Origin of the sequence: Cystobacter fuscus (assembly GCF_002305875.1) — a bacterium.
Lineage (GTDB): Bacteria > Myxococcota > Myxococcia > Myxococcales > Myxococcaceae > Cystobacter > Cystobacter fuscus_A.
Genome location: NZ_CP022098.1, coordinates 11,165,516 through 11,280,858, shown reverse-complemented (window position 1 = coordinate 11,280,858; position 115,343 = coordinate 11,165,516). Strand labels below are relative to the sequence as shown.

Annotated in this window: 91 protein-coding genes and 2 pseudogenes (1 of these 93 cut by a window edge); 47 read left to right on the top strand and 46 right to left on the bottom strand. The window is 67.9% G+C overall.

From position 1 onward, the window contains the following. Positions 1-366: 366 nt before the first annotated feature. The gene (locus CYFUS_RS45660; RefSeq protein WP_095990943.1) at positions 367-1,833 is read left to right on the top strand and encodes an RICIN domain-containing protein; all 1,467 of its coding nucleotides are present in this window, start codon (positions 367-369) and stop codon (positions 1,831-1,833) included. Between the two features lie 242 nt (positions 1,834-2,075). On the opposite strand, the gene CYFUS_RS45655 is transcribed toward CYFUS_RS45660, so the two are convergent. Continuing rightward, positions 2,076-3,152, bottom strand: coding sequence for an alkene reductase (locus tag CYFUS_RS45655; RefSeq protein WP_095990942.1), 1,077 nt, complete (start codon positions 3,150-3,152; stop codon positions 2,076-2,078). Between the two features lie 81 nt (positions 3,153-3,233). Here CYFUS_RS45655 and CYFUS_RS51435 point away from each other — a divergent pair, with 81 nt between their 5' ends. The 3 genes from CYFUS_RS51435 to CYFUS_RS45645 all read left to right on the top strand — a co-directional run bounded on the left by CYFUS_RS51435 (position 3,234) and on the right by CYFUS_RS45645 (position 7,462). Then, entirely contained in the window at positions 3,234-3,389 is a 156-nt protein-coding gene (locus tag CYFUS_RS51435; protein ID WP_157759036.1) for a hypothetical protein, read from the top strand. Positions 3,390-3,475: 86 nt separating this feature from the next. Further along, complete coding sequence (locus CYFUS_RS45650) at positions 3,476-6,664, top strand: TonB-dependent receptor (protein WP_095990941.1); 3,189 nt, start codon at positions 3,476-3,478, stop codon at positions 6,662-6,664. Between the two features lie 27 nt (positions 6,665-6,691). Then, positions 6,692-7,462 (top strand): hypothetical protein, encoded by a 771-nt coding sequence (locus tag CYFUS_RS45645; protein ID WP_095990940.1) that lies wholly within the window; start codon positions 6,692-6,694, stop codon positions 7,460-7,462. A 63-nt stretch (positions 7,463-7,525) separates the two neighbouring features. On the opposite strand, the gene CYFUS_RS45640 is transcribed toward CYFUS_RS45645, so the two are convergent. Together CYFUS_RS45640 and CYFUS_RS45635 are read right to left on the bottom strand one after the other, a co-directional pair. Continuing rightward, positions 7,526-8,554 carry a dihydrodipicolinate reductase gene (locus CYFUS_RS45640; protein WP_095990939.1) on the bottom strand — a complete coding sequence of 343 codons (1,029 nt, stop codon included), beginning with the start codon at positions 8,552-8,554 and terminating at the stop codon, positions 7,526-7,528. A 502-nt stretch (positions 8,555-9,056) separates the two neighbouring features. Continuing rightward, positions 9,057-9,581, bottom strand: a pseudogene (locus CYFUS_RS45635) (aerolysin family beta-barrel pore-forming toxin); the annotation flags it as partial. A gap of 438 nt (positions 9,582-10,019) precedes the next feature. On the opposite strand from CYFUS_RS45635, the gene CYFUS_RS45630 reads away from it, so the two are divergent. Further along, positions 10,020-12,467 carry a GH32 C-terminal domain-containing protein gene (locus CYFUS_RS45630; RefSeq protein WP_232537185.1) on the top strand — a complete coding sequence of 816 codons (2,448 nt, stop codon included), beginning with the start codon at positions 10,020-10,022 and terminating at the stop codon, positions 12,465-12,467. A gap of 104 nt (positions 12,468-12,571) precedes the next feature. Here CYFUS_RS45630 and lepB read toward each other — a convergent pair whose 3' ends face one another. After that, the gene (gene lepB, locus CYFUS_RS45625; RefSeq protein WP_157759035.1) at positions 12,572-13,420 is read right to left on the bottom strand and encodes a signal peptidase I; all 849 of its coding nucleotides are present in this window, start codon (positions 13,418-13,420) and stop codon (positions 12,572-12,574) included. A 136-nt stretch (positions 13,421-13,556) separates the two neighbouring features. Beyond that, positions 13,557-14,216 carry a protein kinase gene (locus tag CYFUS_RS45620; RefSeq protein ID WP_157759034.1) on the bottom strand — a complete coding sequence of 220 codons (660 nt, stop codon included), beginning with the start codon at positions 14,214-14,216 and terminating at the stop codon, positions 13,557-13,559. Positions 14,217-14,598: 382 nt separating this feature from the next. On the opposite strand from CYFUS_RS45620, the gene CYFUS_RS45615 reads away from it, so the two are divergent. From CYFUS_RS45615 to CYFUS_RS45600, 4 genes are all read left to right on the top strand, one after another. Then, entirely contained in the window at positions 14,599-15,111 is a 513-nt protein-coding gene (locus CYFUS_RS45615; RefSeq protein WP_095990934.1) for a hypothetical protein, read from the top strand. Between the two features lie 85 nt (positions 15,112-15,196). Beyond that, a complete protein-coding gene (locus tag CYFUS_RS45610; protein WP_232537184.1) occupies positions 15,197-15,925 on the top strand; it encodes a TIGR02269 family lipoprotein in 729 nt (242 codons plus the stop codon). Between the two features lie 4 nt (positions 15,926-15,929). Then, positions 15,930-16,661 carry a double-CXXCG motif protein gene (locus CYFUS_RS45605; RefSeq protein WP_420042667.1) on the top strand — a complete coding sequence of 244 codons (732 nt, stop codon included), beginning with the start codon at positions 15,930-15,932 and terminating at the stop codon, positions 16,659-16,661. 243 nt (positions 16,662-16,904) lie between these two features. After that, positions 16,905-17,342, top strand: coding sequence for a hypothetical protein (locus CYFUS_RS45600; RefSeq protein WP_095990933.1), 438 nt, complete (start codon positions 16,905-16,907; stop codon positions 17,340-17,342). 54 nt (positions 17,343-17,396) lie between these two features. Here the strand turns inward: CYFUS_RS45600 and CYFUS_RS54215 are convergent, their stop codons facing one another. Then, entirely contained in the window at positions 17,397-17,531 is a 135-nt protein-coding gene (locus CYFUS_RS54215) for a hypothetical protein (protein ID WP_269770184.1), read from the bottom strand. A 237-nt stretch (positions 17,532-17,768) separates the two neighbouring features. On the opposite strand from CYFUS_RS54215, the gene CYFUS_RS52080 reads away from it, so the two are divergent. After that, positions 17,769-18,638, top strand: coding sequence for an AHH domain-containing protein (locus tag CYFUS_RS52080; protein WP_095990932.1), 870 nt, complete (start codon positions 17,769-17,771; stop codon positions 18,636-18,638). 13 nt (positions 18,639-18,651) lie between these two features. Beyond that, entirely contained in the window at positions 18,652-19,209 is a 558-nt protein-coding gene (locus tag CYFUS_RS45585; protein WP_095990931.1) for an imm11 family protein, read from the top strand. A gap of 230 nt (positions 19,210-19,439) precedes the next feature. On the opposite strand, the gene CYFUS_RS45580 is transcribed toward CYFUS_RS45585, so the two are convergent. The 3 genes from CYFUS_RS45580 to CYFUS_RS45570 form a co-directional block, all read right to left on the bottom strand. Continuing rightward, positions 19,440-21,110, bottom strand: a complete 1,671-nt coding sequence (locus CYFUS_RS45580) for an FAD-dependent oxidoreductase (protein WP_095990930.1) — start codon at positions 21,108-21,110, stop codon at positions 19,440-19,442. Positions 21,111-21,473: 363 nt separating this feature from the next. Continuing rightward, positions 21,474-22,898: an MBOAT family O-acyltransferase gene (locus tag CYFUS_RS45575; RefSeq protein WP_095990929.1), complete on the bottom strand. Its 1,425-nt coding sequence runs from the start codon at positions 22,896-22,898 to the stop codon at positions 21,474-21,476. 1 nt (position 22,899) lies between these two features. Continuing rightward, on the bottom strand, positions 22,900-25,650 hold the full coding sequence (locus CYFUS_RS45570; protein WP_095990928.1) for a GDSL-type esterase/lipase family protein: 2,751 nt from the start codon (positions 25,648-25,650) through the stop codon (positions 22,900-22,902). A gap of 107 nt (positions 25,651-25,757) precedes the next feature. On the opposite strand from CYFUS_RS45570, the gene CYFUS_RS45565 reads away from it, so the two are divergent. The 3 genes from CYFUS_RS45565 to CYFUS_RS52075 all read left to right on the top strand — a co-directional run bounded on the left by CYFUS_RS45565 (position 25,758) and on the right by CYFUS_RS52075 (position 30,044). After that, positions 25,758-26,822 carry a mannose-1-phosphate guanylyltransferase gene (locus CYFUS_RS45565; RefSeq protein WP_095990927.1) on the top strand — a complete coding sequence of 355 codons (1,065 nt, stop codon included), beginning with the start codon at positions 25,758-25,760 and terminating at the stop codon, positions 26,820-26,822. A gap of 192 nt (positions 26,823-27,014) precedes the next feature. Further along, positions 27,015-28,838 carry a serine/threonine-protein kinase gene (locus tag CYFUS_RS45560; protein WP_095990926.1) on the top strand — a complete coding sequence of 608 codons (1,824 nt, stop codon included), beginning with the start codon at positions 27,015-27,017 and terminating at the stop codon, positions 28,836-28,838. 81 nt (positions 28,839-28,919) lie between these two features. After that, the gene (locus tag CYFUS_RS52075) at positions 28,920-30,044 is read left to right on the top strand and encodes a leucine-rich repeat domain-containing protein (RefSeq protein ID WP_198316363.1); all 1,125 of its coding nucleotides are present in this window, start codon (positions 28,920-28,922) and stop codon (positions 30,042-30,044) included. A gap of 2 nt (positions 30,045-30,046) precedes the next feature. On the opposite strand, the gene CYFUS_RS45550 is transcribed toward CYFUS_RS52075, so the two are convergent. The 5 genes from CYFUS_RS45550 to CYFUS_RS45530 form a co-directional block, all read right to left on the bottom strand. Continuing rightward, positions 30,047-31,078: an Rpn family recombination-promoting nuclease/putative transposase gene (locus CYFUS_RS45550; protein ID WP_095992618.1), complete on the bottom strand. Its 1,032-nt coding sequence runs from the start codon at positions 31,076-31,078 to the stop codon at positions 30,047-30,049. Positions 31,079-31,154: 76 nt separating this feature from the next. After that, positions 31,155-32,138: a hypothetical protein gene (locus CYFUS_RS45545; RefSeq protein ID WP_095990925.1), complete on the bottom strand. Its 984-nt coding sequence runs from the start codon at positions 32,136-32,138 to the stop codon at positions 31,155-31,157. 16 nt (positions 32,139-32,154) lie between these two features. Continuing rightward, positions 32,155-32,622 carry an ABA4-like family protein gene (locus CYFUS_RS45540; RefSeq protein WP_095990924.1) on the bottom strand — a complete coding sequence of 156 codons (468 nt, stop codon included), beginning with the start codon at positions 32,620-32,622 and terminating at the stop codon, positions 32,155-32,157. Positions 32,623-32,781: 159 nt separating this feature from the next. Continuing rightward, the gene (locus tag CYFUS_RS45535; protein WP_095990923.1) at positions 32,782-34,332 is read right to left on the bottom strand and encodes a hybrid sensor histidine kinase/response regulator; all 1,551 of its coding nucleotides are present in this window, start codon (positions 34,330-34,332) and stop codon (positions 32,782-32,784) included. Beyond that, the gene (locus CYFUS_RS45530; RefSeq protein WP_095990922.1) at positions 34,332-35,960 is read right to left on the bottom strand and encodes a sensor histidine kinase; all 1,629 of its coding nucleotides are present in this window, start codon (positions 35,958-35,960) and stop codon (positions 34,332-34,334) included. Before CYFUS_RS45530 ends, CYFUS_RS45535 begins: the two co-directional genes overlap by 1 nt. 144 nt (positions 35,961-36,104) lie before the next feature. Here CYFUS_RS45530 and CYFUS_RS45525 point away from each other — a divergent pair, with 144 nt between their 5' ends. The 6 genes from CYFUS_RS45525 to CYFUS_RS45500 all read left to right on the top strand — a co-directional run bounded on the left by CYFUS_RS45525 (position 36,105) and on the right by CYFUS_RS45500 (position 44,334). Continuing rightward, positions 36,105-37,715 carry a Na+/H+ antiporter gene (locus CYFUS_RS45525; RefSeq protein WP_095990921.1) on the top strand — a complete coding sequence of 537 codons (1,611 nt, stop codon included), beginning with the start codon at positions 36,105-36,107 and terminating at the stop codon, positions 37,713-37,715. A 164-nt stretch (positions 37,716-37,879) separates the two neighbouring features. Further along, on the top strand, positions 37,880-39,562 hold the full coding sequence (locus CYFUS_RS45520; protein WP_095990920.1) for a hypothetical protein: 1,683 nt from the start codon (positions 37,880-37,882) through the stop codon (positions 39,560-39,562). A gap of 11 nt (positions 39,563-39,573) precedes the next feature. Next, complete coding sequence (locus CYFUS_RS45515) at positions 39,574-40,200, top strand: pentapeptide repeat-containing protein (RefSeq protein WP_095990919.1); 627 nt, start codon at positions 39,574-39,576, stop codon at positions 40,198-40,200. A gap of 500 nt (positions 40,201-40,700) precedes the next feature. Next, a complete protein-coding gene (locus tag CYFUS_RS45510; protein WP_095990918.1) occupies positions 40,701-42,071 on the top strand; it encodes a phosphomannomutase/phosphoglucomutase in 1,371 nt (456 codons plus the stop codon). Between the two features lie 66 nt (positions 42,072-42,137). Beyond that, positions 42,138-43,070, top strand: coding sequence for an ROK family protein (locus CYFUS_RS45505; RefSeq protein WP_095990917.1), 933 nt, complete (start codon positions 42,138-42,140; stop codon positions 43,068-43,070). 64 nt (positions 43,071-43,134) lie between these two features. Further along, positions 43,135-44,334: a BMP family lipoprotein gene (locus tag CYFUS_RS45500; protein ID WP_095990916.1), complete on the top strand. Its 1,200-nt coding sequence runs from the start codon at positions 43,135-43,137 to the stop codon at positions 44,332-44,334. Positions 44,335-44,405: 71 nt separating this feature from the next. On the opposite strand, the gene CYFUS_RS45495 is transcribed toward CYFUS_RS45500, so the two are convergent. Then, entirely contained in the window at positions 44,406-45,494 is a 1,089-nt protein-coding gene (locus tag CYFUS_RS45495) for an OmpA family protein (protein WP_095990915.1), read from the bottom strand. A 51-nt stretch (positions 45,495-45,545) separates the two neighbouring features. Next, positions 45,546-45,920, bottom strand: coding sequence for a DUF4398 domain-containing protein (locus tag CYFUS_RS45490; RefSeq protein WP_095990914.1), 375 nt, complete (start codon positions 45,918-45,920; stop codon positions 45,546-45,548). 141 nt (positions 45,921-46,061) lie between these two features. Between CYFUS_RS45490 and CYFUS_RS45485 the strand changes: the two are divergent. Both CYFUS_RS45485 and CYFUS_RS45480 read left to right on the top strand, forming a co-directional pair. Beyond that, positions 46,062-46,997, top strand: a pseudogene (locus CYFUS_RS45485) (endonuclease/exonuclease/phosphatase family protein); the annotation flags it as partial. Positions 46,998-47,150: 153 nt separating this feature from the next. Further along, positions 47,151-47,570 (top strand): hypothetical protein, encoded by a 420-nt coding sequence (locus CYFUS_RS45480; RefSeq protein ID WP_095990912.1) that lies wholly within the window; start codon positions 47,151-47,153, stop codon positions 47,568-47,570. A gap of 33 nt (positions 47,571-47,603) precedes the next feature. Here CYFUS_RS45480 and CYFUS_RS45475 read toward each other — a convergent pair whose 3' ends face one another. The 7 genes from CYFUS_RS45475 to CYFUS_RS45445 form a co-directional block, all read right to left on the bottom strand. Continuing rightward, positions 47,604-48,392 (bottom strand): energy transducer TonB, encoded by a 789-nt coding sequence (locus CYFUS_RS45475; RefSeq protein WP_095990911.1) that lies wholly within the window; start codon positions 48,390-48,392, stop codon positions 47,604-47,606. A gap of 15 nt (positions 48,393-48,407) precedes the next feature. After that, positions 48,408-48,842, bottom strand: coding sequence for an ExbD/TolR family protein (locus tag CYFUS_RS45470; RefSeq protein ID WP_095990910.1), 435 nt, complete (start codon positions 48,840-48,842; stop codon positions 48,408-48,410). 3 nt (positions 48,843-48,845) lie between these two features. After that, positions 48,846-49,550: a MotA/TolQ/ExbB proton channel family protein gene (locus CYFUS_RS45465; protein WP_095990909.1), complete on the bottom strand. Its 705-nt coding sequence runs from the start codon at positions 49,548-49,550 to the stop codon at positions 48,846-48,848. A 162-nt stretch (positions 49,551-49,712) separates the two neighbouring features. Continuing rightward, positions 49,713-52,106: a DUF4215 domain-containing protein gene (locus CYFUS_RS45460; RefSeq protein ID WP_095990908.1), complete on the bottom strand. Its 2,394-nt coding sequence runs from the start codon at positions 52,104-52,106 to the stop codon at positions 49,713-49,715. A 10-nt stretch (positions 52,107-52,116) separates the two neighbouring features. Then, the gene (locus tag CYFUS_RS45455; RefSeq protein WP_095992617.1) at positions 52,117-53,319 is read right to left on the bottom strand and encodes a hypothetical protein; all 1,203 of its coding nucleotides are present in this window, start codon (positions 53,317-53,319) and stop codon (positions 52,117-52,119) included. Positions 53,320-53,327: 8 nt separating this feature from the next. Continuing rightward, positions 53,328-56,288: a serine/threonine-protein kinase gene (locus tag CYFUS_RS45450; RefSeq protein WP_095992616.1), complete on the bottom strand. Its 2,961-nt coding sequence runs from the start codon at positions 56,286-56,288 to the stop codon at positions 53,328-53,330. Positions 56,289-56,500: 212 nt separating this feature from the next. Then, positions 56,501-56,950 carry an SET domain-containing protein-lysine N-methyltransferase gene (locus CYFUS_RS45445; RefSeq protein WP_232537183.1) on the bottom strand — a complete coding sequence of 150 codons (450 nt, stop codon included), beginning with the start codon at positions 56,948-56,950 and terminating at the stop codon, positions 56,501-56,503. Between the two features lie 220 nt (positions 56,951-57,170). On the opposite strand from CYFUS_RS45445, the gene CYFUS_RS45440 reads away from it, so the two are divergent. The 8 genes from CYFUS_RS45440 to CYFUS_RS45405 all read left to right on the top strand — a co-directional run bounded on the left by CYFUS_RS45440 (position 57,171) and on the right by CYFUS_RS45405 (position 66,739). Then, positions 57,171-58,949: a M20/M25/M40 family metallo-hydrolase gene (locus CYFUS_RS45440; protein ID WP_095990907.1), complete on the top strand. Its 1,779-nt coding sequence runs from the start codon at positions 57,171-57,173 to the stop codon at positions 58,947-58,949. 183 nt (positions 58,950-59,132) lie between these two features. Beyond that, positions 59,133-59,321: a hypothetical protein gene (locus CYFUS_RS45435; RefSeq protein WP_095990906.1), complete on the top strand. Its 189-nt coding sequence runs from the start codon at positions 59,133-59,135 to the stop codon at positions 59,319-59,321. 18 nt (positions 59,322-59,339) lie between these two features. After that, positions 59,340-60,611: a radical SAM/SPASM domain-containing protein gene (locus CYFUS_RS45430; protein WP_095990905.1), complete on the top strand. Its 1,272-nt coding sequence runs from the start codon at positions 59,340-59,342 to the stop codon at positions 60,609-60,611. Between the two features lie 75 nt (positions 60,612-60,686). After that, complete coding sequence (locus CYFUS_RS45425) at positions 60,687-62,042, top strand: hypothetical protein (RefSeq protein WP_095990904.1); 1,356 nt, start codon at positions 60,687-60,689, stop codon at positions 62,040-62,042. A gap of 14 nt (positions 62,043-62,056) precedes the next feature. Next, the gene (locus tag CYFUS_RS45420; RefSeq protein WP_198316362.1) at positions 62,057-63,052 is read left to right on the top strand and encodes an AAA family ATPase; all 996 of its coding nucleotides are present in this window, start codon (positions 62,057-62,059) and stop codon (positions 63,050-63,052) included. Then, entirely contained in the window at positions 63,045-64,808 is a 1,764-nt protein-coding gene (locus tag CYFUS_RS45415; RefSeq protein WP_095990903.1) for a hypothetical protein, read from the top strand. Before CYFUS_RS45420 ends, CYFUS_RS45415 begins: the two co-directional genes overlap by 8 nt. 25 nt (positions 64,809-64,833) lie before the next feature. Next, positions 64,834-65,811: an ABC transporter ATP-binding protein gene (locus tag CYFUS_RS45410; RefSeq protein ID WP_095990902.1), complete on the top strand. Its 978-nt coding sequence runs from the start codon at positions 64,834-64,836 to the stop codon at positions 65,809-65,811. A gap of 16 nt (positions 65,812-65,827) precedes the next feature. After that, positions 65,828-66,739 carry a hypothetical protein gene (locus tag CYFUS_RS45405; RefSeq protein WP_095990901.1) on the top strand — a complete coding sequence of 304 codons (912 nt, stop codon included), beginning with the start codon at positions 65,828-65,830 and terminating at the stop codon, positions 66,737-66,739. A 3-nt stretch (positions 66,740-66,742) separates the two neighbouring features. Here the strand turns inward: CYFUS_RS45405 and CYFUS_RS45400 are convergent, their stop codons facing one another. From CYFUS_RS45400 to CYFUS_RS45370, 7 genes are all read right to left on the bottom strand, one after another. Next, positions 66,743-67,627, bottom strand: a complete 885-nt coding sequence (locus CYFUS_RS45400; protein WP_232537182.1) for a type VI immunity family protein — start codon at positions 67,625-67,627, stop codon at positions 66,743-66,745. Further along, the gene (locus CYFUS_RS45395) at positions 67,627-68,460 is read right to left on the bottom strand and encodes a hypothetical protein (RefSeq protein ID WP_157759033.1); all 834 of its coding nucleotides are present in this window, start codon (positions 68,458-68,460) and stop codon (positions 67,627-67,629) included. The genes CYFUS_RS45400 and CYFUS_RS45395 overlap by 1 nt, the downstream gene beginning before the upstream one ends. Before the next feature lie 92 nt (positions 68,461-68,552). Continuing rightward, on the bottom strand, positions 68,553-68,732 hold the full coding sequence (locus CYFUS_RS45390; RefSeq protein ID WP_095990898.1) for a hypothetical protein: 180 nt from the start codon (positions 68,730-68,732) through the stop codon (positions 68,553-68,555). 62 nt (positions 68,733-68,794) lie between these two features. Further along, positions 68,795-69,607, bottom strand: coding sequence for a DNA-binding domain-containing protein (locus tag CYFUS_RS45385; protein ID WP_157759032.1), 813 nt, complete (start codon positions 69,605-69,607; stop codon positions 68,795-68,797). Further along, positions 69,604-70,434 carry a DUF692 domain-containing protein gene (locus tag CYFUS_RS45380; protein WP_095990896.1) on the bottom strand — a complete coding sequence of 277 codons (831 nt, stop codon included), beginning with the start codon at positions 70,432-70,434 and terminating at the stop codon, positions 69,604-69,606. Before CYFUS_RS45380 ends, CYFUS_RS45385 begins: the two co-directional genes overlap by 4 nt. Next, positions 70,431-71,159, bottom strand: a complete 729-nt coding sequence (locus CYFUS_RS45375) for a c-type cytochrome (RefSeq protein WP_095990895.1) — start codon at positions 71,157-71,159, stop codon at positions 70,431-70,433. The genes CYFUS_RS45380 and CYFUS_RS45375 overlap by 4 nt, the downstream gene beginning before the upstream one ends. Positions 71,160-71,240: 81 nt before the next feature. Continuing rightward, the gene (locus tag CYFUS_RS45370; RefSeq protein ID WP_157759031.1) at positions 71,241-71,648 is read right to left on the bottom strand and encodes a FixH family protein; all 408 of its coding nucleotides are present in this window, start codon (positions 71,646-71,648) and stop codon (positions 71,241-71,243) included. A 1,319-nt stretch (positions 71,649-72,967) separates the two neighbouring features. Here CYFUS_RS45370 and CYFUS_RS45360 point away from each other — a divergent pair. Then, positions 72,968-73,933 carry a DUF4238 domain-containing protein gene (locus CYFUS_RS45360; RefSeq protein ID WP_157759030.1) on the top strand — a complete coding sequence of 322 codons (966 nt, stop codon included), beginning with the start codon at positions 72,968-72,970 and terminating at the stop codon, positions 73,931-73,933. 179 nt (positions 73,934-74,112) lie between these two features. Beyond that, the gene (locus tag CYFUS_RS51425; protein ID WP_157759029.1) at positions 74,113-76,146 is read left to right on the top strand and encodes a CHAT domain-containing protein; all 2,034 of its coding nucleotides are present in this window, start codon (positions 74,113-74,115) and stop codon (positions 76,144-76,146) included. A gap of 28 nt (positions 76,147-76,174) precedes the next feature. On the opposite strand, the gene CYFUS_RS45355 is transcribed toward CYFUS_RS51425, so the two are convergent. The 3 genes from CYFUS_RS45355 to CYFUS_RS45350 form a co-directional block, all read right to left on the bottom strand. Next, positions 76,175-77,080 (bottom strand): DUF2381 family protein, encoded by a 906-nt coding sequence (locus tag CYFUS_RS45355; protein ID WP_157759028.1) that lies wholly within the window; start codon positions 77,078-77,080, stop codon positions 76,175-76,177. A 101-nt stretch (positions 77,081-77,181) separates the two neighbouring features. Next, entirely contained in the window at positions 77,182-77,772 is a 591-nt protein-coding gene (locus CYFUS_RS51420) for a hypothetical protein (protein ID WP_157759027.1), read from the bottom strand. 386 nt (positions 77,773-78,158) lie between these two features. Then, a complete protein-coding gene (locus CYFUS_RS45350; protein WP_095991839.1) occupies positions 78,159-79,310 on the bottom strand; it encodes an IS4 family transposase in 1,152 nt (383 codons plus the stop codon). 85 nt (positions 79,311-79,395) lie between these two features. Here CYFUS_RS45350 and CYFUS_RS45345 point away from each other — a divergent pair, with 85 nt between their 5' ends. Next, entirely contained in the window at positions 79,396-80,595 is a 1,200-nt protein-coding gene (locus CYFUS_RS45345; protein ID WP_095990890.1) for an ISAzo13 family transposase, read from the top strand. Here the strand turns inward: CYFUS_RS45345 and CYFUS_RS51415 are convergent. Then, entirely contained in the window at positions 80,504-80,914 is a 411-nt protein-coding gene (locus tag CYFUS_RS51415; protein ID WP_157759026.1) for a hypothetical protein, read from the bottom strand. The genes CYFUS_RS45345 and CYFUS_RS51415 overlap by 92 nt on opposite strands. A gap of 453 nt (positions 80,915-81,367) precedes the next feature. On the opposite strand from CYFUS_RS51415, the gene CYFUS_RS45340 reads away from it, so the two are divergent. The 4 genes from CYFUS_RS45340 (at position 81,368) to CYFUS_RS45320 (ending at position 85,397) form a co-directional block, all read left to right on the top strand. Continuing rightward, entirely contained in the window at positions 81,368-82,372 is a 1,005-nt protein-coding gene (locus CYFUS_RS45340) for a DUF6310 domain-containing protein (RefSeq protein ID WP_095990889.1), read from the top strand. Then, positions 82,369-83,124, top strand: coding sequence for a DUF5953 family protein (locus tag CYFUS_RS45335; RefSeq protein WP_095992613.1), 756 nt, complete (start codon positions 82,369-82,371; stop codon positions 83,122-83,124). The genes CYFUS_RS45340 and CYFUS_RS45335 overlap by 4 nt, the downstream gene beginning before the upstream one ends. Before the next feature lie 238 nt (positions 83,125-83,362). After that, positions 83,363-84,373, top strand: coding sequence for a transposase (locus CYFUS_RS45325; protein ID WP_095990888.1), 1,011 nt, complete (start codon positions 83,363-83,365; stop codon positions 84,371-84,373). A gap of 397 nt (positions 84,374-84,770) precedes the next feature. Next, complete coding sequence (locus CYFUS_RS45320) at positions 84,771-85,397, top strand: hypothetical protein (protein WP_157759025.1); 627 nt, start codon at positions 84,771-84,773, stop codon at positions 85,395-85,397. A 96-nt stretch (positions 85,398-85,493) separates the two neighbouring features. On the opposite strand, the gene CYFUS_RS53540 is transcribed toward CYFUS_RS45320, so the two are convergent. Beyond that, positions 85,494-85,934, bottom strand: a complete 441-nt coding sequence (locus CYFUS_RS53540) for a type VI immunity family protein (RefSeq protein ID WP_157759024.1) — start codon at positions 85,932-85,934, stop codon at positions 85,494-85,496. 184 nt (positions 85,935-86,118) lie between these two features. Continuing rightward, positions 86,119-86,637, bottom strand: coding sequence for a gamma-glutamylcyclotransferase (locus CYFUS_RS45310; RefSeq protein ID WP_095990885.1), 519 nt, complete (start codon positions 86,635-86,637; stop codon positions 86,119-86,121). A gap of 97 nt (positions 86,638-86,734) precedes the next feature. On the opposite strand from CYFUS_RS45310, the gene CYFUS_RS45305 reads away from it, so the two are divergent. From CYFUS_RS45305 to CYFUS_RS45280, 6 genes are all read left to right on the top strand, one after another. Further along, entirely contained in the window at positions 86,735-88,210 is a 1,476-nt protein-coding gene (locus CYFUS_RS45305) for an ABC transporter permease (RefSeq protein ID WP_232537181.1), read from the top strand. Further along, the gene (locus CYFUS_RS45300) at positions 88,207-89,073 is read left to right on the top strand and encodes a DUF58 domain-containing protein (protein ID WP_095990884.1); all 867 of its coding nucleotides are present in this window, start codon (positions 88,207-88,209) and stop codon (positions 89,071-89,073) included. The genes CYFUS_RS45305 and CYFUS_RS45300 overlap by 4 nt, the downstream gene beginning before the upstream one ends. Further along, complete coding sequence (locus CYFUS_RS45295) at positions 89,070-90,806, top strand: vWA domain-containing protein (protein WP_095990883.1); 1,737 nt, start codon at positions 89,070-89,072, stop codon at positions 90,804-90,806. Before CYFUS_RS45300 ends, CYFUS_RS45295 begins: the two co-directional genes overlap by 4 nt. After that, positions 90,803-93,538, top strand: coding sequence for a VWA domain-containing protein (locus tag CYFUS_RS45290; protein ID WP_095990882.1), 2,736 nt, complete (start codon positions 90,803-90,805; stop codon positions 93,536-93,538). Before CYFUS_RS45295 ends, CYFUS_RS45290 begins: the two co-directional genes overlap by 4 nt. A gap of 89 nt (positions 93,539-93,627) precedes the next feature. After that, positions 93,628-94,023: a hypothetical protein gene (locus tag CYFUS_RS45285; RefSeq protein ID WP_095990881.1), complete on the top strand. Its 396-nt coding sequence runs from the start codon at positions 93,628-93,630 to the stop codon at positions 94,021-94,023. Continuing rightward, a complete protein-coding gene (locus tag CYFUS_RS45280; RefSeq protein ID WP_095990880.1) occupies positions 94,020-95,861 on the top strand; it encodes a hypothetical protein in 1,842 nt (613 codons plus the stop codon). The genes CYFUS_RS45285 and CYFUS_RS45280 overlap by 4 nt, the downstream gene beginning before the upstream one ends. 21 nt (positions 95,862-95,882) lie before the next feature. Here CYFUS_RS45280 and CYFUS_RS45275 read toward each other — a convergent pair whose 3' ends face one another. The 4 genes from CYFUS_RS45275 to CYFUS_RS45260 are packed head-to-tail and all read right to left on the bottom strand — an operon-like array spanning position 95,883 to position 100,653. Continuing rightward, positions 95,883-96,785, bottom strand: a complete 903-nt coding sequence (locus CYFUS_RS45275; RefSeq protein WP_095990879.1) for a zinc ribbon domain-containing protein — start codon at positions 96,783-96,785, stop codon at positions 95,883-95,885. A 41-nt stretch (positions 96,786-96,826) separates the two neighbouring features. After that, a complete protein-coding gene (locus CYFUS_RS45270; protein WP_095990878.1) occupies positions 96,827-98,038 on the bottom strand; it encodes a cytochrome P450 family protein in 1,212 nt (403 codons plus the stop codon). Between the two features lie 39 nt (positions 98,039-98,077). After that, the gene (gene mgtE / locus CYFUS_RS45265; protein ID WP_095990877.1) at positions 98,078-99,400 is read right to left on the bottom strand and encodes a magnesium transporter; all 1,323 of its coding nucleotides are present in this window, start codon (positions 99,398-99,400) and stop codon (positions 98,078-98,080) included. Between the two features lie 44 nt (positions 99,401-99,444). Continuing rightward, positions 99,445-100,653 (bottom strand): RCC1 domain-containing protein, encoded by a 1,209-nt coding sequence (locus CYFUS_RS45260; RefSeq protein ID WP_232537180.1) that lies wholly within the window; start codon positions 100,651-100,653, stop codon positions 99,445-99,447. A 554-nt stretch (positions 100,654-101,207) separates the two neighbouring features. On the opposite strand from CYFUS_RS45260, the gene CYFUS_RS45255 reads away from it, so the two are divergent. Continuing rightward, positions 101,208-102,806 (top strand): hypothetical protein, encoded by a 1,599-nt coding sequence (locus CYFUS_RS45255; protein ID WP_232537179.1) that lies wholly within the window; start codon positions 101,208-101,210, stop codon positions 102,804-102,806. Between the two features lie 13 nt (positions 102,807-102,819). Here the strand turns inward: CYFUS_RS45255 and CYFUS_RS45250 are convergent, their stop codons facing one another. Then, positions 102,820-105,135 (bottom strand): ATP-binding protein, encoded by a 2,316-nt coding sequence (locus tag CYFUS_RS45250; protein ID WP_157759023.1) that lies wholly within the window; start codon positions 105,133-105,135, stop codon positions 102,820-102,822. Between the two features lie 485 nt (positions 105,136-105,620). Here CYFUS_RS45250 and CYFUS_RS45245 point away from each other — a divergent pair, with 485 nt between their 5' ends. Next, a complete protein-coding gene (locus CYFUS_RS45245) occupies positions 105,621-106,841 on the top strand; it encodes a M12 family metallopeptidase (protein WP_095990874.1) in 1,221 nt (406 codons plus the stop codon). Positions 106,842-106,920: 79 nt separating this feature from the next. On the opposite strand, the gene CYFUS_RS45240 is transcribed toward CYFUS_RS45245, so the two are convergent. The 5 genes from CYFUS_RS45240 to CYFUS_RS45225 all read right to left on the bottom strand — a co-directional run bounded on the left by CYFUS_RS45240 (position 106,921) and on the right by CYFUS_RS45225 (position 113,037). Further along, the gene (locus CYFUS_RS45240; RefSeq protein ID WP_095990873.1) at positions 106,921-107,751 is read right to left on the bottom strand and encodes an alpha/beta fold hydrolase; all 831 of its coding nucleotides are present in this window, start codon (positions 107,749-107,751) and stop codon (positions 106,921-106,923) included. Between the two features lie 432 nt (positions 107,752-108,183). Next, on the bottom strand, positions 108,184-108,324 hold the full coding sequence (locus CYFUS_RS51405) for a hypothetical protein (RefSeq protein WP_157759022.1): 141 nt from the start codon (positions 108,322-108,324) through the stop codon (positions 108,184-108,186). Then, entirely contained in the window at positions 108,321-108,623 is a 303-nt protein-coding gene (locus CYFUS_RS45235; RefSeq protein WP_002626582.1) for a hypothetical protein, read from the bottom strand. The genes CYFUS_RS51405 and CYFUS_RS45235 overlap by 4 nt, the downstream gene beginning before the upstream one ends. A gap of 8 nt (positions 108,624-108,631) precedes the next feature. Then, a complete protein-coding gene (locus tag CYFUS_RS45230; RefSeq protein WP_095990872.1) occupies positions 108,632-109,816 on the bottom strand; it encodes an aKG-HExxH-type peptide beta-hydroxylase in 1,185 nt (394 codons plus the stop codon). A gap of 122 nt (positions 109,817-109,938) precedes the next feature. Next, positions 109,939-113,037 (bottom strand): fused MFS/spermidine synthase, encoded by a 3,099-nt coding sequence (locus CYFUS_RS45225; protein ID WP_095992610.1) that lies wholly within the window; start codon positions 113,035-113,037, stop codon positions 109,939-109,941. Between the two features lie 336 nt (positions 113,038-113,373). Between CYFUS_RS45225 and CYFUS_RS45220 the strand changes: the two genes are divergently transcribed. Further along, positions 113,374-114,033, top strand: a complete 660-nt coding sequence (locus CYFUS_RS45220) for a LysE family translocator (protein ID WP_095990871.1) — start codon at positions 113,374-113,376, stop codon at positions 114,031-114,033. A 99-nt stretch (positions 114,034-114,132) separates the two neighbouring features. Continuing rightward, positions 114,133-115,343: the 5' portion of a methyl-accepting chemotaxis protein gene (locus tag CYFUS_RS45215; RefSeq protein WP_095992609.1), read on the top strand. The gene runs 376 nt beyond the window's last position; the window shows 1,211 of its 1,587 coding nt (coding positions 1-1,211); it begins with the start codon at positions 114,133-114,135; its stop codon lies beyond the right edge, outside the window.

The following is a 115,343-nucleotide window of genomic DNA, read 5'->3' as shown; positions in this document are numbered from 1 at the left end:
TATGACACCACCGTCGAAGGCTCCATCAGCCGCTATCCGCTAACGCCTTGATTCCCCTCGGGTTCGTCATCCCGTCCCGTCGGTCTGCGTCCTCGCGGCTCCGGAGATCGTCGTGGGAGCGGTGATCGTCGCGGGCGTCTCCGTGAGAAGCCATGGAGTGTCGCGACATGGCGATCCTCCGCATGGGATGGGAATGGCGCAGTGAGGTGACGCCTCACTTCCAAGGCGTGGCCTCGTCGACGCGGTGAGTCAAGCCGGAATCGTAGGGAAAACCGTAAAAGTCGTTAAAGCAGTTGTGATGTCTCGTATCAGCCTGTATATAGCGAGTCCGTCGATTCCCTGTCTCCATTCCCGAGAGAGCAAGACATGGCCTATTCCGCGAAGAAGACCGCGTGGCTGGTGGGCGCGGTGATGCTGTGCACTTCAACCGTGGCGTGTGACCAGGCAGGCCAGGTCGTCGAGCCGCAAGCCATCGACAGCATGGCGCAGGCGGCCATCGTCTCGAGCATCGCCGAGGGCGACTATGTCATCCGCTCGGCGATGACCAACAAGTGTATCGACGTGGACTCGTCGAGCACGGCGGACGGCGCCAAGGTGCAGGAGTGGGATTGCAATGGCACCGCCGCGCAGACCTTCCACCTGTCCCCGACGTCGGACGGCTACTGGAAGATCATCAACGTCAACAGCGGCAAGGCGCTCGACATCGCGGAGGTGAGCACCGCGCAGAACGCCGTCCTCCACCAGTGGTCCTACGTGGGCGGCAACAACCAGCAGTTCCGGTTCATCGCCCGCGGCAACAACCAGTTCAGCTTCCACCCGCGCCACACGGACATGGCGATTGATCTGTACTGGGGCTCGGCGGACAACGGGACCATCCTCGTGCAGTACCCGTACACGGGGGGCGCCAACCAGCACTGGACCTTCGACAAGGTCGGCGGGAGCACGGGCGGTGGCGGTGGCCCGGCCGGCACCGTCCCCGTGGTGGTGACCAACAAGTGTCCCTTCGCCCTCAACGTGGTGCTCTCGGGCGTGGGTGACGTGGCGCTCGAGCGCGACGGCGCGGGCAACAAGATCTACCGCAACCTCGGCACCGGCGGCAGCTACACCTACTACCCGCCGGGCAACTACCCCAGCGGCCGCGTGAGCGCCTACCGCACGCTGCCCTCGCCCTCCTCGCCGCGCGAGCTGGAGAAGGCCGAGTTCACGCTCGGACCCGACGGCAACGGCGTGCAGAACATCTACTACAACCTCACGTACGTGGACCACGTGGGCCTGCCCATGCAGATCTCCACCGTGGGCAACAACGGCTGCAACATGGCCCAGTGCAACAAGAGCTACAGCGCGCTGAGCACGGCCATCGCCAACGCGTGTCCGGACGGGCTGCGCTACACCATGGGGGGCGGCACCATCTGCCTCGCGCCGCGCTCCTTCTGCATCGACGGGGAGTACTCGAGCGACCCGCGCCGCGCCTCGGTGTGCAACCGCCTGGACAGCGAGATCGCCCGGTGCGCGAGCAAGTACCCCGGCCAGTGCAACCCGGGCTCGGAGAAGACGCCCCAGGTGTACGCCTGCTCGGGCAACTTCTTCTCCCAGAGCGCCAAGTGGTGCTCGGCCATCACGCGCGGCATGGTGGACAACCCCGACAGCACGAACGTGGCCCAGTACTACAACACCGGCAAGCCCTACAACCAGTACGCCAAGTGGGTGCATGACCAGTGCGGCGCGGTGTACTCGTTCGCCTACGACGACTACCCCATGGCGGCCAACCAGGCCGGCTTCTACACCTGCAACGGTGGCCGGCAGCTCAACGTGACGTTCTGCCCCGCGGGCTGATCCGCTCGTCCCGTGCCGCCTTCCGCGAGCACGCGTTCAAAAGCCCGGTCCCTCCATGGGGGCCGGGCTTTCATCATGGCGGAACGCGAACTCCGCTCGTGACATCAGGGCGCCTGGATCTTGGCCGCGTTGCATTCGTCCCAGCTTCCCGTCTTTGGAGACATTCTGGAGACGCTTCGTCCAGCCAGCTGAACAGCCCTTTCATCACCCGAAAACCCATGGGCCATTCGTTTCGGCCGTGGTCAGGAGGCGCGGGGATAGTCCACGTAGCCTTCCGTCCCCTGGGAGTACCAGGTCGCCATGTTGTCCTGGGCGAGCGGCAGCTTCCTGGCCAGACGGTGCGGGAGGTCCGGGTTGGAGATGAACGGACGGCCAAACGAGATGGCGTCGGCGACGCCCGCGTCCAGTTCCCCTTGGGCCCGCGTCAGGTCGTAATCCGAGTTCAAAATCAAGACGCCCTTGAAGCCACGACGGATCGCCGGCGCGAGGGGCGGCCGCTCCCCCTTGCCAAAGGTGCCATCGAGTGGCGGCTCGCGCAGTTCCAGGTAGGCGATGCCCAGGGACGACAGCGCCTGGGCGGCGGCGACGAACAGGGGCTCGGGATTGCTGTCGTTGACGCCCTGGCTGTCACCATTCGGAGACAGGCGCACGCCCGTGCGGTCCGCGCCCACCGTGTCGACGAGCACCCGAGTCACCTCGCTCAGCAGGCGGATGCGGTTCTCGATGGGGCCGCCATAGGCATCGTCGCGGAGGTTGGAGTTGTCGCGCAGGAATTGGTCGATGAGGTAGCCATTGGCGGCGTGCAACTGCACCCCGTCGAAGCCCGCCTTCATCGCGTTGCTCGCGGCGCGCCGGTAGTCCTCGAGCAGGCCCGGAATCTCGTCCAGGCGCAGGGGCCGTGCCTGCACATAGGGCTGCTTGCCCTCGTAGGTGTGCGCGCGGCCGGGCGCCGTGGTCGCGGAGGCCGAGACCGGCTGTGCTCCCCCGAGGTAGCTCGAATGGACGATCCGGCCCATGTGCCAGAGCTGCGCCACGATCCGGCCCCCGGCGGCGTGGACCGCATCGGTGACCTTGCGCCAGCCAGCGACCTGCTCGTCGGACCACAGCCCCGTGGCGTAGGGCCAGCCCAGGCCCTGCTGGGAGATTCCAATGGCCTCGGAGATGATCAACCCCGCGCTGGCGCGCTGTGCGTAGTAGTCCGCCATGATGGGCGTGGGCACGTGCTCGCGCGTGCCCCGGGCCCGCGTCAGGGGCGCCATCAGGATGCGGTTGGGCGCCTCGATGGCGCCAAGTCGGATCGGATCGAAGAGAGTCGGCATGGCTTGTTCCTTATTGGGAGCCAGGATGCGCGACCCACCGAAATGTCGCCGGGGCCGTGGGGCTCACCGCGAGAACGCCTTATGATAGCGAGAAGTTGGTGCGGCGGGGCCCACCGCGCCCGCCTGCACGTGGTGCGTAAGGGCGGACACGTCATCGAGGATCCCAAACCCTTGCGCGAGGACCTGCCCAGACTCTTCGAGCGCGATGAACAGCCTCGCGCCATGAGCAAAGGTTGAGAGGCGACAGAGAGCCAGAATCCACCGTGACAACGGGTGCGCCTCGGCTATTTTCGCACCCCTTTGGGGTCGCGGGGGTTTCCAGCATGAAGGCAAGGTGGAGTCTCCGAGCCACGGGAGCGATCGTGGCCGCGGGGTTGTCCTATGGGACGGTGGCGAGCGCGGACAGCGTGATTCTCGGAACGGTGCTCGACGCCGAGACCCGGAATCCAGTTCCGGACGTGGTCGTCACGGCCGCCTCACCCGGGCTCCAAGGGGAACAGGCGGTGGTGACGGATGCCCAGGGGCAGTACCGCCTTCCCCAACTGCCGCCGGGCGTGTACGTCCTGCGCTTCGACAAGGAGGCCTTCAGCCCCTACTCCCGCTCGGACATCCAACTGCGGCTGGACCGCACCCTGCGCGTCAACGTGGAACTGCTGCCCGAGAACGCCTCGCAGACCCTCACGCTCGACCTCGAGGGCGTGGCGCCGACCCTCGACGTGGGCTCGACGGCGACGGGCCTCAACGTCGGCCAGGACTTCATCCAGCGCATCGCGGTGAACCGTCCGGGCGGCAAAGCGGGCGCCGCCCGTTCCTTCGAGAGCCTCGCGGAACTGGCGCCGGGCGCCCAGAACGACGCGTATGGCGTGTCCATCAACGGCACCACCTCGCCGGAGAATGGGTACGTGGTGGACGGCCTGTCCAACAACGATCCCGCCTTCGGCGTCAACGCGAGCCCCCTGAGCGTGGAGTTCGTGCAGGACATCAACATCATCACCGGCGGCTACATGCCGGAGTACGGCCGCTCCACGGGCGGGGTGCTCAACGCGGTGACGAAGTCCGGCTCCAACGAGTTCCACGGTTCCGTCTTTGGCACCGTCACCCCGGGAGCCCTCGAGGCCACCCGGACCCAGGTGGCCAGCGCCTCCTCGGTGATCGCGGGCCGCAACGCCCTGGACGTGCTGGGCGACGTGGGCGCCACCCTCGGCGGTCCCCTCCTCAAGGACAAGCTGTGGTTCTTCGCCGGGGTGTCTCCCAATTACAGCCACTACACGCACACGCGTTCGATCAACGCCTACCAGACGGAACTCGACGCCTCGGGCCGGGTCGTGGTGAAGACAGATGACCGCGGCATCAACCTGTTCACGGAGATTCCAGGCTCGGTGCGGCGGATCGGCGCCCAGGCGCGAAGCCTGCAGTACCTCGGCAAGCTGACGTATTTGTTCAACCCGGACCATCACCTCGCCCTGTCCGTCTCGGGCACGCCGACCACGTCGGGGGGAGGGGACACCCTCGCCATCAACCCGTTGACGGGCCTCGTGCCCTCCCTCCTCTCCGGCAACCCCGCCGCCGAGAGCTTCTATACCGAGGCGGCATCGAGCACGACGTCCACCGCGCTCAAATACTCGGGCTCCTCCGCCGACAAGAGACTCCTCGTCGACGCCACCCTCGGCTGGTTCCACCAGACGTCGTCCCTGCTGCCCTCGGACGGCTCGCGGGTGGGCTCCACCACGGGCCTGGCGGGCCTGGCGGCGGTCAACTACATGGCCCCGCGGCCCATCTACGCCTACGAGCCCGACCTCACCGAGGCCCGGGCGGCGTGCACCCAGAACGGGGAGACGACGGGGCTCGTGGCCTGCCCGGTGTCCTCGTACCTCGCGGGGGGGCCCGGCTACATCAACACGGCCCGGCTGGACCGCGTCCAGGCCAACGCCAAGGCCACCTACCTGCTCAAGGCCCTGGGCACTCATGTGTTCAAGCTGGGCGCGGACGTGGAGTTGCTGCGTTATGAGAATCTCAAGGCCTACTCGGGGTCCGTGTACCTGCTCGAGGCCACCAATGGAGCCAACTGGGTGGACGTCCGCCGCTATGGCTATCTGTCTGGCCCGGACATGGCCACCAGCCTGCCCTTCCTGCATACGGTGACCGGCAGCAACACGTCGGGTGGCTTCCTGCAGGACAGCTGGACGATCGGCCAGCGCGTGACGCTCAACGTCGGCGTGCGCTACGACACCCAGTGGCTCTACGCCGGTGACGGCAGCCTGGCCTTCATGCTGCCCCACGAGCTTTCCCCGCGCCTGGGGGTGGTGGTGGATCCGCTGGCCAACGGCCGCATGAAGCTGTACGCCAACTTCGCGCGCTACTACGAGCAGGTGCCCATCAACGTGCTGGACCGCGCCTTCCCGCTCGAGCCACGCTATGTGGCCAAGCATGCCGCGGGCGTGGGCAGGTGCGATCCGGCCACCCTCCCGACGCGGGAAGGTCAGGCCACCTGCCTGGCGGACTCCAACCTGGAGCTGTTCAACGGCGACGCGGGCCCCGCGCTCTACGACCCGAGCTTCCTGCACTCCGGCGGCAAGGCCGACCTCGTGCCCGTGGAGCCCACCCTCCAACCCCAGTCCTCGGACGAGCTGCTGCTGGGCGCCGAGTACGAATTGCTGACCCACCTCCGCGTCGGTGCGTCCTACATGCACCGCTCCATGAACATGATCATCGAGGACATGAGCCGGGATGGGGGCAACTCGCGCTTCCTGGGCAACCCGGGCGTGGGCTTCGCCCAGGAGTTCCCCAAGGGGATGCGCGACTACGACGCAGTGACGGTGTTCCTCATCCACACCTTCAGCGAGGGCTGGCTGGCGCAGGCGAGCTACACCTGGTCACGGTTGTATGGCAATTACTCGGGTCTGTTCCGCCCGGAGAACAATCAACTGGATCCGAACTTCAACTCGGACTTCGATCTGGTGACGCTGATGGAGAACCGCGAGGGGCTCCTGCCCTTCGACCGGCCCCACGCCATCAAGCTGTTCGGCGCCAGGGAGTTCGACCTCTCCCGGGAGCTGAGCGCGAGCCTGGGGCTGTCGTACCGCGGCAACTCCGGCGTTCCCATCAGCTACCTCGGCGCGCACCCGATCTACGGCCCCAACGAGGCGTTCATCCTGGCCCGTGGCTCCGCGGGCCGCACGCCGTGGGTGCACACCGTCGATGCGAATGTCGGAATGAATTACCGCCTGAACAAGACGCACGTGCTGTCGCTCAGCGTGGACGTGTTCAACCTCTTCAACTTCCAGCAGGTCACGAGCGTGGACGAGGCCTATACCTTCCAGGGCGTGCTCCCCATCACGGGGGGCAAGACGGCCGGAGGGGCCCTGACGGCGGACCAGGTCACCGTCCTCGACCCCGCCACGGGCCTGCCCGCCGGCAAGCTGTCCGCGGACGACGTGAACAAGAACTTCAAACAACCCACCGCCTACCAGAGCCCGCGGCAGATCCGTCTGGGCCTCAGGTACACCTTCTAGCCCTCCCGTGGATTGGAGCGACGCGCGATGAACATGCAGATGGCGACCCTGATGGTCCTGGCGAGCACGGTCGGCGGCCTGTCTGGCTGCGCCGTGCAACAGCCCTCTCCCGGCTGCCAGATCCAGGACGGGCTCTGGCAGGTCGCGTACATTCCGAAGAACCCCGAGGATGTCTCCCGGTCGTGCGAAACCCTCACCGCGGACCAGTTCGGGGTGTACAAGTACATGGTCCCCGTGAGCGAGCAGCCCCAGGCACCGGCCTCCGTGGCCCTGCGTCCCCTCGCGGCGGTCGCACTGGCGACCTACGTCGACACGTCTGGCACCCGGCGGCCCCGGGTGACGCTGAGCCCTCCGGTGGACCCCTCGAGCCCGACGGATCCCACGGGCTCGCTCCGGGCCTCCGCGCTGGCCACGGCCCTGTCGGCGTTCTCCCAGGAGCCGGACGAGCGGGACGTGTGCCTGGCGCCGTCCTTCAGCCGGATCACGATCGAGGCCCGGGCCGTGGAGGACGCCAGCGGCGGCCCCTTGCCCGCGCGGACGGTGGATTACCAGTTCAGCAACGTGTCCGTGTACTCCTCGCCGTCGGCTCCGGGAACCACGTTCGAGGGCTCGCTGGTGTTTGGTGATGGCGCCTGCACGGCCGAATACCGGGTGCTGGGCCTGTCTCCCGCGGTGCCGTGCGGCACGACCGACGACTGTAGGAACCCGGCCCTGGGCATCAACCCGGAACTCGACGTGGTGTGCCTCAACGGAGGCTGCTCGCCCAATCCGGCCAGGGCGTTTCCGTTTCTCAAGTAGTGCGGATGAGCTAGCCACCCGCGGCTCCGTGAGAGCCGCGGGGCCAGCGGGAGCCGCGGCGCCCTACGCCTCCGTCTCCAATCGGAGAACATAAGTGGAGGGCGTGAAGCGATCGGTGGTGACGAAACCCGGAGGTGCGGCCAGCAGTTGGGGCAGGCGGTTGAGCACGGTGGCGCACGTGAGCGCGGGCGTCGCTGGTTGGCGGATGGTTACCGTGGTGTTGGGCTCACCCCGCAGCGTCCACTCGTTGAGGTCCACCTCGCCGGGCGCGTAGAGCTTGCCCACGCAGTGCGTCTCGATGACCGGGCCCTCGTGCGTCTCCGTCACCACCACCGCCTTCATGCCCGTGGCATGCCCGGCGGGAACCTCACGGCCGAGGCTCGCCGAGCGCAACGTCCCGGTATGGGTGGTGGGCAGCAGTTGCTGGCGGATGTCGCGCACGCGCCAGCCTAGCTGGGCGCACAGCCACTCATTGGAATTCCAGACATAGGAGGGTGCGTTGCTCGCGCCAATCCTGGCCGCGAAGGTCTCCGGATCGAGCCCAACACCATGCTTCTGGGCCAGCGCGCTCCCGTAGTCATCGGCGTTGTACTGGGTCAGCCCCACGATGCGGTCGATGCGGTGGGTGGCGCCGGCCAGCACGGTGATGAGGTTGCCCCAGAACACATCCTGGAAGCCCGAGCCGGTGAGGGTGCAGTCGTTGGCCTTGGCGAGCAGGTCCAGCTCCTCGGTGAGCGCCTTGGAGGTGGTCCAGGGATAGAACGCCTCCTCTCCGATGGTGATGGCGTTGACGCCGTGATGGGCGGCCACGCGCAGGGCGCCGGCCAGCTCGCTCATGATGCTGCGCGTGCACAGGATGCACACATCGGCCTGGGCCTCGCGGAAGACGGCGTCGGCCTCCTCGGGAGGGTGGATGCGCACGCCGAGCGCCTGGCCGAGCCCGGCGACCTCTCCCGCATCCCGGCCCCGGCGGGCCGCGTTGTGATCGATGGCCCCCACCAACTCGGCGCCCTTCTCGCGCAGGGTACGAATGAGGGTCTGGCCCATCAAGCCGCAACCCCACTGGATGATTCGGATCGGTCTCTTGCTCATTTCATGTCTCCTGGAAGTATGGGCTCGGTTCGAGGCGAGCGAGCATAGCCCCGATGTCCCCCGGGAGGGTGTCAAAGAATTCGAAACGCGGGACTCGAGCCGGAAAGAGATTCGGCGTGGACGGAGGAAGCCATCCTCCCTCAGCAGTACCTGCGCGCCAACCTCTCCAAGAAGGTGGGGAGTGACGTGGATGCCCCAGGGCGTTGATGAGCATGAAATCACGTGCGGGTCGGACAGGTCGGCCTCCATGGCATACGCTGGCCAATGAGCGCCAGCACCTCGGTGCACGCGAGGGCCACCTTCTCGGCCTCCACAAATCGCGTCGCACGTGGGCCCAGCAAAACACCAGCGAGCAACAGGCCGACCCATCCGCACCGGACTTCGTCGCTTTACGCGCAGGCCCGCGTGAAGGCGTTCCTCCAGGGCGGTTGAGCAGAGGATGGGCTTCCCGCCCTCCCTGCCGCGGCTCACCGGCCGCAGCAGGGCCTCTCCCTTCCCTACGTCACAGCGGCTCAGCCGGATATTCCTTGATGTAGGTGATGCCGCCGGCGATCTTGCTGAACTTACCGCTTATCGGAATGGCAACGCCGCCGTCGAAGAAGGGAATGACTTCATCCAGCACGGGACTGAAGTTGATCCGCATCCAGCTCCAGTCCCATTCTGGATAACCATTGATTTGCCGATGGTTGTACTTGTCGAGGATGTCCTCGAAACCCGAGCGGGTGTTGTCCCCAAAGGACACTGAAAAGGGCGCCTCGTCGGTCGGATGGTTGACGTGGCCGTTGCCAACCACACTGCGCAGATGGCCCTCGAGCTTGATGGTGAAGGCGACTTGAGCCTGTGCGCTATAGCTGCTCTCCGACTGGGTGCGGTAGTAGAGCAGATCGATGCGCTTCTTGCTCATTGCCGGCACTACCATCTGATAGGAGATGGCCGTCCCAAGCTCTGTCGTAGAGGTCGTCGTATCATCCCAGCCCATTTCTCCATCGAAGGAGTACTCCGTGGCCAGCTCGGTCTCCGCCAGGAAAGGAACTTCTACCTTGGGGCGGCTCTAGCCTGACGCAGAACTGGTCGATGTTCATCTCGCCGGTGAACCCGCGCCAGCAACGTAGGGCCCATCAGCGGCATGCGGTGCACGCTCGTGAGCGAGCCCGCCGACCCCAACGGATGGAATGACGATTATCTCTGCTACTGAACCAAGGGCTCCGTTCCGACCGGAGGAACGGGGCCTCGAACCACGCGCCTGGAACGACCCACTCGGCTTTGCTCAGCTCCCTCGGGGCAGGGGCCTGCGCAGAGGGCGTGTGCCCAGAGCGGGCGAGCGCCACCGTGAGTGGGTCTCCCGTCAACTGTTCTTCGCTCATGGCTCCTTCAGTCGGTTTTTACAGGTTGATTTTGTTTATCGATTTTCAAGGTTTTGTAGAGTGCGTCCTTCCTTTCCATCGCCGTCGCGAGGGCCGCGCCCGTGAATCCCAGACCCATTCGAGATGTCGTCCCCCTGATGCTCGCGGCGCTCGCCGTCGCCCTGCCGGTCTCGTCGAGCCATGCCGGCTCGGTGGCCGACTACCCCGAGTTTCCGTATCCCGCGACCGCGTACACCGAGCCATACCGCGGCCAGTTCCACTTCAGTTCTCGGGGGGGCTGGATGAACGATGTCAACGCGCCGCTGTACTACAATGGCACCTACCACCTCTTCTTCCAGCACAACCCGCACGGGCTGGCATGGGACACCATGCACTGGGGCCACGCCACCAGCCCGGACCTGGTGCACTGGACCCAGAAGCCGATGGCACTCGAGCCCGATGTGCACCCCGGGGACCTGTGGTCCGGCAACGGGGTGGTCGATGTCAACAACACCTCCGGCCTGCGCACCGGGAGCGAGTCGCCCTTCGTCGTGTTCTCCGGAACCAACGGGGTCATCGTCCACTACAGCAACGACGCGGGCCGCACGTTTCAGACGTACGACAGCGGCCGCAAGGTGATCACCCTCGCGGGCACCAGCCGTGATCCCAAGGTGATCTGGCACGCGCCCACGTCGCGGTGGGTGCTGGTCGTCTGGTCCGACGCCGGGGGCAATGGCGTGAACCTCTACAGCTCGCCGGACCTGCTGCACTGGACCTACCTCAGCCGGTACTCCGCGGGCTGGCTCTTCGAGTGCCCCGACTTCTTTCCCCTCGCGGTGGACGGCAACGCGGCCAACACCAAATGGGTCATGACCGATGCCAGTGGCGAGTACGTCCTCGGCGCGTTCAACGGCACGACGTTCACGCCGGAGTGGACCGTGCCCCAGCGCATGGACCTGGGCCGCAACGACCCCGGAGGCACGTTCTACGCCGGGCTCGTCTTCAGCAACATGCCCGACGGGCGGACGGTCCAGATGGCGTGGATGCCGAGCAACACCGGAAGCACCTGGACGGGCAGTGCCTCCTTCCCGGCCGAGCTGAAGCTGAAGACATTCCCCGAGGGCGTACGGCTGACCCGCTACCCCATCTCGGAGATCGAGTCCCTGCGCACCTCGAGCGCGTCCTGGACCAACCGCACGATCACCACCGACCCGGCGACGGATCCGCTCGCCGGCACCTCGGCCGACACGTACGAGCTGCTCGCGGAGTTCGACCTCACGGGGGCCACGGCATCGCGCTTCGGCTTCAAGCTGCACGCCCGCGCGGACGGGTCCGCGGATCGCGTGGTGTTGTATGACCGGGTCGCGCAGCTGCTGTCCGGAGCCGCGATGTCGCCCATCAATGGCCGGGTGAAGATGCGGCTGCTCGTGGACCGCGGCCAACTGGAGATCTTCGGCAACGACGGCCGGGTGTCGTTGACCGACAACGTCAAGTTCGACTCCGCCCCGGCCAGCCAGGGTATCCGCCTCTATGCGGAGGGGGGCAGCGTGAAGCTGGTCTCGCTACAGCTCTTCCGGCTGGGGTCCGCCTGGAGCGTGGGCGAGCCCACGCTCGACACCAACCTCTCCGGGAACTGGACGGCGGTGGGTGGGGCGTGGTCGGACGTGACCGGAGGCAAGCAGGGCACGACGGGGAGCTCCGCCAACGGCTTCTATCTGAGTGCGCAATCGGGCACGGACTTCACCTACGAGGGGGACGTGCGCGTGGTCAGTGGGACGGCGGCGGCGCTGACCTTCCGAGCCAACGCGGACGCGACCCAGCACTACACGCTCAACGTGCACGCCGGGATGGGCGTCAAGCTGTGGCGTCCGGGGAGGGACATCGCACTGTACCCGGCGCCCATCGTGACGGGCCGGACGTACCACCTCAAGGTGGTCGCCCAGGGCGCCCGCTTCCAGGTGTTCCTGGACAACGGCACCACGCCCATCATCGATGCCACCGACACCGCCTACGCCAGTGGGCGCTTCGGGTTCAACGTCTTCGATGGCACGGGCCTCCTGCGGAACGCCTATGTGAATACCACCGGTTTCCGCACCAACCTGACCGGGCCGTGGAGTTCCTCCGCGGGCACCTGGACCGAGTCGCTCGGCGGCAAGCAGGGGTCGGTGTCCGGGGACGGATTCCTCCTCAGCTCGCAGACGGGCAGCAACTTCACCTATGAGGGCGACGTGCGCGTGGTCAACGGAGGTCTGACCTACGGGGGCGCGGCGGCGCTGACGTTCCGGGCCAACGCCGACGCGACCCAGCACTACACGGCCAACGTGGATACGACGGGAGTGGTCAAGCTGTGGCGTCCGGGGCGGGACATCGCCACGTACTCGACGCCCATCCTGGCGGGCCGGACGTACCACCTCAAGGTGGTCGCCCAGGGCTCCCGCCTCCAGGTGTTCCTGAACGACGGCACCACGCCCGTCATCGACGCCACTGACACCACCTACGCCAGTGGGCGATTCGGGCTCAACGTCCATGCCGCCACCGCCATCATCCAGAACGTCAACGTGGGCCCATGAGGTGCGGGGGCGGCTCCAGGGCCGCCCCCTCACTCTTCACGTCCGCCAAGACCGATCGATATTGCTCCGCACCGCGAACGGTGCAGGTGGGGAGGCGCGCCGGGTCAGCGCACCTGGGTGCCGAGTCGCGCCCAACGAATTCCTTCTCCTGGTGTCCACGAGAAGTGGATGAAGCGCACCGCGCCCACCACGTTCTCCACCGGCAGTGGCCCCCAGAAGCGGGAGTCCCAGGAGTTGTCCCGGTTGTCCCCGAGCAGGAAGACGTGTCCCTCGGGCACCACGCACCCCGTCTCGCGTGGCTCCATGCCCTCCGGGCACCCGTCGCTCGTGGGGAAGTCCATGGAGTCCAGGCAGGAGGCCTCCTCGCTGGAGGGGAGACTGTCCACCTCCTGGCCGTCGATGGAGAGCCGTCCGCAGAGCACCTCCACCGCCTCACCCGCCAACGCCACCGCGCGCATGACGTAGCGCTGCTCGCGCTGCGCGGGATGCTGGAAGACGATGACCTCGCCTCGCTCCAGCGGCCGACCCCACGGACTCGCCACCCGCTTGTCCGTATAGAACTGGTCCCCCGGGAGGAGCGTGGGCTGCATCGAGGCGGAGGGCATGGTGAAGGGCTCGGCCAGCCACCTCCGGGACATGTTCGCCACGATGCCGGACCCCATCCAGAAGCCCACCAGGGTCAGCAGCACCCGCCCCAGCCGCGGTACGCCCGCCTCCGGTGGAGGTAGCCTCGCCACGTCCACCGCCGCGCCGAGGATCACCCCAAGTGTGAGCAGCAGCCCGGCGAAGCCCGTGAGTGGCAGCGAGGCCTGCGCCAACAACATGGCTCCCAGCCACACGAGCCCCCGCCGCCAGCGGCCCCACAGCACGTGGCCACAGCCCGGGGTGATGCTGAGCAGCACCGCCAGCAAGCGGCGCCAACGAGAGACAGGGGGCGAGGAGATCGTCGTCATGGGGAGAGGGGAACGGCTCCGAAGCGGGTCATGAACAGGTACTTCCATGCTTACTTTGCGTGGCGTCCCGAGAAGGGTGTCAGACGACTCTTGGGGAGCCATCCTCGGAGCGCGTGCTCGGCGGTGGGACGCGGTGTCAGGGCTCGAGCGAGCGCGGCTCCGGCTTCTTGGCGCGCACGGGCATGTAACACTTGCCCTCGTATTCGGCGGTGCCCTTGGGGCAGGGTGCATCGTGCCTTCCCTGGTGCCAGCAGGCGCCCCGGATTTCCACGTAGGCCTCACTGCCGCACGGAGGTTTCAGCTGCCCGGGGAACGGGTCCTTGGGCATGGGGTAGCCAATGGCGGAATCGACGTCTGTCTGGTCGGCCCAGAAGGTGGGCTCGGCGGGCGTGGGCTCGGTCGTGTCCGCTCCCCGCACCGGAGAACCAAGACCATGGGAACAGAGCACTACGGCCACCAGCACCAGCACTCCCGCGACGAGTGCACCCGTCCTCACGTGCCGACAGCCCGGTACCCGTGTCGTGTGTCTCTCGCTGGGCGGGGGCGTGGGCATTTGGGAGAACGCGGTGTTCGCCTCCTTCCGGTCCTCCACGGCGGTCATGGCCCCCGCGAGCCGGATGAATCCCAGGCCCACATCGGAGAGGGCGTCGGTGTCGGCCGGAGGAGGTCGCTCCAGCTCCGTGGCGAGGAAGGGAGGAGACACCTGGGAGGTGACTCGCGCGGTCCAGTCGCTGCGAGGTGCCCAGGTGTCTTCGGGCTTCGGCACGAGCACGAGCGCGGGGCGGCCGGTGTCCACGTGGTGGGCCGCGTAGACCTGGCCGCCGGGCTCATCGAGATCCTGGTAGCGCGTGTCGAGGAGATATGGTCCGAGTCTTCCACCCGTCCGGTCGTGGCTGTCGCCCATGTGAGAGCCCTCTCAAGAGGTGATGCGGCGCAGCCTACTGCGGACGTCACGTCGGGTGGAAGTGGGAAGGAGACCACGGTGCTATGACGGCAACCGGTGGCGATGGCTCCGAGCCCCGCTGCGCGGCTACGCTCGCGAACGCGCCGAGGAGGCCGGAATGTTGGCGAAGGTAATCGGGACATGGCTCGGGTGGTTGGGCATGGAGTGCTCGATTCCTGGAAAAGGCTGAACCAGTGGATGACGACGCCAGTCGCAAGAGAGGAACACCCGGCGAATGCGCTACTTCCGGCTGATGGACGACGTGAATGTCCCTGGTGGATGGATACTGGGAACCCCGACCGATGAGCGGACGGGTCAGCCTCTGAGTGGCGTATTTCTCGCGGGTCATCCACTTCGCGTTAGCGGGCCTGTTCGAGTTCCCTTCCTCCAGCCCGGAAGAGCGCTCGACTTCTCCCTGGCGGATACAGCACCGGTCGTCCACAAGAAGGTGGCCTCGGTCCTGGCCGAGCTGGCGCCAGCCGATGTCCAGCTCATCCCGGCGAACGTCGAGACACAGCCCGAGCCATATTGCCTCTTGAATGTGCTGAGCCTCGTGAAGTGCATCGATGATGCCGCTTGCGAAGAGGTCAATTACTGGACTCCCGAAGACGGAGTTCCAGAGAAGACCGGGCGATACTTTTCCGTGTACGGCTTGAGAATCGCTCCCACACAAGTCGGAGGCGCCCGGATCTTCCGTAGAGGGCTGCACGACCTGTCCACCGGCCTGGCCATGACTCGGCGGCACTGAAGGGTCTGCCATCGAAGAAGATCCGCTGAGCCGGGAGGCGTTTTTCGAGCGTGGGGGGCCCACGCGGCGAACGTAGGATGGTCGCATGAGCTTTTTGTGCTCCAGAGTGGGGCTTGCGCTCCTCGGCGTGCTGCTGAGCGCCTGTGCCTCCTCCTCGCTCACGGTGCGTGAGGCCGGGGCGCCCGAGGTCGTGTCCTCTTCATGGGCGGAGGCCCGCGCGGACGCCACGTGCGTGGTGCCGCTGTGCGACGAGGAGCACTGCGCCATCTGGCGTTGCCAGGACGTGGTGGATGCGGAGGCCCACCCCGTACGGCTGGCTCAGGCGATGGTTCCGGCGCCCGCGCCCGCCCCGATGTTCCGCGTGCCCTTGGTGCGGGGTCCCAGTGCGAGCCGCTGGTGGGGACATCCTCTCTCCGTGCCCGCGGGTGTGGAGCCCGTATTCGAAATCCCCTGGCACAACTGGAAGACGCGGGAGCTGAGTGCGCCCAGGCTCTTCCGCCACCAGTGCCTCTCTCCTCCGCGCGAGCCTTTCGAGAAGCACCACATCTTCCCGCAGCAAAAGGAACTGGCTGAATGGTTTAGCAGCAGGGATATCGATATCCACGCCTTCACCATCCGGCTACCGAGGAGTTTCCACCAATGGCTGCACAGTGGCGAGCCCAAGGGAGGGCAATGGAATGAAGCATGGCGGCAGTTCATGAGGAAGAACCGCACCATCGCCAACGTGGAGGACATCTGGCGGTTCGCGGGTGAACTCATGATGCGGTTTGGAGTGAATGGTCCATTCGTGCCCTACTCTTGCGATGAGCGGTAGGGTGGTGAGCACGCGCATGCGATATTTCACCATCGACGAGAACAGCGGCGCAGGCCACACGGGCTTCGTTGACGCCGCACACAAGTGGAAGCTGCCAGGCATTCGCAATTGCCCAGTCTGCAAGTCCACCTGGAGTGCCGGATTCGCTTATCCCTGCGTGGACCTGACCCCAGTGGCCGCCTTGGCCGATTTCGAGAAGGCTCGGCCCGAGCCCATCGAGGAGTACGAACGGCTGTGTGAACTGGTTCGTCCCCTGCTGCCTCCTGGTGCGTTGTTGGAACCGGGTACGACGTTCGGCCCACTGGTGGGTAGGGGCCAGGGTCGTTTCGGGCAACTGGTGTCTCCTTATCCCTGGTGGCTCCTGGCGCGGCGCGAGGCGCTGGTGAAGCTTCAGGCCGAGGGCTTGCGAGGACTCGAGGGGTGCCACACCGAGGTTCGTTTCCGCCAGCGCAACCCGCCCGAGTTGCTCGAACTGCAAATCCTCCCAATGGGCCGACTGCACCGGGGTTGCTTGCCTCATTATCAACCGCCCTGCTCGCGCTGTGGTCGGGGCCGTATTCCCCTGCCCGATGACCTCCTGGTGGATGTCACCACGATTCAGCGGGAACTGGATTTGTTTCGATTGGAGGATTTCTCCACGGTGATCGTCTGCACCGAGCGTTTTGCCGACGCCTGCCAGCGTCTGGGCTTGGACGGCGTTGCCTTCAAGCCGCTGCCGTCGAAGAAGCGCCGCTGAGCCGGGAAGCGCTTTTCGAGAGCCAGGATGGGTGTCAGACGACTCGTCTGGGGCCTTTGCCCTGATTCGTCAGTGAGCTGACGAAAAACGTCACCCGTCCGGAGTCCCCAGCTCCAGGTGTCTTGAAATCCCGCGTACTTGCCTGCGTGCCCGCCCCTGGTACGCCGCGTGCTTTGCGTTGTGGAGACACGGAGTTCGCGCGGTAGTCTTCGTACACAATAGACTCACGAGGGAGATGTACACATGCGTCGATCGGGTTTCGTCGTGTTGACCTGTCTTGTCTCGGCTGCCTGCGGTCCCGCTCCGGAGAGGGATGCCCATGGGCCCGCCGACGCCGTCGCGCAGTCCCAGGGCAAGTTGCAGTTCGATGTCGTGATCAGCCCCAGCTCCCTGGACTTCGGTCCGCAGACCGTGGGCACTACCAGCGCTCCCTTGGCCTTCACGGTGCAGAACAACGGCACGGAGGCCGTGCATATCACCTTCGGTGTGAACCCGCCCTTCACTCCCCCTTCTCCCCGGGATCCGGTGTTGGCTCCCGGCGATTCGCGGGAACTCAAGTTGGTATTCAGCCCGACGTCGGTGGGCGCGTTCTCAGCGCCCATCTACATCATGCCCATGGGCCCCGGCGGCTCCTCGCTCTTCTTCAGAGGAGAGCTCTCGGGAACTGGCGTCGCGCCGTAGTCGCCGTCTCACCCATCTTCGGAGTGCGCGAACTGCTCGGCGTGGGACGCGGTGTCAGGGTTCGAGCGAGCGCGGCTCTGGCTGATTGGCGCGCACGGGCATGTAACACTTGCCCTCGTATTCGGCGGTGCCCTTGGGGCAGGGTGCATCCTGCTTTCCCTGGTACCAGCAGGCGCTCCGAATCTCCACGTAGGCCTCTCCTCCACACGGAGGTTTCGGGTCTGGCACATGCCGTGGGCAAGCCCAGTATCCGGCGTCTGCTGGCTGCCGATTGAGAAACGCCCCTGCCTACAGTAGACCGTGGCCTGCCAGGGCCACTGCCTTCTGTCCGTCGTGGTGCCGCGCCCTCCTGTCACCACCCTGGACGGTGGCGATGGCTCCGAGCCCCGTTGAGCGGCTAAGCTCGCGAACGACGAGGAGGCTGGAATGTTGGCGAAGGCAATCGGGACATGGCTCGCGGTGGCCGCGCTTCTCCTCGGGGCAAGCCCCGCCTACGGCGACACGAGCGCGGAGATCGCCACGCGTTTGGCCCATGCGAAGGCGGCATTGACGGCGACCCGTGGCCAGCTCACGCCGGAGCAGTGGGCCCTGCTCAGCGACAAGCTTGCGGGCGCGGAGAAGGCCCTGGCGGGCTACGACCAGTTCGTCGCACAGACAGGACGGACACTGGCCACCGCCGAAGCGAGCGCCGCGGCAAGCACCAAGGCGCTCGCCGCCGAAGGCGAGGCCACGGCGGCCCGAGGCACGGTCTCGGTGCTCGGGAGGGTGGGGGTCATCTTCCTCTCCCTGGTCACGCTCCAGAGCGATGACGATCCCAGGCTCTACGAATCCCGTCAGAAACGGGTGCTGGAAGCACAACTCCAGGAAGTTGGTCGCGCGGCCGAACAGGTCAAGGCGGAAGTCGAGCAGGCCAGCAAGTCCCCTGCCGCTAGGTCCGCCAGGCGCGAGGAGGAGGAGGAAGAGGACGGATACCTCCACCACATCGCGACGGATAAGAATGACATGTCCGACGCCCGTGGAGGACCGTGGACGCCAAGGTTTCGGCAGATCTTCGAAAAGGCGGGAATGACGTTGAACGACCCTGCCAATCTGGTGAAGGTCAAGGGCCACAGGGGCCCTCATCCCGAGCAGTATCATCAACAGATTAGTGACGCACTACAGCTCGCGACGGATGGCTGCGTCGGCGTGGCGCAATGCCGTGAACGACTCACGAAAGCGCTTGGGCGGTTGGGCGTGGAGTGCTCGACTCCTGGAACAAGGCTGAACCAGTTGATTACGACGCCAGCCGCAAGATAGGAACACCCAGCGAATGCGCTACTTCCGGCTGATGGACGACGTGAATGTCCCTGGTGGATGGATACTGGGAACCCCGACCGATGAGCGGACGGGTCAGCCTCTGAGTGGCGTATTTCTCGCGGGTCATCCACTTCGCGTTAGCGGGCCTGTTCGAGTTCCCTTCCTCCAGCCCGGAAGAGCGCTCGACTTCTCCCTGGCGGATACAGCACCGGTCGTCCACAAGAAGGTGGCCTCAGTCCTGGCAGAGCTGGCGCCAGCCGATGTCCAGCTCATCCCGGCGAACGTCGAGACACAGCCCGAGCCATATTGCCTCTTGAATGTGCTGCGCATCGTGAAGTGCATCGATGATGCCGCTTGCGAAGAGGTCAATTACTGGACGCCCGAAGACGGAGTTCCAGAGAAGACCGGGCGATACTTTTCCGTGTACGGCTTGAGAATCGCTCCCACACAAGTCGGAGGCGCTCGGATCTTCCGTCCCTGGGGATGGGAGATTGCCCTCATCGTCTCAGAAAGCATCAAGGAGGCGATGCAAGGACTGGGCGTGACGGGTGCCCGGTTCGAGGAGGTTTGAATCACCCAAGCGGGGAGGCGGTGGAGCAGGTCCCCTGTGTCAGGGGAGTTGACGCTGGGAGTGACTTCCAAGACACAGAGGGCAGCACCCGGTGTTGCACAAGCCTCAGCAGGCGCTCCACCTCGTTCTGTGTGGGTGGCGGCAACGGCTCGAAGCGCACGTTGCTCTCCCCCCGGCACGAAGTGAGGCGTCACCCGCGAGATGGGTATCAGACGACTCGCAGGTACGACTCAGGGGATGCGTCCTGGCATTCGGGGGGGAGTACGCATCAAGAGAACAACCTCGAGCTCATCACCAGGCAGGATCCCCACGTCCTCCAGCGTACGGAGATCGGGCATGAACTCACCAAATCTGGGATCGTCGGCGGTCTCTCGTTCATGCACCAAGTCAACACCTGACGCCTTGTTGCGTAGGCGCCACGTCTTGCCATACGTATACGCGGGGACACGTGGATGAAGCGCGAAGTATATCGCGTCAAGCAATTCATCTAACCTGGAGAAAATCCTGATATCCAGTGGAATCTTGGAGTCCCGCTGACCCGCGCCGTTGGGAATGGACACATAGATCTGGCGAGCCAGACGCCTCGAATGCAAACGCGATTGTACAATCGTTTCGCCAAAGAAGCCATCCGGCCACGCGGGGGCGCGTGTCTGGTCGAGCGCGTTGCGAGAACGGACAAGCTCCACATCCGAACTCTCCATCCAGTGGGAAATCACGGCTCTGGTGCCATGACGAAGGATGACGCGGTCGAAGTCTCTCAGCTCTCCGTTTTCAAGTCGTACATGACATCCCGTCCCGTCCTGACCGACGTGCGAGATCTTTCCCCGCCACCAGTCAGCCCCCAGGACAGAGTCATGTCTCAGCCCGATGAGGGCGGAGGCAAGGAACCGGTTCAGGATGCTGGAGTTGAGATTGCACGGGAATTGGTCGGGCCCGTTCAGGGTCGCACTCGTGTCTCCGCGAATCCTGGTGGCGATGTTGTCATCGATATAGCGGGGGCGGATTCGTTGATATTCGTCAAAGAGGAAATCAGAGGGGTCCTCTCCGCGTGACGCCATCGCACGCGCCGTCTCCTCGGTGAGAAGCAATTGCTCCTCCACCTGTGCACGGTCGGGATGCCATCCAATCAACTCATCGAGGATTGCTCCATGCCGGAAATCACTGATACGTATTCGCAACAGGTCGACCAACCCACCGTCCCCACATCCAGAGACAAGGTAGCGGCGAACCCGCTCCGCATCGATCTCGAATTGAGCCAGATCGTCATTGCGCCAGTAGGATTGTACCGGGCAGAGAGCGGAACCCTCGAGGCCGAATCCAACCGCGAGGATGACAGCATCGAAGGACTCGCTCCGGAATCTGCCCCCCGAATCATTCCACTCCAAGCGTCGGCCCGATGAGCCAGTGTGGGGGGGCTTGACGTTTCGCACGCCTTTTTGGATCTTGATCGCCTTGGTTTCCCGAACGTGCCTGTAGAACTCGTCTCGAAGGACGAGCGCGACATTCGCCGCATAGTCGGCGGACCAGTTGAGCAGTGGAAGCCCACTGTCGGGGTTGCGGTAACCCTCCTCTGGCCATTCATAGATGTGGGGATGCAACCACCGTGTCAGATTCCCGGACTGGAATGGGATGACCGCGTCGAGCCGTTCGAGAAGAGTGACAGTTGCTCCACACCTGGCAAGCGCGACCGTGGCGGTAAGCCCCGCCGCACCACCACCCACCACCGCGACTCGACTGGTGCTCTGCAATTTCTTGCAAGCAAAGAGTGCGAATACCAGGTTGAGGGCACGGACCTGTTGCGAGTAGATGGTCACCCGTCGCTCGAAACACCCGATCTGGTACACATCGGGTTTTTGAGGTACCGCCATATGTTGCAGGAGGTTCTCCGCGGAGATTGCCATGAGAACCCCTCAGTATAGATCAGAGGCTCAGCACTGAGCGGGGACTTCCAGATCGCCTGTTACTGCAGCAACCACATCGTCAATGCAGGGCACACGCTACCGTCAGCCCCACACGGGCTTCCGTGGCGCCCCTGGTCGCTTGTGGGGTTCAGGGCCTACGAGAAGCAGGGTTCGAAGGAGGGGTTGCCTAGCTTTTCGCCAAGCTGGACAGACCAGACACGTTCTCTTTTGAGGCGCATGGGCTCCAGGTGGACGACATCGAGGAACGGTGGCCCGGGTACATCCTCCATGAGGACGTGTCTCAGGTCGTCGCCGAGCCCTTTCAGGAGACGCGCACCTGAGCTCCAACGTCCGATGCGGAGGTCAGAACTGGAAGTAGACGTAGGGGCGCGTCTCGACGGACGCCAGATGGCGCACGCCCAGACCCACCGCCACCAGCACCACCGCGCGCACCGGCACCGGCATCCGCACGAACAGCTCTCCCGCCTGGTGGAACAGCCGCAAGGGTGTCACGTGGCTCACCGCCGCCACCGCCAGGATCACCCACACGAGCGTGCTCACGTTGGCCAGCCCCATGCTTCCCTCCATCAGCCGCAGGTACATCTCCCCCGCGTGCTCGAGCGTGGGCGAGCGGAAGACGACACGCGTGAGCACCACCACCAGGAAGGTGGCCAGCATGCCGAAGCCCGCGCGCACCATCGCTACCTTCCCTTCCTTCGGCGGCTTGCCCGTCACCCACCACCACACCCGGATGAGGCACTCCATCGCCCCGTGCGCCAGACCCCAGATGGCGAAGCGCCAGTCCGCTCCGTGCCACAGCCCTCCGAGCCCCATCACCACCATGAGGTTGAAGAGCGCCCGCGGCTTGGACACCCGGTTGCCGCCCAGCGGCCGGTACAGGTAGTCGCGCAGCCACGTGGACAGGCTGATGTGCCAGCGGCTCCAGAACTCGAACAGGTTCGTTGCCAGGTATGGCCGGTTGAAGTTCTCCTCGAACTTGAAGCCGAAGAGCGCCGCCGTCCCAATCGCGATGTCCGAGTACGCCGAGAAGTCGAAATACAGCTCGAAGCTGTAGGCCACCGCCGCCACGAAGCACTCGGCCGAGGTGTACGCGTCCGGTGTGGCGAACACCGGATCCACCAGCCCGCTGCCCAGCACGTCCGCGATCACCAGCTTCTTGGCCAGTCCCACCGCGATCCGGTACAGCCCCTGGCCTCCCTGCTCCGCCGTCAGCGAGGGCACGTCGTCGAAGCGCTCGATGAGGTGCGAGGCGCGCACGATGGGCCCCGCCACCAGGTGCGGGAAGAAGAGCAGGTAGAGCAGGTGCTCGAAGTACGTGCGCTCCTTCGGGATCTCCCCCCGATAGTGGTCGATGACGTAGCTGAGCGCCTGGAAGGTGAAGAAGGACAGCCCCACCGGCAACAGCAGCCCGAAGGGCTCGGCGCGCACCTCCAGGCCCAGCGGCGCGAGCAGCACCCGCAGGCTCTCGCGGAACAGGTCCGCGTACTTGAACGTGCACAGCACGCCGAGCGTGCTGACGATGGACAGCGTGAGCAGCGCGCGGCGTGCCGCCTGTGACTCGAAGCGACGGAAGCCCTTGATGCACAGGTGGTTGATGGCCGTGGCCCCCGCGAAGAGCAGCAGCGGCCACGGCGTCCACATGGAATAGAAGAGGACGCTCGCCCCCATCAACACGCCCAGCCGCGCCCACTTGTGGCGGTGCACCAGCCAGTACAGGGCGAAGGTGGCGGTGAGGAAGAAGAGGAACTGGAGGCTGTGGAAGTACACGTCAGCGGCCCTCCACGGCGAGCGCCGGAGGTTGGGCCTTGAAGGACTCGTAGGCCGCGAGCAGATCGTTCAGGAACAGGCCCGCGAGCTTTTCCTCGCCCTCGGCCGTCAGGTGGCTTCCGTCCGTGTGGCCCAGGCCCTCGGCCTGCCAGCGCGCCATGCCGCCCTTGCCCATGGCGGCTCGCGCGGACCAGTACGCGCAGCCCTGCTCGCGCGCCACCTCGGGCAGCACCGTCACCACCGTGGCCAGCCCCGGCGCGTCCTCCCACGTCCCGTCCGGCTTCAGCTCCTGCCGGTCGGGCGTACCGAGCACCAGGCACTCCGCCCCGCCCGCGTCCTTCTTGAGCCGGGCGATGAGCGCGCTGTACTCCGCGCGCAGCGCCTGGGCATCCAGGTCCTTGCTCGCGCTCTCGTTCTGGCCGTACGCGAAGACGAGCAGGCGCGGCTGGCGCGAGGAGAGCTGCGCGGCGAGTGCCTGCGACTCGATGCCCGCCAGGGTGGACGCGGTGGCTTCCGGCAGCTCCACGGCGTCATAGCCGATACCCGGCTGCTCCAGGTCCAGCGCCGCGCCCAGCACGGTGAGGCTTCCCCCGCCCGTGTTGCGCGCCACCACCTCGTGCGCGGGGCCAGTCACGGGAAAGGAGCGCACGCGCACCGTGGGCGCGGTGAAGGGCTCGGGCGGCGGCGGCTCGGGTGGCACGGCGGCGCCATCCACCGTCACCTCCAGGCCTCCGGCACCGGGCCCATCCAGCGTGTACAGCGACAGGCGCGCGGGCGGCGTGGCGGCCGAGGGGCAGCCCTCGCAGAAGCGGATGCGCGAGGCCGCCTGGGGTGCTCCCACCGCGCGCACGCCCCCGAGGCCAAAGGCCTGTCCGGTCGACGGGGCCTTTACCGCGTCCTCCATCGTCCAGTCACCGGTCAGCTCGCGCGTTACTCCCACGGCGGCGAGCCCCTCCGAGGCGGGGCCCGCGGAGACGAAGCCCCGGCCCGCGTCGCCGAAGCGCTTCGTCAGCGCGCCGCGCACGGCCTCCGTGAAGGGCCTCGTGTCCGTGGGCGAGGTGCCGAACTGGAGGATGCCCACGCGTGAGCCCTCGCCCTTCTCCAGCGCGAGCAGGTGCTTGAAGGTGGCCGAGAGGGCCGTGTCCGCGTGCTGGAGTCCGGGCGGGTCCACCAGGGCCACGCGGGGCGGGGCGCTCGCGGCATAGGCGCGCTGGATCGCCAGGTCGAAGAGGTGCCCGAGCAGGTTCGAGCCCTTGGCGCGTGGATGGATGAGGTCCTCGTTGAGCAGGCCCGCGGACAGCCAGCGGATGGCGGAGCCCTCGTCGCCCATGGCGCTGAGCGCGTCCCAGTAGGCACAGCCGCCGTCCCGGGCCACCTCGCGGAAGATGTCCGCCACGGCGCGCGAGCCCCGGCGCGGCACCAGCTCGCCGCCCATCGTGCGCACCGCCGCGTCGATGGGCGACCAGACGAGGCACGCGGCATCCGGCGCGGACTCGCGCACGCGCTTCACCAGTTGCTCGGCCTCCTGCTTGATCTCCTCGAGGTTCGTCCACTCGCGCGACAGGCGGAAGGCCTCGTTGCCGCCGAACATGAGCACCACCAGCGACGGCTTGCGCTGGCGCATCTGGGCGCGGAAGTAGGGTGGGTGCGTGCGCAGGAAGACGCCCGCGTAGGCTCCCGGCAACCCCAGGGTGTCGTACACCACGCCCGGGGTGCCGTTCTCCAGCGACACGCCATGCAGCTCCACCTTGCCGCGCGTCTTGAGCATGAGCGTCCTGGCGCCCTCGGGCAGCTTCACCCGGGCCGAGGCGACCTCCGCCGGGCTCCAGCGCGTCTGCACGCGTTGCTGCGGCTTGCCATCCACGAACACCTGCACGGAGCCGCCGCCGGGTTGGGCGAGGAAGAAGAGCTCCGCGGTGCGCGCGTCCTCGACGGAGAAGCGCACGTCCTGGGCCCCCGCGTTGCCCGCGGCGAAGGCCACTCCCGTCATGGGCAGGCGATCCTTCGGCGGAGCGCGGTCGATGATGCGGGTGAACTCCCAGCCCGCGGAGGCCTGCCCCGCGCGCGTATCCCGGCCCGAGCGCGTGGGGCGATCGATGTAGAGAAAGCCCTTGCCCCCCGAGCCATGGCGCTCCTGCAGGCGCTCGCGCGCCACGTCGGTGATGTGGTCGGACGCGATGAGCGAGTCACCCAGGTGCTCCACGCGCACGGGCACGGTGCGGCGGCCCTCGTCCAGCGCGCGCAGCGCCTGGAAGAAGGGGGCCAGTCCGCTCTCCTCGCACCCCGAGGGCCCCTGGCGCCGGCAGCCGGGCTCCAGGTCCACGTGCCGCGCCTCCATCTTCTCGCGCAGGGCCTCCAGGCGCAGGGCGTCCTCGCGCGTGGCTGCGCCCAGGCCCGACAGTCCCAGCGAGTCCGCCTCGGCCTGGGCCACGGGGGCCACGGGCTCGAGCGGGGTGCCCGCGTCGGTGCTCCCAGCGTGGGCCAGCTCGGGCTCGTCCTCCTCGGGGAGTACGGGCACCTCGGGCGTGTTGCGCTCCGCGTCGGGCTCCACGCCCACGGCCTTGCGCTTGGAGGCGGCGCTCGACGTGGTGACGAGCGCCACCAGCTGCGGTACCACCGGACCTTGTGCGAGGCTGGGGATGGGACGCCAAGCCTCCGGCACCGGGGCGAGCGACAGCCCCACCGCGAGTGCCAGTGTGAGGGCGAGCGTCAACCCGACCGATGTGTGCTTGGACTCCAACGCGGGCGACATGAGACTGGCTTTTGCCCCCCGGGTCAAAACTCCTGCCCGAACTCGTTGGGTAACCGGACAGTCGAGCCCCTGGCGGGCGGCGGGCGAGGCGCTATCTTGCGCGGCCCATGGCAATCCATCCCGTCATCATGGCCGGTGGTTCCGGCACCCGGTTCTGGCCCCTGTCTCGCAAGGCCCGTCCCAAGCAGTTCCTCCCGCTCGCCTCGAAGAATCCGCTCATCACCGACACCGTCTCCCGGCTCAAGGGTCTGGCCTCGGTGAAGGACACGCTCATCGTCTGCGGTCCCTCGCATGCGAAGCAGGCGGCCAGGCTGGTGAAGGGACTGCCCAAGAAGAACCTCCTCGTGGAGCCGGTGGCGCGCAACACCGCGCCGGCCATCGCGCTCGCCGCCCTGGCGGTGGCGGCCAGGGATCCCGAGGGCATCCTCGTGGTGCTGCCCTCGGACCACCACGTGGCGGACACCCGGGGCTTCCAGAAGGTCCTCACCGAGGCGGCGCGCGTGGCGGCCGGCGGGCACCTCGTCACGCTGGGCATCACGCCGCAGCGGCCGGAGACGGGCTATGGCTACATCCAGGTGGGCGAGGCGCTCCCGGGTGGCGGCCGTCAGGTGAAGGCCTTCCGCGAGAAGCCAGACCCCGAGACGGCGCGGCGCTACGTGGACTCGGGCGAGTACGTGTGGAACGCGGGCATCTTCGTCTTCCGCGCGGACGCCATCCTCGCCGCCTTCGACGAGCACATGCCGGAGATGCGCAAGGGCCTGGACGCGCTGCGCAAGGTGGTGGGCAAGCGCACCTTCCCGGCCGCGCTCAAGCGCGTCTTCCCCAAGCTGCCCTCGGTCTCCATCGACTATGGGGTGATGGAGAAGGCGAAGAACCTCGCGGTGCTGCCGGGCGACTTCGGCTGGTCCGACGTGGGCTCCTTCTCGGCCATCCCCGAGGTGCGCCCCGCGGACGAGCACGGCAACGTCGTCTCCGGCCCGGAGGCGGTGGTGGTGGACTGCAAGGGCTGCGTGGTGCTCGCCGACAAGCGGCCACTCGCGGTGGTGGGCCTCACCGACATGGTCGTCGTGGACTCGGGCGACGCGGTGCTCGTCGTCCCCAAGGACAAGAGCCAGGACGTGCGCAAGGTGGTCGAGGCCCTCAAGGCGCGCAAGCGCGACAAGTTCCTCTGAGTTCCCCCGCGCACCCTCCGGTTTTTTCAGGGCCGGGTTTGTAGGAATGACGGGGCCGGTTCACCTTCCGTCCGCCGTTTCGCCTGCTTTCAGGACTTGCCGTGTTCGCTTCCGTCCACGGCAAGGGGTGCACGGAGGTTGCAATGCTTCCGTGTCACGCGACCCGCCAGATGGGCGCGGCCGGGGGCGGCGATGGGTTGTGAACAATGTCTGACGGAGCATGAAGCGGGGGCGCCCTGCACCCCCGGCGACGACTTCCCGTGCGACAGCGAGACGCTGTCCGGCATGGGGTACGGCCCGCTGGTGTTCGTGCGCAAGCTGGGCACGGGGACGCTGGGGAGCGTGTACCTCGCCGAGCACCCGTCGAGCGGCGCGCTCTTCGCGGTGAAGGTGCTGCATCCCCACCTGGCGCGCACGCCCGCGGTGCTCCAGCGCTTCTACGCGGAGGCGCGCACGCTGCAACACCTCGTGCATCCGAACGTGACGCGGGTGCTCGACGTGCGCCAGGCACCCAATGGCCACCACTGTCTGCTCATGGAGTACGTGGACGGCCTCGCCCTGTCGCGGCTGCCGCTGCCCCTGCCTCCCGCGGAAGTGGTGTTCCTGCTGCTCCAGGTACTCGAGGGATTGGAGGCCGCGCACGTGGGCGGCATCGTCCACCGCGACCTCAAGCCGGAGAACCTGGTGCTCACCACCGGGCGCGACGGCTCGCGGCGCGTGAAGATCCTCGACTTCGGCATGGCGAGCACCCTGGCCGAGGGCTTCTCTCCGGAGGAGCTCGCCGCGGGCATGGTGGTGGGCAGCCCGGCCTACCTCGCGCCCGAGCTGTGGGTGCGCGCCGAGCCGGATGGCCGCGCGGACCTGTATTCGCTCGCGGTGCTGGGCTACCGGCTGCTGACGGGACGGCTTCCCTTCGGCGGCGGGGGCCGCATGGGAGAGATGCTGCTCGTGCACAAGCCGAGCGTGCCGCTGGCGCCTCACCAGTTGGACGAGCAGGTGCCCGCCGCGCTCTCCGCGGTGGTGATGCAGGCCCTGTCGCTGCGGCCGGATGAGCGCTTCGCCACCGCGCGCGCCTTCCGGGCGGCGCTCAACGAGGCGATGCGGAGGCCCGCGTTCGGCTGCATGGCGCCCGCGGCCTTCCAGGTGCGGGTGGAGGGGGCCGGGGGCCAGGGACTGGTGCCGGTCTTCGTGAACGACGTGAGCGATGACGGGCTGCGCATCGCCTGTGATGGGACGCTGCCCCGCCTGGGCGCGCGCCTGGAGGTGGAGTTGTCGCTCAATGGGTGGGTGCTCGCGTGCGCGGCGGACGTGGTGCGCCTGCTGCCCGCCGAGGAGGCGCGGACGTGGGGAGGCCGTCAGGGCTTCATCCTCCAGTTCTCCGAGCCCTCCGAGGACGTGCGCCGGCTCATCGCGCAGGCCCTCGCGCCGCCGCCGCCGGAGACCCCGCCGGACGCGGAGCTCGCGCAACTGCTCGCGCGGGCGAACGCGTGCGGACAGGATCCCTACTCGCTCCTGTCCATTCCTCCGCATGCGGACTTCGCCGAGGTGATGCGGCGCCTCGCGCTGGCCGAGCGCCGGTTGGAGCCCTTCTGGCACCGGCAGCTACCGGCCGAGCAGCGCCAGTCGCTGGAGGCCCTGCACGGCAGATTGGAGGCCGCCCGGCGCACGCTGGGGGATCCCCTGGCGCGGGCCCGCTTCGATGCGTCCCGGGGCAACTTCCACGGCGTGGCGCATTGCCTCGCGGCCGGAGTGCCGCACGCGTCGGTCAACCGCCTGCGTCAGGCGTTCCTCGCCGCCCGGCCCGACGCGGAGGCGCTCGCGCGGGAGCTGTTCGACAAGGGCGTCGTCCTGGAGGCGCAGCACGTGCTCGATGGGGCGCTGGCGCGCTACACGGAGGCGCTGCGCGTGGATCCGCTCAACGTGGGCATCCACCGCTACTATCACGCGCTGGCCAGGCGGGTGCACGCTTCCCGGCTCCAGTCCGCTGGCATGGAGCAGGGCGCCGCGTCCCCATGAGTTCGCTTCACGAATCCATGCACAGCGGGTAGAGCATGAGCCCCGGCCGAGGGGCGCCCGGCCGCATGATTCGAGGGAGCGATGGTGGCCAAGAAGGCGGTGAAGAAGGCGGCGAGGAAGTCGGGTAACACCTCGCTCGCGAAGGAGTGGACGCGCCTGGAGAAGCAGTTCTCCAAGGTGCTGGGCAAGAGTTCCATGGGTGCCTACCCGGCGGAGCTCGAGCCGCGCGCCATGTCCTTCGCGCACGCGTTCGATCCTTCTCCACTGCTGCCCCCGGACTATCTCCAGTTCGTGAAGGAGCTGGGCCACCGGTGGGTCAACTCCGGTGACACCGCGCTGGGCTTTCTTCCTCCCCGGTGGATGCTGAATCTCTCCCAGCAGATGGGGGAGCCAGACCGGAAGTGGCAAGCGGTTCGCGCGGAGCGGGAAGCCGGTACTCACACCTACCGCTTCGTCATGTTCGCCTCCCGCGACATCAACGACGTCAACGGGTACTGCTTCGGAAGGAGCGAGGACGGCGGCGAGCTGGTGGTCTGGAACGTGGAGGACAGCCTGCCCGAGAGCGAGCTGGGGCCGTTCTCCACCTGGCTCGAGCAGGAAATGCAAGCGCTGGGCGAGGCGCTCTCGGAGCTGGACGGGGACGACGAGGACGATGAGGCTCTGGGAGAGCCGCTGGGCCTCGAGGGTGAGTCCCTCGACGTGGTGGTGAAGACGCCCAAGAAGGGGAGCGCGGAGGGGGTGCTGGCCGCGTTTCCCAGGACGGAGAAGGAACTCACGCTCAACGGTCGGAAGCTGGGGACGCTGCCGGCGTCGATCGGGGAGTTCTCGGAACTGGAACGGCTGTGGCTGGGCTCGACGGGGCTCAAGCAACTGCCCGGGGAACTGGGCCAGCTCCGGAAGCTGAAGAAGCTCGATCTGTCCTTCAATCGTGAGCTGCGCTCCCTTCCTCCCGAGGTGGGGCAGCTCCAGGAACTCGAGTCGCTCAACCTGAAGAACACGGGGCTCACCTCGCTCCCCGAGGAACTGGGTCGGCTCGAGCGGCTGACGTTCCTCGACCTTCAGGCGACGGAGCTCAAATCCCTCCCGGCCTGTCTCTTCCAGATGAAGAGCCTCAAGACGCTGGACCTGTACTGGACGCCCGTTCCTCCCGAGGAGATCGAGCGGCTGAGACGGGCGCTCCCGGACTGCAAGGTGGGGACGCTCTAACTCTACTGCGTCAGGTCGTCCAGCACGTCGGGGAGGGTCGTGGCGTTCAGGGCCCGATCGAACCAGCGGTCGAGGGTCGCCAGATCCGTGCAGGTGAGGATGCGCTGCCGGGCCGCTTCGTCGACGTCCAGACCCCGCGTGGCGAGAACTCGCAGGACGTACTCGGCACGCCCTCGGATCAGACCCTCCTCCCGGCCCTCTTCCCGGCCCTTCGTCAGACCTTGTTGGCGACCACGCTCGATGAGTTCCTCGCCATAGCTCCGCATCAGCTCCTCCGCTCGTTGCTCATCCAGCACCGAATGTAACACCCTCCCGGTGGCTTCATGGACGGCCGTGTCCCCGATCCACAGCAGGTAGCGGATGAGCACCACCAGGTGTTCGGCCCCCTCGTGGGTTGTCTGCACCCGCGTGAAGAGCGCCACCCAATCAGGCAACTTCTGGGCCAGCTCCTCGGTACGCCCGTAGCGCAGCACCAGCCAGGCCAACTGGGCCAGCGGTGGACCTGGGCGCGCCCTCAGCGCCTCCTCCCGCTCGGCGGTCAGGTCGTCCAAGAGGTACTCGAAGCGCGGCACCAGCGCTCGCCACCGCGCTCGCTGTTCCTCCTCTTCACCCGGAAGGTCGAAGAGGTCCTCCACCCGGCGCGGCGCCGTCCAGGCTCCGTCTGGCCCGTGGTACATGACGAGTGGGATGACGAGGGGGAGCAGTGCACTTTCCGGATGCTCTTGGCGCCAGCGCTCCACCTGGCGCACCACGTAGCGCAGCATGCGCAGCGCCATCCACCTGTTCACCGTGGACTGATGCTCCAGCAGCACATACAGCAGCAGCGGGCGACCCGTGTTCAGTCGAGCCGTGAAGAGCAGGTCGCTCTCGGTCTCCCGTAACTCCGGGTCCACCACGCTGCCGGGCTCTCGCCGCAAGGATGCCCAATCCACCACGGAGACGACATGCGGGGGCAGGACGGCGCGCAGTTCGGCCGCCGCCCGCTCGGGGTGGCCGAAGGTGTAGCGGGCGAAGAGGTCATGCGGTCCAGACATGGCGAGCCGCGCTCCAAGCATGCGGCGGGCCAATGTCTCCGGAACGAGTTCTGTGACACCTTCTTCGGGCGCCCGTTCAGCCCATTCCGACAGGCGCGGGAGGAGGGAGGGACTCGGGCGCGCGGCGACGGAGCGTGTGGGCGGCGAGCGTGAGGAGGCTCGCCCCGAGCGCCACTCCCAGGCTCGCGACGCCCACCGCGTCCCAGGAGACGATGGACTGGCCGCGCAGGGCCTGGAGCCCGAGCACCAGGGTGATGCCCAGGTAGCCCACTCCCGCCGCGCGCACCCACGCCAGCTCCTGCGACTCGGAGCGCTGCTTGCGGCGCGCGAGCCCCAGCGCGAGCAGCGGCAGCACCTGGAGGGCGTGCATCCCGACGAAGTGCGCGGGCCGCATGTCTCCCGCCGCGCGGCTCCACCCGACGAGCGGCAGGCCCGGTCCCCCATCCCGTCCGCCAAAGGTGTGCGCACCCACCTCGAGCGGCCTCTGTCCGGTCTTCAAGGTCTCGAGCTGCTCGCCGTGGGGCGTGGTCATGAAGAACCCGAGCCCCATGCCCACCAGCGTCACGAGCAGGCCCATTCGCAGCGTCGAGGCCAGGACCCGGTCCTCGAGCTTCGAGCGCAACAGCCCGAGGGCGAAGACCAGCACGGTGCCCCACAGGACGGTGATGGCGATGCCCATGGAGGAGAAGACGGCCTGGTCGAACGCCGTCGCGGTGTTGAAGTGGCTGCGCACCCCGCGCGCCGCCTGGAGGGTCATGGCCACTATCTCCAGGGTGACGCAGGCGGCGATGATGACGCCCACCCGGCGCAGGAAGCGGCGGCGCTCCGGCAGGAAGGCGAAGAAGTAGAGCAGGGTGGCCTCGAAGAGGGTGAGCGAGACGTAGAACTTGAAGGGCTTGAGCCAGAGCGGCTCGCCCACGAGCTGGCGCGGGTCCACCCCCAGCAACAGGGCGGTGATCACGGCGCCCGCGAACATGAGCAGCGCGTTCACGGTGAGGGCGGGCGAGAGCGCCCAGGCCCGATTCCAGATGTCACGGGGCGAGTAGGTCGTGGTCGACATGGGGCGTCTCCTGGAGCTACAGCGCGGGGGCGGGTTGAGCGGCGGAGGGGATGGGCGCCACGGCGGGCCAGAAGCGCCGGGTGGCGAGCCGGACCGCGGCGTAGGCGAGGTAGCCCGACGGCCCGAGCATGAAGGTCAGCAGCAGGCACGGCACCACGAGCAGGTGCGGGATGCCGCGGCGCCGCGCGTCCGCGAGCACCACCCGGCCCACCAGGAAGTCGAACGCGAGGTAGTGGATCCACCCCGCGAACAACATGCCCGGCATCCGCAGCGCGGCCTCGATGTGCGGCAGCGTGTCGAACTGGCTCAGCAGCCCCGGCAGGTGCGGCGCGACCTTCAGCAGGTACACCCCGCCAATCACCAGCGGCAGCACGTCACTCTCCAGGTACCACTTCGTGACCCGTGTCCGGGGCGCGAACACCATCGCCGCCCATCCCAGCAGCACCGGGACATTCAGGATCCTCAACAGCACGTCATCGCTCATGGTCCACCCTCGAAGGGGCGCGGCAGCGGCTCACGCCCTCATGATGTAGACACTGTAAACAGTCATGTTTTCGCCGTCAACATGCATGTTTTCGCCGTCAACATGCGGGGGGACGAGTGCCCTCGTCCTCCTGGGGGGGGAGAGGGCAGGAGGGGCGGCTCAGGCGCGGACGCGCGTTTCCAGCGGGGGCAGGGCGGCCATCCGGGCGCGCAGCTTCTGGAGCTCGATGGGCTTGTCGAGGCAGGGTCGGCCCGTGCTGTCGAGGAAGGCGCGGGTGCTCTCGGTGATGGCACCACCCGTCATGAAGATGACGCGCTGGGCCTGCTCGGGGGCCAGTTGGAGCAGCATCTCGTAGAACTGGGGGCCGTCCATCTCCGGCATGAGCAGGTCGCAGAGGATGACGTCGAAGCGCTGGCCCGCGGCCACCCGGGCCAGGGCGGTGGTGCCCTGGACGAGCACGTGGACGTCGCAGGGTGTTCCGAGCAGGCGCTGGAGCGCCCGTCCCACCATGGCGTCGTCATCCAGGACGAGCACGCACCGGGGCTGCGCGGGGGCGATCAGCTCGCGCGAGGGCTGGGGCTCCAGGGCGTCGGCGCGGGGCAGCAGCAGGTGGAACACGCTGCCGTGTCCCATCTCGCTCTCCACGCCGAAGTGGGCGCCCAGCTCCAGCGCGAGGCGGCGGCAGATGGACAACCCCAGGCCCGTGCCCACGCCCACCGGCTTGGTGGTGAAGAAGGGCTCGAAGATGCGCTCGCGCAGCTCCGGGGGGATGCCCCGGCCGGTGTCGTGCACCTCCACGCGCACCTGGCCGGTGCCTTCCTCCTCGCGCGTCACCAGGCGGATCTCCCGCGCGGTGCCGGGACCGTCGGCGATGGCGTCCGCGGCGTTGATGAGCAGGTTGAGGAAGATCTGCCCGAGGGGGCCCTCGCCTCCAATCACCTGGGACGTGGCCTTGTATTCCTTGATGACGCGCGCCCGGTGGGAGACGTGGTTCCACGCCATGCGCAGCGACGAGTCGAGCACGCGGTGCACGTCCAGGGGCCCGCGCTGCTTGTCCTCCGGCCGCGAGAAGACCTTGATGTCGCGCACGATCTCCCGGATGCGGTCGGCGCACATGCGCGAGTCGATCAACGCCTGCTCCTGCTCGGAGTCGGGGCCCTCGGCCGGCCCGGACTCGCGCTCGCCGCGCTCCTCCAGCAGGAAGTCCAGGTTGGCCATGAGCGAGGCGAGCGGGTTGTTGATTTCATGCGCCACGCTGGCCGACAGCAGCCCCAGCGAGGCGAGCCGGTCCGACAGGAGCAACTGCTCCTGCATGCCCCGGCGCTCGGCCCGCACACCGGCCTCCCGGAGCTCGCGCGCCATGGCGGGCCCCAGCCGCCCGAGCCGATCCTTGAGCAGGAAGTCGTGGACGCCGGCCTTCATGGCCGCCACGGCGGTGTCCTCGCCCATCTGTCCGGAGACGATGAGGAAGGGCACGTCCAGGCCCCGCTGCTTCACCAGCCGGAAGGCGGCCAGCGCGTCGAAGCGCGGCAGGGCGTAGTCCGCGATGATGGCGTCCCAGCGCCCCTGGTCGAGCGCCTGGGTGAAGGACTCGGCCGTCTCGACGCGGGTGTGGGTGATGTCATAGCCGCCGCGCCGCAGCTCGCGCAGCACCAGCAGGGCATCGTCCTCGAGATCCTCGACGAGCAGCAGTTTCAGGGGGGTGGCCATCAGCTGTTCCTTCGTCCATCGTCCCTTCGTACGTCCGTGGAGGGGGGGGCACCTCCACTCGAGGCTTCGTGCAGGGTGAAGAAGAAGGTGGCGCCCTGGCCCACCCGCCCCTCGCCCCAGACGCGGCCTCCATGGCGTTGGATGATACGCCGCACCGAGGCCAGACCCACTCCATTGCCCTCGAATTCCTGGGGGCCGTGCAGGCGCTGGAAGACGCCGAAGAGCCGGGACTGATACCCCATGTCGAAGCCCGCCCCATTGTCCCGGACGAAGTAGACGCGCCCGGAGCCGCCCTCCCCGGGCAGGGCGCCGAACTCGATCTCCGCCACGGGGCGCTCCCGGGTGAACTTCCAGGCGTTGCCCAGCAGGTTCTCCAGCACCGAGCGCAGCATGCGCGCGTCCCCCCGGTCCACCAGCCCCTCCTGGATGCGCAGGTGCACGGTGCGCTCGGGCTGCCCGCGCTGGAGCTGCTCGGCGGCGGCGCGCGCCAGGGCGGACAGGCAGACGTCCGTCTCCTGCAGCCCCGTGCTGGTGACTCGTGAGAGCGTGAGGATGCCGTCGATGAGCTCGGACATGCGCTGCGCCGCGCCGCGGATGCGCTGCAGGTAGTCCTCGCCCGTGGCGTCGAGCTGGCCCGGGCAGTCCTCGCTCAGCGCGAGGCTGAAGGTGGAGATGGCGCGCAGGGGGGCGCGCAGGTCATGCGCCACCGAGTAGGCGAAGGCCTCCAGCTCCCGGTTGGAGAACTCGAGCTGGGCGGTGCGCTCGACGATGCGGCGCTCCAGCTCCTCGTTGAGCCGGCGCACCTGCTGCTCGGCGTCGCGGCGCTGGGTGATGTCGGTGACGGTGGCGAGCGCTCCGATGTAGCGGCCCTCCTCGTCGCGCAGGGGATTGGAGGACACCATCGTCCAGATGGAGCGCCCATCCTTGTGGCGCAGCGCCATGTCGTGCACGGAGCTGTGCCCCTGCATGCGCCGCTCGAGGTTGAGCGTGACCTGGTGGTGGCTGCCCTCCTCGATGAACGCGAGGACGTGCTGGCCCAACATCTCCTCCACCGTGTAGCCGAGCATCCGTGCCATGTAGTGGTTGGTGTAGGTGGTGCGGCCCTCCCTGTCGAGCATCCAGATGCCTTCCTGGGCCGCCTCCACGATGAGGTGGAAGCGCTGCTCGGTGCGGCGCTGCTCGGCCTGGATCCGCCGCTCCTGGGCGATGTCGCGCACGAAGAGCAGCACGCCGAGCATGCGCCCCTGCGGGTCGCGCACGGCCCGGGTGCTCACGCGCACGTAGTACCCCGTGGGCAGGTGCGCCCCCTCGACGAAGATGTCGAGCGAGGCGGCCTCCTCGCCTCGCAGCGCGCGGTTCACTGGCAGTCGCTCGGGCGGGATGGGCACGTGGGTGTCCGGGTCGGAGAAGCGGAAGTGCTGGTACCACTCCTCCTGCGTCATGCTCTTGAGCCCCAGCCCCTGGAAGTCGAGGGCCGAGGGGCTGAAGTAGATGATGCGCCCCGTGGCGTCGGCCACCATGACCCGCTCGGAGAGCGTGTCGACGAGCGCTCGCAAGAGGGCGGGGTGCTGGAAGAGGCCCTCGGCCAGTGCGTCGGAGAGGTCGGTCGAGGAGGACGAGGCGCTCATGCCCTGGCAGCAATGCCCCATCCTCCCTCCGGGCGCCAATGTCCGGAGCAGGCCCGGTTCCTCGCCCGCCTTCCGCGTCGCCGCGTCTGTTCCACCCGTCCTCGCGGTGGGGTAGTATTTTTTGACCTCAAACTTGGTGGGACGATGAATTTCGAGCTGGGCTTCGTGCTGCTCTTCTCCATCGCGACGGCGGTGGCGATCGTGGCGCGCTACTTCAAGTTTCCCTACACGGTGGCGCTGGTGGTGGCGGGGCTGACGCTGGGGGTGGTGCACGCCTTCGAGCCGCCGCATCTGACGAAGGGGCTGCTCTTCGCCATCATCCTGCCGGGGCTCATCTTCGAGGCGGCCTTCCACGTGGAGTTCCGCAAGTTCTGGAAGAACAAGCTGGCCATCCACGCGCTGGCCATTCCCGGGGTGGTGGCGTCGGTGGCGATCACCGCGCTGCTCCTGTCGCCGGTGGTGGGGGGAATGAATCTGGTGCCCGGCTTCGGCTTCCTGTCCGCGCTGGTGTTCGCCGCGGTCATCGTCTCCACGGATCCCATCGCGGTGGTGGGGCTGTTCAAGGTGCTGGGGGCGCCCAAGCGGCTCGCGGTGCTGGTGGAGGGCGAGAGCCTGCTCAACGACGGGACGGCCGTGGTGCTCTTCACGCTCATCGTGGCGGTGGCGTCCGGAGGGCAGTTCACCGTGGGCGGGGCGACGCTGGACTTCATCCGGGTGGCGGGCATGGGCGGGCTCATCGGGGGCGCGGTGGGCTTTGGCGTGTCCCAGGTCATCCAGCGCGTGGATGACGCCATGGTGGAGATCACCCTCACGGTGATTGCCGCCTACGGCTCGTTCGTGGTGGCCGAGCACTTCCACTACTCGGGTGTGATCGCCACGGTGACGGCCGGCATGTTGTGCGGCAACTGGACGGCGCACCTGAGCATGAGCCCCACCACGCGCGTGGCGGTGGCGAGCTTCTGGGAGTACCTGGCCTTCGCGCTCAACTCGGTGGTGTTCCTGCTCATCGGGCTGGAGGTGCAGCTCGCCTCGCTGCTGGCGTCGTGGAAGCCCATCCTCCTGGCGTACGGGGCGGTGCTCGCCGGGCGCGCGGCGGTGGTGTTCCTGGTGTCCGCGCTCCTGCGCTTCACCTCCGAGCGCATGCCGTGGAGCTGGAGCGCGGTGCTCACCTGGAGCGGCCTGCGCGGTGCCATCTCCATGGTGCTGGTGCTGGGCCTTCCCGACGACTTCGCCCACCGCGAGCTGCTGGTGAACATGACGTTCGGCGTGGTGGTGCTCTCCATCATCTTCCAGGGGCTCACCATGGCGCCGCTGCTCAAGCGGCTGGGCATCACGGGCGTCAAGGACGTCTACCAGGAGAAGTACGAGCGGGCGCGGGGGCGGATGAGCGCCATCCACGCGGCCCTCACGGCGCTGGAGTCCATGCGCCGCACGCGCGACATCCCCGCGGACGTGCTCGAGCAGCTCGAGCGCGACTACCAGCTCAAGGCCACCGAGGCCGAGCGGGAGCTGACCGCCCTCAAGCAGCAGACGACGCGCTTCCACGAGGAGGAGCACGAGGAGGCGGTGCGGCGCATGCTCATCGTGGAGAAGGACGCGCTGCTCAAGAGCTACCAGAAGGGAGCCATTGGCCGGGACGTCTTCGAGCACCTGAGCGCCGAGCTCGACCAGCGGCTCGCCGGGGTGAAGGACGCCGAGGGCCATGTGCCCCTGGAGCAGTCGTCCTCGCCCGTCGCCGAACCGGTGGGGGGCTGAGTCAGCGTGCGATGAAGTTGAACCGATCCACGGCTACCTTGAACTCCTCCAGGGTGGCTCCCGAGCGCTTCGCCTCGGTCAACCCAATGCCTTGACGGGCGTACCCGCATTTCCATGTAGTTCCGGAGCGACGGCTTTGGCCGCGTCGCTTCCGGAGGTGTGCCGTGTCCACCCGTCTTCCTGGCGCTCATCCCAAGGACGCGCGTCAGAGCCCCCGCGTGGGTGTCTGGGCTCTCATCGTCGTCCTCTTCCAGTTCTCATGTGCCACGGGCATCCCCCACGGGGGGGTTGCCGGCTACCGCTCCTCCTCGCTGACGCCCCCACCGGCTCCCAGGAAGCGTGTGGCCGACACGGCGGAGCCCGGTCTCGAGTCCGCCACCGTGTACGACGTGGACTTCCTGGAGCCCGGTGGCGTCGCCACCCGGCCGGTGCCCATTCCCAGGGCCCAGTTCCAACAGGCCTTCCTGCGTCTCTCGCGCGACGTGCGGCTGGGGACGAAGAGTCCACAAGAGGCCGCCCGGGAGTTGCTCCACCTGCTGCCACCCCCCAAGGGCGTGGAGACGGTGGACAGCCAGGGAGACTGGCTGCTGGAGGTGTACCGCGACCAGGCCTACACCCTGGTGCCCGAGCGCCAGGAGGGCCCGGTGGTTCTCACCCCCGAGGCGGATGAAGCCTTGAGGGCCAGGTACCTCCAGTGGTGTGTGCCCCGGGGAGGTGGCGATTGCCTGGGCCTGCTGGACGACGGGCCCTACCTGCGCACGGATGACCGGCGGACGTTCGCCCTGGCGCTGGCCTTCGGCCACGTGCTCGACGAGACGCGCCAGGCCCTGGTGCACGAGTTGCTGGACGTGCGGATGCTCGTCTCCACGGTTGTCTGGACGGTGGCCCTCTACTGCATGATGTGGGTGGTGCCCGAGCCGACGAGCAAGGCCCTGGCCGCCGGAATGACGCTCCTGCTGATGGGCTACCTGGGCCTCGGCACGATGTACGGGCTGATGGACGGGTGGGCCCGCCTGGCCGACAAGGCGCATCACGCCAGCACCTTCGAGGAGTTGCGCGCGGCGGGTGCGGAGTTCGGCAAGGTACTGGGCGAGGACGCGGCCCGGGCCATGATTCTCGCGGTGGCCACGCTGGGCGGGCACACGCTGGGGCAGGTGCTGCCGCGGGTGAAGTCGCTGCCGTGCTTCAACCTCGCGGGCAAGCAGTTCGCGGCGCAGGGCGGCGCCGGCGTCATGGGGCGCCTGGAGGTGACGGAGGCGGCGCTGGCGACGGAGGACGCCCTGGCCAAGGCAGTGGCGGCGGCGGACACGGTGGCCACCTCACCCCAGGGCCCCCTGGCCGTGGTGATGCTCAAGAAGGGGACGGGCTCCCGAACTGGACAGGCTCCTGGAGGCCGCTATGCCGAAACCGTCATTCGTCACCGGGGCGGCAACCGGCAGGTGGAACTCAGTGACGGGCAACGCTGGCACTTGCCCCGGGGCAAGTCGGCCGCGGACATACCCGTCGAGGACAAGGTGGGCGACATGCTCCAGGAGGTCGTCACCCAGGCCGCCAAGAAGTGGGGGCCTCACCGCCTTGGCCAACAGGAGAGAGCTGCCATCGGAAACGCAGAAAGGCAGGGCGAATACTGGCTGGCGAGGCTGCTGGAGCGTGAGGCCCGGGGGCGGTTCGTGCACGAAGAGGTGAAAGCCCAGTTGCGAGGCCGCCTTCAGTTCAAACACCAGGGAGTGGACGTGGTTGACCTGAAGACGGGCCGCCAGTACGAGATTCTCTCTGGCACGGAGTCGAATCTGGCTCGTCACGGCAGGCGCATGGCGGGCGAGTTCTTCCGGATGCTCACCTTCTGAGAGGAGCAATCATGGAGTGGTTGGAGAACGTCCTCCTTGAGAACAAGGAGATTGAAAACGAGCGGCTGGAGCTGACGAACAAGAACTCGCTCTATTTTCTTGGCCCCAACCTGTCGCTCAGGAACTGCACCGTCATCCTGAAGGTCTCCGCCAGGAGTTTGATCATCATTGGAGCACGGTTCATCGACTGCACTTTCGAGGTGAAGCAGGAGTTGAAGAACCACCAGCAATGGGTGAAGGCCTCCCTCAAGAGGTGTCGCTTCAAGGGCCGCTTCTCGGGGTGCGACTTCGGGCACTGGCCCGACTACGGTACAGGTTGGGAGTATGGGGCCATTGAGGACTGCGACTTCACCGAGGCTCGTCTGGATGGCTGCCGCATCATGGGCTCGGACCCCGCCACCCTCCGCTTTCCCAAGTGGCCCTGCTTCACCATCCTGGACCCCATTGGGCGAGCCCGGGAGCTCAATAGCGTCCAGTGGCCGGGACGCTTTGGTTCTGTTGTCATCGAGGACCTGTACGACCAACCGCCTTCTACCAAGGCCCTGACACTCTTTGCCCCATCCGAGGCGCAGCGATACGACGCCAACCCTGAAGAACTCCGGGCCGTCATCGAGAAATTCGACTGCATCGTCTCCTGACGCGGTAGTGCGGAGAGTCGCCGTGTCGGAGGGCCACGACGCGGCGACAACTACCGCAGGGAGGGGGGCTCTACACGCTGCTTCCAACCACGCCGGCTCCGCCTTCGTCGTCGCTGTGTTTGTCGTCATCGCGCCGCACACTCTGCGGCCCCTCGAGTGCCAGCACTACCTGGGCTGGATCGGAGGCTTACGCCGCGAAAGAGCTTCCACCAGGAGAGGCTGGCCAACTCCCGGGCAGACATAGACTACGGAGCGTCTTCTCGACCTACTTGACGAGCGGACGCTCCAGATGAGTGGGGCTGTGTGCTTGTGTGGGGTGATGTGTTTTGTGCTCCGTGTCAAGATTTTAGCACAAAGGATTCCATTCCCGACTGGGGAGCGGCCGGGGAGAGGGGCGGCTGATCCAACCGCGCTTGGATACCCGCCGGATCCGCGCTTGTGTACAGTGCGCCGCCCTCGAACCGGACAGCCCTCGAGGGCTTCAGGAAAAACACAGCCTCATGAACGCGCACATCTTTCGCGAGTACGACATCCGTGGACTGGTCGATAAGGATCTCACGCCCGAAGTGGTGGAATTGCTTGGCCAGGGATTGGGCACGGTGGTGCGGCGCAAGGGTGGGCGCAGCGTGGTGGTGGGCCGGGACTGCCGCGAGTCCTCGACGACCTTCCGCGATGCGCTGTGCCGGGGCCTGACGTCCACGGGGCTCAACGTGTTCGACGTGGGGGTGGTGCCCACGCCGCTGACGTACTTCGCCGCCAACACCCTGCCGGTGGACGGCCTGGCGATGATCACCGGCAGCCACAACCCGCCCGAGTACAACGGCTTCAAGATTGGCGCGGGCAAGACGACCTTCCACGGCCCGGAGATCCAGGCGCTGCGCAAGCTCATCGAGGAGCGCGACTTCGAGTGCGCCGAGCTGCCGGGCACGGTGAGCCCCTATGACATCGTCACCCCGTACAACCACTTCATCCGCCAGACGGTGAAGGTGGGCCGCAAGGGGATGAAGATCGTCATCGACGCGGGCAACGGCACGGGCGGCGCGGTGGCGGTGCCGCTCTTCGAGAGCATGGGCTTCGACGTGGTGCCGCTGTTCTGCGACATGGACGCGCGCTTCCCCAACCACCACCCGGACCCCACGGTGGTGGAGAACATGCAGGATCTCATCGCCGCGGTGAAGCGCGAGAGGGCCGAGGTGGGCATCGCCTACGACGGCGACAGCGATCGCATCGGCGTGGTGGACGACCAGGGCAACATCCTCTGGGGCGACCAGTTGATGATCCTCTTCAGCCGCTACGTGCTCAAGGCGAGCCCCGGCGCGGCCATCGTGGGCGAGGTGAAGTGCTCCTACACGCTCTACGACGACATCGCGAAGAACGGCGGCAAGGCCGTCATGTGGAAGGCGGGCCACTCGCTCATCAAGGCGAAGATGAAGGAGGAGCACGCGGAGCTGGCCGGGGAGATGAGCGGCCACATCTTCTTCAAGAACCGCTACTTCGGCTTCGATGACGCCGTGTACTCCTCGGCGCGCCTGTTGGAGATCCTCACCCACGAGAAGCAGAAGCTGTCGGAGCTGCTCTCGGACGTGCCCCGGACGTACGCCACGCCCGAGCTGCGCGTGGACACGCGCGAGGAGCAGAAGTTCGAGATCGTCCGCCGGGCCACCGAGTGGCTGCGCAAGGCGGGCCATGCCCTGGTGGACGTGGATGGGGTGCGGGTGACGTTCTCGGATGGATGGGGGCTCATCCGGGCCTCCAACACCCAGCCCATCCTGGTGCTGCGCTTCGAGGCGCGCACCCCCGAGCGGCTGGAGGAGATCCGCCAGCTCATCGAGGGCACGGTGGAGAAGATGCAGCGCGAGGTTGGCGCCTGAGATAAAGGGGCCCGATCGCCCCTACCCGGGGCACGGGTTTCCGTGACGGACGGAGAAGGCACGCACATGGCCAGGCTTGGTATCGATCTCGGTGGCACGTTCGCGCGTGCCGCGGTGGTGGATGAACAGGGGAAGATCATCGCCGCGAACAAGGTGGCGCTCGAGGAGCGCACGCCTCCGGCGGTGGTGGAAGCCATCGCCCGGGCGGCCCAGCACGCGCTGAAGGACGCGGGCACCGGGGAGGTGCGCACGTGCGGCGTGGGTGCCGCCGGGCAGATCCAGGGGGACTCGGGGGTGATGGCGGTGGCGCCCAACCTGGGCTGGCGCAACGTGCCGCTGGGCTCGCTGCTGGCCCAGCGCCTGGGCCACTCCGTGCGGCTGGTGAACGACCTGCGCGCGGCGGCCTGGGGCGAGTTCCGCGCGGGCGCGGGGCGGGGCTCGCAGGACATGTACACGGTGTTCGTGGGCTCGGGCGTGGGTAGCGCCGCCATCTCCAATGGGAAGCTCATCCAGGGCGGCGGCGGGGTGGCCGGAGAGCTGGGCCACACCAAGGTGGTGCCGGACGGGCGGCTGTGCGGCTGCGGCGAGAAGGGCTGCCTGGAGGCCTACGCGGGCGGCCACAACATCATCGCGCAGGTGCGCGAGCTGCTGGCCTCGGGCAAGGCGCCCGTGGTGCGCGAGCTGACGGGGGGCAACCCCGACATGGTGACGCCGGTGACGCTGGAGCAGGCGGCGGAGAAGGGCGACCCCGCGGCGCGCGAGCTGTACGAGCGCATCGGCCTGTTCCTGGCGCTGGCCGTGGCCAACCAGGTGACGGTGCTCAACCCGGCGCGGCTCATCCTGGGCGGTGGCGTGCTGACGCACTGCCCCGGGCTGCGGCGCCGCGTGGTGGAGGGCGTGCAGCAGTACTCCTCGCGCACGTCGCGCGAGGGCCTGCTCATCACCGAGGCCGAGCTGGGCGATGACAGCGGCATCATCGGAGCGGCGCTCCTCGGTTGAGTGGCTCGGTTGAGTGGCCGGGGTGACTTGATGGGGAGGGCGAGGCTCTGCTAGAGGCCGCGACATGGCCCCTTCCTCCTCCTTGTTGCGCCTGTCCCTGATGTCCGCCCTGGTGCTCGTGTCTGGCTGCAAGAAGCAGTCGGACGAGAAGCCCGCGGACACCGCTCCCACCGCCGCCGCTCCTTCCGCCACCCCCGAGGCCCCCAAGGCCAAGGATTTGAAGGTGGGCCTGGTGACGGACGTGGGCGGCCGGGGAGATCACTCCTTCAATGACTCGGCGCTGCGCGGGCTGGAGCTGTGGGCCGCGGGCAAGAAGGTGGAGTCGGGCCGCTACGTGGACGCCTCCCCGGAGGAGTTGAAGGCGACGCTCCAGCAGGACCTGACCTCGCGCGGCATCGCCCCGGTGGGCGTCACCCCCGTGGTGCTGCAGAGCAAGGTGGCCGAGGACTACGAGCCCAACCTGCAACTGCTGGTGGATCAGGGCGTGGCGCTGTCCGTGGGCGTGGGCTTCATGCTCGAGGGCGCCGTGGAGACGGTGGCCAAGCGCAACCCGGATGCGAAGTTCCTGCTCATCGACAGCCCCATCGTCGGCGCGGATGGCAAGCCGTACACGCTGCCCAACGTGCGCACGGCGGTGTTCCGCGAGGAGCAGGGCAGCTACCTCGTGGGCGCGCTGGCGGGTCTCGCCACGCAGGTGGGCAAGGTGGGCTTCGTGGGCGGCATCGAGGTGCCCCTCATCAAGAAGTTCGAGGCGGGCTTCCGCGCGGGCGTGGCCGCCACCAACCCCAAGGCGACGGTGCTGGTGAACTACACCGGCAGCTTCGACAACGTGTCCGCCGGCAAGCAGGTGGCCCAGGACCTGGTTTCCAAGGGCGCGGACGTCATCTTCCACGCGGCCGGCTCGGACGGCCTGGGCGTCATCCAGTCGGTGAAGGAGGCGCGCGCGGCGAAGAAGAACGTGTTCGTCATCGGCGTGGACTCGGATCAGTCCCCGCTCGCGCCCGAGGCGATGCTCACCTCCATGGTCAAGCGCGTGGACCTGGCCGTCTACGAGGCCGTGAGGGATCTGCGCGAAGGCAAGCTGACGGGCGGCGACGTGGTGCTGGGCCTCAAGGAGGGCGGCGTCACCTACGCCCCCGTGCGCGTGGAGTTCCCCGGGCGCGAGGCGGCCCTGCAGAAGGTCGAGGAGCTGCGCGCGAAGATCGTCGCCGGTGAGATCGATGTGCCCAGCCACCCCTCGCAGCTCGCCCCCGCCAAGCCCTGAGTCTCCGGGCGCGCTCGCGTGAGCGCGGAAGGCCCCGCGGCCCCAGTCGGGCGGCGGGGCCTTTTCATTGGCTACGGCTTGGAGTCCTGCCGCGCGCCCGAGCCACCCACGCCGCGCTCGAGGATGATCTCCACGCGGCGGTTGTTGGCGCGGCCCTCGGCGGTGGCGTTGGAGGCGATGGGCTGCTCCTTGCCCCGTCCCTCGGTGCGGATGCGCTCGGGGTCCACGCCCCGGTCGACGAGGTAGTCGCGCACGGCCTCGGCGCGCAGGTACGACAGCTCCTCGTTGAGCTCCGCCGAGCCCAGGCTGTCGGTGTGCCCCTCGATGACGAGCGGGTTCGGGGCCTTCTTGAGCGCCTCGGCCACCTCGTTGAGCCGCCGCCGGGCCGTCGCGAGGAGATCCGCGCTGCCCGAGCGGAACAGCACGCTGCCGGAGAGCGTGAGCACCAGGCCCCGCGACTCCTCCTTCACCTGCACCTGGCGGATGTTGCGCAGCTCGTCGGCCACCTCTCGCTGGGCACGGGCCTCGGCCTCGGCGGCCGTGGCGCGCTGCTCGGCCTGGAGCCGCGCCTGGCGCTCCTGCTCGAGCTGCGCGTTGAGCTGCTCCATCCGGTGCTGGCTCTCGGTGAGCTTCGCCTGTCGCTCCTGCTCCTCGCGCTGGGTGCGGGCCTGGGCCTCCTGCTCGGCCTGGAGACGCGCCGTCTCTTCCTGCTGGCGTTGGATCTCCGCCTGGCGCTGCTCCGCCTCCGCGCGCAGCCGCTGGGCCTCGGCGAGCTCCTGGCGCGACTGAGCCAGTTCCCGCCGCGTGCGCTCGGCGTCCTCCGCCCGGGCCAGCGCGAGCTGCTGCTCCGCCTGGGCCCGCTCATTCAGGGCCACCGCGGTGCGGGCGAGTGACTCGGCGATCTGCGCCCGGCGCAGCGCCACATAGGCGAGGGTGCGCGTGCGCTCCGTGTTCTTCTCGCGATCGTAGGCGCGGTTGGCCTCGTCGAGCGCGTCCCGGGCCTGTCCGAGGGCGTCCGGGGCGTACTGCACCGCCGGACCCGCGGAGGCTTCTTGATAGGCACTGCGCGCATCCACCAGCTCGCGCGGTGTCATGGCCGCGCACCCCGAGAGCGCCACGGTCCCGAGCACTCCCCATGTCAACGCCTTCCATCCCCGCATGGCTCTCTCCTTGGGCATTCCCGTCTGGGCTTTCCCGTCTGGGCTTTCCCGTCACTGTTGCGCCGGCACCGTGTCCTGCTGGAGTTCGCGTACCTGCTGGAGCACCTGATCGGCCTCGGCGCGGGCCGGGGCCTCGCGCGCCAGGGCCAGGGCCAGCTCCGCGTCCGCCGCCGCCCGCTTCAGGAACAGCGCCGCTTCATCCCGCCGGTTCTGCTCGATCAGCCGACGCGCACCCTGCGTCTGCTGCCGTGCCCACTCCAGGTGTTGCGCCGCATCGGGATGCTGGGCGGCACCCGCCTCCTCCGCCTGCTGGATGGGCACCTGCGTGTCCACGAGCGGCTCGGACGGCCCGTACCGCAAAGGGGCGCCCATACAGCCCGTCAGTCCCAGCACGCACACCACCGCGCCGGCCATTGCCTTTCGCATCGCTGTCGCTCCCTGGCTACGAGGCCAACGCTCGGGAGATGTGCACGGGTGAGCAGCGGTACAACCCAGGGGCCCCCTTGCTGGCCTGCCCACCCTGCTGTCTGATGCGCCCGCCTCCTCGCCCTCCCACCGGACGACTCCATGCCCATCAGCTCTCTCGCCTCGACGCCGAGCCGCCTTGGCTCGCGTCTGCTGTTCTCCGTTCTCTCCCTCTCCCTCGCCGCTTGCGGAGGGGACCTCGAGTCGGATGCTCGAGGGGGTTCAGACGCCAGCTCCCAGGGCGCGCCGCTCGCCGGCACCACCCGGGTGCGGTTGATGGCCGCCAACATCTCCAGCGGCAACTACCAGAGCTACGACCCGGGCCACGGCACGCGCATCTTCCAGGGCACGAAACCCGACGTGGTGATGATCCAGGAGTTCAACTACGGCGACAACTCCGCCACCGCCATCCGCTCCTTCGTCAACACCGCCTTCGGCTCGAGCTTCTATTACTACCGCGAGGCCGGCGCGCAGATCCCCAACGGCGTCATCAGCCGCTACCCCATCATCGCCTCGGGCGAGTGGGACGACACGCAGGTGAGCAACCGTGACTTCGCCTGGGCGCGCATCGACATCCCGGGCCCCACGGACCTCTGGGTGGTGAGCGTGCACCTGCTTACCTCGAGCAGCTCCGTGCGCAACACCGAGGCGACCAACCTCGTCAACTTCATCAAGGCCAACGTGCCCGCGGGCTCCTTCATCGCCATCGGCGGTGACTTCAACTCCGACACCCGGAGCGAGGCGCTCTTCTCCACCTTCTCCTCCGTGGTCTCCACCGCGAGCCCCTACCCGGCGGACAAGAATGGCAACGTCAACACCAACGCCAGCCGCGCCAAGCCGTATGACCATGTGCTGGTGAGCAGCAACCTGCGCACCTACCAGACGTCCACCGTCATCGGCTCCAGCTCCTTCAGCGGGGGCCTCGTGGTGGACACGCGCGTGTACTCGCCCCTGTCGGACATCTCCCCGGCGCAGAGCGCGGACAGCGGCGCCACCAACATGCAGCACATGGCCATCATCAAGGACTTCCTCGTCCCCGTGCCGTAGCGCGCGTCGGGTCGGCCCGTTGGCCCCCTGACACCCGCCCCCCGCGCGTCAAAAGCCTATCCGGTGCGGGGCGTGGGCGTGCATACGATGTGGCTTTCCGGTGGGGCGGTGCGCCGCTCCCCTTCCACTTCGGCGGGAAACAGCATGGTCGACTTTCGCAACTTCATTGGAAAAGGCACCACCTCGGGCACGCCGTTGAACATCTTCGCGCAGGTGGTCTTCTTCGTGAACGTGGGCGGCGGGGAGTTCGTGGACCTCGGTCCCCAGCAGGCGGCCTTCAAGGGGAAGATCGACACCGTCTTCTACAAGGGGGACCTGTCGCTCTCGCTCAAGCTGCTCGAGGGCGGCAAGGCGGAGATCAACCTCAACGGCTCCAGGGCCTCCCAGGCCACCTACACCACCGCGGGGAGCAAGCTGAGCATCGAGGCGAAGTTCGGCTCGCACGACCAGGTCATCTCCTTCGAGCCGGGCGGCAAGGGCAACGTGGAGACGTACCTGTCGGTGTCGGGCAGCAAGAGCATCAACGTGCACCTGGCGCCGGGAGCGAAGCCCGCGGTGAGCTGAGGCCCTGGATGGGCCCGGCGCGGCGCGGGCCCGTCAGTCCAGCACGAAGGTGTAGGAGTACTTCATCTCCGTGGACACCGGCTCGCCGTTCTTGATGGCGGGCTTGAAGCGGAAGCGCAGCAGGGCGCCGCGCGCCGCCTCGTCGAGCCCGTAGCCGAGCCCCTTGATGACGACGACCTTCACCACGCGCCCCTCGGCGTCGATGGTGATGGACATGGTGACCGAGCCCTCGACGCCCGCGCGTCGGGCCTCGTCGGGGTAGGGAATCTTCACCTCCGAGGCGACCGTGGGCTGGGTGTCCACCTGGTACACGGGCACGTATTTGGGTGCCGAGTACGCCTTCACGTCCTTGGGATCCGTCGCCGTGTTGCCCGTCTTGCCATAGACGGTGTTGCCCACCGGCGCGGCGAAGCCGCCCGCGGCCGTGGTGGAGGACAGCGACAGGCCCACCACCAGCGGCACCGGCTTGGCGGCCGGCTCGGGCGGAGGCGCGTCATTGGGGGGAGGGGGCGGCGCGTCCGGCGGAGGCGGCGGAGGCGGCTTCTCGGCCCGGGCCACCTTCACCGGGGGCGGCGCCTTCGGCTTGGGCGGGGGCGGCTTGGGCGGCTCCTGCTCGGGTGGAGGCGGCGGCGGGGGAGGCGGCTTGATGACCTCCACCATTTCGAGCTCTACGGGCCGCTGGATGTCGGGCGCCGGGCGCTCCGCCACGTTCGAGAGCAGGGCGAAGCCCACCCCGTGGGCGCCCAGCGACACGAGCAGGAACATCGGCACCCAGTCGCGGGAGCGGCGAGGGGGCAGGGCGGAGAGGGTGGCCTGGCTCATGTCCGGGGGCCCTCCTCAGGGCGAGGCGGGAGAGGCCGTGGGCGCCACGTCCTTCTCGATGTTGAGCGCGAACTTGGCGATGCCCTGGCCCTTCACCATGTCGATGAGCCGCATCACCCGGCCGTACGGCAGGCTCTGATCCGCGCTGATGATGGCGCGTGTCTCCTTGTCCTTGGCCAGCGCCTCGGTGACGCGGCGGCGCATCTCGTCCTCGCTCACCTCCGCGCCGTCGAAGAAGAGCTTGCCCTGCTTGTCGACCACCACGTTGACGAGCCCCTGCACCGTCTCGCCACCGTTGGCGGCCCGGGGCAGATCCACCTCCACCGTCTCGCGCACGATGAAGTTGGCCGTCACCATGAAGATGATGAGCAGCACGAGCACCACGTCCACCAGCGGGGTGACGTTGATGCCGGTGATCTCCTCGTCGTTGTCCTGCGCGCCGCCGGCCATGGACTAACGCGCCTCCGTGGAGGCGCCGGGGCGCGTGGCGTTGCGGGCCTTGAGGCTGCCCACGAGCGCATGGCCCAGCGCGTTGGTGCGCGAGGTGAGCGTCTTGAGCTGGCGGTTGAAGACGTTGAAGGCGACCACCGCGGGGATGGCCACCGCCAGGCCCACCGCCGTGGCGACGAGCGCCTCGGAGATGCCCGCCATCACCGTCTGCTGGATGGCGGCGCCCTTGGCGCCCATGTTGCCCAGGTCGTGGAAGGCCTTGATGATGCCGAGCACCGTGCCGAACAGGCCGATGAAGGGCGCGTTGTTGCCCAGCGTGCCCAGGAAGGACAGGTAGCGCTCGTACTGGGGACGCTCGCGCGCCACCGTGGAGGCGATCACCTGCTCCACCGTGTCCGGGCCCTGCTCCACCGAGGCCAGCGCCTCGCGCAGCACCGCGGCCTCCATGCCCTTGCGCTCACCCACCGCGGCGCGCACCGCCTCCAGCTCGCCCCGGGCCAGCCGCACCGCCAGCGCCTCGGAGTCCGGCAGCCGGTGCGTGGCGAAGTACACCGCGCGCTCGAGCATCAGCCCGATGGAGAACACCGAGAGCACCACCAGCACCCACAGCACCCACTCGGCGCTGGTGAGGGTGACACCAAGCAGCTTGCGGCTCAGCCAGCCAACCTGCTCATTGCCCGTCTGGGCCAGGAGGACGAAGGACATCATGCGAGACCCGAGGAATGACGAGGGGGGAGCGTGCCGGGAGAAAACATGCCGGGTGTAACATCAACGCGCCGCGTTCATTCTTCGCCCTGGTTGGAAAGTCAAATGAATCAGTCTTCACGTGGGCTCAGGTGCGAGGTGTAGGACTCCCACCTGCCCGGTGATTCAGGGAGGCATGCAGGTGTGGGTGGTGGGGGAGCAGGAGAGGGAGGGGGCGCAGTCCTCGTTGCGTGCGCAGCCGGTGGCCTGGGGACAGTCGAAGCCCTTGCCGCCCGCCATGCCGGTGACGAGGAGGGCGTCCTTCACGTCGCCGTTGCCGTCCGTGCTCTCGAGGATGGGTCGGTTGCCGAAGGCGCCGTTCTGGCGGTGGGTGAGGAGGATGTCGCTGCCCGCGAGGGCCGAGGCGGAGATCTGGAAGTCACCGCCCACGCCCCGGATGGCGGAGTAGATGCTCAGGGCCACCTCCTCGGTGGCGGCGCCGTTGGAGACGGGCACGGTCTGGTGGCCCGGGGCGACGGCGCCGTCGCGGTCGAACTCGAACACCACCGGAGGGTGGAGGCCGTCGTCGAGGGTGAAGGTGTCTCCTTCCCGGAAAAAGGTGCCGCGGTACTGGACGGTGAGGCGGCCACTGGCCTGGGTGAGCTGGGCGTGGGCGCACGTGTTGTCGCAGGTGCCACAGGCCAGGGTGTTGCCGTCGTCGCACGTCTCGGGGCCATTCTTGACGCCGTCTCCACAGATGGGGCCGGTGAGGGGGAGGACGGTCGAGCACGTGGCGTCGCACCGGGTGCAGCTCGCGGTGCCGTAGTCGCACGCGGTCTCGGTGAGGGTGTTGCCGTCGTCGCACTTCTCGTTCGGGCCGTTCACGGCGCCATCGCCGCAGTAGTTGCCCTTGAGCGACAGGGGCGCCGAGCACAGCGCGTCACAGGCCGTGCACTGGGGCACGTCATAGGGACAGGCGGTCTCGGTGGTGGTGTTGCCGTCGTCGCACTTCTCGCGCGGGTCGTTCACGACGCCATCGCCACAGGCCCGGCCCTTCAGGGTGCGGAGCTCCGAGCAGGTGGCGTTGCACGCCGTGCATTGGAGGGTGCCGTAGGGGCACTCGGTCTCGGTGATGGCGTTGCCGTCGTCGCAGACCTCGACGCGCTTGGGGCCGTTGCGGTTCACCCGCCCGTCGCCGCAGACGTTGGGCCGGCACGTGCCGAGACAGTCGTCCTCGTCGCTCCGGTTGCCGTCGTCACACTGCTCGTTCGCCTGGAGGTTGGCGAGGCCATCACCACAGGCCGCGGGCGTGCAGTCGTTGTCGCACCAGGCGGAGAAGCCGCCGGTGTCGCACTGCTCGCCCGCCTCCCGATTGAGGATCCAGTCGCCGCACCTGGCCAGGGTGCAGTCGAAGTTGCAGGTCCGGGAGTTGCCCCCCGTGTCGCACTGCTCGTTGCGCAGGGGGTTGACGTGGCCGTCTCCGCACACGGCGATGGTGCAGTCGCTGTCACAGCTGGTGCTGTCGACGGCGCCCGGGTTGTCGCACTGCTCCCCGGCGGTGGCGTTCACCAGCCCATCGCCGCACACGCGCCAGGTGCAGTTGTGGTTGCACTGCTTCGTCTCCTTGCCGTCGTCGCAATCCTCCAGGCGCGGCTGCTGCCGGTCCACGACGGCATCGCCGCAGGTCGCCAGCAGGCAGGAGTTCAGGCAGTTGTCGGTGTTGGACGTGTTGCCGTCATCGCACTCCTCGTCCTCGTCGCGGATGCCGTTGCCGCAGCCCTTGCCCGAGCGGCAGTCGAAGCTGCACTCGTCGTTGGGCAGGGTGTTGCCGTCGTCGCACAGCTCGCCGCTGGCCCGGTCCACGATGCCGTTGCCACACGTCTCGTCGGACTTGCAGTCCACGCTGCACCCGTCGCCCTCCTCGGTGTTGCCGTCGTCACACACCTCGCCGCGCGCCCGGTCCACGATGCTGTTGCCACACGTCTCGTTGGACTTGCAGTCGGCGCTGCACCCGTCGCCCCCCTCGGTGTTGCCGTCGTCGCACTGCTCGTCCCGCGCGCTGTCCGTGTAGCCGTTGCCGCATACCTCCCGCGACAGACAGTCGGCGCTGCACCCATCGCCGTTGTTGTTGTTGCCGTCGTCGCACTGCTCGCCCACGCTCGTGTCGGTGATGCCGTTGCCGCACGCCTCGTTGGACTTGCAGTCGGCGCCGCACTTGTCGCCGTCCCTGGTGTTGCCGTCATCGCACTTCTCGCCCTGGCTCACGTCCACGATGCCGTTGCCGCACACCTCGATGGAGCGGCAGTCCCGGTTGCACCCGTCGCCCTCGAGCAGGTTGCCATCGTCACAGGCCTCGCCCGGCTGCAGCAGGCCATCGCCGCAGTTCGTCTTGATGCACACGTCCTGGTTCGCGGCGCACTGCTGGCCGGCGGGGCACACCAGGCCGGTGGGGCAGATGACGCTCGTGGGCTCGAAGCAGGCGGTGAAGAAGAGCGCCAGGAAGGGCACCCCGAGCCGCACCATCCAGGGCCCCGGGCGATCGCGGCGGGGAGGCAGGGTGGAGGAATGCACTCGGTTCATGGGATTCCTCCTAGAAGCGCACCAGGGCCTGGACTCCGCCCGAGCCGCCACCCAGCAGCGGGCTGATGCTCACCTGGGGCTGGGCGAGCTGGGACGGATCGATGCGGTAGGGCTGGGGTTGATTGAGCGCGGTGAGGACCGCGCCCGTGATGAAGGCCGCCCCCCCGACGGTATAGCCGACGATGGCCGAGCTCTGCAGCAGGTAGCCCCGCTCGAGCTGGGTGGCGAGGGGGAGGGGAGGCACGCAGCCGCCGCACGCGGAGATGCCCTCGTCGAAGGAGCGGAAGTGGGCGCGGGCCCGCACGTGCATCCAGGCGCTGCCTCCGGCGAGCGCCGCCCCCGCGCCCATCACCAACCAGGGCATGGAGACGTGGAACCGGCGCCGGTAGCGCGTGAGCTCCTCGGTGGTGTACAGCCGCAGCGTGACGTTCGCCGTCTCGCCGGGCAGCAGGGTGCGGTTCAGGTTCTGGGGCAGGTGGCCCTGGCGCGCCGCCGAGAGGGTGTGCGCGCCCGGACGCACCAGGCCCGAGTACTTGCCAGGGGCCTGGAACAGGGGCTTGCCATCCAGCAGCACGGTGGCGCCGGGCGTGTCGCAGGTGATGTCCAGGCGCGAGAGCTGCTTCTCGATGAGCAGCTTGTAGTTGCGCGCGTACTCGAACTTCTCCTCCTCCAGCGGCTCGGCGCCGAAGCGCAGCGCGGCCTCCAGGTGCTCGTGCACCTCGAGGGGCTGGTCCAGGTTCATCAACGCCAGCGCGAGGTTGTAGTGGATGGCCGGGTGGCTCCACAGCTCCAGGGCCTCGCGGTACTTCTCGCTGGCCTTCACGAAGACGGCGTCCTTCAGCAGGGCATTGCCCGCCTGGAACAGCTCGAGCGCCCGCTGCTGGTTCTCGGGCGACACGCCCTGGGCCCAGGGGCGCTCGGGAGGGACGCTCGGGGGCGGCGCGGGAGGGGTCTCCTCGGGACGGGGCCGCGTGGGGGCGTCGGGTGCGAGGGCGGAGGGCGGGGGCTCGGACGAGGACGGCCCGGGGGCGGGAGGGACCTTCGGCGACCGCTTGTCGCGGGCCTTCCGGGAGCCCGTCTGTTTCCCCTGGCTCCCCTCGGGCGCGGAGAGGGTCTGCTGGGGTGCGCGGGCGCGTGGCGCCGCCAGCGGAGGCGGGGCCCACGGGGACAGCAGCGCCACCGCCACGGCCAGGGCCGCGCGCCCCCTTCTCACGGCGTGCCTCACTTCAACACCTCGATGACGGGGCCGCCGAGCTGGGATTGCAAGCGCTGCGCGCGCTGCTGCTCGCGGTGCAGCATGCTGGACAGCTCGCTCGCCGCGCGGATGGCGTCCTGCTGGGCGTCGCGCGCGGTGACGGCGCTGCGCTCGGCGCGCTTGCGGGCCGTCTTCGCGCGCAGCCGCGCCACCTGGGCGCGTTGCAGCGCGAGGATCAGCTCGTCGTTCTTGCGCAGCAGCTCGGCGTTGGACAGCTCCACCCGCGCGTTGGCCTCTTCCGCCGCCTTCTGGGCCTTCTGTCGCTCCAGCTCCTTGGCCTGCACCTCGGCGAGCCGCTGGCGGGCCTCGGCCTCCGCCGCTCGCGCCGCCATCTCCGCGCCGCGCGCCACCGCCTCGGCCGCCTGGGCCGCCTCCGCCTGCCGCTGGGCCTCGCGCTGCGAGTTGCGGATGACCACCAGCGCCACCGCCGCCGCGATGACCAGCATCACGAGGAACGTCGTGCTGCCGGCCACCAGCACGCGCCTGATCCTCCGACGCTTCTTCGCCTGCGCGGACACGGCCGCGAGGAAGTCGCGCTGCTGCCTGGGCAGCTCTCCCCGGAAGCGCCGCTGGAAGCGCGCGGCCTCGTCCACCAGCTCGCCGCGCCACAGCAGGTTGGCGTCCTGGTTGTTCGCCTGCCACTGCCGGGCCGCGTGGCGCAGCTGCTCGAGGAACGCCGAGTCCTCCTGGCCCTCGTCCAGCCAGCGCTTGAGCGTGGGCCAGCTGTGGATGAGCGACTCGTGGACCATCTCCACCGTGGCCCCCGTCGCGCCGCCTCCCGTCTGCACGACGAGCAGGCGCGCCTGCACCAGGTGATCGATGAGCCGCTGCATCTCCGCGGTGTCCTTCGTCAGCTCGCGCAGCTCGTCCACCGCCACCAGGGCGCGGGTGCGCTCGGGCGTCACCAGGCGCAGACACAGCGCCCGCACCAGCGCGCGCTCCTGGGCGGACATGCCCGCGAGCACGCTGTCCGCGTGGCTGGCGAGCGCGCCGACGATGCCGCCCATGGACTTGTAGGCGCTCACGGTGAGCCGCTGGTTCTTCTTGTCCCGCGACTCCCACAACTGGGTGGCGGCGAACTGGAGCAGGGGGAGCGCGCCCTGGGTGGCCTCCAGGTGCTCCAGCATGTTGTCCACCAGGGCGGGCGTCTCGAACTGGTAGCCGGCCATCTCCGCCGGCTGCACCAGCGCGTCGCGCAGGCCCTCGCGCGAGGGCGAGGTGAGGAAGAAGAGCCCCTGGGCCAGCTCCGCCATGAAGTGCTCGTCCTCGGGCACCCGGTCCAGGAAGTCCGAGCGCAGGGAGACGATGAGGCGGATGGGGCTCGTCGCGTCGTCCGCGATGCCCGACAGACACGCGGTGAAGGCCAGGCGCTCACGCGCGTCGGGCACCAGCGTGTAGAGCTCCTCGAACTGATCGACGAAGACGAGGATCCTCCGCTTCTGGCGCCGGGCGCGGCTGCGCAGCACGCTGCCCACGTAGCCGGGCTCGGCGTACAGCCGCTCCATGAGCCGCTCCTGCTCCTGGATGTCCTCCTCCACGGTGGTGGTGGAGCTCATCAGGGGCACCACGGTGCTCGCCAGGGCGGACAGGGGGTGGCGGCCAGGGCGGATGACGATCGCGTCCCAGGCGGTGCCCGAGCGCTTGAGCACGGGCACCAGGCCCGCGCGCACGAAGGAGGACTTGCCCGTGCCCGAGGGGCCCACCACGGCGAGCAGCGGCCGGTCCTGGATGCGGTGGACGAGCGCGGCGATCTCCCGCGTGCGGCCGAAGAAGCGGTCCGCGTCGGCCTCCTGGAAGGAGGACAGGCCCGCGTAGGGGCTCTCGTCGAGCCTCAGCTCGCGGCTGAAGCGCCCTGGCAGGAAGGGCTCCAGGGCGCGCAGGAGCGAGAGCGCGTCCGGGAAGCGCTCCTCCTTGTGTTTGCGCAGGCAGCGGTCGACGACGGCCGCCAGGTCCGCGGGCACGCCGGGGGCCATCTGCTGCAGGCGCGGCATGGGATCGTCGAGGATGCCCGTGACCATGAGCTGCGGGCCGCGCAGTGGCTCCAACGGGTGTTTCCCGGCGAGCATCTGGAAGAGCAGGATGCCCACCGCCCAGATGTCCGTGCGGTGATCCACGGGGACGCCGATGCCCCACTGCTCCGGGGACATGTACGCCATGGTTCCCATGAGGGCACCGAAGTGGGTGAGCTCGCCCTGGACCTGGGCGCCGCCGGACGGCACTCCGAGCGGGCCGGCGTACGTGGCGGGGTCGGGCAGGTCCGCGCCCTGGAGCGTCTTGGCGATGCCGAAGTCGAGCACCTTGATGGCGCCCGAGTCGGTCACGATGATGTTCTCCGGCTTGAGGTCGCGGTGGACGATGCCCTGCTCGTGGGCACACGCGAGCGCCTTGACCACCGGCACCATCAGCTCGACGGCGCGGGCGGGCGGCAGTTGGGCCGCGCCGAGCGCCTTGGTGAGGGGCTGGCCCTGGAGGTACTCCAGCACCATGAAGGGGCTGTTCTCGTACTCGCCCACCTCATGGATGATGACGATGTTCTCGTGGCTGCAGCGCGCGGTGGCGCGCGCCTCGAGGATGAAGCGCTGGGTGAGCTCGGAGTCCTGGGTGTGCAGGAACTTGATGGCCACGCGCCGGCCGAGCCGCACGTCGCGTGCGAGGAAGACGGTGCCCATGCCGCCGCTGCCCAGCTCGCGGATGAGCTCGTAGTGCTGCAGGTGCGCGCCGGGGCGCAGCTTCTGGACCCGCTTGCCGGGGCGCGTGTCGTCGAAGGAAGCGGGGGCGGGGGAGCCCGGGGACGGCTCCTGCGGGACGGGAACCGGCTCGTAGAGCGCCTCCAGCTCCGCGGCCACCGCCCGCTCGTCCAGTGCTCCCGCCACGGCCATGGGGCGCGGGCGTGGCCTGCTCTGGGCGATTGCTTCGTTGTTCTTCATGTCCGGCGACGTTCCCTGCGACGCGTTCCCGAACCGGGGGGTTGAGAAGGGGAGGCGCCGTCCATTGTCGCTGAGCACGAAGCCCGTGGAGCCACCCCCCTGTTCATCCAGAAGCGCTGGAATCATACACGGACGGGCATACGGAAGCACCCACGCCTCCCCTCCCGGTGGTGTTCCAGGGGGGAGCGCTCAGGCCGGCGGGGAGCGCGGGCTCAGGGCATCTGCTGGCCGCGCGTGTTCCACCAGTTCTCCCCGTAGCTGATGCACAGCTGCTCACCCGGCTCGATGTCACGCAGTGCGTAGAAGGTGAACACGTCCTTGGGCGCGGGGCCGCGCTGGTAGCCCCGGTAGTACGACACGTTGGGCTCCTGCGCGTGGTTGTAGATGGACCCGAAGCCGAACACGAGCGCCACCCACTCGCCCCCCTGGTCCTCCTCGTGCGGGCCCCACTCGATGTTGAACACGTAGTCGGTCAACGGTGAGGTGCGCAGCGTGCGGAAGGGCGCCTTGAGATAGTGGCACTCCTCCAGGATGGTGCCCTCGGCGATGGCCTGGTCCGTGAACACCCCGTACCCCCACTCACACGGTCTGACCTTCAATCCTGGATGAACGAAGAGCGACTCGCCTGGCTGCATCCCGGTGTTGCTACCACGAACGGCCACCCCCGCGAGCATCGCCTCCGCGCCCCCTCCCTTTCGGGGGGCTTGATGCTCTGTTCTCCAACTTCCTCCGGCCTCCGTTGGAGATTTCACAATTTGAAATCTTCCCTGAAGTGCCCTCGGTGCAATAAGTTCGCGTATTGGTGGATAAGTCCGCCTTTGGTGAGAACCGGACTGCTCCGGTTTCCACCGCCCCCCTGATGAAGCACCCGAGGAGATGTCCATGGGAATGAGCAAGTTCGGTTCTGTCGCCGTATGGCTCGCGTGTGCCACGCCCGCGTTGGCGGAGGCCCCGCGGGAGAAGCAGGTGTGGATCACCATCGGCACGGACGCGCTGGAGCCCGTGCGGGGCGTCTTCCAGGGCAAGGGGCTGACGCTGGCCGCGCCCACGTTCCAGAAGGGTGGCGTGGCGGTGCTGCGCGTGAGCGAGTCGCAGGTGGAGCAGCTCGCGCTGGCGATTCACGACAAGCTCAACCGCTGCGCGGGCTTCATCGCCCATGACTCCCAGGCGGAGGCGCTCGCGGCGGTGGAGGCCGCCAACGCTCCCCAGTCGCTGGCCGCCTCGCTCATCAGCTACAACATCAACAACCCGGACACGGTGAGCGCGCTCTTGGGCTCGGTCACGGAGACGGAGATCCGCGGCACCATCAACTCGCTGTCCACCAACTGGACCAACCGCTACTACAACGTGCAGAACGGCGCGGACGCGTCCACCTGGCTCAAGAACAAGTGGACGACGATCGCCGCCGGGCGCTCGGACATCACGGTGGAGCAGTTCACGCACACCTGGAAGCAGCCCTCCGTCATCGCCACCATCACGGGCACCACGCTGCCCAACGAGGTGGTGGTGATTGGTGGCCACCTGGACTCCATCAACCAGAGCAACCCCACCACGGGCACGGCGCCGGGCGCGGATGACGACGCGTCGGGCGTGGCCTCGGTGACCGAGGTGCTGCGCGTGGCGGTGCTCAATGGCTACAAGCCGGCGCGCACGGTGAAGTTCATGGCGTACGCGGGCGAGGAGGTGGGCCTGTACGGCTCCAAGGCCATCGCCAACTCGTTCAAGAGCAGCGGCGTGAACGTGGTGGGCGTGCTGCAGCTGGACATGACCAACTACAAGGGCTCCAGCTACGACTTCGGCATGGTGACGGACAACACCAACGCCACGCTCAACGCGTTCACCACCAGCCTCATCACCAAGTACCAGCCGGGGCTCACCTACACCAACATCTCCTGCGGCTACGGCTGCTCGGATCACGCCTCGTGGAACAGCGCGGGCTACCCGGCCACGATGCCCTTCGAGGCGACGATGACCACGGACAACCCGCAGATCCACACCACGGGCGACACGCTGGCGTACATGGGCGGCACGGCGGCCAACTCGGTGAAGTTCGCCAAGCTGGGCGCCTCGTTCGTGGCCGAGGTGGCCAAGGGCGCCACCACGGGCGTCACGCCTCCTCCGACGGGCGGCGATGGCGGCAACGGTGGGACGGTCCCGACCGCGACCTACGACGCGACGTACAAGGCGCCGCGCTGCGCCGCGGCGGGCATCGGCTGCGACTCGGGCACGCTGCTCAACGGCCGTGGTAGCAAGGGCCCCGAGTCGAACGCGCCCAACACCATCAACGGCAGCTGCGCGGACGGCGCCTCGGGCACCTACCACTCGGATGAGTCCAACGACGCCCTCAAGGTGAGCACCACGGACGGCACGAACCTGGCCGCGGGCAAGACGGTGAAGATCGACGCCACCGTGTATGCCTACTCCACCTCCTCGGACAAGCTGGACCTGTACTACACGGCCAACGCCGCGAGCCCCACCTGGACGCTCATCGGCACGTACAGCCCGAGCTCCACCGGCACCACCACCATCTCCGCCACGTACACCCTGCCCGCGGGCAGCGTGCAGGCCATCCGCGCCAACTTCCGCTACCAGGGCAGCGCGTCCGCCTGCAGCAGCGGCGGCTACGATGACCGCGACGACCTGATCTTCGCGGTGCAGTGACGCCGTCCGGGCGGCTCCCTCCTCCCCGAGGGAGCCGCTCGTCCGCTGGAAGGATGACGCCCCGGATCCCTGGCCTGCTGGGCCACGGTCCGGGGCGTCGTGTTTCACGCGGCCGATCGATTTGACCTGGGGGCTGGGTTTTCCATAGAATCCTTGTCTCCACCATCAGTGAAAGGGTCTGCCATGACGACGAAGGTCGAGAAGAAGCTGCCCCGTACCCAGGTCATCGAGCGCCAGAAGGAGCGCACCCGCGAGGTGCTGGAGATCGAAGAGGGCTCGTTGGACACCGTGCGCGGCGGCAGCGCCCGCTACGCGCTGCCTCCTCCTCCGCCGACGCCTCCGCCCTCGGATGTGATCAAGGATCAGCTCTAATCCCCCCGCGCGCGCCTCATGCCGCCCCCGGTCATCCAACCCCGCACGGCGCTCGCCGTGTGGGAGCTCACCCTGAAATGCAACCTCGCGTGCGGCCACTGCGGCTCGCGCGCGGGGAGCAAACGCGATGATGAACTGTCGGCCGAGGAGGCGCTGGACCTGGTGCGCCAGCTCGCCGAGTCCGGCATCCAGGAGGTGACCATCGAGGGCGGCGAGGCGTTCCTGCGCCCGGACTGGCTCGACATCGCGCGGGCCATCTCCGCCCACGGCATGCGCTGCACCATGGTGACGGGAGGCTACGGCCTCTCGCGCGAGACGGCGCGCAAGATGAAGGAGGTGGGCATCGCGCACGTCTCCGTGTCCGTGGATGGGCTGGCGGCCACGCATGATCGCATCCGTGGCAAGCCCGGCTCGTTCCGCTTCTGTTTCGAGACGCTGGGGCACTTCCGCGAGGTGGGACTGCCCTTCAGCGCGAACACGCAGATCAACCGCCTGTCCGCCCCCGAGCTGCCCGAGCTGTACGTGCGCCTGCGCGACGCCGGCATCCGCGCCTGGCAGTTGCAGCTCACCTCGCCCATGGGCAACGGCGCGGACAACGCGTGGATGTTGTTGCAGCCCGCGGAGCTGCCCGAACTCTACCGCACGCTCGCCCGCGTCGCCGTGCGCGCGCTCAAGGAAGAGAAGCTCGCCATCGCGCCCGCCAACGACATTGGCTATTACGGCCCGTACGACGAGTGGCTCTTCGCGAGCCTCGGCAAGGGCTGGTCGGGCTGCATGGCCGGACTGTCCGTGCTCGGCATCCACGCGGATGGCAGCGTCAAGGGCTGCCCCACGCTGCCCTCCGAGTACATCGGCGGCAACATCCGCCAGCAGCCGCTGTCCGACATCCTGGAGACGCGCGAGCTCACCTTCAACATGGGCGCGGGAGCCCCCGAGGGCGTCTCGCACATGTGGGGCTACTGCGGAGGCTGCCGCTACGCCGAGGCGTGCCGGGGCGGGTGCAGCCAGATGGCGCATACGCTCTTCAACCAGCGCGGCAACAACCCCTACTGCCACTACCGCTCGCTGGAGCTGGCCGGGCGGGGCCTGCGCGAGCGGGTGGTGCGCGCCACGCCGGGCCCCGGGCGCCCCTTCGATCACGGCGTCTTCGAGCTGGTGGAGGAGCCCGTTGGCGCGCCCTGGCCCGAGGACGACACCCATCGCTTCACCGCCGAGCGCGTGGTGTGGCCCCCCGGCTGGGAAGCCTACCCGTTGCCCGAGGCACGGCCCGTTCCCCCCCGCGCCGGTTAGCGCTCCCCGAGGGAAGGGGCTTCATCCGCCGGGCGGCTTGTGATGGGACGGCCTCCTGGCTGAGACTCGGGTGCAATGCCCGCCAGCGAAGAACGCCGCCTGCAGGCCCTCGTCCTCGCGCCCGTGCGGCGCGTCCAGCGGCGTCTGCATACCGCGCGCTTCGCCGAGGCGGGCGTGGTGCCCGTGTGGGCCGCCGCCACCGCGTGCGTGCTCGGCCGCCTGTTGCTGCGTGACGCCTTCGTCTGGGCGCTGCCCGTGCCGCTGCTCGCCTCGGGCGTCTGGTGGTTTCTCCGGGCGCGCGCCCGGCGCGTGTCCCTCGCCCACGCGGCGGTGCTCGCGGATCGCTCGGCGGGCGCGGGAGGCTTGCTGCTCACCCGCCTGGAGCGTCCCGTGGGCGAGTGGGAGCTCGCCGCCAACCAGTACGCCCGCGCGGTGACTCCGCCCGCGGTGGCCTGGCGGCGTCCGGTGGGTGCCCTGCTCGCGGCGCTCGTCTTCCTCGCCGTGGGCCTGCTGCTGCCACTGCCCGCTCGCGCGGTGCGTCCCGCCAACGCGGCCGCCGCGGCGAAGGTGGACGCCGTGCGCGCCAAGGCCGAGGCGCTCGCCCACGAGGAATCCCCGGGCTCCGCCGTGGACGAGGAGCTGCGCCGGCTGGCCGAGGAGGTCGCCGAGGGCCGCTTCGACGCCGCCGATTGGGAGGCCGCCGATCGTCTGGAGCAGTCCCTCGATGCCCAGGCGGCGCGGGCCGCCTCCGAGCTGGCCTCCGCGTCCGAGGCCGCGCGGGAGCTGGAGTCCGCGCTGGACGCCGCCTCGGGCGCCGAGGCCGCCACGCGCGAGCGCGAGGCCCTCGAGAGCGCGCTGATGAAGGTCGGCTCTCCTGGAGAGGGCGAGCCGGGTGAGGCGCCCCGGACCGGCGAGGTGGGGAGTGCGGGGAGTCAGGGGCAGGAGACGCCCCGCTCGCGCGCGGAGGTGGCGGACCTGCGCGCGACGCTCGAGCGCCGTCAGCGGGAGCTGGAGCGGCGCTTTGGTCAGGGGGAGGGGCGCAAGGGAGCCCGCTCCGACCGGGAACAAGGCGAGGGGGAGGGCGAAGGCGAGGGCGAGGGCAGTTCGCGAGGCCACGCGAGCCGTGGGGCGGGCAAGGGCAAGGGAGTGGGCAAGGGCGGGGGCGAGGAGACCCAGCCGCTCGTGTTCGGCGAGAAGGCGGAGATGGATCCCGAGCGGCTCGCCTTCAAGCCCCTGCCCAAGGGACAGGGCGGCGAGGCCGCGGGCTTGTGGGGCCTGAAGGCCGTGGAGCCGGAGCGGCGCGAGGCGGGTCCGGGGGGCGGGGCGCGGGGAGAGGGCGCGCGGGGGGACGCGGAGGCGGGGCATTCCACGGGACCGCTGCTGCCGCGCAATCGGGAGCTGGTGAAGCGTTATTTCGGGGAGCAGCCCTAGGAGAGGAGTCGGCCGTGTCGGACTTGTTGAGCCCCGCCGAGGTGCAGGGCGCGGCGGAGCGGGTGGCCCTGCTGCAGAAGGCGTTGAACCAGGTCCTGCTCGATCAAACGCAGGTGGTGGAGCAGGTGGTGGCGGCGGTGCTCGCGCGCGGCCACGTGCTGCTCGAGGGTCTGCCGGGTCTCGGCAAGACGGAGCTGTGCAAGGCGCTCGCGCGGCTGCTCGGGCTGCCCTTCCGGCGCATTCAGTTCACCCCGGACTTGCTGCCCGGCGACATCACCGGCACCTACGTCCTCGAGGGCGAGGGTCGCCGCGACTTCACCTTCCGCGAGGGGCCCCTCTTCGCCCACGTGGTGCTCGCGGATGAAATCAACCGCTCCAGCCCCAAGACGCAGGCCGCGCTGCTGGAGGCCATGCAGGAGCGGGGCGTGACGGTGCTCGGCCAGACGCGCCCACTGCCGGACCCCTTCTTCGTGCTCGCCACGCAGAACCCCATCGAGCTGGAGGGCACCTACCCCCTGCCCGAGGCGCAGCTCGATCGTTTCCTCTTCCGCGTCCAGGTGCCGCCCGTGGGCGCGAAGACCCTCACCACGCTGCTCACCACGCGCGTGCGCGGCGCTCCCCCCGCGCAGCCGCCCGTGACGGACGCGCAGGGGCTCGCCTCGCTCTTCGCCGCGGTGGACCGGGTACATCTGCCCGTGCCGGTGGCGGACTTCATCGGCCGCCTGGTGGAGGCGAGCGATCCGCGCGCCCCCGGAGCGCCCGAGTCCGTGCGCCGCTTCGTCCGCTTCGGCGCCAGCCCTCGCGCCGCCCTCGCCCTGGCCGCCGCCGGCCGCGCGCTCGCGCTGATGCGGGGCAAGCCCAACGTGGGCTTCGACGAGGTGACGGCCTGTGCCCCCGCTGTCCTCAACCACCGGCTGGTGCTCGCCTACGAGGCGTCCCTGGAGAAGGTGGGCCCCTGGGAGGTGGTGCGCTCCCTGCTCCAGTCCACTCCCGAGGTGCCCCGTGCGTGAGTGGAGGGCGCTGCTGCTCGTCCTGGGGCTGTGCGCGGGCGTCGTCCGGGCGGAGGTGGTGATCGAGGAAGCGGCCCCGGCCGCGGCCGTGGAGGACCCCCGCCTGCCCGGCTACGTGGAGACCTCGGGCGCCCCGGAGAGCGCGTCCGATGGGGAGCTGCGCGTGTCCGTGGCCACCACCCTGCTTCGGTCGCCTCGGGGTTACTACCCCCTGGAGGTGGAGCTCCACAACACGGGCTCCACGCCGCGCGTCGTGGAGATTGGCATCACGGCCACGGCCTCGGAGGTACGCCGTGTCGAGGTCTCCAGGCGGCAGGTGGAGGTCGGCCCGCGCCAGCGGCTGTCGGCCTGGATGATCGTCCCCGTGATTGCCCGGGGTGGCATCGTGCGGGTGGAGAGCCCGGGCCTGACGTTCCGCGCCTTTTCCTTCTACTCGACGGATGGCTCGGGACAGCCCGTGCTGGTGCTGGGCACGCAGAAGGCCTTCGAGGAGGGCACGCACCTGCCGCGCGTGGAAGAGGGAAAGCTGGCGGTGCGCTTCCTGTCTCCCGAGAACGCGCCGCGCGAGCTCGCCGCCTACGTGGGCCATCCCTTCATCGTGGTGGCCGGGGACGTCACCGCGCTGCCCGCGGATGTGTGGAGCGCGCTCGAGGCCTACGCGGCCACGGGGGGACAGTTGACCCTGCTCCATCCGCCGCGTGACGTGGACCTGCGCCTGCCACTGCTCACCCGGCCCACTCCGGGAGACGTCCAGCCCTATGGCTTCGGCCAGGTCCGGTTGTGTGAAGGGGCGGAGGGCTGTGCCTCCGGACTGCTCGCCGATGCGGCCGCGCTGGAGTCCAGCAATGCACCCCGTCCGGGCCCCGTGCATCCCGCTTCGCCTCCGAGCAGATGGGGACACCAGCAGGCCCTGGGCTCGGGTCTGTGGCCCCTGTTGCCCGGTGTCCAGGCTCCGGTGGGCCGCTTCCTGGGCCTCATCACCCTCTTCGTGCTGGCGGTGGGGCCCGGCGGGTTGCTGCTGGCCCGGCGCAAGGGGCCCGTGGCGCTGCTCATCGCCGTGCCCTCGGTGGCGCTCGTCACGTGCCTGGCCTTCGTGGGCTGGTCGGTGGTCGTGGAGGGCTTCTCGCTGCATGCCGCGCGCTACAGCGTCACCTGGCTGGACCGGGAGCGGGACCGGACCGTCACCGTCGGCGTCGGGGGCTACTACGCCAACCTGGAGCCGGAGCCCTTCCAGGTGCCCGTGCTGGGCGCGCTGCTGTCCTCGGACTCGGACTGGGAATCGCGGCCCCTCGAGGCGGACTGGACCCGGGGCATGGTGGTGACGGGTGGCTTCCTCTCCGCGCGCACCTACCAGGAATGGGGCGAGGTGGCCGTGGGGCCCTCGCGCGCCCGGCTCGGCGTATCGGCCGAGGGAGGGCAGTTGCGCATCCGCAACGCGCTCGGTGCGCCGCTCGTGGAGGGCTACGTGCGCTCCGGGGGCGGGTGGTGGAAGTTGCCCGCGCTCGCCGAGGGCGCGGAGGGCCTGGCCACGCGGCTGCCCGCGAGCACCCGGGACGACGTCACCGAGGAGCTGCGCCCCACCAAGGACGTGGATCAGCGCCTCTCCCCGGTGCTCGGGCGCCTGTTCCAGGAGCCTCTGCCCGAGGGGGGGTTCCTCGCGAGGCTGGAGGGTCCGGGGTGGACCTTCTCGGCGGCGATTCCGGTGAGCCTGCACGAGGGCTCGCATCTGGTGCGGGGACGGGTGGACGGACCATGACGCGGACGCGAGACGAGGTGGAGGGATGAGCCTGCTCGAGGTGAAGGGACTGCGGCGCGACTTCGGCGCCCTGCGCGCGGTGGACGACGTGTCGTTCGAGCTGGAGGCGGGCACCGTCCTCGGCTTCATCGGGCCCAACGGCGCGGGCAAGAGCACCACGATGCGCATCCTCGCCACCCTGGACACGCCCACCGCGGGCGAGGTGCTCCTGGATGGGTACTCGCTGGTGGACACGCCGGACAAGGTGCGGCCGCTCATCGGCTACATGCCGGACCGCTATGGCACCTATGAAGATGTCACCGTGTTCGAGTTCCTCGACTTCTTCGCGCGCGCCTACGGCCTGACGGGCCCGGTGCGCGCGCGGCGGCTGGCGTCGGTGATGGAGTTCACCGGCCTGGGACCCCTGGCGGACAAGCTCACCCACTCGCTGTCCAAGGGGATGAAGCAGCGCGTGGCGCTCGGGCGCACGCTCCTGCATGACCCGAAGCTGCTCATCCTCGACGAGCCGGCGGACGGTTTGGATCCGCGTGCCCGCATCGAGCTGCGCGAGCTGCTGCGCGCGCTCGCGGATCAGGGCAAGGCGGTGCTCATCTCCAGCCACATCCTCACCGAGCTGGCGGAGATCTGCGACACGTGCGCCATCATCGAGCAGGGGCGGCTCTTGGCCACGGGCAAGGTGGCGGACGTGCTCGCGCAGGCGGCGGGCACGGCGGTGGTGGAGTTGCTGGTGCGGCTGTTTCCAGGAGCGGAGGGGGAGGCGGAGTGGGCGCGTGCCGAGCGGTTGTTGTGGGAGCAGCCCCACGTGAAGGAGATCGCTCGCGAGGGCCAGGCGCTGCGCGTGCGTCTGGAGCAGGAGGGGGCGGCGGCGGAGTGGGGAGACGAGGTGGCGGCGCGGCTGTTGAGGGTGCTCGTGGAGGCGGGCGTGCCGGTGTGCGCGTTCGGCCACCGCGAGCGCAACCTGGAGGATGCCTTCATGCGGGTGACGCGGGGCCGGGTGGCGTGAGGCGGGAGGTGGGCGGATGAACGGGCGGGTCTGGGGCGCGGTGGCGGTGGGCGTGTTGCTGGCATTGCCCCTGGTGGGGCTGTTGTGGACGAGCGTCTCGCCGCAGCGGGCGGGGACGTGGCGGCGGTTGCCGATGATTTCCCCCGACGAGCGCCTGGCGCGGCCCTCGTTCCTCGAGGCCTGCGCGAGCAGCGCGGAGTGCGATCCTCCCCTGGCCTGTTTCTCGGACCGGCGCTACGACCGCCAGACATGTAATGGCAGTGATTGCCTCATCGACGCGGATTGCGCTCTGGGATCGGTGTGCCGGTGGAACCCGGTGGGGGATGGGACGAAGACGGCGATCGCGTCCTGCACCTTCGTGGGCGTGCGCGAGGAGGGGGAGTCCTGTTTGCGCCTGCCCCGGCGCGACGAGGGGGCCTGTGAGCGGGGACTCGTGTGCGCGGACTGGTGCGCGCGGCGGTGTGGACTCTGGCCCTTCAACTCGTGTCCGGAAGGGTATTTCTGCGCCGAGGACGATCCCAACGGTCCGGTGTGCCTGCCCACGTGCGAGGGCCGTGTGTGCCCGGAGGGGGAGCAGTGCGTGCGGGAGGCGACGCCGGGCGTGTCGGTATGCGCGCGGGTGCATGGCCCGAACTGCCAGCGTGAGCCCTGCGCGGAAGGACTGACGTGCAAGGTGGACACGAGTCCGGTCCGGCCCGGAGAGGCGTGGATGGAGTGTGTCACGCCGTGTACGGGCGAGGGCTCCTTTGCCTCGCCGTGCCCGGGATTCAGCGCATGCCTGTTCGGGACGTGCCACGACATCTGTAGCCTCGGAGAGGAAGACCCGTGTGCCCCGGACTACATCTGCGTCCCCATGCACGGCGACTCCGGGGTGTGCGCGTGGGCTCCGCAGTTGCCGGAACCCGTGGACGCTCCGCGCGGGAAGTGAGCTTCAGTCGAGGAAGCGGCGCTCCCAGCGGCGCATGACCTCCGCGGGGAGGACGGGGCGGGCCTCCTGGTAGAGGTGGGGCTCGAGCACGCGCGCCAGTTGGCGGTATGGCCGCAGCTCGCCGTCCGCTTCCGGCCACTCGCCGAGCTGCACCAGGACCTTGTCTGGCTGCAATTGCTCGACGGAGATTCCGGGCAGGGTCAGCCGCTCGCGCAGTCCCGCCACGCCGCCCAGCTTGTCCAGGAGGGGCTGCCCGTAGAAGTTCAGCCAGTAGGCCCCTTTGGGGCGCGTGCCCAGGTCATAGGTCACGTTGTCATCAACGATATCGAGTCCCGGGTAGCGGAAGCACAAGTCATGAATCAGCGGACCGACCCGAAAGGTGTCCATCATGCCATTGAATGCGAGATTGGCGTAACCCGAGGTGAGTGGAAGTTCTCGCGCCAGGGCCATCGCCAGTTCCTTCACTCGTGCCGGGCCCTGCTCTTCCAGGTACTCGGTGGGCAGCCAGAACGAAGCACAACTGACCGCGTCGGGCGAACGTATGTAGGTGTCCGTGCCAAGCATCCGGCCCCTGTAGTCGAACCGGTATCCACTCCACTGGTCATCATGTTCCCAGAGTTGGATGACGCAGCCGTCCGCGTTGATCAATTGTTCATGGATGTCGCTGAGCGCTTTGGCGTCTAGCCGCAGGTCGTATCCCTCATAACCCGTGTAGAAACCCAGCTTCTCCAAACCCACATGTTGACGATAGACTGCCAACGCGCGGACGATGGAGCCTCCAATCTGCCGGTGTGGGCGCTGGATGAAGAAGTTCATGACGAGCCCATCGCGCAAGATATGGAGCCCGGCTGGTGTATGGCCTTTAAAATGAGGATAGCGACCGTTCATCAATTGATCTCCCACGGTGTGACGCGTAACGCGGGGCCGAAGACTTTCTCGTAGACTGTCCCTTGGGTTTGATCCCGGTAGGGACCTTCTTTGTAGACAGTCCACTTGGGGCGATTACTGAACAGGCACGGGAACTTGAAGTCATAGACGAATTGAGTCTTCAACGGATTTCCTTGGGCGTGGATGACGATGTCAGGAACGAGCGTTCCTTTCATGTCCCTCCCTTGGTTCTTCCTCATGGACTCCTGGTGTTGCTTCGGGCTCACCAACTCGAGTTGACCTGTCGTCGGAGTATGACGATAACGTTGTTCCAGACTGAAGCGTCCTGGCAAAAGTTGGCTCAGGCGATTCCTGGCGCATTCAATGGCCTCGGCGTGTTTCTCCTCGCCCAATTTCATGGCCCGTGTGATGGGCTGCCCACTCGGGTCCCATTTCAAGATTTCTTCACATTGCTCCCGGGTCGGGTCTCCGCCAATGCGTCTGCGATTCACCGTCTCGTGTGCTTGGATGGCGCATTCTTGCAGGATCTTCTCCACGGCCGCGCGCAGTTTCTCGGAGAAGATCTCCCCATCGGACGAGAGCGTCGCCGCCGCGACCACGGTGCCCACCGCCACGGCTGTCCCATGCGTGCGTGGCGTACTGGGGTGAACCGTCGGCTCGAGGACTCTCACCTCGGCTTCGAGCGCGTTGCACTGGGAGGCATCGCCCAGGTGCTGCTTGACGCAGCAGGAATAGGTGGTGTCCGCAGGGGTGCACACGTCGTCGGACAGCAGGCAGCCTCCGATGCCCCACGAGAGCCACACGAGCAGTCCGATTCGAGCAAGCACATTCATGTAAGAAGTTCAGCCAGTGGGCGCCTTTGGGGCGCGTGCCTGGTTCATGGGTCACGTTGTCATCAACGATATCGAGTCCCGGATAGCGGAAGCTACACTGCCGCCCGGCGCGCCTGCTCCGCCAGCCGCTGGAAGGGGCTGGGCCGGTGCGAGAACGGAATGTTGTCGCCGTTGAGGAACATGCCCCCTGGACGCACCAGTCGTCCCGGTTGGTGGTAGAGCGCCACGAGCCGCTCGGCCGGCAGCCAGTGGAGCGCCGTGGTGCTCAGCACCGCACGCGGCTGCGTACACGGAATGCGGCACGGTGTCGCACGCGGCCCTCGCCTGCTCCGCCCTACCGGTCGGCCGTCCCCACCCAGAAGCCCCACCGCAGTCCCTCGGCGAGCCATGTGCCGATGTGCGCCACGAGCGCCTCTTGCTCCGAGAGCGGCAGGGACGCCTCCACCTCCGCGAGCGCGGCGCCGAACGTCTTCGTGCGCAGGGCCCATAGCAGGCGCGCCCTCACCGGGGACAGCGGCACCTGGATCAGGGCCTCCCCGTGGCGCAGCAACATCCAGTGCTGGCGCGTGGGGAGGGGGGGCGGCAGGGGCTGGCGCCGCGCGTCCGCGTCCGGCCCCAGCGTCCGCCGGAGCGCCACCAGGGGCCAGCTCTCCTCCAGCAGGCGGCACGCGGGGGATGCCCGCAGGAACCGCTCCTCGAGCGTCGCGAGCTCTTCTGGAGAGGGAGCCCAGGCGGGCACCTCCGGCGCCATCCACACCTCGCTCCAGGCCGTGTCGATGTCCGTCGCCTCGGCGAGGGCCGCGGCGGGCAGCCCCGCGGGCAGCGAGGACACCTGCGTCCGGAGCCAGCTTCCAAAGCCCCGGCCCGCCAGCCGCAGATCCCACTCCCGGGGGGGATGCTCGCGCGCGAAGCGCTGGACGAGCAGGTTGAATGGGAACAGCCCGAGGAGTCGGGCCGTGAGCGGGTACTCGCCCTGGAGCACCTCGAAGAGCCGGAACCAGTATTGCCGGTTGTAGAGCCCCCGCCCCGTGCCCTGCTCCACCGGGCGCAGCGTGCCCGACGAGGCATCGAGTGGCGTCCGCAGTGTGGCACCGAACCGCTCCTGGAAACCGGCGAGCCACTCCGGGGGCGCACGCGAGGGGCTCACGCGCGAACCCCGGCGGCGCGCTCCAGCTCCTCTACCGCGCGAGCCAGAGGCGGCACGTTCGTGTCCCACTCCAGCAGCGTCGGGAAGGGCCCTCCCCGGCGCCACGCCTGGGCGTAGAGCTCCCACACCGCCCCATCCACGGGCTGGCCGTGGGTGTCCACGAGCGTTCCGTCCGGCTCGGGCTCGTGCCCCGCGAGGTGCACCTGGAGGACCCGGCCGAAGTCGATGGCATCCAGGTAGCCGCGGGGGTCGAAGCCGTGATTCCTCCCCGAAACGTAGATGTTGTTCAGGTCGAGCATGAAGTAGCACCCCGCCTCCCGGACGACGGAGGCGTAGAACTCCCACTCGGTCAGGTCCGACTCGGGAAAGGAAACGTACGAGGAGAGGTTCTCCAGCCCGAAGGGCCTGCCCAGCCGGCGCTGCACCCACGCGGCCCGCTCGGCGGCGAAGTCGATCAGATCCGCCCGGAAGGGCGTTGGAAGCAGGTCATGGTGCGACAGTCCTCCGGCGCGCACCCAGCACAGGTGGTCGCTCACGAAGGGAGCGTCCATCGCGTCCGCCAACCGGCACACCTCGTCGAGGTAGGCCTCGTCCAGCGGCTCATGGCCCAGCAGGTTCAGGCCCACGCCATGGAGCACCACGGGCACGCGCTCGCGCACCCACGCGAGGTGCCTCCGGGGGGGCGCCGCCGCCCCCAGGTAGTTCTCGCTGATGATTTCCACGTAGGCCACCGATTCCGGCCACGCCTGCTTGAGCGCTTCCAGGTGGGGCAGGCGCAGCCCGAGCCCCAGGGCATCCGCCCTCGGCGTGGGGACCGGACGGCTCATGGGACCGGGGCGGCGGGCCCCATGACCTCATAGGCCTCGACCTCGAGCTCCAACTGGCGCACGTAGTCGACGACGCGCTCGATTTCCTTGCGCGAGTACTTCGCGTGAAACGCAGGCATGTTGGCGGACAGGACCCCGTCGGCGCTCATCCCGTGGATGCCAAAGGCCACGATGGACTGCTGGTAGAGCCGGGAACGGCTGAGGAATTGCTGCCGGGCGGTGTCCGGAGCGGTGCCCGGTGCCACGTAGTACACGAATGCCGTGGTGTTGGTATGACTGTGGCACACAGGGCCGCACGAGTTCTTGTAGACCTCCTCGCCCGTCTTGCCCGAGTCCGCGGGGAGCTCGATGCAGCTCATGCCACCGCAGGAGTTGAGCGCCTTGCAGGTGTGTTCCGTGAGCGAGTAGTCGAAGCGGTTGTAGGAGACGCCTTTGCAGGAGTTGTTGCCAGAACACACGGCATGCGTCTGCACGAAGCCGCCGCGCTGCTCGCAGTCAGCGGAGAAGCGCTCGAAGGTCAGCCCTCCCTCGACGGTACTCCGGCTCACGACGTGGGGCCCCTGCGGCTCCGGATCGGGTACGCCCTGGGAAGGAGGCGGCTCGTCGGGCTGGCCGCAGCCAGCGGAGCCGAGCCCCATGAGGCCGGCCACGGCGGCCAGCAGGAGCTTCCGGGATGGCTGCCCAGGGCTGGCGTTCGGGGCGGAGGAGGTGTCATTCGGCGTCATGGCTTCTCCTTGAGCTATATGGAAGGAGAGTCACCCTACGTCAGCGGCTCGGGCGTGGCTCCGCGACAAAACGTCACACGCTCACGGGGCTTCCACGGATAACTCGAGGGTGTCGCTGCGCCCCTCCGTGTCCACCTGGATGGTGACGGTCCACGTGCCCGGCATGGTGAAGTCCACAGTGGCCAGATAGTCCCCGCGCGCCTCGCGGGTGACGGCGGGCGCGGGCGCACCATGGCCGTGTCCGGGCATCCACAGGCTGACAGAAACCCGCGTGGCCTCCACCGGTGTCCCGGCGGTGTCCGTCACGTGGATGCGGAGCCTGTTGCCGCGCGGTTGCAGCGTCCCCTCGAAGCCCGCCTCGAGCCGCACCAGCCCGCTCGCGGTGTCTCCTCCGGCATCGGGAGCGGTGCCAGGCTCGGACCCGGGAGAGCACGCGCAGGCGAGCAGGACGGAAAGCAGGACATGGGCGAGGCGAGCGGGAAGACGCATGGCCATGGCCCGCAGACTAGCCCGGATGATTCACCAGGGCTCGGAGAGGAGACGCAAAGCCGGGCAGGTGTCAGACTCGAAACAGCTTGCCGCGCTCCGTCCAGACGGGGTGCGGCAAGCTGTTCACGGGGACTCCGGGGTGTGCGCGTGGTCCCCGCAACTGCCGGAGCCCGTGGACGCCGGGGTGCAGCCAGAGTGGTGCGAACGGCCGGTAGAAAGACTCCTCAAGCATTGTGCGGTGTCCCAGTGGCCTCTCCACCGACCGGCAGCACGGCTCGGGCAGCCCTGGCGTTACCCCGCTCTCATTCACGTGGGAGGCCCTCTGCGCCGAGGTCGCCAAGCTCAAGGTCCAGCGCCACGAGCGCGACCATCTCGTCCGGCTGCCCCTTGCAGTTTCGGCCGAAAAGAAAGCCCTGTGAAGCGCCTGATGGCGCCCGGGGTCTTGCTACATCTCTTGCTACAGTCTCCCGGAAAGCTGAATCCTTTCTGGGAGATCCGGAGTGGAGGCGGCGGGAATCGAAGCCGCCGAGGGCGAGGCCGCCTTCACTCGGGACCAGAGGCACATCCCCGTTTTCCCTCTGAGAACGGGGCGCGCATCTGTCCGGGTGAGTGCAGGGGAGTCCATTCAACTTGGTCCTTTTTTGGTCCCCGTATGCGCCTCAATGGGACGAAGCAACTGAGCACCTTGCCCCAAGGTCTCCTACTGGCTCTGCTGCCCAGTTCTACTACTACTTCGATATTGCGTCGTTGCGGCGGACATCCTGCCGAGCCCTCGTCTGTTTGACGGGCTTTTCGTGGTGAGTGTCGATGTGAATGCCTTGAGGGACTGGCTAACCAAGCAGCCAGCCGAAACGAAGGCGCAGTAAAGGAGGGAGGGAAGGTTGTTGAAAGGAGGTGGCGGACTTCTTCTGTCAGGAGGTACAGCATGGGGAAAACCCGGGACTGGTGCAGTTACCACATGCAGGGCCGGGACGCGCGCTTGAGCGTGGCAGTGGTGTCGTGCTGGCGCCGCCGGGATGATCCGCACTGCCACAGGTTCCTGAAGTCACCGGGGTGGTGGAGAAATGCGGCCGGGCGCGAGCGCTTAGGTCAGCTTGCCTTTTGGGTGAAAATGGGAGCCGCAGTAGCACATCATTCATCGGTAGTAGCCGACTTCAGCGTAAGGAGCACCACGCTACACGCATGAACCCGAAACTGGTTGAGATGAGCGGCAACGTTCGTACCATTTCATCAGCACCCAAAAGAGGGCAAGGGTGCTCCTCTGCTTTCTGGCCGAGCTTGTCTTGTGCTGCAAGATCTTGCAGGGAGGCTTTTCAGCCATGAAATGCCACTTCGTCCCACAGGGATATTTGCGCCGGTTCACCAACGAGAAGAACCTTCTTGAGTGCTGCGACCTCCACCGGGATTATCAGCTCACCAGGACTCAATCGACGAAGGCGACGGCGCAAATCGAAGACTGGTACGTGCTGCGCAAGCCACAGGACACGCCTGTCCTTGAGTATGTAGGAGAGAAGGACATTGAAGAGGCTTTCGTGTCTCTTTACGAGAAGGACTTGCCTGCGGCTCTGGATCGCTTGGAGCGCCAGAGTATCACCTTCTCAGACAAGGAACTCCTGGCAAGATTTGTGGCTATTCAACTGCACCGAGCCCCCATCTCCAGGGAGTATTACCGGCAGGTGAAACGTCAGGATGCCAAGCAGGTGCTTTCTCATGAGAAAACCTTGCAGCGCAATGCAGGAATTGCGCGCGGCTTCCTGGGAACGCTCGTGAGCGGGATAACTCTTGAGCCATTTCTAATGGAGTCTACTTGGGTGCTTGTCAGGAGGACAGGGACCACGCCATTCATTACGAGCGACAACCCCATTCACGCTCACAACCACCCGCAGAACCAGAACCACCTTGCGCAGGTGCAGGACTTCATGGCCGCGCGCGGCCAATCTTTCAGTGATGCAGAACTCAAGGCTCGAAAAGGCGGGTATGGCGTAAGCGTCTCTCCTCAGCATGTGCTTTACATCAACACAAGCCTGCCTAGAAATCCAGCAGACATCTGGGTGGAGACTGGTAGTTGGGACGAGGCCAGGGTGCAGCAGTACAACGACCTCGTTTTCAGGTCATGCCTGAGTTGCGTCTACACTGTAACGAAGGAACTTGCGTTGAGCTACGCTCAAAGGCACACGCGCGGCGAAATTCAGAACGATCTCTTCGTCGACGACCCCTTCCAGGAGACTATCCAAAGCCCTAATACGTCAGGACAGGAGAGCCAAGGACCAGAGCCGAGTACATGAGTTCACGACTAAGCAACAAGCGGAGCTGAACCGCTTATGTAAGTAAACTACTCTGTTGCACCTTGGCAGTCAGCGTTGAGGACTCTACTATGCTTGCACCAGCGAAGCTGGACCCACTAGATCTCTTATATCTCATTCTATTCGATGACCCGTCTGGAACACACGAACAAGTCCCCGTCGTGAGTTCAGAGGAGGCCGTTTCTGGCAACACAACGCTTCCTCACGGCTTCGATTTGGCTCTAGAGCCTATTCTTCCCGCGATTGACTACTGCCTCCAATTGCCCCGTTCGCTGGGCGACACCATCGATTGGAGTGCCACGTTGTTGTACAAGTTCCGAAATCTGGATCTCTCGCACAATATAATGATCGCTCCGGTATCTCTTCTAGACAACGAGATGCTGCTTAATGGCCTCGCGGCGCGTCATCCCACATTAATCATATGCTCACCAGAGTCTGAATCACGGGCGCAAATACTGGCTGAAAAAACCATGCCTCCATTAGGGGTGGCTGTCTTCGATAAGTTGAACGATGAACTGCGCGCCCATCATTGGAAAGTGCTCACTCAACTACCCTTAGCCTTAACAGCGATTGATGGCTCCTCTTACGGTCGGATTGAGGTCCCGCCCCCTAAACTCCCGAAAGAACTTGCAGGCCATAACGTTCTCCCATCAATTCTCGATGCACACCAACTAAGACGAACTGACGGCATTCCTTTCTCTGAGCTTGGCGACACGCGCAACGCCCAGCTTTTCCGGTTGCATGTGCGAAGCATGATCTACGCGATTGCAGAGATGGAGCGCCGCAAGCTCTCGAAAGAAGAGGCCACGCGAGAGGTGTATGAGAAGATCATCAGCGAAATAAAGGCAGAAATTCAATTGCCAGTCGCCATTGGTCTACCCGGAGTTCCGCGCAAGTATCAACAAATGGCGTATGGAAAGAAATTCAAGCCGTCGAGTGCCAATCTTGAGCTGGAAAGAAGAATCATCCAGCAGTGCGTTGCGCACCGAGCTGTGGCGACGAGTGGATTGGGTATCATGGCGGAGGATGTTCCTGATGAAGCATTTCAAGCCCTGGCCAGCATCGAAAAGCTTGTCATAGCCTCCCCCAGAATCAACTCGAAAGAGGTTTGGCGTCAACTGGATCGTATTTCGCGTCATCTACAGAAAGTCATTGGCGAAGAGAGCCTCAAGGTGATGTACAGGGCAAATCGCGTGCACGCCTTTACGAATTTTCCGGTAGGGCTCATGAGGCTCCCAGAGCACTCCTCGCCACTTCTGTGTGTGTCACCTGTATCTATCAGGCCTGTGCTTCCCCTGACGCGCACGTTGCAAATGGAAATGAGTCAATTTCCATTTGTGTTTCTAAAGAAGCAGCTTCGGGTTCTAATCGCGGAGTGCCTTGAGCCTGACGATAAAATCAGAAATCTCTCAGACAGTGGCTGGAAAGCATTGAAAGAAGTCATTGAGACTATTCCAGGTGCAATGTGCACCATCGGTGAGTTCAAGGATCCACAATCACTCGCTTTTGATTTGAGCGAAAAAAATTATGACATACTAATTATTAGTGCCCATGGGGATTACGACCCAGGCCGAAGTGTGGCAGGGCTTAGATTTTCGACTGGAGTGAGCCTTGGGCTTGAATTCAAGCGTGTGCCACCACTTGTCATTTTGAGTGCATGCCATTCATCGCCACGCGGTGTGGCGGCAGTAAATATCGGAGATATGTTGATCAGACATGGCGCCCTCGCCGTGTTGGGTACACTCATTCCTGTAGACGTGAGGAGAAATGCGACCCTCATGGTTCGCCTGTTTGCCAACATCAAGGCGGCAATTGAAGGAACAGCGTCATTTCGCACCTTCGAGGATGTCTGGACATTCGTTGCCGCATCAAATGCATTCAATGAAATCATGAGTACGACCACGGGGCTCCATGCGGCAATGGGCGCAGGCTCCCATGGTGGATTTAAAAACAGTTTTTTTGACGAGTTTATGATGCAGCGCTCACCCGGTCGCCTAACACGTGGCCATATTTACAAAAACACAGAAGAGGTTTTACTCGAAATTGCTTCAGAGCGCGGATTCGCACACCAACTTCGCCCTGTCATCGAGGAAAGGAGCTATTTTCCAGAGTCCCTCTTCTATACTATGATTGGTCGGCCCGACCGGATTGTGTTTTCTGATGACATTCTGAATGCTGCGACGACAAGCGATTAATTATTACTCCTAGCTATTGCGACCCTAGTCAAAAAGGAAAGGTGACGCCTTTCATTGTGACCGCGCGTGCTTGTTGTTCCTCGCGTAGTTTGAGTGAGCAGGGGCAACCAAGTTGCTCTGAACTCTTCTCGACGCCGACCACGACAAATCCACTACTGCCGGAAGAAATGGCTGCATCACGCCATAATGAAAGCACTACATCCACCCCCATGGAATTGGTCAGCATGGCCTCTGTTGCTGTCCATGTCTCGGTGCCGAAATTACGAAGTAGCAACCTCACGGCTATGCTTCCCTTATTGCTGTAACTCGTAGCCTCCTCTACCGTCAGCGCGTTGCCCGGATGTTGCACCAACCCCTCGAGAAGGTCCTTCGAGTGAATCTCCTCGGTGCGTTCCAGCCAAGCGGCGCCCATGAGCCCTCCCAGTTTCGTGCGCTCGGCCAGTAGCCGCGCCTTCTCCTTCTGGCACTGGCTCGCTTCGGCCCGTGCTTCAGCGGCCTCCCTCTTGAGTTCGTCCGCCGAGCGCGCGGAGCGGAACACCTCCACACTCCGGACCCCTTGCTCCGCGTGCCCCACCAGCCAGAAGGCGGCCTCTTCCGGGGCTGCCCCATCCCCGAAGCGCACCGTCAGCTTCACCCTCTCCCCTGGCAGGAAGCTCCGCTTGGGGTAGACCGTCACGAAGGCCCCGCCTTGTGCGAAGTCTACGGAGCGATTGTCGGAAAGCACGACTGCCCCTGAGGGCAGCGGCGCACCAAATACGAAGGTTGTCGGTGCGCCCGGGTTGACGCATACGCCGGGCACCAGTTCGGCGGGCTTGGCCATCAAATCAATGAGAGGGGCCGCCGAACACTCGGAGGCGCGGGGCGGGTCGGCAGCCCCTGCTGTGCCAGCGAGGAGAGCCAGCGTCAGGAGCGCGCCAGGAGACAGGGGAAGCACGGGCAACCAACCTCCAGAAGGTGAGCGGGGCCACGTCGAACTGCTCGGACGTGGCGCGGATGACGCTTGGCTCGGCGCCGCGCCGAGTCAACACGGGGCCGCTATTGGAAGCGGCTTGTCCCCTGTATGTACATGCGGGGGAACACCTTGATGACGCCTGATTTGCTTCCGGGCAAAGGGCATTTGCCCACGCCTGAGGGGCAATCCGGGCCTCCTCCGGGCATGGCAGACGCGCGCGGCGTGTAAACTTGAATGCAGACCGGGTACGTCTGCTTGTTGGGTGTTTGTGCTTGGGTAAAGCGGCCGAAGTAGCGGTTTTCTCCTGCCACCAGCGTCCCAGTTAGCAACGTGCCTTCGGGCAATCTCCAGGCCGAGCTGCCGTAAACACCCTGAGTAACGTACACGGCAAAAGGACCCTCCTTCATTGTGGCGGGATCTTCTCTTGCACTCGTGTACCCTTGCAGCATGGCCGTTGCATCTGGCCCACCACCACGAATTTCAAACGTGGTGTGTGACTCTTTCCAGCCGGTAGGACAGTCAAACGACGCGATTTCGGGGCGCACCTGAGCGCCAGTGCAACCCATAAGCACGACGGTGCAAACACCGGCCGCCGTGCAGACGCGTTGAGTGGTAGGCGTACAACGCGACGTTCTGCCCTTCTTCTGTGCAGTGAGCTTCTCTTCGGGCTTCAAGCGGGAGTCCTCCTGGCGGAGCATGGCGGTAGGTGTGGACGCGGATGGTTGGACCCTCACGGGCTCCGCACTCCTGTCAGCTTCGGCCGGGTTGCCCGGCGGCGCCACTTCGTGGAGGGGGACGGCGCGTCCTGCCGCTCCTTCTTGGTCAGCAGCGCCAAGTGATGATGTAGACTGCGTCGCTAGGAGAATGGACGTTGCGTCCCGGACAGGTGCTGGCGAGCGCCACGGGCCCACTGCGAACGCCACTACCACGAGCACCGCCACCAAAGCCGAGGCTAAGGCGCTGGAAAACAATAAAGTTGCCAACTTCTGTGGTTTGTGATCTGGCCTCCTCATGAGGCACGACTCGAAACTGGAAGCGGCCATCCGTCTGACCCATCCCCTCATATTGGGCCGAGAAATTCCTGAAAAACTGGCTGTTCACGTAACAGCGAAGCGAATCGCTTCATCAACGGGACGAGCTGCTCCTCCGGCATCATCGGGATGGCTTGGTAATACTCACAGCCCTGCCGGAAGAGTGAGTAGGTGCGCGTCTTCACTGTGTTGGCTTTGAGGTAGCGCTCCATCCCCAAGCTCTCCCCCGCCGCCCCCAGCAGCGTCAGCAATGCGCAGGCCAGCGCGCTCACCAACAGCAGCCGGTCCCGCCTCTCCGTCGAGCGGACCCTCACCGACGACAGGCCCATTCCAAAACGCAAGTCCTTCATGTCGCGGAATGTTTCCTCCGTTCGAAACCTCTTGCCATACAGCCCCACCACGAAGGCCGCCGTCGCTTCTTTCAAGCTCGTCGCCAGGCACCACGCCTCCTTCATTCCCTTCTGCTTCACGCACACCACAGCTCCCACGGGCGCTTCGTCCTGGGTGACTCGCGCTCCCACCATGCGCACCGCCCGGCCCGATTCGGGCACCCACTCGCCCGCGCTCTTCTTCTCTCCCGTCTCATCCATCACTTGAATGCACTGACGGAAGCGCACCACGTAGTCAAACTTCAGTTGCTCGAGCAGCGCATAGAACTTCTGGTCTCCAAAGCCCCGGTCGGCCAGTAGTGTGAGCCGCACCCGCTCGGGCACCACCTGCCGCAGTCGATTGAGTACGAAATCCTCAACGTCATTGCGCATCCCCTCCAAGGCGGACTTCTCCACCGTGAGCCAGACCAGGGGCGTCGTGCGTCCATGGCTCGCCACCAACGACGCCACCAGCGTTGTCTGCCCATCCGCATCGAAGTCCGTCCAGTCCAGCGCCACCAGTGCCTCGCTTCTCTGTCCCAAGGCAAAGGGCACCCACTGTGCGAACAGCGCCCAGACATCAATCCCTTGGTTGGACAAGAGCCGGTCCACCTGCTTCACCCCATGCTTGCTCTTGGTGCCTCGCGCCCACGCCAGGGCTTTGCCAATGAGATGAACCCCCAGGCTGGCAGCGTGAATGACACCCAGGACCGCGTAGGCCAGGGACAACACGCGCTTGGCGTGCAGGTCTTCTTCGAAGAGGGACTCCAGAAAGGTATGCACCTGCTGGTCATCAAGGCGAGGCTTACGCATGACCGCAGAAGTAAGCATGCGGGTCCTACTTCTCGCACTACTCGGCCTACGCGGCGCTCCCTTGCTCGCCTGTTAAAATGAGGGGATGGCTCAGGCCATCCGTGCCAAGTACCTCGCCCTTGAGGGAGTCCTGAATGAGAGGGCACGCCGATTGTGGGCAGCGACGGAGTCGCTCACGATAGGCTACGGCGGCGACGCGGTGGTTGCGAGCGCAACTGGTTTGGCGCGGGCGACGATCCGAGCAGGCCGCGAGGAGTTGAAGAAAGGCGAAGCGGTCACTGAACGTCAGCGTCGGCCTGGCGGTGGCCGCAAGGCGCTTGCCTTGGTACAGGGAGGATGGGTCGAGGCACTCGAGCGTATGGTTGCGCCGACGACGAGAGGGGATCCGATGTCGCCACTGCGATGGACGTGCAAGAGCACGCGAAATCTGGCAGCGGAGTTGCGGCACGAGGGGTTCGTGGTCAGCCACATGAGCGTCGGAAAGAAGCTGCACGAGCTGGGCTACAACCTCCACGCGTTGCGCAAGAACCAAGAGGGCACGTCTCATCCAGACCGCAACGCGCAATTCGAGCACATCAGCGCGATGGTGGAGGACTTCCAGGCGCGAAACCAGCCAGTCATCTCCGTCGATACGAAGAAGAAGGAGCTCGTCGGCAGCTTCAGGAACGTAGGCCGTGAGTGGCAACCGACGGGGCGGCCGGAGGAGGTCAACGTCCACGACTTTCCCGAAGATGCGGTGGGCAAGGCGATCCCCTACGGAGTTTTCGACATGACTCGAAACGAGGCATGGGTGAGCGTCGGGCGAGATCATGACACACCGGCTTTTGCCGTCGCATCAATTCGACAATGGTGGAAAACGATGGGTTTGCCAGCCTATCCGAGTGCGACGGAACTTCTCATCACAGCAGATGCAGGCGGCAGCAACGGGTACCGGACACGTGCCTGGAAGAAAGAACTGCAAGAGTTGGCTGATGACACGGGGCTGAACATCCACGTGTGCCACTTTCCGCCAGGAACGAGCAAGTGGAACAAAATCGAACATCGGCTCTTCTGCCACATCACCCAGAACTGGAGGGGCAAGCCACTGACCAGTTTTGAGACAGTCGTCAATCTCATCGGAAGAACGCGAACTACCAGAGGTCTGCGCGTCAAGGCGCGGTTGGACAAAAAGCAATATCCGACGGGCGTCGAGATCACGAAGACAGAAATGAAGCGACTGGCGCTGCGAAAGGATGATTTCCATGGCGACTGGAATTACCTTTTGGAGCCGCGGCGCACCGAATGAAGTTGGTCAAGTTATTGTTTTCCAGTGCCTTAGAGCAGGTGCCGACGGTATTGCCATTCTGAGCTTGGATGAGCCTCTGCTCCTCGTCGATCGCCAATCTCCTGCCAATGTCGATGGTCTCCGACAGCCTATCGCCGGCCAGCAAATCATTGGCCGGAACAGGGTTCTTCGGGTCAGTTACGTCGAAAGCCTGGAGATCCGTCGCGTTGTAGGCATCTTTGTCGAGGGTGATGGTGCCCTTGATGCGAATACGCCGGGGCTTTCTCGGGTCCTTCTTATCAACAAAGGTTTGGTCGATTTCGGTTCGGTAGACGGTCATTTGCGAGCCTCCGATGATGCCAACAGAGTAGCCCATCTGTGCTGGTGCGGGGGGTCAAGAACTAGAGCCCTCCAACGCGCCCGGCTGGCACCGTTACCGCCCTGGAGCCCTCTACAGCCCCGAGACGCGGCTGCCGTGTGCCTTCCCCGTCAACCCGCCCCGAGCCGAAGCCGCCGCGCCGCTGGAGCCCCCTAGCGCGGTCCAGGTGCGCGCCTCACCGTTCCACCGGCCCACGCACGGGGCGTGCAACCTAGCGCCCTGTTGCCTGCACCACGCCCGAGAACGAGCTGCCCGCCGCGTTGGCGCTCGCCCCGACCCGTGATGCGGCTGCGTCACCCGGCCCCCCCCTGCCGCGCCCCCGCAGGCTCGTCCCTTGCTGTCGGGGCGAGCTGTCATACTCCGAACAGCCCCACCAGGACTCACCAGGTCCTGACTTGATCGGAGGATGTAGCCATGCGTTTCCGAGCGTGCATCGCCCTGCTGCTCTACGTCTCAGCCTGCGCTACGTCAGCTCCAAGCGCGAGGGAGCCAGCGGCCCGAGACCCGAGACTCGCCAACCTCCAGCGAGCGGCGATGCTGCCCTGGACGGACGGGGGGCGGTGCGCCGTCCGCGAAGCTTCCGAGCCCTGGCCCGTGCTGGCGGAGCGGTGCTATCAGGCCCTCGACCATGACCGGCTCGAGTTTCACGACCTCACGGGAAGATGCGCGATTGCCTCTGCGGGTGCTGCGGCAATGGGGCTCGGAGTCTGTGTGCTGGCCGCACCTGAGATCATCGTGGGGGCGGTAGTTGTGGCGGGCATTGTGGTGGTGGGCTTCGCGATCTCAGAGGCGCTGGAGGCTTACGAGAAGAAGGGCCGTCCCCAGGTTCGGCCGCCTACGCTGCCGCCGCCTACGCTGCCGCCGCCTACGCTGCCGGTGCCTGAGACGCGGCCTGTGCCGGAAGCGCGGCCGGTGCCTGAAGTGAAGCCCGTGCCTGTAACGAAGCCCGCCCCGCAGGAGACCTCGCCGGAAAAAGGGCCCAAGCCGGAGCCCAAGGGGCCGGATTTTTTCCCGCCGCTGGAGCCACCCGAGGCTTTGGAGCGAGAGCGCCGCCGCAGGTGCGAACCCATCCCGGTGCCGCACGAGGGCAAGGATGACGCACATAACAAGTGCGCTGATCAGTTTCCGCCCAACCGTTATCCCGGAATGGATGTGCTCGTGGACGGCGTGAGCTTCGATGCGCTGCAAGCCGGCGTGCGTGTGCTGTGGGAGATCAAGACCCATCAATTCGACACGTACCCTGACTTCATCCGGAAACAGGAGATTGAGAAGGAAATGAAGCAAATAAAAAAGGAACGAGAAGCTGCCGCAGCATGTGGATATGGCTTCGTCATTGGGGTGAGCACCCAAGCGCACAAGAAAGCACTGCTCGATAGGGATCCCAAACTCAATATCGTCGTTACGGGGTGCCCGCGATGACGGCCCGAAAGAACCTTGTTCTTATTGCTCACGCGCCAGCGCTCGCGGACAATGACAGTCGCGCACTTGCTATTGTCCGGGGCATGGAGCGGGCGCTTGTTGGTTTGCGCCTGGAGTGGAGAGTGACTGAGGCACGACAGCTTGCCGCGTTGCCACAGCGCGACGAATGGCTCACAGAAGCAACCAAGGACGGAGAGCTTCCTTTCCTCTGCAACGGGGACGAGAGTTATCCGGTGATGATTTCTGGTCTCCAAGAACCGGCAAGCCTCAGTCCTGGCGGCCAGCCCTTGTTCGAGGTGCATGCAGAGTTGCCACTTGATGCAACAGGGCTCGCAGCGGCGGCGGACGTGCTGGTGGCCGTGGCCGAGGGCGCACGTGCGTATTGGGGTCATGCGTCACCAGAGGGCTATGGTTCAGAAGTTTCAGAGCAGATACGCCGCTCGGATCACGGGCCGGAGCGGTCACCCCGTGGGCTTCCCATGCTCAACTTATTACAGCGCACTCATTCACCGGCAATTCCACAATACCTTGGGTGGCTAAATTACTGGTCTTCCGCTGCCGCACAGGCCATCGGGTTTCCGAACCCGGCACGCGACGCGGAGTTGCTGTCACGCGCACGGCGTACCGCGACGGGCGGGTGGGTCGTGCAGCTCACCGATGCCCCTCTCGATTACGACAACCCCGCCCACCTGGACGCGCTCAAACGGGCCTACGGGCGCTTCCCGGAGATTGGCGGGCGCGCTACCCCTTGAGACTCGGCACGGCTCGCGCTGGCCGCACTCAGTTCGAGTTTCGCACTTTTGATGCGCTGAGAGAGGAAGAGAAGAAGGGGCTGAAGAGTGGGCTGCTCCTCATGCGAGCTGGCGGCAGGAGGGCGAGCAGGAGGGGCGAGAGGCGCCGCAGGACGTTAGAAGTCATCCACTGCAAGCTGATGGCGGAGGTGGGGAGCGTCGAGTCGAGCTGGCTGTCCCCTCTCGCCAAGGGGACACCATGTTCTTGCCGGATTCCTTCCTCCAATGGCTCCTGGCGCTGGGCGCCACCATGAACGCGCCCACGCGGGCCTCGTGGGTGACGGTGGTCAAAGGCTGGCTGTTCGCTGGACGCCGCACTCTGACGGGGGTCCTGGTGGCCGCTGGAGCCGTGGGCGACAAGCACCACTCGGCCTATTACCGGGTTTTCGCCACCGCACGCTGGAGCCTGGATGCATTGGGCCTGGCGCTCTTCGCCCTGGCCAGGCCCTTGCTTGAACCGGGCGCAGTGCCCCTCACTCTGGACGATACCCTGGCGCGCAAGCGGGGCGTGAAGATGTTTGGCACGGGCATGCACCATGACCCGTTGGCCAGCAGTCGCCAGTGCGCTGTCCTCAGCTGGGGGCACTCGTGGGTCGTGCTGGCCGTGCGCGTGCAACTGCCTTGTGTTCCAGGCCGCTATTTCAGCCTGCCGCTCCTCTTCCGCCTTTATCTCAATCGCAAATCCGCAGCGCGCTGGCGCCTGACTTATCGCACGCGGCCCCAGCTGGCTGTCGAAATGCTCAAGTGCTTGAGCAAGGGAGTGCCCGAGCGACGCTTTCACGTGTATGCCGACTCGGCCTACGGCGGACAGAGTGTTCTGGCCCATCTCCCTGACCGGTTTGACCTCACCAGCCGAATGCCATTGGATGCCAGGTTGCACGCCCCTGTCCCCGAGCGCCGGACGACGACTCGGGGTCGGCCTCGCCGGCGTGGGCCTCGCTTGCCCAACCCGGAACAAATGTTGGAGAAGCAGAAGGCGCGGCACCTGACGCTGCGACTGTATGGACGTCAAGACAAGGTGCGTGTCGTCGAGGGGCTGGTGTATTGGTACAGCGTTCCCAATCGTCTGCTCAAAGTCGTCGTCGCCGACATGCTCACCACCTTGCGCTACGCCTGTTTGCGCTCGGCATTTTCTGCGACCCCGCGCGATGAGCAGGGTCAACAAAAACCGCTCCTACTCCTCCCGGGCTCCTCCCAAGCGGCGGCTTGATCCTCGCCAGAAAGTGCGAAACTCGAACTGAGGGCACATGCGGAAACGAGGGCAAAGAAAAAGCCCAGCAACCCCTCGGGATTGCTGAGCTTCTGAGTGTGGAGGCGGCGGGAATCGAAACCGTGTATGTGCTCCGCGCATCGGGACGCCTGCTGTCCCGACGGTGCCCATCACGACAAGACTGGCGAGCTGGGATTGAGCCGGTGACGTGGATCAATCCAGCCTTCCAGTCGCTTCTCGACTCGGGTGGTCTGGCGATCCGGTTCCCCCCAGGGTGTGACGGCGTGCACACGCAAGCAGTGGGATGGATCACTGCTCCCGCGCAGCCTCCAGGGCACAGTTCTCCGTGCTGGGGCGATGAACGTCACGGCAACCCAACTGAGACTGGAGTATTTTCGTGAAGACGACTGCCTGGATGACCGTGGCGATTGCTGGCCTCTCTCTCCTGCCTGCTTGCGGCGGCGAGGACCTGAGCACGATGGAGTCGCGGATGACCCGACCGGAAGCCGAGAACCTCGTCCAGACGAACCATGCGCTCGCCATCGGCGGGTTGACCTACGCGTTGAATCCCCGCGGCGGCACCACGGGCTTTCCCACCCTGACCGAGTGCCCCAGCGGGTACGTGGCGGTGGGCATCCACGGCCGCGAGGGGTCGCACGTCGACCGGCTGGGCCTGTTGTGCCGCTACCTGAACGCGGATGGCAGCTTCGGCGCGACCTACTACGCCGGTGCTCAGGGTGGATTCGGCGGTGCCAACTGCGAGCGCGTGTGCCCGGATGGGCAAGTCATCGTGGGCTTCCTGGTCCGCAGCCTCAACTACGTCAATTCGCTCAACCTTCAGTGCGCGCCGCCCGCGTCCTGGGTTTCCGAAGGCAGGGTGCAGGGCTACTCGAATTCGATGGGGATCGGCAGTGGCTACGACTTCAATGACAGGTGCCCGCAGTCCTTCGTGGTTACCTCACTGAATGTGCGGGTGGGGGATTACGTCGATCAGATGCAGGCCGTCTGCTCCCAGCTCTATTGAGCCGCTCCCCACCTCGCGCAGTAGATGGCGCGGACTCGCCGTCTGATGACAAGAGACGCCTCCGGGATCTTCCCCGGGGGGTCCCCTCGTACTGGCTCAAGCTGCAGCGGCGTGACGTGCTCGGCTTCCTGACCGATGCCCTGGCTGCATATCGCCGTCGCCAGCCCACGCCTTCGCTTCTGCCAACACGGGTGAGCGTGGCCTGATGCGGTGAACGGTTAGTGCGCCGGGATAAACCGGCATGGAGCAGCGAATGAAAGAGTCGTACATCGAAGGGCTAGCCACCCACGATGGCCCCGAGTCATGCGTCGACATCCGTGAGGGTGCAGCGTTGACAGGGGGGCAACTCATGCGCCAGCGCCAAGGCCAGGGCGCGAACCCGACCGGGCCCTGCTCCTCCAGATACTCCGTGGGCAGCCAGAATGACACCGCGGACACCGCCTGGGGAGACCATTGATGGCTGGCCGTGCCGAGTGCCCGGCCTCGGTACTCGAAGCGGTAGTCTCCCACCTGGGTTTTGGACTCCCAGAGATCCACGGGCCATCAGTCTCGCTGCACGGTTTCTCCTGGATGAATGACCAACTTCTGGATGAAGAAGGTCACGACAACGCCATCACGGAGGAGCAGGAACCCGTTGCTCAGGTGGCGTTGGATTCGCGGGTAGCGCAGGCCAGTCCTTCTTCGCGTGTTCATCTCGGCCCGGGACCCACGGTGGCGCGGCTCAGCGCGCCCGCCTGGCGTGGCCGCGCTGTACGGCCTGGATGAGCCGGGCCTCGGCCTGGAGGCGCGAAACGTAGTCCGTGGGCAGTTTCGCGTGCTCGGCGGCCCGGGCGAGCGCCTCCAGGAACGACTCGCTCACCAGTCCCGGCGAGGGCACGGGCGGCAGCGGCGTGAAGGCCCTCGCGGAGAGCATGGCGCCCGTGGCCGTGCGCACCCGGACCGGGCGCTCGCCGGTGGCCAGCGACAGGTCCTCCTCCAACTTCGCCACCTGGGGCCAGCTCTCCAGGGGCATGACGCGCACGCGCCCCATCACCCGCCGGCCAGGTGCATCCACCAGCCTCGGCACGTGGCCTCCCCACTCCGGTGCCGGCACGTCATACAGGAGGTCCACGTCGAGCGCCGCCGCCACTTCTCCCTCGGGCAACTCGGGAAGCAGGTCGCCCTGGACCCGCTCCTGCGCGAGCCCGGGTGCCAGGGCCAGCGAGAAGGAGAACCAGACGTATGATGGGCGGGAGGACATGGCGTCAGTGTGCCTGGGAAGGTGTCTTCCTTTCTATACTGGGGCCGCCCTCGGGGCACCGGAGGAGTTTCATGGATGTAACCAAGGGGGCGGGGACGTGAGCGCGACGGCTTCGGTGGAGGTGCCCCGCGCCTGGTGGCTCGCGCGTTGGGCCGAGCGGCTCAACCCGCTCGTGGTGAAGGAGGTGCGCCAGGGGCTGCGCTCGCGCGTCTTCTGGTTGAGCTTCGGGCTGATGTTGCTGGCCTGCTTCATCCTCTCCCTGGCGGCCTATGTCGCCACGATCGAGGAGGGCCTGAAGCCCCAGGGGCGCACCTTCTTCCTCGCCTTCTTCTTCTGTCTGGGCATGGTGCACTTCTTCCTCCTGCCCTATGGCGCCTACCGCTCCCTGGCGCGCGAGCGCGAGGACGAGACGTGGGTGCTGCTGCTGCTCACCGGGCTGGGGCCCCGGCGCATCCTCCGGGGCAAGGTGGCCTCCTCCCTGGTGCAGGGCGGGCTGTACGCCTCGGCCGTGGGGCCCTTCCTCCTCTTCAGCTACTACCTCAACGGCATCGATCTGCCGACGCTCCTGCTGGTGCTGTTGCTGGGGGCCTGCTGGTTCCTCTTCCTCACCGTGGTGGCGGTGTGCATGGCCACCCTCGCCGAGGGGCGCATGGGCCGCGGCCTCGCGCACCTGGTGCTGCTGGGGGTGTTGGGGCTGGGGCTGTTCTACGGGCAGGTGTGCGCCTGGTTCCTGTGCGAGCAGGGCTTCCGCCCCCTCATCTCCAGTGACGGGGCGCTCGTCTTCGCCCTGGTCTCGTTGTGGCTCATGCTCACCTGCGCCTGGCTCCTCTTCGAGACCGCGGCCGCTCGGCTGTCCCTGGTCACGGAGAACTACTCGAGGGCACCCCGGCGCGCGCTCGTCGTGCAGACCGTGCTCTCCGCGCTCGTCGTCCTGCTCGCGTGGTGGGACTCCAGTTCCCAGCGGATGGTCTGGGCGATGAGCCTCCTCGGGTGCGTGTTGCTGACGCTCTGTGGCCTCGTGCTGGCCACGGATCTGGACGGACAGGCCCGCTCCCTGCGCGCCGCCACGCGGCCCTGGTCGCTCCTGCGTCCGGGTGCCTTGCGCGGCTTCCGGCTCGCCGTGTTGCTGCTGCTCTTCTGGTCGGCGGCCTGTGGCGCGCTCTTCGTCCTCTCCACGCGCAATCTCGCCTCCTTGGAACTGCCCGGGGTGATCTCCCTGCCCCTGTACGCGCTCCTCTATCTCTCGCTTCCGCTGTGGGTGGCGCGCCTGCCGCGCTCGCCGGTGTTCTCCTCCCCGGCGACGGTGCGGCTGCTGTTCTTCATGCTCGGTGGACTCGGCCTCCTCGTGCCTTCCCTGGTGTCCTTCGTCCTCTGGCGCGAGGAGGGCAACACGCTCCTCTCGCTGCTCAACCCCTTCCTCGGCGTGACGCTCTTCTCCGAGGGGGATTCTCCGCTGGATGAGCCGGTGCTGGCCTGGTCCCTGCTCGGGTGCGTGGCGCTGCTCGCCGCGCTCTCCGTCTTCCTCGCGGATCGCTCGCTCGCCGCCCGGGAGCGAGAGGTCCACGCGGCATGAGCGCTCCGGTGGACTTCGACGAGGCGGAGGTGGCGCGGCTGGCCCCGGGGCTTGCCCTGGCGCTGCCCCGCACGCCCCACCGCGGCCGGGTGGGCGAGGTGCGTGCCGCCTCGGCGGGCTCCTCGTTGGACGTGCAGGACTTCCGCGCCTATCAGCCGGGAGACGACCTGCGGCAGATGGACTGGAACGCGGTGGCGCGCACCGGCGAGCTCATCCTGCGCGTGCGTCAGGACGAGGTGTCGCCCCGGTTGGAGGTGCTGCTGGACGGCTCGCGCAGCATGGCGGTGTCGCCGCGCAAGGCCGGGTGCGCGCGCGAGGTGGCGCTGCTGGCCACGGAGGTGGGTGCGCGGCAGGGGCTCGCGCCGACGCTGCTGGTGGGAGGCTCCCGGCCCGAGCGGGTACAGGGCGCGGTGTGCCGGGGCGTGCTGCGCTCGGCCGCCTTCGACGCGCGGGAGGACCTGTCCACGGCCCTGGGCCGGCTGCCGCCGTTGCGCCCCTGTGGGCTGCGCGTGGTGGTGAGTGACTTCCTCTTCGAGGCGCCCCTGGCGGAATTCGTGTCGCGGCTGGCGCGGGGGGCCGCGGCCCTCTTCCTGGTGCAGGTGCTGGACGCGGAGGACCTGGAGCCCTCGGGCGGCGAGGGCGCGCGGCTGGTGGACGCGGAGAGCGGCGAGGCGCTGGAGGAACTGCTCACCGGGAGCGTGCTGGCCGCCTACGCGCGGCGCTTCGCCGAGCACCAGAAGCTGCTCGGGGCCGCGGCGCGGCGGGCCCAGGCCTCGCACCTGGTGCTGCGCGCGGACCAGGCCCTGGAGGCGCTCGTGGCCGGAGCGCTGCGGCCCCTCTTTCCCCCCGAGGGGGGCGCATGAGCCTCGGTTCTCCCTGGGGACTGCTGGCCCTGGGCGCGCTCGTGCCGCTGGTGGCGGCGTACTTCCTGCGGCGCAAGCAGAAGCCCGTGGTGGTGAGTGCCCTGTTCCTCTGGCGCACGCCCCGTCCCCGCGCCGAGGCCGGCCCGCGCTTCGAGCGCTTCACCCGCGAGGCCTCGTTGATGCTGGAGGTGCTGGCGGTGGTGGCCGCGGCCTTGTTCCTCGCGGACGTGCGGTGGGGCGAGCGCGAGCGGACGCGGCACCTGGTGCTGGTGGTGGATGGGAGCCTGTCCCTGTCCGCGCGGGGCGCCGACGGGGTGTCCGGGGTGGAGCGGGTGCGCGCGGAGGCGGCCCGGCGGGTGGAGGAGGCGCGGGCCACGCGGGTGACGGTGCTGGTGAGTGGGGGAGTCCCCCGGGTGCTCGCGGGGCCGGAGGCGGAGCCCTCGCGGGCGCTGGCCGCGCTGGAGTCCTTCCGGGCGCTCGGCGCGGACCATGACGTGGCGCCCACGCTGCGCTGGGCCCAGGAGCTGGCGGGCCCGGACCAGCGCGTGCACTTCCTCACGGATGCGCCGCCCGGCCCGGGAGTGGCCGTGCCGGACTCGGTGCGGTGGACGGCCCTGGGCGCGCCCCGGGACAACGTGGGGCTGGTGTCCGCGTGGCGCCGGGACGAGGGCTCCACGGCCACGGTGACGCTGCGGGTGGCGCGCTGGGGCACGGGCCCCGAGGAGACGGAGGTGCGCGTGGTGGCGAGGCCCGGGCCGGGCGCGGTGGAGGGCACGGAGCGGCGCGAGCGGGTGCGGCTGCCCGAGGAGGGCGCGGCCACGTTGCGCTTCACCTTCGAGGGCGCGGGAGACGTGGAGGTGTCCCTGCCGCCGGACGCGCTGCCCGAGGACGGGGTGGTGCGGCTGCCGCCCGCGGCGGAGCGTCCGCTGCGCGTGGCGTGGGCCGAGGGGTTGGAGGCGCCGGTGCGCTCGGCGCTGGAGCGCTTCTTCTCCGTGGTGCCCGGGGTGGAGGTGGGCTCGGGCGAGGGGGCGCTCGTCGTGGGGCCGAGGGGCTCGGACGCGGGGGTGACGGTGGGGGCGGGCGGCGCGGTGCGTACCTTCGTGGGCCCCTTCTTCGCGGAGAAGGGCCACCCCTTGCTGGACGACGTGCAACTGGGCGGCGTGCGCTGGGCGGCCGGGGCGGAGGCACCTCCGGGCCGGCCCCTGATGACGGCGGGCGAGGCGGTGCTCGTCTCGGAGGAGGAGGGCCGGGTGCACCTCAACGTGGACCTGTCGCGCTCCAACGTGCAGCGCACCTCCGCCTGGCCGGTGTTGCTGGGCAACGTGGTGCGCGAGGCGCGGCGTGCGCGCGAGGGCTTCGCCCGGCGGCAGTTTCCACTCGGCGAGCCGCTCGCGGTGGTGACGCGGGCGGGGGCGCGCTACACGCTGAAGGGCCCCGAGTCGGAGCGTCTCCTGTTCGGCGCGGGGGCCTTGAGCCTGCCCGCTCCGGAGTCTCCGGGCCGCTACACGCTCGTGCGCGAGGGCGAGCCGGTGGACGCGGTGGAGGTGCTGCCGCTGGACGCCCGCGAGTCGGACCTGCGGGGGCGCGGTGCGGGAGATCGGCCCGCTTCCGAGGAACATAATAATGATGCGGGGCAGGCGGCCTCCGAGGGCCGTGAGCGCTGGCCGCTGTGGGTGCTGCTGGCGGCGTTGCTGGCGGACTTCTTCCTCACGCGGCGCGTGGAGGCGGCATGAGCTTCTCCCTGCCCCAGGTGTGGATCCTCCTCGTGCCGCTGGGCCTCTTCCTGTGGAAGCGGGGCCGGCGTCCGGGGCCGCCCATGGTGCTGCGCTGGGCACTGTTGCTGCTCGTGTTGGGGGCGCTCTCCGGCCCCGGGTGGGTGCTGCGCCACGCGGGCAGCGACGTGGTGGTGGTGGTGGACCGCTCGCGCTCCATGCCGGCGGACGCGGGGCGTCTGGCCTCGGAGTGGGTGGGATTGCTGGAGCAGCAGCGGGGAGCGGGGGATCGGGTGGGCGTCATCTCCTTCGGGCGCGAGGCGCGGGTGGAGCAGCCGCTGGCGGAGACGGGCCGCTTTGGCGGCTTCACCCGACCGGTGGACGCGGAGGCGTCGGATGTGGCGGCGGCGCTGGACGCGGCGGGGGCGCTGATTCCACCCGGGCGCACGGGCCGGGTGTTGGTGGTGTCCGATGGGCGGGCCACGGGGGAGGATGCGCGGGGCGCGGCGCGGAGGCTGGCGGCCCGGGGGCTCGCCGTGGACTTCCGCCAGGTGGCGCGCGAGGACGCACCGCTCGACCTGGCCGTCGTCGCGCTGGAGGCCCCGGCCTCGGTGACGGCGCGCGAGCCCTTCCAGATGACGGGGGTGGTCCAGGCGACGGCGCCCGTCACCGGCACGGTGCGCCTGGAGCGCGATGGCCGGGTGCTGCTCCGGGGGCCCTTCGACTTCCAGGCGGGCTCGAACCTGTTGCCCTTGCGCGACCTGGTGGACGCGCCGGGCCTCGCGGCCTACCGCCTGGTGGTGGAGGCGCCCGGGGACGGGGTGGTGGAGAACGACGTGGGCCAGGCGGTGCTGCGGGTGGAGGGGCCTCCCCGGGTGATGCTGCTCACGGACGCGCCCCAGGGCACGCTCGCCCAGGCGCTGCGCTCGGCGGGCCTGACGCTGGAGGTGCGCGCGCCCTTCGCCCTCTCGCTCGACGCGCTGGAGGGCGTGGGCGCGCTGGTGCTGGAGAACGTGGACGCGAACCGGCTCGGCGAGTCCGGACTGCATGCCCTGGCCGCCTACGTGGAGCAGGCGGGTGGGGGGTTGGTGATGACGGGCGGCCGCTCGAGCTTCGCGGAAGGGGGCTACCGCCGCTCGCCGGTGGAGCCGCTGCTGCCGGTGTCGCTGGAGATGCGCGAGGAGCAGCGCCGCTCGGCCGTGGCCATGAGCGTGTTGATGGACTGTAGCTGCTCCATGGGCGCGCAGGTGCCCGACGGGCGCACGAAGATGGAGCTGGCGGCCGAGGGCGTGGTGGGCGCGCTCACGCTGCTCAACGAGAAGGACGAGGTGTCCGTGCACATGGTGGACACCGAGTCGCACGAGCTCTTCCCGATGAGTCCCGTGTCCAAGGGACTGCCGCTGGACGAGGTGGCGCGGGGCTTCAGTGGTGGCGGCGGCATCTACGTGGGCGAGGCGCTGCGCGTGGGGCGGGAGCAGGTGCTGAGCAGCCGCCAGCCCACCCGGCACGTGCTGCTCTTCTCGGACGCGGCGGACTCGGTGGAGCCGGACGACTACCTGAGGACGCTGGACGAGCTGCGGCGCCAGAAGGTGACGGTGTCCGTCATCGGCCTGGGCACGGAGAAGGACTCGGACGCGCCGCTGCTCAAGGAGATCGCCGCCCGGGGCGGGGGCCGCGTCTACTTCGCGGAGGACGCGACGAGCCTGCCACGCATCTTCAGCCAGGAGACGCTCGCGGTGGCGCGGGCCACCTTCGTGGACACGCCCGTCTCGCTCGAGGCCGCGCCGGACCTGCCGCTGCTCGGGCGTCTGCCGGCGCTGGGGCTGCCCCAGGTGGGGGGCTACAACCTCACCTACCTCAAGCCGCGCGCGAGCGTGGCGCTGCGCACGCTGGACGACAACGCGGCGCCGGTGCTGGCGCTGTGGCCGCGAGGGGCGGGGCGGGTGGTGGCCTTCCTGACGGAGGTGGACGGCGAGTACACGGGCGAGCTGCGCACCTGGAGCGGCCTGCGCGCGGCGCTCGAGGGCATGGTGCGCTGGACGATGGGGGGCGCGGGCGGGGCGGACGAGGCGGTGGCGCGCTCGGAGCGGCGGGGAGACCGGCTGCGGGTGACGCTGGACTTCGCGCCGGACGCGCCGTTGCCGGGAGCGCTGCCCACGCTGATGCTGTTGCCGGGGGACGGACGAGGCGCTCCGGTGGAATTGCCCATGCGGTGGGAGGACGAGGACCGGGTGGTGGCCGAGTACACGCTGCCGGGCAGCGGCACGTGGCACCCGGTGGTGAAGCTGGGCACGCGGGCGCTGCGCGCGCCCCCGGTGACGCTGCCCTACGCGCCCGAGTTCGAGCCCGGGAGCGCCCAACGAGGGCTGGAGGTGCTGCGCGGGTTGGCCTCCGTGAGTGGAGGGGAGGAGCGCCTGTCTTTGACGGGCCTCTTCGCCCGCGCGCCCGAGTCCGAGGGCCGGGTGGCGCTCGCGCCGTGGCTGGTGGGACTGGCGCTGGTGGCGCTGTTGGCGGAGGTGGCCGCGCGCCGCTTCCTGTCGGCGCCGAGGCTCCGGCCCGTTCGGACGGCCCCTTCCGTGGCGGCGACGGCGAGCCCTCCTGGGGGGCCGCTGGAGCGGACGAGGGCGGACGCGGCTCCGCGAGCGCCGCCCCCCTCTGCCTCGCCCGAGTCGGAGCGTCCCCGGGAGGAGTCCGGAATGGACTCGGCGCTGGAGGCCGCCCGGGAGCGGGCCCGCCGTCGGCTGCGGAAATGAGGCCCTGGAAGGGGGAGCCCGGTGGGAAATGTCGGGGTGGCTGGCGGTAGAGTCTTCCCTGGCCGTTCATTCACCGAAGGGAACACGCCATGGAGTTCCGCAAGACCACCGTCCTGCCGCTCGACGACGCGCAGGCGGCGAGCCATCTCTTCCGCCAGTGGGTGCATGATCGGCCCCATGTCCTCTTCGTCGTGCTGGGGAGCGGTCCCGATCGGGAGGCGCTGGTGTCCAAGGCGGGGATGTTCGCGGGAACGGAACACCAGCCGCGCTGGGTCATCTGGGCGCGGGACCTGTCGGCCATCGAGGCCGACATCGCCCAGCTCAAGGAGAGCACGGCGGGGCTGAAGCAGGCGGTGCTCGGTGGGGAGGCGCGCGCCTTCGTCCTGTCGCTGGGGGACGCCATCCAGGACGTCATCTCCTCGAGCGAGACGGCGGACAACTTCCGGGTGAACCTGGCCTACATGCGCGCGGAAGTGCTGCCATGAGGGCGCTGCTCCGGGCGTGGGCCCTGACGGTGTCCCTGGGCGCGGCGTCGGCCCCGGCGCAGACCCTGCTGCGCATCGAGGAGAGGGATCTCGACGGGGCCTCCCACGTGGCGGGGCCGGGGGTCGCCATCGTCGACATCAGCAGCACGTTGAACATCGGGGTGGACCGCGCCGCGCTGCTCGAGCGCATCCGGGCCTCGGCGCCGGGCACCTCCAGCCAGGAGCTCATCCAGGATCTGCTCCAGCTCCAGTCCTTCTTGAACGAGGGGGCGGGGGCGGGCCTCAAGCCCCTGGAGGACGCGCTGTCGGAGTGGGCCCGGGAGGGGGGGACGCCCGCGGCGAACGCGAAGCTGCAGGAGGCCTATCGCCAGTGGGGAAGGTCCTCGCTCCAGGTCATGGAGTACGCCAATCGCTCCCTGTCCGGCGGAGACCCCCGGCGTGCCCGGCTGCGCGAGTCCCTCAACGTCGCCCTGGAGCGCAACGCGGGGGCCTCCATCGAGCAGCTCTACGCGACCATCACCCAGGTGGGCACGGACGAGGCGCGGCGGTTGCGCGGCGAGCTGGAGGAGGTGCTGCGTCAGGAGGGCGTCTCGGTGCAGATGGGCGTCTGGGTGACGACGCGGGGGGAGGGCAGCCGTCCCATCCACCTGCCCAACTTCGACACCTACGAGCCCCAGGGCCGCGTGGACATCGAGCGCTTCAAGATCCTCCTCACCGAGGAGCAGAAGGCGCAGCTGCGCCAGGCCGATCAGCTCGCGCGCGACATCCAGTCGCGCCGCTTCTCCGGGGCGCTCGGGCCCGAGGCGCGGGAGCGGCTCGCCCAGCTCTTCTCCAGCACGCGCGGGTGTGTCGTCGCGCTGCGCGAGCAGTTGGACGCCTTCCTGCGGGGAACGGATCCCACCACCCAGCGGCTCCGGACGACGGCGGAGGCCACCCGGGCCCAGCTCGAGTCCTACGGCGCCTTCATGGATGGGCTCGCGGCGAAGTACCGCGCGCCCCCCAGCACGACCTCCTCGGCGGACTTCCTCATCGGCACCAACGAGGACCTGGACGAGGCGGCGCGGCGCACCCGCCAGAGCGTCGAGCAGTTCTCCGTGCTCCTCACCGCGCTCAACGCCCAGGCCGCGGGCCTGGACGAGGTGGGCAAGCGGCTGCTCAAGCAGCTCACCGAGTGCCGTCAGACCTTCACCACCGACGTGGGCTCCGTGCTCCAGACGCTGACGTCCGTGTTCCAGACGCTCGCGGGCGCGCAGTCCACCCATACCGCGGCGCTGGAGCTGGGCGCGCAGGTGCTCCGGCTCGCCCTGGAGGAGCTCCCCGAGCGCACCACCCTGGATCTGGCGGACGCGGGACGGCGCGCGGAGGGAGACACCGTGGTGCTCAAGTTCGCCCTGCGGCGCGGCGAGCGCCCCGCCCAGGAGCTGGAGGTGCGGCACCTGCAGATGCAGCGGGTGCTCGTGCACCTGGAGACGGTGGTGGGCCTCATCTTCGCCCAGCAGCCCCGGGACATGGGGGGCTCCTCCACCAGCCGCTTCCAGGTGGCTCCCGCCTACAGCGTGCTCTTCAAGAGCGCCTCGCGCACGAGCGGCTTCTGGAACAACGTGCTGACGCCCGGGATTGGCGCCAACCTGTCCGCGCTGGACTTCGACAAGGATGGCACGCCCGAGCTGGGCGCCGCCGTGACGCTCGCGCTCTTCCGGGACTTCGTGCAGGTGGGCTACGGCTACAACGTGTTCCGCGACCGGGGCTACCTCTTCTTCGGCGTGGGCCTGCCCCTGCCGGTGCTGGGCTTCTCGGCGGGGGCCTCCCAGGCCACCGCGGCGGGCTCGGTGCCCTGAGCCCCTCCCGCTCCGCGTCACCTACTTCTGGGCGGCGAGGCCGAAGATGGCGAGCATCAGGGCCATATAGCCTCCGCCGCACAGGCAGCAGGTGGCCAGGGGCGCGAGCAGTGTCCCGGCGAGCGCCGTGCCGGTCGTCGTGCGGTGCAGTCCGCGGTAGGCGAAGAAGCGCGACACCAGCGCCCAGACGGGGGCCACCTGCGTGCCGATGAGGGGCACGATCCCCAGCGCCCAGGCGGCCTCGGAGAGCGAGTGGGCGCGCAGCGTGACGTTGAAGGGCCGGGTGACGCCGCCCGCGCGCAGCACGAGGTGATCCACGCCCGCGCCCATCAGGGTCATGAGCACGGACAGCGGGGGCCCGAGCAGCGTGGTGGCCACGAACATGCCCACCCCCATCCAGCGCATGAACGCCAGTCCGGAGCCATCGCCCGTGGACGGGTTCGGGTCCGGGAGGGCCTCCATCATCCACGGCATGGCGGTGAAGATGAGCATGTAGGTGAGGCCCGTCATGAAGCAGGCGGGCAGCGAGCACAGCAGTGTGAACAGCAGGGAGTCGCTCGTGCGGCCCTCGGCGCGGGCCTGGGAGAAGCAGCCCGGGTGGAGGAGCACCTGGCCGAGCGTCTTCCAGAAGGCGCGCCACATGCCCAGCTCCTCGCGCTGGTCCCACGGCAGGGGCGCGTCCGGCTCCAACTGGTGGCAGCGGACGCAGAGCGTTTCTCCCTGGGGACCGGCCCGCAGACACCGGGCACAGGCGAACGTGCCACAGCGGGAGCAGGTGCCGAGCCCGCGCAGCGTGGGGTGCACGGCGCACACGGGCTGGGTGCCGCCCGGGACGGCTTCGAGCAGCAGGGAGGCGCCGCAGCCCGGACAGGACTGGGCGCCGGGCGGGAAGGGGTGCTGGCAGTAGGGACAGGGGATGGACATACGCGTCGTCCATCCTGTCATGAACGCGCGGGGCCGAGCGCTCAGAAGGCCACGGGCAGGCGCTGCAGGCCGTTCACGAGGATGCCCTCGCGCCAGCGCAGCTCGCGCTCGTCCACCGCCAGGCGCAGGCGCGGCATGCGCTCGAGCAGCAGGTTGAGGGCGACGGTGGCCTCGAGCCGGGCCAGGGGCGCGCCCAGGCAGAAGTGGATGCCGAAGCCGAAGGCGATGTGCCGGTTGGGCTCGCGGGTGATGTCGAAGCGCTCGGGCTCGGGGAACTGCGCCGGATCATGATCGGCCGCCATCAGCGAGGCGAGCACCGCCTCTCCCGCGGGAATCACCTGGCCGTACAGCTCGGTGTCCTGGAGCGCCCAGCGGTAGGTGGTGGTCTCCACCGGGCCGCGGTAGCGCAGCATCTCCTCCACCGCGGAATCGATGAGGGCGGGATTGGCGCGCAGCCGCTCGAGCTGCTCGGGGTGCTTGAGCAGCGCCCAGACGCCGTTGCCCATGAGGTTCACCGTCGTCTCGTGGCCGGCCACCAGCAGCAGGAACAGCATGCTGACGAGCTCCGTAGGCGACAGCCGGTCTCCCTGCTCCTCCGCCGTCATGAGCGCGGTGAGCAGATCATCGCGCGGCTCGGCCCGGCGCCGGGCCATGAGCTGCTGGAAGTACTGGAGGAACTGCATGCCGGCCTTCTGCAGGGGCCCCACGTCGCCGTTGACCGGCGGGTTGATGATGATGTTCGTCCACTCGCGGAACTGGTCCTGGTCCTCCGCGGGCACGCCGAGCATCTCGGCGATGACCGTCACGGGCAGGGGGAAGGCGAAGGAGTCGAGCAGATCCATGCTGCCCTGGGGCCAGGCTTCATCCAGCAGGCGCTGGGCGATGGCGGTGACGCGCGGGCGCAGCTCCTCCACGCGGCGTGGGGTGAAGGCCTTGGAGACGATGGTGCGCAGGCGCGTGTGGTCCGGCGGGTCCGCCGAGAGCATGTGCTGGTTGATGGCCGCCAGCGAGTCGATGCGCATGCGCCGTGACGGCGAGTTCTCGGGCAGCTTGTCCTGATCCTTGGTGAAGCGGTTGTCCCTCAGCAGCTCCACGGCCTCCTTGTAGCGGGTGACGATCCACACGGGCGTCTGGAAGTACGGATCGATCATCCGCACGACGGGGGCTTCTTGGCGGATGCGTGCGTAGAAGGGCAGGGGGTTGGTGCGGGTCTGGGGGGCCCACAGCTCACTGGTGAGGGTGCTCGTGCTCATGGATGTGTCCTCCGGGGGTAGGAACCACCCTGGATAGCGTCAGAGCAGGGTTCCTCGCAGCAGGAGACTGGCCACGGTGAAGTAGATGACAAGTCCGGAGACGTCCACGAGGGTGGCCACGAAGGGGGCCGAGGCGCTTGCCGGGTCGAACCCCAGGCGGCGCAGGGCGAAGGGGAGCATGGAGCCGGAGAGGGTTCCCCACGTCACCACCCCCACGAGGGACAGGCCCACGGTGAGGGCCACCAGGACGGCGTGCTCTCCGTAGGAGCCGAAGAAGTGCTGCCACACGAGGATGCGCACGATGCCAACCCCGCCGAGGATGGCGCCCAGGGCCACGCCGGCGAGCACCTCGCGTCGGGCCACGCGCCACCCATCGCGCAGCCGCACCTCGTTGAGCGCGAGCGAGCGGATGATGAGCGTGGTGGCCTGGCTGCCCGAGTTGCCTCCGGAGCTGATGATGAGGGGCACGAAGAGCGCGAGCACCACGGCGCGGGCGATTTCTTCCTCGAAGTAGCCCATGGCGGTGGCGGTGAGCATCTCGCCGAGGAACAGCACGAGCAGCCACCCGGCGCGCTTCTTGAGCATGGAGGGGAAGCTCACCTCGAAGTAGGGCGCGTCCAGGGCCTCCATGCCGCCCACCTTCTGGATGTCCTCGGTGGCCTCCTCCTGCACCACCTGGACGATGTCGTCCACGGTGACGATGCCCTTCATGCGCCGCTCGGCGTCCACCACGGGGATGGCCATGAGCGACTGCGAGGCGAACAGGCGGCTCACCGCCTCTTGATCCGTGTCCTCGGAGACGGTGACGAGGTCGCGGCTCATCACGTCTTCCACGCGCTTGTCGGGGGCGGACTGGAAGAGCTGGCGCAGGGACACCACGCCGAGCAGGTGCTGCTGGGGATCCAACACGTAGGCGTAATAGACGGTCTCCACCTTCTCGCGCGTCTGCCGGCGCAGGTAGCTGATGGCCTCGTCGATGGTCATCTCCGGCCGCACGCGCGCGAAGCGGGGATTCATCAATCCACCCGCGTTGTCCTCGGCGTAGGCGAGCAGGGCATGCACCTCGCGGCGCGTGGTGTCGTCCAACTCGCGCAGGAGGGCGTCGCGGGTAGCGGGCGGGGTGGCCTGGATGACGTCCACGGCGTCATCCGGGGCGAGCAGCCGCAGCCAGGTGCGCCGCTCCCCCGGCCCGAGCGCGAGGATGAGGTCCGCCTGCTCCTGCGCGGAGAGCGACAGGAAGAAGTCGTCCGCGGTGGCGTGGGGCACCAGCTTGAAGCTCTCCACCCGCTCATCGCGGGAGAGCGCGGGCCAGGCGTCTCGCAGTTCCTGCGGGAAGATGGGCTCGGGATCCTGGGTCTCCATGCGGACTCCCATCATCCCAAGCCCGGGAAATTGTCCAGCCCTGACTACGGCGTCACTTGAATGCTGGCGGGCGGCAGCACGTTGCCAGGAATGGCGTGCGTGGAGGCCCAGCCATCCCCGAGCCGCGAGCTTCTGTTCGCCCCCCAGCCATGGACTTCCCCATTGGCGAGCAGGGCGAAGGCCAGGTCACTGCCGGTCGATACGGCCGTCACTCCCTGGAGGCCAGCCACGGGCGCCGGCGTGGTCCGGTTCAGCAGCGTTCCATCCCCGAGTTGACCATAGGGGTTGTATCCCCAGGTCCACACGGAGCCATCCGTGCACACCGCCATCGCGTGGTAGGTGCCAGCTCCGAGGGCCGCTACGTCTGTCAGACCCGGCACCTGGGTGGGGGTCTCACGGACGTAGGCCGTGGCATCTCCGAGCTGGCCCTGGGCGTTGTCGCCCCAGGACCACACGGTCCCATCCTGGCGTCGGGCCAGCACGTGCGAGTTGCTGGCCCTCAGGGCGGTCACGTGACTCAGTCCGCCCAGGAGCACGGGCGTCAGCCGCACATCCGAGCCGGTTGCCAACGTGCCCTGGTCATTGTTGCCCCAACCCCACAGCGAGCCATCCTGCCGCAGCGCCAGCACCTGTTCGTCCCGCGCGGAGATGGCCACCACGTCGGAGAGTCCCTCGACCTGCGTCGGCGTGGTGAGCACGGTGGCCGGATTGCTTCCCTTCACCTGGCCGGACCCATTGGCGCCCCAGGCCCAGACGCTCCCATCCTGGCGCAAGGCCAGACTGTGCTCACCGGAGCTGGCCGAGATGGCCACCACGTTCGTGAGGCCCTGCACCTGCACCGGCGCGTGCCGGTCGAGGGTGGTGCCATCGCCGAGCTGGCCGTGGGAGTTGCTCCCCCATGCCCAGACGGTTCCATCCTGGCGGAGTACCACCGAGAAGGAATTTCCGGCCGCGACCGCCGTCGCGTTCGTCAGGGAGGTGATGCGGACGGGGGCCAGATGGCCGGAGGGGCCAGCCGGGGGTTGGGCGGGGCTGTTGCCGTACCAGAGCCAGACCGTCCCATCCTGATGCAATGCCAGACTGTGCTCATGGCCCGCGCTGACCGAGGTGATGCCCGAGAGGCGATCCACCGCCACGGACCAGATTTGACTCGCGCTGGCTCCCACCTCGAGCGTATCGGTGGTGATAGAGTTGATACCCCAGGTCTTCACGGTTCCATTCGCCGTCACCGCCAGCGCGTGGGAGCTTCCCATCGAAATCCTGCCATGCCTCGCTCTCTGCTCCACGACGGCGGGGGAGGTTGCTCCGCCCTCCGCCTTCGCGCTCCCCGCCCATTCCATGATGCCCAGCCAGGACAGCAGCAGGGGCTGCCATCGGCTCAATCCTTGTCTCATCGTTGATGACTCCTGTGTGGAGGTGCTTTCGGCGACACGAATCCCGCGCGGTCACCGACCGCGTCTCTTCAGGGGGTCGGACTTCGTGTGCCGGCGGGCCTCTTCATCATGAGCCGTGCCAGAGCAGGCGAGCAGCCAGCCTCCTCGGAGGAGCATTCACTTCCTCCTGAAGGTCGGGGGACGGAGTGCCTCTTTTCGTCGGACCCTGTGACGAATCACGGCACTCCCGGCTGATTTCACGCGCACCCCCGGAATGACAGTTCCGATGCGGGAAAACTACCGCTTCCTCGTAAACCCAGACGGTTCTGGACTGGCCGCCAATCCCTGTCACGAAGGCGCTGGGGTCATGCGGAATTTGTCGCTGAAGTAGCCCGCGAGGGCCCCCGAAGGTGCTAACGGTGTGCGCACCCGCCATGTCGACTCCCGTCCCGCGCCCCGTTGAAGCTCCTTCCCGCTGGAACTCCCCGCTGCTCTGGGGGCTCGTGGGCTGGGTGTTGGCGTTGCTGCTGGCGCACCATGCGGTGTGGCTGTCGGGCCTGCGGCTCACCCAGGGGGACGAGGGCGACGCGCGCTTCGTGCACTACGTCCTCGAGCATGGCTTCCGCTACCTGCGTGGGGACGCCGCGCACGCGCGCTTCTGGGACGCGCCCTTCTTCCACCCGGCCACCAACACCATCGCCTACTCGGATCCGCTGCTGGGCGTGCTGCCGTTGTACGCGCTCTGGCGTGCCGTGGGCCTGCCGCCCGACACGGCCTTCCAGTTCTGGGAGTTCACCGTCACCTCGCTCAACTTCCTGGCGGCCCTGTGGCTCCTGCGCCGGGGGTTCGGAGCGTCCGCGATCGCGGCGATGGTGGGCGCGGTGCTCTTCGCCGCGGGGGCCTCGCGCATCCATCAGACCAACCACCCCCAGTTGCTGCCGCAGTTCTACAGCGTGCTCGCGGTGGGGGCGCTGCTCGCCCTGACTCGCCCCGAGACGTCGCGCCGGGCGGGAGCCGCATGGGGCGCGCTGCTGGTGGCCTCCTGCGTGGCGCAGCTCTATGCCGGCTTCTACTGGGGCTGGTTCCTGGGCTTCTTCCTCGCCTTGACCGGGCTCGTCGCGCTCGGCTTCTCCGACACCCGCGCCCGGCTGTGGCGGGGCTTGCGTGTGCATGGGCCGGTGCTCCTGCTGTGGGGCGTGGTGGGGCTGGTGGCCCTGCTGCCCATCGTCCAGCACAGCCTGGCGGCGATGCGGGAGGTGGGGCCGCGCTCCTTCGGCGAGGCGGAAGGCATGGTGCCGCGCTTCGCCACCTGGTTCCACATGGGCGACACGAGCTGGCTCTACGGCTGGATGGGCGGGCTGAAGTCCTTCACGCGCCTTCCCGTGGAGGGGGAGCACCGGGTGGGAGTGGGCGTGCTGACGCTGGTGCTGGCGGGGGCGGGGCTGTGGCGCGCCCGGGAGCGCGCGGCCGTGAGGCTGCTGCTGGGGGGGGTGCTCGTCACCGTCCTGATCGCCACGCGCTACCGGGGGGGGTTCACGCCCTGGTGGCTGGTGTTCCACGGCGTCCCGGGCGCCAGCGCGATCCGGGCCGTCTGTCGGATGGGCATCTGGTTGTTGCTGCCGGCCTCCGTGGGGCTGGCCCTCTTCCTGTCGCGTCTGTCGCGCGAGGGCAGGGCGTGGGGGGTGCTGGTGCTGGGCGGGGTGTGTCTGCTCGAGCAGGGCGTGAATGGGAGCACCTTCGACCCGGTGGCGGCGCGCGCGGACGTGCAACGGTTGGCGGCACGGGTGGGGCCTGGCTGCCAGAGCTTCTTCTACGGCCCGGCCGAGGAGCGCGCGCCCTCGTGGAAGTATCAGATCGACGCGATGTGGGCCGCCCTCGAGCGGGGCGTTCCCACCATCAATGGCTACTCCGGCAACGTGCCGCCGGGCTGGGCGATGGAGCCCGTGTTCCGTGCGGACGCCGCGCTGCTCGACTGGGCACGGGCGCGAGGGCTGGAGGTGTCGGACATCTGCCGCATCACGACGCCCCCTTGAGCCGAGTGCCCGCTCAGAAGGGGCCGACGGTGTTCACGGGGCCCGGGGGCGAGGGGGCCGTGTTGAGGGCGATGGGCACGGAGAAGAAGAAGGAGCTGCCGTGGCCCTGCTCGCTCTCCACGTGGATCCTCCCTCCGTGGGCCTCGATGATGTCCTTGACGATGGACAGCCCGAGTCCGGCTCCCCGGCGATCTCCGTGGTTCGCCTGCCAGAAGCGCTCGAAGAGGTGCTGCCGGGCCTCGGGAGTGAGTCCGGGGCCGGTATCCTTCACGAAGAACACCACCTGCCCGTCTTCCGTGTGGGCCCCCACCCGGACCTCTCCCCCCGAGGGGGTGAACTTCAGCGCGTTGCCCAGCAGGTTGGAGAACACCTGCAGCAACCGGTCCCGATCGGCGAGCACTGGCGGCAGGCTGCCAGGGGGCTCGAGCACGAGTTGCACCTCCCGGGCCTGGGACCGGACCGTGTCGAGCGCCTCGTGCAGGAGCGGCTCGGTGGGCTGGGGGCTCGCGCGGATGGAGAGCTGCCCCGCCTCCACGCGCGCCACGTCCAGCAGATCCTCGATCATCCGGTTCATCCGATGGGCGGAGGTGGAGAGCCTCTCCAGGAGCTTTCCCTGGTGCTCGTCGTTCACCCCGCCTGGGATCGCGGCCCGCCGTTGCAGCAGCGGCAATGAGAGGAGGATGGATTGCAGCGGGCTGCGCAGATCATGGGCGACGACGCCCAGGATCCTGTCCCTCGCCTGGGTGGCGTCCCGCGCGGACTGGTAGAGCCGGGCGTTCTCCAGGGCCAGGCTGGAGTAGCGGCCCAACTGCTCGGCGAACTCCAGATCCCTCGGGGTGTAGACGTGGCCGGAGTCCGAGGAGATGAACGTGAGGGCTCCCAACAGCCGCTCGTTGACCACCAGGGGAACGGCCATGAAGGAGCGCACGTTGAGTCGCCGCAGCAGGCGCAGGTGATCGTCGCTCTGGGCCTGGGCCGCGAGCTGCTCCGCGGAGACGTGGGAGTGGAGCAGGGGCTTGCACTGGACCAGCACCTCGCGTGCGAGGAAGGCGCGGCGGGAGTCCAGTGGGAAGCTCCGCAGGAGCGAGGCCGTCTGCCGCTGGGCGGGGTCTCGGTGGACGACCTCGGACAGGCGCACCCGGCCCTCGTCCCACAGGTAGACGAGGCACCAGTCGGCCAGCCTCTCCACGGCGAGCTGGGCGACGCGCGAGAGCGTGCGCTCGGAGTCCAGCAACGTGGAGGAGAGCAGCTCTCCGGCGCTCACCAGGAAGCGTTGCTCCTCCTCCACCCGCTTCTGCTCGGAGATGTCCCGGAGGATGACGGTGAGTGTCCGCCTGCCCTCCACCTCGAGTCCGGAGATGGCCGCGTCGATGGGGAACTCCTCGCCACTCTTGCGCAGGCCGTGGACGCGCTGGCGCTCGCCGATCCTCCGCGCCTGGAGGCCCTTGTCGAGGAACGTCCGCATGAACTGGTGATGCCGCTCCCGGAAGCGCTCGGGCATCAGCACGTCGAGGGGACGCCCGAGCACCTCGGGGGCGCGGTAGCCGAAGATGGCCTCGGCTCCCGCGTTGAAGAGGGTGATGCGCCCGGCTTCGTCCACGGTGATGATGGCGTCCGCGGCGAGCGAGACGATGCCGGAGTAGCGCGCTTCCGAGGCGGCGCGCTCCGCCGCGTTGCGCTCGGCCATGATCTGGGCCAGGCGCCGCCGGTGCAGTGCGCGCATCGCGAGCACCGCCTGGAGCGCGAGCATGAGCACGGCGACGGCGACCGCGACCAGGCGCATCCCGCCCGACTCGGCGAGCACCTGATGGGCCTCGGACTCCAGGGCGCTCATCCGCTCCCGCTCATGGCGCAGCAGCACCTGCAGGGTCTCATCCAACGCCTCCCGCAGGAGCTGGTACTCTCCGGTGAGGGGGGGCTGGAGTTGATCGATGGGGACGCCCGCGCCCCGCTGCAGGTGCAGGTCCCGGGCGATGCTCCGCAGGAGCTTGTCGGCGCGGGAGATTTCCTCCATCAGCTCCCGCTCCTGCTCATCCAGGTGGGCCGCGGCGAGCTGTCGTACCAGCTCGTCGAACCGGGCGCGCGAGGTGTCCACCTCCTTCATGATGTCCGGGTTGGGTGTGAGCAGGTACGAGCGGCTCAGCCGGGCCAGGCGCTCCCCTTCGGCGTTCAGACGCTCGGCGCGGAGTGTCTGCTCGGTGACGAGTGCATAGCGACGCAGGACGGCCTGCTCCCCCTGGGAGATCTGGAACACCCGTAGCAGCGCGGCTCCCGCCACCAGGGGAATGATGAGCACCAGGGCCGTCGTCATGGAGAAGAAGTGGCGCATCTCCAATCTCTCCTCCTCGAGCCGTTGCTCTAACGAGTAGAATTTAGCATGATTCCCAGAGGGGGGAGACGGCATCTTGGTTGTCTTGGTGTGTATGACGGGCTCGCGCCGCATCGGCACGAGCCGGCGTCCTGACGGGCGTTGCTCTGTCGTGAGCCGAGGAGGGCAGCCTCGGGACCGTGCGCCACGCTGGTGCACCGCCGGGACGGTCTTGCCCCGCGGCGACGGGGGGCCGGTGTCCTTCAGTGGCCTGGTGGTGGGCAGCCTCTCACTGAAGGTGCGGGTGGTGGATGCTGGCGGGCCATGTGGACCCCAGTCCGGCCCCGCTGTTCGTGGGCCTGCTCCTCGTGTCCCGCCTCCTTGCTCATCCTGTGATCGCGCCCACGGCCATCGTGTGGCCCGTATCACAGCCCCTCTTCGTGGCTCCCGCTAGGGTTCTTTCACGCTCGACCCGAACCGAGCCGCCACGAAAAGGTACAACCCACATGAGCCGTCATCATCGATTCGCCCGTCTGTCCATGAGTGCTTCCGCGCTGAGCGCCCTGCTGCTGGGCGGCTGTGGTCTCTCCACTGAGAATGAGCAGGCCTTCCCCGGACAGGCAGGTGAAGTGGTGACCGCCCGGGTGGCGTTGCCGGGACTCGGGTTCCAGACGGTCACCTACGAGAAGATCGACGGAATGGCCGTACTGGATGGAGACATCCTGCTCGACCTGCGGGAGGCGCCGACCCGAAGCGGCCAGTCCGTGGGCCGGACGAACACTTACTCGCGTTGGCCGGAGGGCACCGTCCCCTACGTCATCGATGCGAGCCTGCCCGACAGCGGCCGGGTGACGTCCGCCATCGGCCACTGGCAATCCAAGACCTCCTTGCGCTTCAAGCCGCGCACGACGGAAGCGGACTACGTGCGGTTCGTGCCGGGCTCCGGCTGTAGCTCGTACGTCGGCAAGGTGGGGGGCGAGCAGAGGGTGAACCTGGCCAATGGATGCGGCGTGGGCGCCACGATCCATGAGATCGGACATGCCGTGGGCCTCTGGCACGAGCAGAGCCGTGCCGACCGGGACAACTACATCGCCATCAATTGGAACAACATCCAGCCCGGAACGGAGCACAACTTCCAGACCTACGCGCAGCAGGGAATGGATGGCATGGACCTGGGCCCCTACGATTATGGCTCCATCATGCACTACGACGCCTACGCCTTCTCCTCCAATGGCTGGCCCACCATCGTCCGCAAGGATGGGGGAGGGAGTCTGGGGCAGCGCAATGGGCTGTCCGATGGGGACACCCGTGGCGCGGAGTCGCTCTATAGCCCGCGCGCCCGCTTCAGCAGCGGGGTGGCCGTGGATCGCTGCCTGGACGTCTACAACGGCGACTCGGCGCAGGGGACTTCCATGCAGATCTGGAACTGCAATGGCACGGCCGCGCAGGAATGGTTCCTGACCTCCCGTGGGGAACTGCGCAGCGCCCTCGCTCCCAACCGCTGCCTGGATGTGTCCAACTCGAACACGACGCCGGGCACTCGGGTCCAGATCTGGGAGTGCAACGGGACGGCCGCGCAGAAATGGACGATCAGCGGCGGAGAGGTGCGCAGCGCGCTGGGGAGCAATCTCTGTCTGGATGTGTCCAACGCGGGCACGGCCGTGGGAACCGTGGTGCAGCTCTGGGACTGCAACGGCACGGTCGCCCAGAAGTGGACCCGGTTCTGAAGCGCCGCGACGCTTCCCTCTTCCTCTCGGGTCGCTGCTCGTGAGGTTGTAAGCGGGTGGACGGTGTTCCGCCGGGTCTTCAGGTGGGCCCGGCGGAGTCCCGGCCGATGAGCCGGCGCAGCCGGGTCTCGAAGCCGCGAGGATCCTCCATCATCGGGAAGTGGCCCACGCGCTCCATCATCTCGAGTTCCAGGCCCGCCAGTCCTTCGATGGGCTGGATGAGCGGGACGAGGGGCGCGGAGTTGATCGTCGCGACGGGGCGGGTGAGGAGTGGCCAGCGCGCATCGATGTCCCATCGCAGCAGCGCGTCCAGCACGGCCACCGCGGTCTCGGGTTCTTGTGCGCTCATGGTGGCGGCGATCCAGTCGGCCACGCCGTAACCGAGCGCATCGTGCAGCGTGATCATGCGGACGAGCGCCGTCATCGCTTTCGGAAAGTCCGCCCGGAAGGCGTTGCAGCGCTCCGCGATCTCCGCGGGTGGCCTGCGCCGGTACATGGCGGCATCGGTGAAGGTATCGACGCCAATCACCTTCCGGCACCTGTCCGGTCTGGCGAGCGCTATCTCGAGCGCGACCGGCCCACCAAGCGAATGGCCGACGAGGATGAGCTCGCGCAGCTCCAACTGCTCGATGGCGGTGACGACGTCCCGAGCCATCGCGTCGATGGGATGGGCGGAGCCCGCGGGGAGGCGGCTCGACAGGCCGTGGCCGGCCAGGTCCACCGTCACGACGGTGAAGTCGCGGGACAGGGACTCGAGCTGCGCATCCCAGAACCGCTGGTCACAGCACCAGCCATGGATGAGGAGGAGGGTCGGCGCACCGGTGCCATGCTGGGACCAGGCCAGTGCACGTCCATCGGGCAGCGTCACGGTGCCACGCTGGGATGGCCCGTTCTTGTTCGTTCGTTCCATGGTGTGTTCCTCCGGAGCGGCGAGCTTATTGGAGGACGCGGCTCAGGGGCAGATGCAGCCGCCCGTACACGCTCCTAAAGCCTTTCGCATGGGGCTATTCCTTCACCGGTTGGGCGCGGGGCGTGCCGCCGCCTGGCCTGAGCGCTTCCGCGGCCTGCTGGCCGAAGACGGTGGGCCAGAGCTGGATGTCGGAGCTGCTGAGGTCACCCCCGGCGTTTGCGTGTGGAATGCATCGTGCAGCGCTCTCCCTGGCCTCGACCCTGGAGGAGGTGCACTGCCGCTCCCTCCTCTGCGTTGGCGGCACTGCTCCTGGATGGTCGCTTGACCCTCGAGAGCGAGGGACCGGGCAAGGGCGCCGTATCCACCCTGGAGCTTCCGCTCACCCAGGCATCGCCGCGGCCCTGAAGCTTCAAGGCCGCGGCGTCCGGTGAGCTACTCGAACTGCGCGTGAGGAGGCAGCCAGTCGCGCTCCTGGGCGGAGCCCTGGGTGACGACGGGGGCCTCGAGCATCTCGGTCTGCTCCATCAGCTTCTGGAGGAACTCGAGCGTCTGGATCTGGTTCTCGGCGTTCATATGTACACCTCCTTGGCTTCGGACTTCCTTACGACATCGATCCTCTCCAACTGGGCGAGTCCGGCCTGGAGTTGGCTCCAGGCCTCCTCGGGAGAGAGCTTGCGCGAGACGGCGGCCACGTAGGCCTGACGGAGCTGCTCCTCGGTCTTGCCGTCACAGAGCTCGAAGATGAGCCACGCATTCAAGTTGAGCCAGTGCAGCCGGGGGCGCGAGGGCGTGAACACCAGCAGATAGCCATGCTCCTTCAGCGGGCGGAGCCTGAGGTCCGGCGTCTTCGTGTAGCGCCATTGCGAGGACATGTGTCACCTCAAGCGTCCCAGTCGACGAAAGGAGCCAGGCACTGTTGCAGCCAGCGCGTCAGCTGGAGACCCTCGGGCGTGAGCCGCGAGGCCCAGGTGGTGCGCAGGTGCTTTCCGAGGAAGCGCGTGCGATCCACCGAGAGCCCATACGGCACGCTCTCGTTGTTGCGCGACACCGACATGGCATGGCGGTTGTCCGTGTAGCTGCCCGGCTCGCCGAACTCCCGGAGCAACCCGGCGTCCGCCTGGTCGACCGCGGCCCGGTACAGCTCGATGTGCGCGTAGACGTGGAACGCGAAGATGGCGCGAACCATTGGCCAGGGAATGTCGCGCCAGGGAATCTCCAACGGGTCGCTGTGGGGATCCACGAGCGTGTGGGCGCGGACGACGTCGAAGAGCTTGAGGTGCAGTCCCTCATGCAGGAGGTGTCCGGCGGCGTCCCAGGGGTTGCGCAACTGCTCCGGCGACATGAAGACGGTCGAGGGAATGCCGTCTCCTCCCGAGGCGGACATCATCTTCCCGCCCTCGACCTCCACCTCCAGGAGGCAGATGGAGCTGATGTGTCCGAGCACGCTCGCACCGACCTCGGGCAGCACCCGAGCCAGCAGGGCACAGGCGCGATCGAGCCGCGCCACCTGCTCCGGCTCCGGCTGGATGATGCGCCCGGGGCGGCTTCCCCGGCTGGAGAAGGCCCGGTCGAATCCCTCTCGAAGCTCGCGCAGGACGGGGTCCTCGGCGTGGTCGAAGCTCCACACCCAGGTGTCCTGGCGCGGTCCGACCCGGAAGCGCCGGCTCATCCGCGCCTCGCAGGGCCCGTCGATGTCCGTGCGCTTCAGGGCCTCGGCCGCCAGCGAGAGGATGTCTTCCAGCTCCGCCTGGGGCGCCACCAGCGCGCCCTGCTCGAGCTTCTTGAAGGCCGCCTCCATCACCTTGCGCACGAGCGGATCCCGGTACAGCCGCCGGGCTCGTGCATCGCCTCCCTCCGTGAGGGGGGGCAGCAGCGCGGCGACCGCCGGCAGCCGCTCGGCGAACAACTCCAGACCGAACTTGTAGCGCTCCAGCACCAGCGCGTGAATCCGCTTGGAGTCGCCAAACACCGGGTGACGCGTCAGCTCCCGGTCGGCGGTTCGAATCGCATCCAGCAGGGACGCCTCCTGCTGTCCCTGACTCCGGAGGCTCTCGCTCAACGCCATGGGTGACTTCTCCTCCATGAACCGAGACGACGAGGAAGAAGCCACTCTGGCATGAATCACCGTGCAATCACAGATGTCTCGGTTGTTTTGATTTGCTTGAATAAATCCAAGCAGCGCCCTCCTCAAGGGGGTGGGGCGTTCGCGCCATCCTCCAGCAGGGGGGGGGGCTCCGTGGAGATGAAGCGTGCGATGTCCGCGAGTGCCTCGTCCTCCAGGGCGTGGTGGGTTTCCACGTAGCAGCTCGCGCGCTTCTCCAGGAAGGACTTGTTCCAGGGGACGTGGGGCTCGTAGGGCGCGAAGGCCTCGGCGCACCGTTGGGAAAATCCCAGGCTCGTGGCCAGGACCAGGCGCGTCTGCTTGCGGCTGCTCTCCCCCCGGTGGTTGGAGAAGGGCCGGGCCAGCGCGTTCCACAACCGCTCTCCCAGGGCGGCGTCCTTCCGGGCGATGCTCTCGCTCAGGGCCATGGCCCGTTCGAGCAGGTTGTTGCTGCCCCAGGGCACCTGGTGAAGCACGGCGAAGGCGCTCTCGAGTGACTGCGTGGCCTCGGCATGGCGGTCCTTGCCCACCAACCACTGGGCGCGCAGGGACCTGGCATCGAAGGGAAGCGAGACTTCCAGCTGCTCCAGGAGGGGCAGGGCGGCTTCATCGCCTCGCTGGACCAGGAGCTCGCCCACCAGCCGCAACTCCATGATGTCCCGGGGCTGCGCCTGCGTCTGCTGCCACAGCTTCAACGCCCCGGGCAGTTGCTGGCGGTTATAGGCGTCATACACGGCGCGGTAGGCCTGGAGCTTGCTGGCGTTCAGGTCGGGCCGACGTGGTGGGTCCCACTGCGTGGTGAGCAGCCGGAGCTCCTCCACACGCTGCCAGTCCACCGTCCCTCGCTCCACCTCCATCCGGTCCGCGCCCAGGTCGATGCCGAGCTGGCGCAACAGCGCTGGTGAGAAGCCCGTGTGCGTGCGGCCCACGCCGCGGGCGAAGGCGAACTCCACGTAGGACAGATCATCCGTGTTGATCAACGCCTCCTGTCCCTGGGACAGGCGCAGGGCCAGTGCCGGGCCCGCGATGAAGTGGGACAAGACGCCCTCCAGCTCCGTGGTCTCCCACGTCGTGGCCAGGGCCCGGCGGTAGGGCTCCTGGGCCACCCGGGCCCGCATGCGCTCCAGGTCATGGCGCCACGGCTCCGCGGTGGCCATCAAGATGAGGTCGCCGGTCTGCGTCTGCCAGGACTCCACGGCGCCGAACTCGGAGGTGAGGGTGGCGTAGATGCTGCGCACCGTGCGTGCGTCCACCTCGTAGGCCTGCACCCACTGCAGGAAGATGCCTCCGGGCGCCAGCCGCCGCCGCACCGCCTGGTAGAACTCGCGGGAGAAGAGACTGGCGATGCCGGCCCGGTAGGGGTTGGAGGGCTCGGAGAAGATGATGTCGTAGGACTCGTGGGAGGCGAGCAGCACCTCGCGCGCATCGTCGAAGATGATGTTCACCTTGGGGTTGTCCAGCACGCGCTCGTTGACGTCCGCGCACTGGCGCGCCATCTCCAGGATGGCCGGTTCGATCTCCACCGTGTCCACGCGCTCCATCCCCGGCACCGAGCCCAGCCAGCCCGAGGTGCTGCCGGTGCCCAGTCCGATGACGAGGGCGTGGCGTGGATTCGGATGGGCGAGGGCCCCGATGAGTCCACCCATCACCTGGGTGCTCGCATCGCCCACGCTGTTGCCATCCGACTTGCCATTGACGTGGAAGGACAGGCCGTCCGTGCCGAGGATGCCCACGCTGCTCTCCACGCCATCCGCTTCCCACAGCAAGGAGCCGCGCAGCCGCGATGAGGAATCGTGCAACTCCTGGGTGGAGCCCGTCTCCACTCGACTGCGTCCGGCGCCGATGCCGCTGTGCCGCCAGACGGCGGTGGGCCCCTCGGCCGTGAGCAGGACGACGGTGAGCGCGGCCGCGAACAACGAGGGGAGCAGCCGCGAGGGCGGCGCCTGCTCCCAGCGCAGGGACATTCCCGCCGCCACCAGGCCGAGCACCACCAGCACCCCGCCCACCGTCCGCCACACGCCCGGGGCCGTCAGCAGGGGCAGCAGACCGAAGCCGCCGGCCAGCGAGCCCACGATGGAGCCCACGGTGTTCCACGCGTAGGCCAGGCCCACCTGCCGGCCCACCTGCTCGCCGCCCCGCCCCAGCAGCGCCAGCAACAAGGGGAACTGCACGCCCGAGACGAAGGCGGCGGGAAACACCACCAGCGCGGCGAGCAGGGTCCAGCTCAACACCAGGCCGCTGAAGCCGAAGACGGACAGGGGCCGCGTCAGCGTCGCGAGCACCGCCACCTTGTCTCCCAGGGCCAGCGGCACGGCGAGCAGCAGTGCCTCCAGGATGCACGTCAGGGCGAAGCCTCGCAGGGTGGCCGGACGCGTCTGTCCCCAGGCCGCGTACGCCGCGCCTCCCAGGCCAATGCCCGCCAGCGCCACCATCAGGATGAGGCCGAAGGTGAAGGTGGAGCCTCCCAGCAGGGGGCTCGTCATCCGGTACCACACCATCTCCATGAGGAAGAAGGCGAAGCCCACCAGGGCCGCCGCCGTGAGGACGAAGGCGCGCGGGGGCAGGGGGAGTGTCTTGGCGTCCTCGGGGGTGGGGGCGGCCCGCGCCTGGTCCGGCTCGGACTCGGGCAGACTCCGCGCCACCGAGCGCGCCACGAGCGCGACCAGCACGTTGACCAGCGTGGCCAGCCACAGCGTCGTGCGGGTGCCGAACACCTCGAAGAGCAGGAAGGTGGACGCGGTGGCGCCCGCCACGGCGCCCAGGGTGTTGAGGCCGTAGAGCACCGCGAGTGCCCGGCGCCGCACGTCCTCGGGTGTCTCCGCGGCGCGCGCGGCCGCGGGCAGGGTGCCGCCCATGAGCAGCGTGGGCACCGCGAGCACCAGCGTCGAGAGCAGCAGCCGGACCACGGAGCCCACGCCCAGGCCCAGTGACACCGTACCGCCCAGGGCCACGTAGAGGGTGCGTGCCAGCCACACGAGCAACGGCGTCACCGCCGCGCTCAGGGAGATGAGCAGCTCCAGGTCGGCGTAGAAGGCCAGTGGCCGCTTGTGCCGGTCCACGCGCGCCCCGAGCAGGGCGCCTCCCAGGCCCAGGCCACCCATGAAGATGGCCAGCACCGCGGCGGACGCCGCCGTGGAAGCTCCGAAGATGAGGCGCAACTCCCGCTGCCATGCCGTCTGGTACACGAGGGCACAAAATCCCGAGCCAAACAGCAGGGGAGCAATCTTCCAGACACGTGCGTTCATCGGATCCTGATTCAGGGGGCGGGGTGGGCCCGGACGTGTCCGATTGAATCAGCCGGGTTGCGTCCTGACAAAGGACTTCGTCACGAGCCAGAGCGGGTGGTCGCCGCCTTGCCCTCGGAGTCGCTGAACCGGGTGCCGGGCGAGCGCCTCGTTCGGGGCTCGCTCCCCCGCTCTGCCCGCGGGGTTGACCACACGGCGAACTCATTTCGAGGCGTTGCTGGAGCGGTGGGGGGCTGACACCTCCCCGGGAAGAGTGATGAGGTGGGGGTCCTCGTCATGCCTCCTCCCGGCCCCCTGCTCGCTTCCATCTATGGCCTGTACCTGCTCGCGGTCATCACGCCCGGGCCGAACACGTTCATCGTCACGCGCCTGGCGCTGTCCGCCTCGCGCCGGCACGCGGTCCAGGCCGTGCTGGGGATTGCCCTGGGCAATGCGGCGTGGCTGTGCGTCACCCTGGGCGGCGTCGCCGTGCTCCTGCAGCGGTTGCCGGGAGGGATGCGCGCCGTGCGCTACGTGGGTGGGCTGTACCTGCTCTACATGGGCGTGAGGGGATGGCTCGCCGCGCGGGCGGCCTCACGCGCTTCCGCGGCGGAGTCGGCCGTGACTCCGGAGAAGGCGCTGGTGGAGCGGGCGCTGGCGGGGGAGGAGGCCCGGCCCTTTCGCAGCGGGCTGTTCTCCAGTCTGTCCAATCCGAACACCCTGCCGTTCTACCTGAGCCTCCTCGCTCCCACAGTGGCGGTGGGCATTCCCTCCTGGGTGCGCGTGGCGGCGGGTGCGGGCGTCGTGACGATCGGCATGGCGTGGTACGGGACGCTGGCCTGGGGCCTGTCCACCGGGCACGTCCGGCGGGCCTACTCCCGGCGCGAGCCGCTCATCCGCCGGGTGCTCGCGCTGGTGCTGGTGGTGTATGGGATTCGGCTGCTGGTGAAGGCATAGGGGCTCGAACAGGGTCCAACCCGCCGGCTGGGCAGGCGTTGGTTCGAACTCCTCCCCGGGCTCGTCCTCGCCCAGTCTGGAATAATGGAGCATGCCCCCATGCGCTGGTTCCGTGATCTGAGTATCTCCTCGAAGCTCCTTGTGGCCTTCCTCGTCTTGCTGGGGTTTTCCACCTTCCAGGGCCTCTTCGCCATCGCGCGGATGGATGACATGCGCGATGCATCCGATGAGGTGTCCTTGGAACGGCTGCCGGGCATCATCTATCTCGCCGACGCGAGCGATCGCGCGTCGAGCTTCCGCCGTGTCGAGCTGTTGCATGCCCTTGCGAGGGATGAAGAGCTCAAACGCCATTACGAGCAGCGGATGCGTGGCGACCTCGAGAAGTTCGAGCAGGGCCTCTCGCGGTTCGAGTCACACCTCTCCTCCGAGGAGGAGCGTCGCGCGCTCGAGGAGTTCAAGAGCCTCTGGAAGAACTACGTGGTCGATCACGACGAGGTCATCGGACTCACGAGCACGAATCGGTCCGCCGAGGCGCTGGAGCTCATCTCCGGTCGAGCGCACCACAGCTTCTTCGCCGCGAACACCCAGCTGCGGGCGCTGAGGGACATCAACTACAAGGCCAGCCAGAAGGCGGTGGGGAACTCGAACGCCACCCACGAGGAGGCACGCAGGTGGATCCTCGGGGTCCTGGGGGGCAGCCTCGCCGTGTGCCTGCTGTTCTGCTTCTTCGTCGCCCGGGCGATCTCCAAGCCACTGGCACAGGCGGTGGCGGTGGCTGATCGTCTCGCCGAGGGGGACTTCTCCGTGCGCATCTCCTCGGACGCGCGGGACGAGACGGGCCGGCTGTTGGTGGCCTTGGAGCGCATGGTGCGCAAGCTGGCCCAGGTCATCGGCGAGGTGCGCGAGGGGGCCAACTCATTGGCTTCGGTATCGGCACAGGTGTCGCTTTCCTCGCAGAGCCTGTCGCAGGGCACCAGCGAGCAGGCCAGCAGCGTGGCGCAGGCCACCTCCAGCCTGGAGCAGATGACGGCCAGCATCACCCAGAACCGCGACCACGGCCGGCAGATGGAGCGGATGGCCGTGCAGGGCGCCCGGGACGCGCGGGAGGGCGGCGAGGCGGTGAAGGAGACGGTGGAGGCCATGGGCTCCATCGCGGAGAAGATCTCCATCATCGAGGAGATCGCCTACCAGACGAACCTGCTGGCGCTCAACGCGGCCATCGAAGCGGCGAGGGGGGGCGTGCATGGCAAGGGCTTCGCGGTGGTGGCCACGGAGGTGCGTAGGCTGGCCGAGCGCAGCCAGACGGCGGC

What these genes read in the sequence shown, in the direction of transcription:
- CYFUS_RS45295 (WP_095990883.1), top strand. Translation starts at nt 89,070, where the DNA reads ATGAGCCTCGGTTCTCCCTGGGGACTGCTGGCCCTGGGCGCGCTCGTG.
- CYFUS_RS52075 (WP_198316363.1), top strand. Translation starts at nt 28,920, where the DNA reads ATGGTGGCCAAGAAGGCGGTGAAGAAGGCGGCGAGGAAGTCGGGTAAC.
- CYFUS_RS45525 (WP_095990921.1), top strand. Translation starts at nt 36,105, where the DNA reads ATGAATTTCGAGCTGGGCTTCGTGCTGCTCTTCTCCATCGCGACGGCG.
- CYFUS_RS45645 (WP_095990940.1), top strand. Translation starts at nt 6,692, where the DNA reads ATGAACATGCAGATGGCGACCCTGATGGTCCTGGCGAGCACGGTCGGC.
- CYFUS_RS45430 (WP_095990905.1), top strand. Translation starts at nt 59,340, where the DNA reads ATGCCGCCCCCGGTCATCCAACCCCGCACGGCGCTCGCCGTGTGGGAG.
- CYFUS_RS45275 (WP_095990879.1), bottom strand. Translation starts at nt 96,785, where the DNA reads ATGTCCATCCCCTGTCCCTACTGCCAGCACCCCTTCCCGCCCGGCGCC.
- lepB (WP_157759035.1), bottom strand. Translation starts at nt 13,420, where the DNA reads ATGACGACGATCTCCTCGCCCCCTGTCTCTCGTTGGCGCCGCTTGCTG.
- CYFUS_RS45310 (WP_095990885.1), bottom strand. Translation starts at nt 86,637, where the DNA reads ATGTCCTCCCGCCCATCATACGTCTGGTTCTCCTTCTCGCTGGCCCTG.
- CYFUS_RS45600 (WP_095990933.1), top strand. Translation starts at nt 16,905, where the DNA reads ATGCGTCGATCGGGTTTCGTCGTGTTGACCTGTCTTGTCTCGGCTGCC.
- CYFUS_RS45530 (WP_095990922.1), bottom strand. Translation starts at nt 35,960, where the DNA reads ATGAGCGCCTCGTCCTCCTCGACCGACCTCTCCGACGCACTGGCCGAG.
- CYFUS_RS45360 (WP_157759030.1), top strand. Translation starts at nt 72,968, where the DNA reads ATGAAATGCCACTTCGTCCCACAGGGATATTTGCGCCGGTTCACCAAC.
- CYFUS_RS45350 (WP_095991839.1), bottom strand. Translation starts at nt 79,310, where the DNA reads ATGCGTAAGCCTCGCCTTGATGACCAGCAGGTGCATACCTTTCTGGAG.
- CYFUS_RS45410 (WP_095990902.1), top strand. Translation starts at nt 64,834, where the DNA reads ATGAGCCTGCTCGAGGTGAAGGGACTGCGGCGCGACTTCGGCGCCCTG.
- CYFUS_RS45570 (WP_095990928.1), bottom strand. Translation starts at nt 25,650, where the DNA reads ATGTCGCCCGCGTTGGAGTCCAAGCACACATCGGTCGGGTTGACGCTC.
- CYFUS_RS45440 (WP_095990907.1), top strand. Translation starts at nt 57,171, where the DNA reads ATGGGAATGAGCAAGTTCGGTTCTGTCGCCGTATGGCTCGCGTGTGCC.
- CYFUS_RS45540 (WP_095990924.1), bottom strand. Translation starts at nt 32,622, where the DNA reads ATGAGCGATGACGTGCTGTTGAGGATCCTGAATGTCCCGGTGCTGCTG.
- CYFUS_RS45230 (WP_095990872.1), bottom strand. Translation starts at nt 109,816, where the DNA reads ATGGCGTTGAGCGAGAGCCTCCGGAGTCAGGGACAGCAGGAGGCGTCC.
- CYFUS_RS45610 (WP_232537184.1), top strand. Translation starts at nt 15,197, where the DNA reads ATGAGCTTTTTGTGCTCCAGAGTGGGGCTTGCGCTCCTCGGCGTGCTG.
- CYFUS_RS45655 (WP_095990942.1), bottom strand. Translation starts at nt 3,152, where the DNA reads ATGCCGACTCTCTTCGATCCGATCCGACTTGGCGCCATCGAGGCGCCC.
- CYFUS_RS45460 (WP_095990908.1), bottom strand. Translation starts at nt 52,106, where the DNA reads ATGAACCGAGTGCATTCCTCCACCCTGCCTCCCCGCCGCGATCGCCCG.
- CYFUS_RS45435 (WP_095990906.1), top strand. Translation starts at nt 59,133, where the DNA reads ATGACGACGAAGGTCGAGAAGAAGCTGCCCCGTACCCAGGTCATCGAG.
- CYFUS_RS45395 (WP_157759033.1), bottom strand. Translation starts at nt 68,460, where the DNA reads ATGAATGTGCTTGCTCGAATCGGACTGCTCGTGTGGCTCTCGTGGGGC.
- CYFUS_RS45240 (WP_095990873.1), bottom strand. Translation starts at nt 107,751, where the DNA reads ATGGAACGAACGAACAAGAACGGGCCATCCCAGCGTGGCACCGTGACG.
- CYFUS_RS45510 (WP_095990918.1), top strand. Translation starts at nt 40,701, where the DNA reads ATGAACGCGCACATCTTTCGCGAGTACGACATCCGTGGACTGGTCGAT.
- CYFUS_RS45335 (WP_095992613.1), top strand. Translation starts at nt 82,369, where the DNA reads ATGACGGCCCGAAAGAACCTTGTTCTTATTGCTCACGCGCCAGCGCTC.
- CYFUS_RS45400 (WP_232537182.1), bottom strand. Translation starts at nt 67,627, where the DNA reads ATGAACGGTCGCTATCCTCATTTTAAAGGCCATACACCAGCCGGGCTC.
- CYFUS_RS45290 (WP_095990882.1), top strand. Translation starts at nt 90,803, where the DNA reads ATGAGCTTCTCCCTGCCCCAGGTGTGGATCCTCCTCGTGCCGCTGGGC.
- CYFUS_RS45375 (WP_095990895.1), bottom strand. Translation starts at nt 71,159, where the DNA reads ATGACGCCGAATGACACCTCCTCCGCCCCGAACGCCAGCCCTGGGCAG.
- CYFUS_RS45280 (WP_095990880.1), top strand. Translation starts at nt 94,020, where the DNA reads ATGAGGGCGCTGCTCCGGGCGTGGGCCCTGACGGTGTCCCTGGGCGCG.
- CYFUS_RS51435 (WP_157759036.1), top strand. Translation starts at nt 3,234, where the DNA reads ATGATAGCGAGAAGTTGGTGCGGCGGGGCCCACCGCGCCCGCCTGCAC.
- CYFUS_RS45535 (WP_095990923.1), bottom strand. Translation starts at nt 34,332, where the DNA reads ATGGCCACCCCCCTGAAACTGCTGCTCGTCGAGGATCTCGAGGACGAT.
- CYFUS_RS45325 (WP_095990888.1), top strand. Translation starts at nt 83,363, where the DNA reads ATGTTCTTGCCGGATTCCTTCCTCCAATGGCTCCTGGCGCTGGGCGCC.
- CYFUS_RS45370 (WP_157759031.1), bottom strand. Translation starts at nt 71,648, where the DNA reads ATGCGTCTTCCCGCTCGCCTCGCCCATGTCCTGCTTTCCGTCCTGCTC.
- CYFUS_RS45260 (WP_232537180.1), bottom strand. Translation starts at nt 100,653, where the DNA reads ATGGGAAGCTCCCACGCGCTGGCGGTGACGGCGAATGGAACCGTGAAG.
- CYFUS_RS45250 (WP_157759023.1), bottom strand. Translation starts at nt 105,135, where the DNA reads ATGCGCCACTTCTTCTCCATGACGACGGCCCTGGTGCTCATCATTCCC.
- CYFUS_RS45300 (WP_095990884.1), top strand. Translation starts at nt 88,207, where the DNA reads ATGAGCGCTCCGGTGGACTTCGACGAGGCGGAGGTGGCGCGGCTGGCC.
- CYFUS_RS45560 (WP_095990926.1), top strand. Translation starts at nt 27,015, where the DNA reads ATGGGTTGTGAACAATGTCTGACGGAGCATGAAGCGGGGGCGCCCTGC.
- CYFUS_RS45425 (WP_095990904.1), top strand. Translation starts at nt 60,687, where the DNA reads ATGCCCGCCAGCGAAGAACGCCGCCTGCAGGCCCTCGTCCTCGCGCCC.
- CYFUS_RS45660 (WP_095990943.1), top strand. Translation starts at nt 367, where the DNA reads ATGGCCTATTCCGCGAAGAAGACCGCGTGGCTGGTGGGCGCGGTGATG.
- CYFUS_RS51405 (WP_157759022.1), bottom strand. Translation starts at nt 108,324, where the DNA reads ATGAACGCCGAGAACCAGATCCAGACGCTCGAGTTCCTCCAGAAGCTG.
- CYFUS_RS45615 (WP_095990934.1), top strand. Translation starts at nt 14,599, where the DNA reads ATGCGCTACTTCCGGCTGATGGACGACGTGAATGTCCCTGGTGGATGG.
- CYFUS_RS45500 (WP_095990916.1), top strand. Translation starts at nt 43,135, where the DNA reads ATGGCCCCTTCCTCCTCCTTGTTGCGCCTGTCCCTGATGTCCGCCCTG.
- CYFUS_RS45650 (WP_095990941.1), top strand. Translation starts at nt 3,476, where the DNA reads ATGAAGGCAAGGTGGAGTCTCCGAGCCACGGGAGCGATCGTGGCCGCG.
- CYFUS_RS45220 (WP_095990871.1), top strand. Translation starts at nt 113,374, where the DNA reads ATGCCTCCTCCCGGCCCCCTGCTCGCTTCCATCTATGGCCTGTACCTG.
- CYFUS_RS45340 (WP_095990889.1), top strand. Translation starts at nt 81,368, where the DNA reads ATGCGTTTCCGAGCGTGCATCGCCCTGCTGCTCTACGTCTCAGCCTGC.
- CYFUS_RS45285 (WP_095990881.1), top strand. Translation starts at nt 93,628, where the DNA reads ATGGAGTTCCGCAAGACCACCGTCCTGCCGCTCGACGACGCGCAGGCG.
- CYFUS_RS45545 (WP_095990925.1), bottom strand. Translation starts at nt 32,138, where the DNA reads ATGTCGACCACGACCTACTCGCCCCGTGACATCTGGAATCGGGCCTGG.
- CYFUS_RS45380 (WP_095990896.1), bottom strand. Translation starts at nt 70,434, where the DNA reads ATGAGCCGTCCGGTCCCCACGCCGAGGGCGGATGCCCTGGGGCTCGGG.
- CYFUS_RS52080 (WP_095990932.1), top strand. Translation starts at nt 17,769, where the DNA reads ATGTTGGCGAAGGCAATCGGGACATGGCTCGCGGTGGCCGCGCTTCTC.
- mgtE (WP_095990877.1), bottom strand. Translation starts at nt 99,400, where the DNA reads ATGGAGACCCAGGATCCCGAGCCCATCTTCCCGCAGGAACTGCGAGAC.
- CYFUS_RS45345 (WP_095990890.1), top strand. Translation starts at nt 79,396, where the DNA reads ATGGCTCAGGCCATCCGTGCCAAGTACCTCGCCCTTGAGGGAGTCCTG.
- CYFUS_RS45450 (WP_095992616.1), bottom strand. Translation starts at nt 56,288, where the DNA reads ATGAAGAACAACGAAGCAATCGCCCAGAGCAGGCCACGCCCGCGCCCC.
- CYFUS_RS51415 (WP_157759026.1), bottom strand. Translation starts at nt 80,914, where the DNA reads ATGACCGTCTACCGAACCGAAATCGACCAAACCTTTGTTGATAAGAAG.
- CYFUS_RS45245 (WP_095990874.1), top strand. Translation starts at nt 105,621, where the DNA reads ATGAGCCGTCATCATCGATTCGCCCGTCTGTCCATGAGTGCTTCCGCG.
- CYFUS_RS45480 (WP_095990912.1), top strand. Translation starts at nt 47,151, where the DNA reads ATGGTCGACTTTCGCAACTTCATTGGAAAAGGCACCACCTCGGGCACG.
- CYFUS_RS45515 (WP_095990919.1), top strand. Translation starts at nt 39,574, where the DNA reads ATGGAGTGGTTGGAGAACGTCCTCCTTGAGAACAAGGAGATTGAAAAC.
- CYFUS_RS45470 (WP_095990910.1), bottom strand. Translation starts at nt 48,842, where the DNA reads ATGGCCGGCGGCGCGCAGGACAACGACGAGGAGATCACCGGCATCAAC.
- CYFUS_RS45585 (WP_095990931.1), top strand. Translation starts at nt 18,652, where the DNA reads ATGCGCTACTTCCGGCTGATGGACGACGTGAATGTCCCTGGTGGATGG.
- CYFUS_RS45475 (WP_095990911.1), bottom strand. Translation starts at nt 48,392, where the DNA reads ATGAGCCAGGCCACCCTCTCCGCCCTGCCCCCTCGCCGCTCCCGCGAC.
- CYFUS_RS45495 (WP_095990915.1), bottom strand. Translation starts at nt 45,494, where the DNA reads ATGCGGGGATGGAAGGCGTTGACATGGGGAGTGCTCGGGACCGTGGCG.
- CYFUS_RS45490 (WP_095990914.1), bottom strand. Translation starts at nt 45,920, where the DNA reads ATGCGAAAGGCAATGGCCGGCGCGGTGGTGTGCGTGCTGGGACTGACG.
- CYFUS_RS45235 (WP_002626582.1), bottom strand. Translation starts at nt 108,623, where the DNA reads ATGTCCTCGCAATGGCGCTACACGAAGACGCCGGACCTCAGGCTCCGC.
- CYFUS_RS45505 (WP_095990917.1), top strand. Translation starts at nt 42,138, where the DNA reads ATGGCCAGGCTTGGTATCGATCTCGGTGGCACGTTCGCGCGTGCCGCG.
- CYFUS_RS45640 (WP_095990939.1), bottom strand. Translation starts at nt 8,554, where the DNA reads ATGAGCAAGAGACCGATCCGAATCATCCAGTGGGGTTGCGGCTTGATG.
- CYFUS_RS45580 (WP_095990930.1), bottom strand. Translation starts at nt 21,110, where the DNA reads ATGGCAATCTCCGCGGAGAACCTCCTGCAACATATGGCGGTACCTCAA.
- CYFUS_RS45550 (WP_095992618.1), bottom strand. Translation starts at nt 31,078, where the DNA reads ATGTCTGGACCGCATGACCTCTTCGCCCGCTACACCTTCGGCCACCCC.
- CYFUS_RS45565 (WP_095990927.1), top strand. Translation starts at nt 25,758, where the DNA reads ATGGCAATCCATCCCGTCATCATGGCCGGTGGTTCCGGCACCCGGTTC.
- CYFUS_RS45465 (WP_095990909.1), bottom strand. Translation starts at nt 49,550, where the DNA reads ATGATGTCCTTCGTCCTCCTGGCCCAGACGGGCAATGAGCAGGTTGGC.
- CYFUS_RS45405 (WP_095990901.1), top strand. Translation starts at nt 65,828, where the DNA reads ATGAACGGGCGGGTCTGGGGCGCGGTGGCGGTGGGCGTGTTGCTGGCA.
- CYFUS_RS45255 (WP_232537179.1), top strand. Translation starts at nt 101,208, where the DNA reads ATGTCGACTCCCGTCCCGCGCCCCGTTGAAGCTCCTTCCCGCTGGAAC.
- CYFUS_RS45270 (WP_095990878.1), bottom strand. Translation starts at nt 98,038, where the DNA reads ATGAGCACGAGCACCCTCACCAGTGAGCTGTGGGCCCCCCAGACCCGC.